We start from the raw sequence: 113,653 nt of genomic DNA, 5'->3' as shown, positions 1-113,653 counted from the left end.
GCGGGCATCCATATGCTGACGCAGGATCGGCATCTCGCCGATGATCTCCTGCATCCACAGCGGCGCAAACCAGGCGTTTTTCTCCGCCATATGCGCCAGCGTCTCGACCATCATCGTCAGCGCCAGCACCGGATCCTGCGGATGATCGACAAAAATGCGGCTGATGTGATTGCGCAGCGGCATAAAGCGCTCCTCAATCAGCTGGGTCACCAGCGCATCCCGGGAACTGAAGTAGTAATGCAGCATCGCCGGCGTCACCCCGGCCTCTTTGGCGATGGCGTTCAACGATACGCGGCCCGCCCCGTCGCGGGCAAACAGCATCAGGGCAATGTCCATCAGCTGTTCGCGATTGGCAGTATCCGGTTTTTTACCGCGCGGCCGACCCGGGCGGCGGGGGGCATCCTGATCCTTTTGTGCTGTCATGGTATGGCGATCTCTTGACCCAACTCATTCTTTCACTAAATATTAATTATGCATTTAATTAATTTCAAGCGAGCGTTGTAATGACTTCTGAAGTCGCTAACCCACCGGTGCAGTCGATACGCCTGCTGTTCAGCGCATTGCTGTTGGTGATGTTGCTCTCGGCGTTGGATCAGACCATTGTCTCCACCGCGCTGCCGACGATTGTCGGCGAACTGGGCGGGCTGGACAAGCTTTCCTGGGTGGTCACGGCCTATATTCTCAGCTCCACCATCGCGGTGCCGCTGTACGGGAAATTCGGCGATCTGTTCGGTCGCAAAATCGTGCTGCAGGTGGCGATTGGGCTGTTTCTCGTCGGCTCCGTGCTCTGCGGGTTGGCGCAGAACATGACCCAGCTGGTGCTGATGCGCGGCCTGCAGGGGCTCGGCGGCGGCGGCCTGATGGTGATCAGCATGGCGGCGGTCGCCGACGTCATCCCACCCGCCAACCGCGGCCGCTATCAGGGGCTGTTCGGCGGTGTTTTTGGCCTGGCGACGGTGATCGGCCCGCTGATCGGCGGTTTTCTGGTGCAGCACGCCTCCTGGCGCTGGATCTTCTATATCAACCTGCCGCTCGGCCTGTTCGCGCTGCTGGTGATCGGCGCGGTATTCCACAGCAGCAATAAACGCAGCCAGCATCAGATTGACTGGCTGGGGGCGATTTACCTCAGCATGGCGCTGTTGTGCATCATTCTGTTTACCTCGGAAGGGGGCAGCGTCCACGCGTGGAATGACCCGCAGCTGTGGTGCATTCTGGCCTTCGGCATCGTGGGGATCATCGGCTTTATTTACGAAGAACGGATGGCCGCCGAGCCGATTATTCCGCTGGCGCTGTTCCGCAACCGCAGCTTCCTGCTGTGCAGCCTGATCGGCTTCGTCATCGGCATGTCGCTGTTCGGGTCAGTCACCTTCCTGCCGCTCTATCTGCAGGTGGTGAAGGAGGCGACGCCCACCGAGGCCGGGCTGCAGCTGATCCCTCTGATGGGCGGCCTGCTGCTGACCTCGATTATCAGCGGGCGGATTATCAGCCGTACCGGTAAATATCGCCTGTTTCCGATCCTCGGCACCCTGCTCGGCGTGACCGGCATGGTACTGCTGACCCGCATCACCATTCACTCGCCGCTATGGCAGCTGTACCTGTTTACCGGTGTGCTGGGAGCGGGTCTGGGGCTGGTGATGCAGGTGCTGGTGCTGGCGGTGCAGAACGCGATGCCAGCGCAGATGTACGGCGTCGCCACCTCCGGCGTGACCCTGTTCCGCTCGATTGGTGGCTCGATCGGCGTGGCGCTGTTTGGCGCGGTGTTCACGCACGTGCTGCAGAGCAACCTGCAAAAGCTGTTGCCGGAAGGCGCGGTGCTGCCGCCGGGAATGAATCCAGTGGCGGTTCAGCACCTGCCCGCGGATATCCGCCTCGACTACCTCGACGCCTTCGGCGCGGCGATCCACGCGGCGTTCCTGATGGCGGCCTGCATTATGGCGGTGGCGTTTGTCCTCTCCTGGCTGTTAAAGGAGGCACCGCTGAAGACCGCGACGCATTAAGCGGCCCCGGCGATGCGCAGCAGTGCCTGACGCAGCGCCGGCGCGGCAAAATCGATAAATTTCCGCAGCTTAAGCGGCGCCAGATCCCGCGCGGTATACAGCAAATGGACCGGCGCCGGATCCGGCTCGACGTTTTCCAGCAGCAGACGGAGCTCCCCGTGGCGCAGGCCATCCAGCGCCTGATAATGCAGTAAGCGGGCCACCCCCACCCCCAGCCGCGCGGCATCGGCGGCGCTCTCTGGCGTGGTGACGGATAGCACCGGCGGCAGGTTAATCAGCTGGTCCTCGCGCTCAGCGGCGCGAAAGCGCCAGCCGCGATAGGGCATCGGCGATTCAATGCGGATGATCGGCAACGCCGCCAGATCGCGCGGCCGCTGCGGCTCGCCGTATTTCGCCAGCAGCGCCGGATGGGCGCAGGCCACAATCCGCATGGTGCCGAGGCGGGTGGCCACCATGCTGCTGTCCGCCAGGTCGCCAATCCGCACCGCCAGATCGACATGGTCGCTCACCAGGTCGGCATTGCGATCGCTGAGCAGCAAACGGACGCGAATTTGCGGGTAGCGGGCGATAAATTCACTGATTACCGGAAGAACGTGCTGGCGTCCAAACATCGTTGGCGCGGAGATCACCAGCTCGCCCTTCGGTTCCTGATATTCGCCCGTCGCCTGGCGTTCGGCGTTTTCCACCTCCTCAAGGATCCGCCGGGCGGCAGCGACATAATCGACCCCGGCGTCGGTGAGCGTCAGTTTGCGGGTGGTTCGCGCCAGCAGGCGCACGCCCAGCGCGCTCTCCAGTTCACCAATATGGCGGCTGACGGTGGTCAACGGCATATTCAGCGCCCGCGCCGCCGCCGACATGCTCCCCAGCTCGGTCACTTTCACCAGTAGCGCCATCGCGCTTAATCGATCCATTATTCTCCCGTTTTTCGGAAAGATGATTGCCACTTTACCCGTATTATCATTCTTCACAGTACAGTCCATGATGGCGCCAGACAACAGGAGGCGCTATGGCAGCAACCTTTCTCGATATCGCCATCACCCCGGACGTGATGGATGTGCAGCATGAAATGGGCAGCGACTCGCTGTGGCAAACGCCGCACAGTCGCCGCCAGGCCGACCGCTTCGGCGACAGCGAAGCGGGGATGATCGCCACCCGCGACAGCTTTTATCTGGCGACGGTGTCGCAGAGCGGCTGGCCCTACATTCAGCATCGCGGCGGCCCGCCGGGGTTTCTGCATCTGCTGGATGACACCACCCTGGCGATGGCCGATTTCGGCGGCAACCGCCAGTACATCACCACCGGCAATCTGCGTGGCAGCGACCGGGCCTGCCTGTTTTTGATGGATTATCCGCGCCGTGCCAGGCTGAAAATCTACGCCACCGTCGAAGTCGTGGCGGCAGAGGACCATCCGCAGCTGCTGGCGCAGGTGGCGCCGGTAAACTATCGCGCCCGCATCGAACGTCTGTTTCTTTTTCATTTGCAGGCGTTTGACTGGAACTGCCCGCAGCACATTACGCCGCGCTACAGCGCGCAGCAGGTGGCGGAGTACAGCCAGAACCTGCAGCAACGTATTCATGACCTGGAGCAGGAGAATCAGCGCCTGCAGCAGCAATTAGCCTCAAAAGGAGACTCCTGATGAATGAGCAACGTCCCCCGTTACCGCCGTTTACCCGCGACAGCGCTATCCAGAAGGTCCGCGCCGCGGAAGATGGCTGGAACAGTCGCGATGCCGAAAAAGTCGCTCTGGCCTACACCGTCGATAGCGAATGGCGCAACCGCAGCGAATTTGTCCACGGCAGGGGGCAAATTGTTGAGTTCCTGCAGCGAAAATGGCGCAAGGAGCAGCAATACCGGCTGATTAAGGAGCTGTGGGCATGGCAGGAGAATCGCATTGCCGTGCGCTTCGCCTATGAGTGGTGCGACGACAGCGGCAACTGGTTTCGCTCGTATGGCAATGAGAACTGGGAGTTTGATAAGCACGGGCTGATGCAGACGCGCTACGCCTGCATCAACGACCTGCCGATCGCCGAAAGCGAGCGCCTGTTCCACTGGCCCCAGGGGCGCCGCCCGGACGATCATCCGGGGCTAAGCGAATTGGGACTGTAAACAGGCGCGCGACGACGGGTTAATCGGCTTTCGGGAAGTCGACCACTGTGTCGTTAACCCGGTTCACCATGTTGGTGAACAGGATGGCGCTGACGGCGCTGATGATCTCAATCACCTGCTGGTCGCTAAAACCGGCGTTGCGCAGCGCGGCGACGTCGGCTTCCGGCAGCGTACCGGTGGTGGTCACCAGGGTCTGCGCGAATTTCACCAGCGCATCAAGCTGCGCCTCTTCCGCATACTCCCCGCGGCGCAGGGCGTGGATTTGTTCGCTGCTGAAGCCGGCTTTTTTCGCCATCAGGGTATGCGCGGCCAGACAGTAGTCACAGCCGGTGGCTTCGCTGACCGACAGGTTAATCGCTTCCAGCTGTTGGGCGCTGAGGCTGCCTTTATGGAGCATCGCATTGTGCGCCAGCGCCTGCTGCAGTGCTGCCGGCGAGTGGCCGCCGATGGTGAGATAGGCGTTCGGCACTTTGCCCATCGCTTTTTTGATCCCGGCGAAAATATCGGCGGCTTTGCCGGTGGCGTCTTGTTCACGGATATCTGCTAAACGGCTCATGGTTAACTCCTGTTGTTATCGAGGGGGTGTTGGCAATGGGGTCATCTTAGGCGCTTGCCGCATGCTAGACTGGCGGTCTTCGTCTCACCTTTTTGTCTTATCGTCTCAGGAGAAGCATGGACAGTCTCAGTCATCTGCTGGCGCTGCTGGCGCCGCGCTGCGAAGTGAACCTGCACTGTCGCTTCGGCGGCCGCTGGCAGGCCGGGCACCAGCAAATGCGCAGCGGCGTGGTGCCCTGGCACGTGGTGCTGCGCGGCGAGGGGCGGCTCAACGTCGGCGGCCAGACTCATCACCTGCGCGCGGGAGATGTGGTCCTCCTGCCGTACGGTTCGCCGCATCTGATGGAGAGCCTGGTGGAGTGGGGCCAGGTGCTGCCGGTAGCGCACCGGTTTAACGGCACGGTGACGGAAATGCGCGTCGGCCCGGCGGAGGGGGCGCTGGAGATGCTGTGCGGCGAATTCTATTTTGGTCCGCACGTCAGCTGGCTGTTCAGTGAAGCATCGACGCTGATCCATCTCCATACCGATGCGCGTGAAGACTGCCCGGAGCTGGACGCGCTGCTTAATATACTGGTGCGCGAGAGCCTGGCGCAGCGTCCCGGCGGCAGCGCTATCGTGCGCAGCCTCGGCGATACGCTGCTGGTGCTCCTGCTGCGCATGCTGCTTGGTGAGCAACAGCCGCCCGGTGGACTGCTGCGTCTGATGAGCGATGAACGCCTGATGCCGGCGGTGCTGGCGGTGATGGCGACCCCGGAGCAGCCGTGGACGCTGGAAACCATGGCCGCCCGTGCCTTTCTTTCGCGGGCCACCTTTGCCCGTCATTTTGCCCGCGTTTATCACCTGACGCCGCAGGCGTGGCTGTCGCAGCTGCGAATGGCGCTGGCCGCCCGGCTGCTGCGCCTGGAGCGTCAGACCAACCTCGAGGTCATTGCCGAACGCTGCGGCTTTCAGTCGCTGGCGTCCTTCTCGAAGCGCTTCAAAATGCGCTATGGCGTGACGCCGGGTGAGTGGCGACGGGGCTAGCGCCTCGCGTTTCGCGAAGATGATTTTATTTCCAGTTGCGTGGTTTGCTGTTTATTACCCGACCCGAAAGTCGCTATAGTTTTGCACGAAAAAAACAATGACAGTCAGGACAGACAGGGTGAAGAGGATGAGATTACGTTTACGGGCCGCCGCCGCAGTGATGCTGGCGGGTCTGGCGCTGGTCGGCTGCGACCAAAAGGGTAATGAAGCGAAGCACATTAAGGTCGGCGTGATTAACGGCGCCGAGCAGGATGTGGCGGAAGTGGCGAAGAAGGTGGCCAAAGAGAAGTACGGTCTGGACGTCGAACTGGTGGGATTCAGCGGCTCGCTGCTGCCTAACGAATCGACCAACGCCGGCGATCTGGACGCCAACGTCTTCCAGCATCGGCCTTTCCTTGAGCAGGACAACAAAGCGCATAACTATCATCTGGTGGCGGTCGGCAATACCTTCGTCTTCCCGATGGCCGGCTATTCGCGCAAGATCAAGTCAGTCGCCGAACTGCAAGACGGCGCGACGATCGCCATCCCCAACGACCCGACCAATCTCGGGCGGGCGCTGCTGCTGCTGCAAAAAGAGAAGCTGATTACCCTCAAAGCCGGGACCGGCCTGCTGCCGACGGCGGTGGATATCACCGATAACCCGCGTAACCTGAAAATTATGGAGCTGGAAGGGGCGCAACTGCCGCGCGTGCTCGACGATCCCAAAGTCGACGTGGCTATCATCAGCACCACCTACCTGCAGCAAACCGGGCTGTCGCCGGTTCGTGACGGCATCTTTATCGAAGATAAAAACTCGCCCTACGTGAACATCATCGTGACCCGGGAAGACAATAAAGACGCGGAAAACGTGAAGGAGTTTATGCAGTCGTACCAGTCGCCGGAGGTGGCGAAGGCGGCAGAGACTATCTTCAACGGCGGCGCGGTGCCGGGCTGGTAAGCCTACACACAGGGAGAGGCGCGTATGGTACGCCAACGGCAGGCTGACCTGCTGCTGATTGCCGCGACGGTGATTGCCGCCTGCGGCTGGATTTTTTCCCGCGAGGCGATCGCCGGCATGCCGGTATTCGCGTTCCTTGGGCTGCGCTTTTTCTTCGCCGCGCTGCTTCTGCTGCCGTTCTGCCGCGGTTTTCGCCCGCAAAAGCAGCACTGGCCAAAACTCATCATCAGCGGACTCTGGTTTGCGCTCAACCTCTGCCTGTGGATCTATTCGGTCTCCACGACGGCGTCGCTCGGCGAAGGGGCGTTTATCATGAGCCTGTCGATGATGTTCGTCCCGCTAACCGCGTGGGTGATGATAAAGGTGCGCCCGCCTCGCGCCTGGTGGGAGTGCCTGCCGATCGCGGTGGTAGGCCTGGGGCTGCTCAGTCTGCATATGCCGATAGCCTTCCACCCCAGCCAGGGCTGGTTTTTGCTGACGGCGCTGGTGCAGTCGATCTGGTTCTGTTACACCAGCCGCTGCGCGCGTGAAGTACCGCTGATCCCCCTGACCACCGTGCAGCTGGCGATCACCGGTATCGTCGGGTTGACCATCTCCGCTGCCGTTGAACGCTGGGACCAGCCGATGACCCTGCCGACTCTCGGCTGGCTGGTGGCCAGCATTGTCATCGCCACCAGCCTGCGCTTCGGTCTGCAGATGAAGGGGCAGAAGTACGCGGCGGTGGCCAGCGCCGCGATCATCATGGTGCTCGAACCGCTGCTGACGGTCATTGCCGCCGCGCTGTGGTACGGCGAACAGCTGCCGCTACAGAAGATTATCGGCGGCGTGCAGCTGTGGTTCCGCTGGCGGATGCTTAAGCCGTAAGCGGGCCGCTTCGCCGCTGCGCCATCAGCTGCAGCAGCGGCACCAGCGACAGCCCGTCCGGCATCTCGCCGCGGGCGATCAGCTGGTTTATCTCGTCGAAGGTAAACCAGCCGGTCTCCATCACCTCATCCTGATCTGCATCCATCCCCACCCAGCGTAAACCGGTGGCCAGCCAGGTGATAAACAGCTGATCGCTGCTGCCGTAGGAGGGGTTGAAGCGAATGATCTCCTCGACGCGTTGCGCCTGCCAGCCGGTCTCTTCCCGCAGCTCGCGCAGCGCGGCGACCGCCGGATCTTCCCCTTCATCGACGCCGCCAGAGGGAATGGCCCACACCACCTGATCGATCAGATAGCGGTAGTGGCGAATCAGCAGTACTTTCTCATCCTGGATAGCCACAATCCCCACCGCCGGGCGCGGGTAATGAATGGAATAAAAGTCGCGGCGCTCGCCGGAGGCGACATCAATCCCCACCTTACGCATGCTGAACCACGGCGTCTCGGCGATGACCTGCGGGTCGTGCATATCGGCGGCGGTCAGTTTCTTTTTCATCGTGCCACTCCTGTCAAAAATTGAGCCTTAAGAACAACATAGCCGGAGGCGGATGGCAACTGCCGCAGGTTGGCCCGATTTCATCGATCATTGTCCAAATGCCCCTGTTGAGCCAGGCTAGTACTCAGTACGATGTTCGTCAGATGACCCCACTGAGGAACACCAACATGAACATCACCCACATCCGTAATGCGACCCAGAGGATTGACTACGCCGGGAAAAGATTTCTCATCGACCCGATGCTGGCTGACAAGGGCGCCTGGCCAGGTTTTCCTGGCACTGCGCGCAGCGAGCTGCGCAATCCGCTGGTTGAGCTGCCGTTTTCCCGCGATAAAATTATCGACGTTGATGCGGTGATCGTCACCCATACCCATGACGATCACTGGGACGCGGCGGCGATCGCCGCGATCCCGAAAACCCTGCCGGTGTTCGTCCAGCATGAGGCCGACGCCGCGCTGCTGCGCAGCCAGGGATTTCAGGATCTGCGCCTGCTGTCGGCAGACAGCGAATTTGCCGGCGTGCGCCTGCAGAAAACCACCTCCGGCCAACACGGCAGCGACCGGACCTACGCGGTGCCGGCGATGGCTGATCGCCTGGGAGAAGCCTGCGGCGTGGTGTTTCGCCATCCGCAGGAGAAGACGCTGTGGCTGATGGGGGATACCATCTGGCGTGATGAAATTGAAGCTGATCTGCTGAAGCTGCGCCCGGACGTGGTGGTGTTGAACGCCGGCTACGCCCACGTCATCGGCTTTGGCCCGATTATCATGGGCAAGGAAGATCTCCTGAATGTGCACTTCACCCTGCCGGAAGCGAAAATCATGGCTATCCACCTCGAGGCGGTCAACCACTGTCTGGTGAGCCGGGAAGAGATGCGCCAGTATGCGCTGGATAATCAGATTGCCGATGTGGTGAGTATCCCGCAGGATGGGGAAACCGTGGTTTATTAACATGCGCAAGGGGAAAGGACGATGAAACTCACCGACGTGGCGATTGTCGCTGTAGAGGGCTTTAGCCCGTTTCACTACGCCGTCCCCTGCATGCTGTTTGGCGATTCGGTTTCGGAAATCAAACGCTTTCATCTGCACATTTGCGCCGAGCGGCCGGGGCTGCTGCGCGCCCGCGATGGTTTTGCGCTGTACGCCACCGGCGATTTCGCCGCGCTGGAACAGGCGGATATCGTGGTGGTGCCTTACTGGGGCGAGGTCGATCGGCGTCCGCCGCAGGCACTGCTTGATAGCCTGGTGCGGGCGCGGGATAACGGCGCGGAGATTGTCGGCCTGTGTCTCGGCGCGTTTGTCCTCGGCTACGCCGGGCTGCTGGACGGCAGGCGAGCGGCGACCCACTGGGAGTTCGAGCAGGATTTCCAGCGCCTGTTTCCGCAGGTGCAACTGGATATCAATGCCCTGTATGTCGATGACCAGCGGGTGATCACCTCGGCGGGCACCGCGGCGGCGCTGGACTGTTGCCTGTACCTCATCCGCCAGCGTTTCGGCAGCCTCGCGGCCAACCAGATCGCCCGGCGGATGATTGTTTCGCCGCACCGCGAAGGCGGCCAGGCGCAGTTTATCGCCCAGCCGGTGCCGAAAAACACCCGCGATGCGCGAATCAACTGCCTGCTGGATTATCTGCAGCAGCATATTGCCGAGCCGCACAGTCTCGATTCGCTGGCCCGGGTGGTGGCGATGAGCCGCCGTACCCTGACCCGCCACTTCGCCAGGGCGACCGGGATGAGCATTACCGACTGGCTGATCGCCGAACGTCTGCGCCGCAGCCAGACTCTGCTTGAGGCGGGCGATCTGCCGGTCGAGCAGGTGGCGGAGGCGGTGGGCTATCTTTCAGCGGTCACCTGGCGCCAGCAGTTTAAAGCGCGCTTTGGCGTCAGCCCGACGGAATGGCGGCGCACCTTTCGTCGCGGCGCTTAGCCGGCGAGGGTCGCACTGTCGATCACGAAGCGGTATTTCACGTCACCCTTGACCATTCTTTCCCAGGCTTCGTTGATCTCATCGCCGCGGATCAGCTCGATATCGGCGACGATGCCGTGTTCGGCGCAGAAGTCGAGCATCTCCTGAGTTTCCGGTATACCGCCGATCATCGAGCCGGCAATCGACCGGCGGCGGAAGATCAGATTGAACACTTCCGGCGACGGATGCGGCGTGGCCGGAGCACCCACGAGGGTCATGGTGCCATCGCGTTTCAGCAGCGTGGTGAAGGCATCGAGATTGTGCGGCGCCGCCACGGTGTTGAGGATAAAATCGAAGCTTTTGACGTGGGCCGCCATTTCGTCTTCATTGCGCGACACCACTACGTCATCGGCGCCCAGCGCTCTGGCCGCATTACGCTTGGATTCCGAGGTGGTAAAGGCCACCACGTGGGCCCCCATGGCGTGGGCCAACTTGATCCCCATATGCCCGAGGCCGCCGATGCCGACGACGCCGACTTTTTTACCCGGCCCGACGTGCCAGTGGCGCAGCGGCGAGTATGTCGTGATCCCGGCGCACAGCAGCGGCGCGACGGCGGCCAGCTGCGCTTCGGGATGGGTTATCCGCAGCACGTAGCGTTCATTGACCACGATCTGCTGTGAATAACCGCCAAGCGTGTGTCCCGGCGCGTCCTGGGTCGGCCCGTTATAGGTCAGCACCATATGGTCGCAGTAGTTTTCCAGCCCCTCAGCGCACTCTTCGCACTGTTGACAGCTATCGACCATACAGCCGACGCCCACCAGATCGCCGACGGCGTAGCGCGAGACGGCGTTGCCGACCGCGGTCACCCGACCCACAATTTCATGCCCCGGCACGCAGGGATAGTGCGTTCCCGCCCATTCCGATCGCGCCTGGTGGAGATCGGAGTGGCAGACGCCGCAGTAAGCGATGGCGATCTGTACATCCTGTGGCCCCGGCTCGCGGCGGGTGATGGCCATTGATTCCAGCGGCTGGCTGGCGGAGTAGGTACCAATAGCATTGATCAGCATAGCGAAACCTCTTCTTGATGAATGGACTCAATAGAACGGGAGGGGAATGCGGGTGGTCAGTGGCATCGATAAGCGTAGCCTGGACTGGCCGAGATGCGAGGGGGAAAGCGGTTGAGAAACCCTCAGGCGCGGCGTTAGCCAGCGCAGTAAATAATAAGGTGGCCTTATCTTTATAGCCGCTAAGCCTTATAGGTATTTACGGCAAATAGTATTATTTATTCCTGTAGAATAGAGATAAATAGTTATTGCAGATAATGATGCTTACACTCTTTTTATCTCCGTAACGTCTTGTCTTTTATTCGTTATTTCACCTGTTGATACTATGATTCTCAACGAATCACTTTTTCAACCTGACCGATGGCATAAAAACCATGTCGATACCTGCAGCCAGCCTCTCTACTGACCAGGCGTTACCGTCTTTTTATTACGGAAGCCGGACAAAACCATTATTGGCGTTGGAGTCCTTATTCACGGCATTTCGTCCCGCCAGTGCGCCCTTTGAACTGGCGCGAGAGAGCAATTATGATTTTCGTCCAGATCAGGCCGAGCCTGGGGTCATTATGCTTGAAGAGGGGATTGCTTCAATTTGTCATGGGGAAAAACAGATGGTGGTAACCCCGCTTTTTTCTCCGTCGATATTAGGATTTATGGATGGTTATGGGCTATTTGATGATATCCCACAAAAACGGCACTACGTGCTGTTTGCCGAGACGGATTTGCGTGGGCGCTGGATATCACACCAGGCTGCTGTTGATATCCTGAATGAGCAAAACCTGTGGCGCCATGTCACGCATATCCTGGCGCAGCGGTTGATGGTGTTGAGCATACGTGAGCAAGAGCTGATGGGGGTGGATTCTTATCTGATGGTGCGAACCCTGCTAACAGAGCTGGCGGACTATCCGGAGGCATATCGTCGCCAAATCAACGTCCTGAGTTTTATTCAGCGCCGTACCAACTTGTCGCGTAGCCGCATTATGTCGATTCTGTCGGAGCTGCGTAAAGGTGACTATATTACGATCCATCGCGGTGTGCTGAGGACCATCGCTCACCCGCTTCCCGCCCACTTTTAAGCCCGTGCGGCGGAGGGGCGTGATTTTCCCACCCCTCGTGAATCGAACCTGCTAAGGCTCAATCGCCGTCAGGTAGTCCAGCCGCAGCGGCTCAGCCAGCAGGGACTCCATCTGCGTCATAAACGCCTGAAAATAGGGCATCGCGACATGCGCATCGAGGGCGTCCTGTCCCTGCCACGCCTCGCGCATGTAGAAGGTGTCCGGCGCGTCGCGCAGCTGAAACAGGGCGTAGTCGAGATTGCCCGGCTCCTGTCTCGTCGGCAGGAGCAGCGCCTGCAGGGCCTGGCGCAGGGCGTCCGTCTGGCCCGGTTTCGCCTTGAGCACGGCGATAAGCGATATCATCTTAAAACCCCTCGAGCACAATCTTGCCGACGGCGCGTCCGGTTTCCAGCTGGCGATGCGCTTTCTGCAGATTGGCGGCGGTGATGGCGCCGTAGTGTTCGCCGAGGGTGGTTTTGATGGTGTGGCTGTCGATCAGCGCCGCCACGCGGGTGAGCAACTGATGCTGGGCGATCATATCATCCGTCTCAAACATTGAACGGGTGAACATAAATTCCCAGTACAGGGACAGGCTTTTCGCTTTCAGCGGCACCACGTCCAGGGTCTCCGGGTCATCAATCAGCGCCAGCTTGCCCTGCGGGGCGAGGGCGTCGATCAGCGCGTTGAAGTGCTGCTCGGTGTTGGTCAGGCTGGCGACATGAGTCACCGAGGTGATGCCAATGCGCGCCAGCTCGTCGGCGAGCGGCTTGCTGTGATCGATTACATGGTGCGCGCCCGCCTCGCGGACCCACTGCTGGCTCTCCGGACGCGAGGCGGTGCCGATCACCGTCATGGCGGTCAGTTTGCTGGCCAGCTGGGTCAGGATTGACCCCACGCCGCCCGCCGCGCCGACGATCAGCAGCGTGTCGCCCGCATTGCCGCCTTCCTTAACGCCGAGACGGTGAAACAGCAGCTCCCAGGCGGTGATCGCCGTCAGCGGCAGCGCGGCGGCAGCGGCGTTATCGAGGGTGCGTGGTTTGTGCGCCACCAGGCGCTCGTCCACCAGCTGATATTCACTGTTGCTGCCGGCCCGGCCCAGCGCGCCGGCGTACCAGACCTCATCACCCGGGGCGAACAACGTCACCTCCGCACCGACGGACTGCACCACGCCAACGGCGTCCCAGCCCAGCACCCGCGGTGTGTCGCCCTGGAAGCCGGCGCGCACTTTGGTGTCCACCGGGTTGACCGAGATGGCTTTCACGGCGACCAGCAGGTCACGCCCGTGGGCGGTGGGGACCGGCAGGTCGATCTCAGTTAAAGAAGGGATGTTGTTGCCGTCAGCGGCGGCTTGAGTAATGGCGATAGCTTTCATAACTGCTCCGGTCTGTGATTCGGGTGAATGAAAAGATGACGCGATAGTAGACCGCTGCCGGGAGGGGAAAAATGGGCTAACGGCAATAACAGTTATATGCAGAAAGTGAAAATCAGCCCACCTGATAGAAATCGAGCATTACTCCATCCTGGGTCCGGCCACCGGCGCAGATAAACAGCGAGGTGGTTAGCCAGCTGAGCGCGGGGGTATCCACCTCGAAGGAGGGAACTGTGCGAAAATAGATGGCTTCTGGCGGAATATCGCTAAAAAAGCGCATATCATCGGCGAACAGCTGGTCATGATACTGGGCCGGCACCCGGCGGATGCCGTTGTTTTCCACATAGACTGTCCCTTCCGCCACCTGCAGGGCATAGCGGGCGGACAGCCTGCAGGTGCCGTCGGGGTCGATTATCTGGCTGTCGACGCCGCCGGGCAGCACGTGGCCGCGAAGTTGACCCGAGACGCTGCCGCCGATAATCGGGATCAGCTGGCGCTTACCGGTCTGCGGGCTGCGGGAGACAATTATCGGTTTATCAACCTGGATGGTAATGGAAAAACAGTGTCTGAGTTCGGGGGTCATTATGGCTCTCCTGTTTCGGTTGGTAACGGCACGCGGCCACCGCGCCAGTGTAACGGGTTTGCGAGAGACAAAATAACGCAGGGTTTGGATGAAAATGATTGGCTGGGATGATGGGTTTGGGGGGGGAGCTCAGGTTGGTATGGCGTGGCTTTGGGGGAGCAGAGGCAAACTGGCGGAAGATCACAGGAGTTGAACCTGCCCGGGACCGCTGGCGGCCCCAACTGGATTTGAAGTCCAGCCACCTCACCGGAGATGACGATCTTCCGCGCCTCGATTGCTACATGGAGGCGGGGCGCATTATAGCTACTTTCAGCCGTTTACCACATACCTAAACGCACTTTTTTACTGTTAAAACTGGACTTTACAGAACAGTCCTGGACAAATCCTCACAAAATCCGTGAGTTACACTTTTTCACTCCCTGATTCCCTACCACGATCACAGAAAACAAGAAACGTAATCTGATAACGAGATATCGCAATTCATCTTACTGCGGCAAAGGTTTACAAAAATCGTAACCGGTACCAATCCGCGGTGCCGCTAAGGGAATAGTGCGCATATGAAAGATCACATTTTGTCCGTCAAAGAGAAAATTGGTTACGGCATGGGTGATGCCGCCAGCCACATTATTTTTGATAACGTCATGTTGTACATGATGTTTTTCTACACCGATATTTTCGGTATCCCCGCCGGCTTTGTCGGCACCATGTTCCTGCTGGCGCGCGCGCTGGACGCGATTTCCGACCCGTGCATGGGCCTGCTTGCCGACCGCACCCGTAGCCGCTGGGGTAAGTTCCGCCCGTGGATCCTCTTCGGCGCTATCCCGTTCGGCCTCGTCTGCGTGCTGGCCTACAGCTCGCCGGATTTAAGCCACAACGGCAAGCTGATCTACGCCGCCGTGACCTACACGCTGCTGACCCTGCTCTACACCGTGGTGAATATCCCCTACTGCGCGCTGGGCGGCGTGATCACCGACAACCCCACACAGCGCATCTCGCTGCAGTCCTGGCGCTTCGTGCTGGCGACGGCGGGGGGCATGCTCTCCACCGTGCTGATGATGCCGCTGGTCAACTTTATCGGCGGCGAAGATAAAGCGCTGGGCTTCCAGGGCGGCATTGCGGTGCTGTCGGTGGTCGCCTTCCTGATGCTGGCCTTCTGTTTTTTCACCACCAAAGAGCGTGTCGAAGCGCCGCCGAGCAGCACTTCGATGCGTGAAGACTTGCGCGATATCTGGCGCAATGACCAGTGGCGGGTGGTTGGCGTGCTCACCATCCTCAATATCCTCGCGGTCTGCGTTCGCGGCGGCGCGATGATGTACTACACCACCTGGATCATGGGCTCGGCGGCGCTGTTCACCGTCTTCCTCACCACCTACTGCGTCGGCAACCTGATTGGCTCGGCGCTGGCGAAACCGCTGACCGACTGGAAATGCAAAGTCAGCGTCTTCTGGTGGACCAACGCCCTCCTGGCGGTGCTCAGCGTGGCGATGTTCTTCGTACCGATGGACGCCGAAATCACTATGTTCACCTTTATCTTCATCATTGGCGTACTGCACCAGCTGGTGACGCCAATCCAGTGGGTGATGATGTCCGATACCGTCGACTACGGCGAATGGTGCAACGGCAAACGTCTGACCGGCATCAGCTTCGCCGGCACCCTGTTTGTGCTCAAGCTGGGGCTGGCGCTGGGCGGCGCGCTGATCGGCTGGATGCTGGCCGGCGGCGGCTATGACGCCGCCGCTAAAACCCAGAACAGCGCCACCCTCACCATCATTATCGCCTTGTTCACCCTCGTTCCGGCGGTGTGCTACCTGCTGAGCGCGGTGATCGCCAAACGCTACTACACGCTGAAAACGCCGTTCCTGAAAAAAATGATGGCCGAGCTGGCCGAGGGCGCGCGTCGAAACGAACAAGATTTCACCGCAGCCCCGATCGATAAAGAATGGCAAAACTAAGAGGACGTTTTAATGAAAATCAGTGATGGAAACTGGCTCATTCAACCAGGGCTCAACCTGATCCAACCCGTACAGGTTTACGAGGTGGAACAGCAGGGGAATGAAATGGTGGTCTATGCCGCGCCGCGCGATGTTCGCGAACGTGCCTGGCAGCTGGATACGCCATTGTTCACCCTGCGCTTTTTCTCGCCTCAGGAAGGGATAATCGGCGTGCGCATGGCGCACTTCCAGGGCGCGCTGGATAACGGCCCGCACTATCCGCTGAACGTGCAGAAAGACATCCATGTCGAAATAGAAAATACGGCCGGGTTCGCCGAGCTGAAAAGCGGCAACCTCAGCGTGCGCGTCACTAAAGGTGAATTCTGGGCGCTGGATTTTCTGCGCGACGGCGTGCGCATCACCGGTAGCCAGTTGAAAAACAACGGCTACGTGCAGGATAGTAAGACCCAGCGCAACTACATGTTTGAGCGCCTCGACCTCGGCGTCGGCGAAACCGTCTACGGCCTCGGCGAGCGCTTTACCGCGCTGGTGCGCAACGGCCAGACGGTAGAAACCTGGAACGAAGACGGCGGCACCAGCACCGAGCAATCCTACAAAAATATCCCCTTCTATCTGACCAACCGCGGCTACGGCGTGCTGGTCAACCATCCGCAGCGCGTCTCCTTCGAGGTGGGCTCGGAGAAGGTCTCTAAAGTCCAGTTCAGCGTTGAAGGCGAATACCTTGAGTACTTCGTGATCGACGGCCCGACGCCGAAAGCGGTGCTTAACCGCTATACGCAGTTCACCGGCCGCCCGGCGCTGCCGCCGGCATGGTCGTTCGGTCTGTGGCTGACGACTTCGTTCACCACCAACTATGACGAAGCGACGGTGAATAGTTTTATTGACGGCATGGCTGAGCGCCATCTGCCGCTGCACGTCTTCCACTTCGACTGCTTCTGGATGAAGGCCTTCCAGTGGTGCGATTTTGAATGGGATCCGCTAACTTTCCCGGACCCGGAAGGGATGATCAAACGCCTGAAGGCGAAAGGGCTGAAGGTCTGCGTGTGGATCAACCCGTACATCGGCCAGCGCTCGCCGGTGTTCAAGGAGCTGAAAGAGAAGGGCTACCTGCTGAAGCGCCCGGACGGTTCGCTGTGGCAGTGGGATAAGTGGCAGCCGGGGCTGGCGATTTATGACTTCACCAACCCGGAAGCCTGCCAGTGGTACGCCGACAAGTTAAAAGGTCTGGTGGCGATAGGGGTCGATTGCTTCAAGACCGACTTCGGCGAGCGTATCCCGACCGACGTCCAGTGGTTTGACGGTTCCGATCCGCAGAAAATGCACAACCACTACGCCTTCATCTATAACGAGCTGGTGTGGAAGATGCTGAAAGAGACCGTCGGCGAGCAGGAGGCGGTGCTGTTCGCCCGTTCCGCCTCGGTGGGCGCGCAGCAGTTCCCGGTGCACTGGGGCGGCGACTGCTACGCCAACTACGAATCGATGGCGGAAAGCCTGCGCGGCGGGCTGTCGATCGGCATGTCCGGCTTCGGTTTCTGGAGTCACGATATCGGCGGTTTCGAAAACACCGCGCCGGCCCACGTCTACAAGCGCTGGTGCGCCTTCGGCCTGCTCTCCAGCCACAGCCGGCTGCACGGCAGCAAATCCTATCGGGTGCCATGGGCCTACGACGAAGAGTCCTGTGATGTGGTGCGCCACTTCACGCAGCTGAAATGCCGCATGATGCCGTATCTCTATCGCCAGGCGGCGCTGGCCAATGAGTTCGGCACGCCGATGTTGCGTGCGATGATGCTCGAGTTTCCGGACGATCCGGCCTGCGACTATCTTGACCGCCAGTATATGCTCGGTGATTCGGTCCTGGTGGCGCCGGTGTTCTCCGAAGCGGGCGAGGTGCAATTTTATCTGCCGGATGGGCGCTGGACGCACCTGTGGCATAACGATGAATTACCGGGTAGCCGCTGGCATAAGCAGCATCACGATGCGCTGAGCCTGCCGGTCTACGTTCGCGACAACACCCTGCTGGCGCTGGGCAACAATGACCAGAAGCCGGACTATGCCTGGCATGAGGGCACCGCCTTCCAGCTGTTCCAGCTCGAAGATGGACGCGAGGCACGTTGTGACGTTCCGGCGGCAGACGGCTCGACGATTTTCACCCTGAAGGCCAGGCGCCAGGGCAACACCATCGCCGTGAGCGGCGAAGGCGAGGCCCGCGGCTGGACGTTGTGCCTGCGCAATATCCCGCAGGCCGCGGGCGTGCAGGGCGGGACTCAGGCCGGCAGCGAATGGGGTATGGTAGTGAGCGCCGAGGGCAATACGCTGACGATTACCCTGTAAAACACCATCTTAACGGCTGCAGCCCTCTTCGCCCGGCGGAGAGGGTTTTTTATTCCATTTTTGTACAAAAAGTAACGTTCATTTCATAGTGGTGACTCAGGCCGCAGACGCTGTCGCCGAACGGTGTTAGCGTATTCTGCCGTTGAGAGGAGCCCGCCATGGACTTAGAAAATATCTTTCGTGACGTGAAGCTAAGCAAAACGGAAATGACCGTGCTGCGCTTTATTCAGAACGACCCGGAGCAGTGTATCCGCCAGGGAGTCCGCGCTGTGGCCGAACAGTGCTACAGCAACCCCTCTTCGCTGGTCCGGCTGGCGAAGAAACTGAAGTTCAGCGGCTGGCTGGAGCTGGTCTATTTCATCAAGTTCAATATCACCATGCCGAAGCTCGATGTCACCAACGATATCGACTACATGAGCGTTCAGCCGGAAGAAGCGCTGACGCTGCTGCTGGCAAGCCTTAAACAGCAGCGCATCCTGATCCACGGCAGCGGCTTTTCGCAGCTAATCGCCCAGTATATTTACAACAAGTTCCTCGTCACCGGCGTGAATGCCAGCCTGGCGCTGTGGCCGGATTATGAAATCCTCGAACAGAAAAACGCCGCCCGCTTCGACTCCATCTGGATCGTTTCTAAATCCGGGCGCAGCAGCTCGGCGCTTAACTGGGTGAAGGCCCTGGAGGGGAAGGAGATTAATCTGGTCTGCTTTACCGGCGACTATCAAAGCCCGCTGGCGCAGGCTGCGGATACGGCGTTTATTATTCACGACCCGCAGAAGTTCGACGATGATATTTACTGGAGCAACCCGTTTTTCGGCTACTGCATCTTAGGCTTTGAGCGACTGTTGAAGATGTGGTTTACCAGCCTACGCAGCAATAGTTAGCCCCCGCTAAGCGTAGCGCGAGTGTGGGAGCTCCCGGATGGCGGCTGGCGCCTTATCCGGGCTACCGGGTGATACGGCAATTTTGCCGGGTGTCGGCTTACGCCTGACCCGGCCTACATCAAATACAAACCGCTCCGTTTGTAGCCCGCTAAGCGCGGCGCGAGCGGGGGAGTTCCCGGATGGCGGCTGGCGCCTTATCCGGGCTACCGGGTGATGCGGCAATTTTGCCGGGAGGCGGCTTACGCCTGACCCGGCCTACATAAAACACAAACCGCTCCGTTCGTAGCCCCGCTAAGCGCGGTGCGGGCGGGGGGTGCTCCCGGATGGCGGCTGGCGCCTTATCCGGGCTACCGGGTGATACGGCAATTTTGCCGGGTGTCGGCTTACGCCTGACCCGGCCTACATCAAATACAAACCGCTCCGTTTGTAGCCCCGCTAAGCGCGGCGCGAGCGGAGGAACTCCCGGATGGCGGCTGGCGCCTTATCCGGGCTACCGGGTGATACGGCTATTTTGCCGGGTGGCGGCTTACGCCTGACCCGACCTACATAAAACACTAACAGCTCCGTTTGTAGCCCCGCTAAGCGCGGCGCGAGCGGAGGAACTCCCGGATGGCGGCTGGCGCCTTATCCGGGCTACCGGGTGATACGGCTATTTTGCCGGGTGGCGGCTTACGCCTGACCCGACCTACATAAAACACTAACAGCTCCGTTTGTAGCCCCGCTAAGCGCGGCGCGAGCGGAGGAACTCCCAGATGGCGGCTGGCGCCTTATCCGGGCTACCGGGTGATACGGCTATTTTGCCGGATGGCGGCTGGCGCCTTATCCGGGCTACCGGGTGATGCGGCTATTTTGCCGGGAGGCGGCTTACGCCTGACCCGGCCTACATAAAACACAAACCGCTCCGTTCGTAGCCCCGCTAAGCGCAGCGCGAGCGGGGGGGAATCCCATCGGCAATGCGGGTTACTGCCAGGCGGCGAATTGCTCATCGTCGAGATAGGCTTCGACCAGGGTTTTCGCCAGCGAATAGGAACCGATCAGCGGGTGCGCCATCAGCGCCCGCACCGCCAGCGATTTATCCTGCTGCAGGATTGCCGCCACCGCCAGCCGCTCATACTCCTTCACGCAGGAAATCATATTCTTCTGCGCCGTCGGTACCTTCACCGGCGTCACCGGCTTGAGGCCATCCCGGCTCAGGTCGCAGCTGATCTCGATCACGTCGTCAGGGCGCAAAAAGTCGAGCGTGTCGTGATTCTGGATCGATACCACGATACGCTTGGTGGTGGTGCTGTTCACCGCTTCCAGGATATCCAGCGCCACCCCGGCATAGCCGCCGGTGTCCGGCTCTTCGATAAACTGGCGCAGCGTCAGCGGTTCGCGGGTGTGGAATTTTTCCTGCTGCGACTCATTCTGCATATAGCTGTTTTCCCGGCGCAGGTAATGCTGCATCCAGATGGTGAAAGCGGCTTCCGGTTGCGTTCTGGCATCCACAGTGCGCAGCGCTTCGCGCATCTCCTGATTGATACGGGCGATCTGCTCTCCGCGCGTCTCGCCGGCATCCTGAATCGCCTTCAGCGCCACCTCTCGATAGTAGTAATAATAGAGATATTCATTGAGGAGCTGATTATCGCAAAGCCGCACCAACTCCGGGGAGAAGTACTGCATCGCCGTCTTCTGGTACAGTTCCGGGCTGGCGATCAGCCGTTCGGTTACCTCTTCCCCGCGTACGGTGAAGTGGGTAAACCATGAGAAATGGTTCAGCCCATAGCATTCCACGCTGAGGTCGCGTTCTTCACAACCAAGGATCGCCGGCAGTTCACGAATCAGCTCGGAGGGAGCATCGCAGATCCCATAGACCCGGCGCTTAAAACCGGACTTGATGATCGCTTCCGTCACCAGGCCTGACGGGTTGGTAAAGTTAAACAGAATAGCGTCTTCGGCGGCATGTTCTTCGATCAGCCGGCAATAGCGAAGGATCGCCGGGATCGAACGCATGGCCATCGCGAAACCGCCGGCGCCGGTGGTCTCCTGGCCGAGGGTGTTATGCTGTAGCGCAATGCGTTCGTCGCGAATGCGGCTTTCGTCACCGCCAACCCGTAGGGTGGTAATGATATAGTTGGCATCCTGCAGCGCCGCGACCGGGTCGGTAGTGGTACTAAACTGAATATCCGGGCGAATAGTATTAAATACATAGCGGGCAATTTCGCCAAATATCGCCAGATTATCAGCAGAGTTATCGAGAAAAACCACTTCTGTTAAACCAATGCGGTGAGCGTTATAGGCCAGAGATTTCGCTAAAAATGCAGAGCGAACGCCGCCCCCGCCTAATACGGTTAATTTCATACAAACTCCTCATTAATTTTCTGCTAACCAGTTATCAACCCGGGAACGTACCTGTCCCACTTTTACGCCATAAATAACCTGAACTTCATTACGATTTCGTACGACGCCGTTGGCGCCAGTATTTTTTAATTGCGCGTCATCAACCAGCGCCATATCGCGCACAGCCACGCGCAGACGAGTAAAACAATTATCGACGGAGAGAATATTCTCCTTGCCCCCGAGGCCGCGGATAATGTCATCGGTGACCGACTGCGGTTGCGCGACTTTCTGGCGGTACTCTGCTTTGCTGTAAAGCTTCACGTTCTCGTCATCTTCCCGGCCCGGCGTTTTCAGATTCAGCTTCACCACCAGGGTGCGGAAAATCACGTAGTAGACGGCGAACTGGCCGATACCAATAAGGACATAGCCCGGCCAGCGCGTTAAGGAGACCGGCAGCGGCAGGTTATAGATCAGAAACTCGATCAGGCCCGATGCTCCCCAGGGACGTACGGTGAAAATGTCGCAAATGGCTTGCGAGGCGGCGGTTAACGTCGCGTGGATCACCCACAGCAGCGGCGAGACAAACAAGAAGGTGAACTCGATCGGTTCGGTGATACCGGTCAGCATCGAGGTGATGATCGCCGGCAGCAGAATCGCCTTCGCCATCACTTTCTTCTCCGGTTTCGCGGTGTGGTAGAACGCCAGCGAGGCGCCCGCCAGGCCGAAGATGGTGGTCATCCCCTGCTGCGAAAAACGTAATGCGTCGTTCATGACCGGCGTCAGGTCGGGATGGCGCATATAAGCGAGGAAAATGGCCTGGGTCCCGGAGACCACCTGACCGTCCACGTTCAGGGTGCCGCCAATCTGGGTGAGCTGGAAGGGGGACCAGACGAAATGGTGCAGGCCGGTGGGGATAAGGAATTTTTCAAAGAAACCATAGACAAAGACCCCGGCGACCCCGGCATTTTTCATAAAACCGGTGAGCGCGGAGATGCCGTGGGTCATAAAGGGCCAAATCCAGGTAAAGGCGATGGCGTAGAAGATAACCACCGGCGTCATCGCCACCAGCGTCAGCTTGGCGCCGCCGTACATCGACAGCGCGCCAGGCAGCTCAATGGCAGAGACTTTATTGTGCACCCACGCAATCGTGCAGCCGAGAATAATGCCCAGGAAAACGCCCATATCCACCACCACAAAGCCCAGCAGCTGGGTTTGCCCGGTGCCATAATATTCACCGTTAATTTTTTCGGCGAGTCCGTGGGTGTGTTCCAGCCAGGAGTGGTTGGCGCCAAGAAACATAATGAAGCACATCACTGCAACCAGCGCGACTTCGGTTTTTTTATCCTTTGCCAGGCCATAGCTAATGCCGACGCAAAATAATAAGCCGAGGTTGCCAAATAAGGGCCAAAAGGTGTCGCCGAGCATTTGCCCAAGCTGATGTAAGAAACTGGTTTCAGCAATTAATGTCGGATTAGTTAATACTGAACTGAGGGCCAGAATTAAGCCAATGACCGGCAAGAACAATACGGCGCCGATCATGGCCCGAGAGAATTTTTGCATATTCTCCAGAATACGCTGACGTATTTCAGGCATGATTGATCCTTTTATATTTTTGTAGGTACAGGGAGCGGTCTTTTATCGACTTCCAGTAATTTGGTTATAGCAATTCTGATATTTGAAAGGAACCAGTTGCGCTAAATAGGTACAGATAGCCGCGTATTGCACACAGGTTTCAGGACTCGCACCCCAACCCCCTCCCTGAAAGGGAGAGGGAGTGGCCAGAGCGGAGTTTGTCGGAAAGCATGCCCTCTCACCGTGGGGAGAGGGCCAGATGAGGGGGATTTTACTGCGGCGCGGCGGGGGCGGGGCTGACCTCGCCGTTGCGCATGATTTGCGCCACCTGCTGTTTCTCCATATTCACGGCGCTGAGCTGCCCGTTGACCGTCGGCTTGAGCGGGGCATCGGCCTGCACGCTGCCGCTGGCGGTCAGTTGGAGATTGCCATCCCCGCTTATCGGTAGCGACGGCCAGCCCCAGGCCTGCAGAATATTCAGCGGCACGCCGCGGCCGGTAAAGCTCAGATTGACCTGGCGCTGCGGCAGCTGGGATACCGCGGCAGTGGCCTGCAGAATGCCGCGCTCGGTGAAGGCGCTAAGCTCAGTGATATTGACCATCGACGCTGTCGCGCTCAGCTTGAGTGACGGGCGGCGCACGTCGATCCGGTTAAAAGTCGCCGCCGCGGCGTTCAGCGTCGCGCTGCCGTTCCATACTCCCCAGTTGCCGTTTTTCACCAGCTGTAGCTCGCCGCCATAGCCATCGAGGGCGGTAATTTGCCACGGGAAGGCAGGATCCACATCGATGATCAGGTTACGGCTGGCGCTGAATTTTTTCAGCGTCAGGCTTTGCAGCCAGGCTGGCATCGGCGCCATCCACAGCTGTTTCCAGTTCGCCGGCAGCGTGTACTCCAGTCCGGCGAAGGCGGTGTCGTCGAGCACCAGCGCGTTACCAGCGCGCAGCCAGTTGCCGGAGGTGCGCACCATGCCGCCCTCCCAGCGCGAGGAGAACTGGCGCAGCGCAATGCCCTGGGGAGAGAATTCAGCATTCAGAATCGGGTCGAAGAAGTGCAGCGAGCCGTAGATAAATTCGCTGGCGTTCATCGACAGCGTGCCGTCCTGGCTCTGCCAGCCGCCGTGGCTGAGCGTCAGGTTGCGCAGGCTCAGGTCGAGGTCGGTTACCGCCCAGTCCGGCCCCTGCAGGCGGGCGTCGGTGATATCCAGGCGGCCAATCTGCAGAGAGGGGACCGTGGTTAACGGCGCGAAAAACTCGGCCAGCGAGGCGGGGCTCTGCAGTCGAATCTCATTGAGCTGGAGGTTATCCACCAGCCAGCTGCCGTCGGCGCTGCGTTTCGCATTGCCGGTTAAGGTGCCGCGGGCGACATCGGCGCCGAGGGTGGAGAGGGTCACTTCACCCTGATCAATCCTGCCCTGAATCAGAACGTTGCTGGCTTCGACGCCATTGAGCGTCATCGAGCCCGCGCTCATCTGGATCTGCGCCGTTTTCCCCAGCACATTGCCCGCTTCCGGCGTCCATGGACTGACGCCGCCGGTGACGCGCTGCGCGCTGAGCGCCCAGCCGGTTTCCGGGCTGTTGAAAGCCATGTTGCGCAACATCAGCCGGTCGGCAGCGAACGGCAGGTCTGCAGAGTGGGGTGACAGATTCAGAGTGCCGTCGTTAAGGACTATCTCATCCGCATGCAGCGGATCGCTAAACTGGCGGGTGCTGAAGCCAATATCGACCGTTTTTGCCACCAGGGTGGCCGGCTTGCCTTCCCGGCCAAAGGTGACGTTTTGCAACTGCACATGAAGAGGGGAGGAGAAATCGTGTTCCATCGCATCGAAGGAGACCTGCCAGCCGGTGCCATTGCTGAGCCAGGCGCTGGCCTGGCGGGCGCCCCAGTGGGTTTGCAGCAGGAACCACGCGCCAACAATGACGAGCAGCAGAGCGACTAGCAGCCAGAGAATCAGCTTTCCAAGAAATTTCATGGTCTTCCATTCTGTGAGATGCACATCACCGTGTTATGCCCGATTTAGGCGCACTTCTCAAGGCGGGCGTGGTTTATTTCCGTGATGAGGCAGGTCGTGGAAAGCGTCCCGGCCAATGGCGCGACCGGGAGCGCGTCAGATCAGGCTTTTTCTGGCGGGAAAATTAAATTCAGAACAATCGCTGTGATACCACCGGCGGCAATTCCCGAAGAGAGCAGGTTTTTCAGCCAGTCTGGGGCGAACTGCAGGATTAACGGCTGCTGCGACACGCCGAGGCCCACTGCCAGCGACAGGGCGATAATCAGGATCGCCCGACGGTTCAGCGGCTCACGGGAGACGATGCGCACGCCGGACGCGGCAATGGTGCCGAACATCACCAGCGTGGCGCCGCCGAGCACCGGCTCAGGGATGTGCTGCACGAAGCCGCTCACCGCCGGGAACAGACCGAGGACGATCAGCATCAGGGCGACCACGAAACCGACGTAGCGGCTGGCAACGCCGGTCAGCTGGATCACGCCGTTGTTCTGGCCGAAGCAGGAGTTCGGGAAAGTGTTGAAGACCGCGGAAACAAAGGAGTTCAGGCCGTTAGCCAGCACGCCGCCTTTCAGGCGCTTCATATACAGCGGACCGGAAACCGGCTGTTCGGAGACGTCCGAGGTGGCGGTGATATCGCCGATGGTTTCCAGAGAGGTGATCATAAACACCAGCATCAGCGGCAGCAGCAGGCTCCAGTCGATGCCGAGACCATAGTAGAGCGGCGTTGGCACGGTGATGAGGCTGCTGTTGGTCGGGGCGGTATTGGCTGGCAGCATATCGAGGAACCATGCCGCCAGATAGCCCGCCGCCATGGCAATCACCAGCGAAGCAATGCGCAAATAGGGATTACGCTGGCGGTTGAGAATAATGATCAGCGCCAGCACGATGCCCGCCAACAGCAGGTTCTTCGGCGCGCCGAAGGTGTGGTCGGCCATCGCCGCGTAGCCGCCGCCGATGGAAGTCAGTCCGACCTGAATCAGCGACAGGCCGATAATCATCACCACCACGCCGGAGACCAGCGGGGTAATGATGCGGCGCGCCAGGTGCAGGACGCGGGAGAGCACCATTTCCGTGCAGCTGGCCAGCATCAGGGTGCCGAACAGGGCGGCCATCATGGTGGGGACGTCGGCGCCGCCGGTTTTCAATGCGGTACCGCCCATGATCAGCGGGGCGACAAAGTTAAAGCTGGTGCCCTGGATGGAGAGCAATCCGGAGCCGACCGGGCCCCAGGCTTTGATCTGAATAATAGAGGCGACACCGGAAGCGAACAGCGACATGCTGATGATATGTTGGGTATCTTGCGCCGGGAGACCGAGAGCCTGGCAGATTAACAGCGCTGGAGTGATCACCGCGACAAACATCGCCAGCAGGTGCTGGAAGGCGGCGAACAGGGTTTGCGGTAGCGGTGGGCGATCTTCGAGGCGGTAGATTAATTCGCTAGCTGATTTATGCGCAACCGGTTGCGCATTTTCTGACTCTGCGGTGTTAACGGACATCACAAGCAATCCCAAGGTGGCAAAGCGGGAATTTTATCGGACTGTAGACCAAAAGCAAACGTTTGCCAGCATTTGGTCATAAAAATTTATGCCGTGAATATGCGCAACGAGGTTATTAACATTTTGTATGCTAAATCGCATCATTAAGGATACAAAATATCTTTTTCTGTCATTTTTTCCGCCGTTCTGCGTAAAATCCCCTTCTGACTCCTCATGATGAGAAGCTAAAGACACCAGGAATTACGTCGCGTGTGAATGGATCATGCGCCCATAAGGAGCTTTTTATGTTTCACCTCGATACCTTATCGACGCTCGTTGCCGCAACGCTTGTGCTATTGCTCGGCAGAAAACTCGTGCAAACCGTTCCCTTCCTCAAGAAATACACCATTCCTGAACCTGTTGCCGGCGGTTTGCTGGTAGCGCTGGCGCTGCTGGTGCTGAAGAAAAGCATGGATATCGAAATTGATTTCGATATGAGTCTGAAAGACCCGCTGATGCTGGCGTTCTTCGCCACCATCGGTCTTAACGCCAACCTCGCCAGCCTGCGGGCCGGCGGCAAGGTGCTGGGCACTTTCCTGATCGTGGTGGTTGGCCTGCTGCTGCTGCAGAATGCCCTCGGTATCGGCATGGCGACGCTGCTGGGGCTGGATCCGCTGATGGGCCTGCTGGCCGGGTCGATTACCTTATCCGGCGGCCACGGCACCGGGGCGGCGTGGAGCAAGCTGTTCGTTGAACGCTACGGTTTTGCCAACGCCACCGAAGTGGCGATGGCCTGCGCGACTTTCGGCCTGGTGCTGGGCGGCCTGATCGGCGGTCCGGTGGCTCGCTACCTGGTGAAGCACTCTTCCTCTCCGGACGGCACACCGGACGATCAGGTGGCGCCAACCGCCTTTGAAAAACCGGACGTGGGGCGGGTGATCACCTCGCTGGTGCTGATCGAAAGTATCGCCCTGATCGCTATCTGTCTGACGGTGGGCAAGGTGGTTGCGCAACTGCTGGCGGGCAGCGTCTTCGAGCTGCCGACCTTCGTCTGCGTGCTGTTTATCGGTGTGATCCTTAGCAACAGCCTGGCGCTGGCGGGGTTGTACCGGGTGTTCGATCGCGCGGTATCGGTGCTGGGCAACGTCAGCCTGTCGCTGTTCCTCGCCATGGCGCTGATGAGCCTCAAGCTGTGGGAGCTGGCCTCGCTGGCGCTGCCGATGATTATTATCCTGGCGGTGCAGGCGCTGGCGATGGCGCTGTATGCGGTGTTCGTTACCTACCGGATGATGGGCAAGAATTACGATGCCGCGGTGCTGGCGGCGGGCCACTGCGGGTTTGGTCTGGGCGCAACGCCGACGGCGATTGCTAATATGCAGGCGATTACCGACCGCTTTGGCCCGTCACATATGGCCTTCCTGGTGGTGCCGATGGTGGGAGCGTTCTTTATCGACATCGTCAACGCACTGGTGATTAAGCTATACCTGCTGCTGCCGATGTTTGGCTGATAAAAAACCCGGAAGCGGTGCTGCGCACCTGTCCGGGCTACAAGATCGTGCTGTTTGGGGTTTTGTAGCCCGGCTAAGGCGTTTACGCCGCAAGCCGGGAATACCTCCACAATCTTACGCTTCGTCGTGCTCTTCCCACGCTAACGCGCGTTTCACCGCTTTCTTCCAGCCGCTGTAACGATAGTTACGCTCAGTGGTTTCAATCCCCGGGCGGAATTCGCGCTCAATCACCGCTTTCTCCTGCAGCTCGTCCAGATTCTGCCAGAAACCGACCGCCAGACCCGCCAGATAGGCTGCGCCCAGCGCCGTCACTTCGCGTACTTCCGGACGCTCGACACGGGTGCCGAGGATATCGGACTGGAACTGCATCAGGAAGTTGTTAGCCACCGCGCCGCCGTCCACGCGCAGGGCGTGCAGACGAATGCCAGAGTCTGCCTGCATCGCCTCCAGCACATCGCGGGTCTGATAGGCGATGGACTCCAGCGTCGCACGGATAATGTGGTTGGAGTTCACGCCGCGGGTGAGGCCGAAAATCGCGCCGCGGGCATACGGGTCCCAGTATGGTGCGCCAAGACCAGTGAACGCGGGTACCACGTATACGCCGTTGGTATCCTTCACTTTGGTGGCGAAGTACTCGGAATCGAAGGCATCGCTGATGAGCTTCATCTCGTCGCGCAGCCACTGAATAGACGCGCCGGCCATAAACACCGCCCCTTCCAGAGCGTAGTTCACCTCGCCGCGCGGGCCGCAGGCGATGGTGGTCAGCAGACCGTGGGTGGAGGTGACCGCTTTTTCGCCGGTATTCATCAGCATAAAGCAGCCGGTGCCGTAGGTGTTTTTCGCCATCCCTTCTTTGACGCACAGCTGGCCGAACAGGGCCGCCTGCTGGTCACCGGCGATCCCGGCGATAGGAATACGGGTCCCGCCTTTACCACCGATGTTGGTCTGGCCGTACACTTCGGAAGACTTGCGCACTTCCGGCAGCATGGCGCGCGGAATGTCCAGCGCGTCGAGCATTTTGTCGTCCCAGTCCAGCTCGTGGATGTTGAATAGCATGGTACGTGAGGCGTTGGTGTAGTCGGTAACGTGCACGCGGCCCTGGGTCATCTTCCAGATAAGCCAGGTGTCAACGGTGCCGAACAGCAGCTCGCCGCGTTTCGCACGTTCACGGGAACCTTCGACATGGTCGAGGATCCATTTTACCTTGGTGCCGGAGAAGTAGGGGTCCACCACCAGGCCTGTGGCCTTGCGGATATACTCTTCCATCCCGTCACGCTTGAGCTGCTCGCAGATCTCCGCGGTACGGCGGCACTGCCAGACGATGGCGTTGTAGATGGGTTTACCGGTCTCACGCTCCCACACCACCACGGTCTCACGTTGGTTGGTGATGCCGATGGCCGCGATCTGATCGGAGTTGATATCCGCTTTGGCCAGCGCTTCGACCAGCGTCGAGCTTTGGGAAGCCCAGATTTCCATCGGGTCATGTTCGACCCAGCCTGGCTTAGGATAAATTTGTTCAAATTCTCGCTGGGAGACGCTGACGATATTGGCATCATGATCCATCACAACGGCCCGGGAGCTGGTAGTGCCCTGGTCAAGCGCAACGATATATTTTTTGTCGGTCATAGTCGGTGTCCCGTAGTCAGATTACAGCGAAGCTTTATGTTGAGTGGTGGAAGAGGAGGGGCTCTGTTGCTCTTCATCCACGCAGGTGTCGCAAGGCAGGTGACGGCCAATCAGCTTACGATAGCTGAATGCGCCCAGCGCCGCGCCGACCACCGGTGCGCACAGCGGCACCAGGAAATAAGGAATATCTTTGCCGCCGGTGAAGGCGACGTCGCCCCAGCCGGCCAGCCAGGCGAAAGCTTTCGGGCCGATATCACGCGCCGGGTTCATGGCGAAGCCGGTCAGCGGTCCCATGGAGGCGCCAATCACCGCAATCAGCAGGCCGATCAGCAGCGGAGCAAGCGGGCCGCGCGGCACGCCGTTGCCATCGTCGGTCAGCGCCAGGATGACGCCCATCAGGATAGCGGTAATCACCATCTCTACCGCGAAGGCCTGCACAAAATTGATATGCGGGTTCGGATAGGTGGAGAAGATGCCGGCCAGATCGAGGCTTTCTACGCTGCCGCGGACCATATGGTGGGTAGTTTCATAATCGAGGAAAAGATTGTAGTAAAGCCCGTAAACTAATGCCGCAGCGCAAAAGGCGCCAGCGAATTGCGAAATGATAAAAGGGACCACTTTGCGGCCATCGAAGCAGGCGAACAGCCACAGTGCGATAGTTACCGCAGGGTTAAGGTGCGCACCGGAGACCCCAGCGGTCAGGTAGATCGCCATGGCGACGCCCAGACCCCAGATGATGCTGATTTCCCATTGCCCGAAGCTGGCTCCCGCGACCTTGAGCGCAGCCACGCACCCAACGCCGAAAAAGATCAACAACCCGGTACCGAGGAACTCTGCGATGCACTGGCCTTTTAAGGTTGATGTTTGGCTCATAATCGAATCCTGAAGCGTGGTGATGATTATTGTATGTAGGGTGGTCACAGACGACCATATTGCCATGTAGGCATAGTGTTAATTTATCGTTAACGAGCAAAAACGAGAAATATCGAACTTCAAATGTGTGTACCGCGTCAAGAAAATGAGCGTTTTCGCGCCATCCGCGCGCATTGAGACCGGTGCCGGAGCGTTTCACCTCGCATTTTGTTAACCATAAAATTAACAATGACCCATGAAGTACGAGCGAACTGCGCTGAAAGCACCAGGTAAAGACTGAAAAGTGTTGCAAACCGCAATCTGCGCGGCTTGCCGCTGGACAGGGGCGGCGGGGATTCATACAATCGACGATAACACCGCTATGTGCGCTAATTTTCGTTAAGGCGGGACCGCGTATACGAAACACGAGTTTCTATCAACGCCTTGCAAGTTCAGGAGAGGTATGACGATGTCATTAGAAGTGTTTGAGAAATTAGAATCTAAAGTTCAGCAGGCGATTGATACCATCACTCTGTTGCAGATGGAAATCGAAGAGCTGAAAGAAAAGAACAACACCCTGGTTCAGGAAGTTCAGAGCGCGCAGCACGGTCGTGAAGAGCTGGAGCGCGAAAACAGCCAGCTGAAAGAGCAACAGCAGGGCTGGCAGGATCGCCTGCAGGCGCTGCTGGGCCGTATGGAAGAAGTCTAATCGCTTCGCGCCCTCTCCCGGCCGGGAGGGGGCAATCCTTATTCACCTCTTTATATCCACAAGTTATAGCCAATCTTTTTTTATTCTTTAATCATTGAATCGCTTTCTGGCACGCTTAGCCCATCACAACACACATAAAGAGAGCGGTGCGATGAATAAGTGGGGCGTAGGGTTAACTCTGTTGCTGGCATCCGCCAGCGTTCTGGCAAAAGACATTCAGCTTTTAAACGTTTCTTATGATCCAACGCGCGAGCTGTACGAACAGTACAACAAAGCGTTTAGCGCGCACTGGAAGCAGGAGACCGGCGACAACGTGGTGATCCGCCAGTCGCACGGTGGTTCTGGCAAACAGGCGACCTCAGTGATTAACGGTATTGAAGCGGATGTGGTCACGCTGGCGCTGGCCTACGACGTAGACGCCATTGCTGAACGCGGCCGTATCGATAAAAACTGGCTGAAACGCCTGCCGGATAACTCCGCACCGTATACCTCAACCATCGTGTTCCTCGTCCGCAAGGGCAACCCGAAACAGATCCATGACTGGAACGACCTGATCAAACCGGGCGTGTCGGTCATTACCCCGAACCCGAAAAGCTCCGGCGGCGCCCGCTGGAACTATCTGGCAGCCTGGGGCTATGCTCTGCATCAGAATCACGGCGACCAGGCCAAAGCCCAGGAATTCGTCAAGGCGCTGTATAAAAACGTGGAAGTGCTGGACTCCGGCGCGCGTGGTTCGACCAATACCTTCGTAGAACGCGGCATCGGCGATGTGCTGATTGCCTGGGAAAACGAAGCGCTGCTGGCGACCAACGAACTGGGCAAAGACAAGTTTGAAATCGTGACCCCGAGTGAGTCGATTCTGGCTGAGCCGACCGTCTCGGTGGTCGACAAAGTGGTGGATAAAAAAGGCACGCGCCAGGTGGCGGAAGCGTACCTGAAGTATCTCTACTCGCCGGAAGGCCAGGAGATTGCGGCGAAGAACTTCTACCGCCCGCGCGATCCGAATGTGGCGAAGAAATATGCTAACGAGTTCCCGAAACTGAAGCTGTTTACTATCGATCAGGAGTTCGGCGGCTGGACGAAAGCGCAGAAAGAGCACTTCTCCAACGGCGGCACCTTCGACCAGATTAGCCAGCGTTAATCCTCTTGTCCCTGCTTGCGCTACGCTTAGCAGGGCTACAGTTCTGCTTCGTCTGGTAGCCCGGGTAAGGTGGAACGCCGCGACCCGGGGAATCCCCGGCTTTCTCTGCGCTTAGCCGGGCTACTATTTGCACCGTCCGTAGCCCGGGTAAGGCGCCAGCCGCTACCCGGGATAACGCCCCGCCCGCCATCTGTTTTCATTTAGTCATCAAATTACGTTACTCTTCCGCTTCAGGCTTAACAGGGAATGAAAATGAGAAGAGTAAGATACTTTTTGCTGGCGCTGCTGGTGGCGATCCTCGCGGCGCTGGCGGGCGGCTACTACTGGCTGCACTCCGGCAACCCGGACGCATTACGCAAGATTGTCCTGCAGCAGTGCGTCCCCCATCAGCAACAGCAGCAAAATCCGTCGCCGTGCGCGGAAGTGAACCTCAAGGGCGGCTATGTGCTGTTTAAAGACCGTAACGGCCCGCTGCAGTATTTGCTGATGCCGACCTACCGCATTAACGGCACCGAAAGCCCGCTGCTGCTGGATCCGCTGACGCCGAACTTCTTCTGGCAGGCCTGGCAGGGACGTGAAATCATGAGTCAGCGTCACGGCGCGCCGGTTCCTGATAACGCGATATCGCTGGCGATTAACTCGCGCAGCGGACGCACGCAAAACCATTTCCATATTCATATCTCCTGCCTGCGCCCCGATGTGCGCGCGCAGTTAGATAAGGATGCGGCGGCGGTCAGCAGCCGCTGGCTGCCGCTGCCGGGCGGGCTTCAGGGCCATGAATACCTGGCGCGCCGGGTGACGGAGGCCGAACTGGCCCAGCGCAGCCCGTTCCTGATGCTGGCGGAAGAGGTGCCGGAGGCGCGTGAACATATGGGACGCTTCGCGCTGGCGATGGCGCAGCAGAGCGACGGCTCGCTGGTGCTGCTGGCGACGGAGCGTAACCTGCTGACCCTGAACCGGGCTTCAGCGGAAGAAATTCAGGATCATCGTTGCGCCATCCTTAACGCAAACCACTAGTTCTGGCGTTTACCTGTCTTACCTGTCGTCGTATTCTTGCTGAAAAAAACGACAGGAGACAGGCATGTCGCTCTGGCTTACCCACCCGCTGTTCCTTCCTTCATTGATTGTCGGCGTCACCATTGTGCTCTGGGCGACGTCGCTGCTGCCGGAATTTATCACCGCGCTGCTGTTCTTCGCGGCGGCGATGATGGCGAAAATCGCTCCGCCGGAGGTGATCTTTGGCGGCTTTGCCTCCTCGGCGTTCTGGCTGGTGTTCAGCGGCTTTGTGCTCGGTATCGCGATCCGTAAAACCGGGCTGGCGGACCGGGCGGCGCAGGCGCTGTCTGCGCGGCTCACTGACTCCTGGCCGCGGATGGTCGGCAGCGTGGTGTTGCTGAGCTACGCGCTGGCGTTTGTGATGCCTTCCAACATGGGGCGTATCGCGCTGCTGATGCCGATCGTGGCGGCGATGGCCCGCCGCGCGGGCATTGTCGATGGCAGCCGCGGCTGGTTCGGCCTGGCGCTGGCGGTGGGGTTCGGCACCTTTCAGCTTTCGGCGACGATTTTGCCCGCTAACGTGCCAAATCTGGTGATGAGCGGGGCGGCGGAAGGCTCGTACGGTATCCATCTGAATTATGTTCCCTATTTACTGCTGCATACGCCGGTGCTTGGCTGGCTGAAAGGGGCGGTGCTGGTGGCGCTGATTTGCTGGCTGTTTCCCGGCAAGCCGCATCCACCGCGTGACCTGGCGCCGCTGCCGCCGATGAGCCGCGACGAGAAGCGTCTGGCGTGGCTGCTGGCGGTCGTCCTCACGCTATGGGTGACCGAGAGCTGGCACGGCGTCGGCCCGGCGTGGACCGGCCTGGCGGCGGCAGTGGTCACGCTGCTGCCGCGGGTGGGCTTTATCAACGGTGAGGAGTTTGCCAGCGGGGTGAATATGCGCACCTGCATTTATGTTGCCGGGATTCTGGGACTGGCGATCGCCGTTACCCAAACCGGAATTGGCGGTGCGGTGGGCAATGCGCTGCTGCAGGTGATGCCGCTGGATAAAGACAATCCGTTCACCAGCTTCCTCGCCCTGACCGGGATAACCAGCGCGCTGAACTTTATTATGACCGCCAACGGCGTGCCGGCGCTGTATACCACTTTTGCGCAGAGCTTTGCCGACGCGACCGGCTTTCCGCTGCTCAGCGTGATCATGATTCAGGTGCTGGGGTATTCCACGCCGCTGCTGCCCTATCAGGCGTCGCCGATCGTGGTGGCGATGGGGTTAGGCAAGGTCCCGGCGAGGGCGGGGATGCAACTGTGTCTGGCGCTGGCGGCGGTGAGTTATCTGATTTTACTGCCGCTGGACTACGCGTGGTATCAGCTGTTGGGGAAACTGTAACGGCAAAAGAAAGCCCGGCTTGCGCTGTGCTAAGCCGGGCTCCCACGTTTTGTCAGTCACCCCGGTCGCGTTTCGCTACCGGGAAAAGCGAATTACGCTTTTTTCGCTGCTTCTGCTGCTTTAACGATCACCGCGAAAGCGTCAGCTTTCAGGGAGGCGCCGCCAACCAGCGCGCCGTCGATGTCCGGCTGGGTGAACAGCTCTGCTGCGTTGCCAGCGTTAACGGAACCACCGTACTGGATGATCACTTGCTCAGCGATTTTCGCGTCAGCTTTAGCAATGTGGTCACGGATGAATTTGTGCACCGCCTGAGCCTGAGCCGGGGTCGCGGATTTGCCGGTACCGATAGCCCATACCGGTTCGTAAGCGATAACCACGCCTTCGAAAGCGGCAGCGCCCTGCGTTTTCAGCACGGCGTCGATCTGACGTGCGCAAACTTCTTCGGTTTTGCCCGCTTCGTTTTCGGCTTCGGTTTCACCGATGCACAGTACCGGGGTCAGACCCTGCTCTTTCAGCACAGCGAATTTCTTCGCGATCAGCTCGTCGGATTCTTTGTGGTAGGTACGACGCTCGGAGTGGCCGATGATGATGTACTGTGCACCGATATCTTTCAGCATTTCGGCGGAGGTTTCACCGGTGAATGCGCCGGACAGGTTCACGTCAACGTTCTGCGCGCCCAGGTGAATGTGGCTGCCTTCTGCCGCACGTTTAGCCAGGTCCAGATACATTTCCGGCGGGGCGATGGCAACTGCACAGCCGCTTACGCCAGCCAGTTCGGTACGCAGGTTCGCAACCAGTTCGTTTACCATGTGGCGGCTGCCGTTCAGTTTCCAGTTACCCATCACTAAAGGATGTCGCATTTTAATTCTCCACGCTACTTAAGCGAATTAAGGAATATAGCCGCCCCAGAGGGCAGCATGGTCTGTGAAACAGTATAGAGACTCGTCACTGGAAAGGCTTTGCTTTTTGTCATTTATTGTTGCCTTCCAGCGTTTCAGATAACGCCAGCTTAATCGGTTCAATGGCGAAGGTCAGACCCTTTTCGCCATGATCTGCCACCACATAGCGTACAGCGCCTTCGGTATCGGCAAAGTAGCGTTTGCCCTTGCCGGCGGTCAGCAGTTTCTGCAGCTTTTGCTGGCTTTGCGCCGGGCTAAGGGTGGGGACAAAGGCGCGGATCATGGCGCTCATATACTCCAGCGCTTTGGCTTTCGCCGCCTTTTGCTCCGGCCCCTGGATCGGCAGCCAGGTGATCTGCATGGATTTGATCTTCAGCGTGCCGCGCTCCAGCGCGGTCGAGGCATAGAGATTTTCATTAATTTTGCTGGCGGCGCGGGTCAGATTAGCCTGATCCCGGCTGGTGGCGATGGAACGGAATTCGTTCAGGGGCAGCTTCGGGTTATCGGCGTTAAATTTTTCCCGGAACTGGCTGATCGACAGGTCAAAACTCGGGGCGCCAGAGAGCAGATAGGGCGCCGCTGTCGCCGATTCGCTTTCTGCGGACAACGCGTGCGGGCCGACGGTCAGGCCCATCAGCCCACTTAAACACAAGATTGTCCACTTCTTCATGCCCGTCGTTCCTTTTTTTGCCTGCTGACGATTAAATCGGGAAGCGCGGCGCTTGTCAAAAAGTCACGACGCCAGGGTAAACTACGCAGACGATGATGATAAGGAAAAACGCATGACCCTACAGCAGTGGTTATTCTCAATTAAAGGGCGCATTGGCCGCCGCGATTTCTGGATCTGGATTGCCATTTGGCTGGTGACCATGAGCGCCCTGTTTACCCTGGCAGGCAGCAATCTTCTCAACCTGCAGACGGCGGCGTTTATTATCGTCTGCCTGCTGTGGCCGACGGCGGCGGTGGTGGTCAAGCGGCTGCACGATCGCGGCAAATCCGGACTGTGGGCGCTGCTGATGATTCTGGCGTGGATGCTGCTGGCGGGGAACTGGGCGATGCTGCCGCAGGTCTGGCAGTGGGGCGTCGGGCGCTTTGTGCCGACGTTGATTATCGTCATGATGTTGATCGACCTGGGGGCGTTTGTCGGCACCCAGGGCGAGAATAAGTTCGGCAAGGAGACCCAGGACGTGCGCTGGAAAGCGGACGCCTGATTACCAGTAGTGCTCCGCTGTCATATGGCCCGGCCGGCGACGCAGATGTTTGGTCATCTGCCGGGTCTCTTTTAACAGCTGTTGGGTATCGCGCACCATTTGCGGGTTGCCGCACAGCATTACGTGGCTGGTGTCGGTGTTCATCGCCAGCCCGACCGCCTCTTCCAGCGCGCCGGTTTCAATCAGGAACGGCACCCGGCCGGTCAGCGAGCCTTCCACAGTTTCGCGGCTGACCACGGTCTGGATGCGTAATTTACCGGCGTAGCGCTGCTCAAGCTCGCGCATCAGCGGCAGATAGCTCAGGTCCGCGGCGTAGCGGACGGCGTGAACCAGCACCAGGTTGTTAAAGCGTTCAAGATCTTTGCCTTCCTGCAAAATTGACAGGTACGGCCCGAGGGCAGTGCCGGTCGCCAGCATCCACAGGGTATCGCAATCCGGTACCTCCTCGAGGACGAAGAAACCTGCCGCTTCACTCACCACCAGGACTTCATCGCCCGGCTTCAGCGCCGCCAGACGCGGGCTCAGCTTGCCTTCCGGGACGGTGACCAGATAGAACTCGAGATCGGGATTGCCGGGGGCATTGACGTAGGAGTAGGCGCGCTGCACGCGTTCTCCGTCGATTTCCAGTCCGAGCTTGGTAAACTGCCCGGCGGTAAACGGATGAACAGGCGCCCGCACGTATAAACTGAACAAGGCATCCGTCCAGTACTCCACTTTTGTCACTTTGCCGCTAACCCAGTCCGCCATCGTCTTCTCCTGTTGCCAAGCGATGCCTTATCTTCGGTCCAGACGAGTAAGATTTCCACCCCGAAGGCACAAGAAAGCTCTATTGATCAAATATAAACGAAGAACAGGGCAACCGCCTGCGGACGGTTGCCTGGGAGAGAAAAAGCGGTATTACAGGATGTGCTGCTGGATGTCCGGATCTTTACGGTCGAGGTAATGAATCGACTGAATACGACGGATAGTGCGCGACTTGCCGCGGATCAGCAGCGTCTCGGTGGTGGCCATGTTGCCCTTGCGGGTGATGCCGTCCAGCAGATCGCCTTTGGTGATCCCGGTGGCGGAGAAGACGACGTTATCGCTGCGCGCCATTTCATCCAGACGCAGCACTTTGCCTGCTTCAATGCCCATGGTTTTGCAGCGCGCCAGCTCGTTTTCACCGATGCGGCGGTTCTCTTCGTTATCGCCCTTCACGTGGTGGCGAGCCAGCAGACGCCCCTGCATATCACCGTCGAGGGCGCGGATCACTGCGGCGGAAACCACCCCTTCCGGCGCGCCGCCGATGCCGTACAGTACGTCGACTTCGCTATCCGGCATGCAGGTGAGAATAGAGGCCGCGACGTCGCCATCGGGAATCGCGAATACACGCACGCCCAGCTGCTGCAGCTGGGCAATGACCGCGTCGTGGCGCGGTTTCGCCAGCACGGTGACGGTCAGCTCGCCCAGCGGCTTGTTCAGGGCGCGGGCGATATTGTGCAGGTTCTCTTCCAGCGGCAGATTGAGATCGATAGCGCCTTTAGCACCCGGGCCGACGATCAGCTTTTCCATATACATATCCGGCGCGTTGAGGAAGCAGCCCTTATCGCCGACCGCCATCACCGCCAGGGCGTTGGCCTGGCCCATCGCCGTCATGCGGGTGCCTTCGATGGGATCGACAGCGATATCTACCGCATCGCCCTTGCCGGTACCCACTTTTTCGCCGATATAGAGCATCGGCGCTTCATCGATTTCGCCCTCGCCGATGACGATGGTGCCGTCGATATTGACGAGGTTAAGCATAATGCGCATGGCGTTAACCGCTGCGCCGTCGGCGGTATTCTTATCGCCGCGGCCCAGCCATTTATAGCCCGCCAGCGCGGCGGCTTCGGTGACACGCGAAAATTCGATGGCCAGTTCTCGTTTCATAATCCACTCGTTGTGTAGAAAAATTGCCCGCAGCGCGGCAAAAGCGCGCGCTACGCGTTGGAATAGCGTTCGGTTTCCGGCATCCAGCGCTCGATAAGCGCCTGGGCCTGCAGCGGATAGCGTTCATGAATATGGCGAGCAATGCGTTGAACGTCGGGGATCATCGCCTGATCGCGCAGCAAGTCCGCTACTTTAAATTCGGCGTTGCCGGTCTGGCGGGTGCCGAGCAGCTCGCCGGGACCGCGGATTTCGAGGTCTTTCTGGGCGATGACGAAACCGTCGTTGCTGTCGCGCAGGACCTGCAGGCGTTTCTGAGCCGTTTTGGAGAGCGGCGATTTATAGAGTAGCACGCAGTGGGAAGCGACCGCACCGCGCCCGACGCGCCCTCTGAGCTGGTGCAGCTGCGCCAGACCCAGACGTTCCGGGTTTTCGATAATCATCAGGCTTGAGTTAGGCACGTCAACACCGACTTCAATCACCGTGGTGGCCACCAGCAGATGCATCTCGCCCTGCTTGAAGGCCTGCATCACCGCCTGCTTCTCGGCCGGTTTCATCCGCCCGTGGACGAGGCCGATATTAAGTTCCGGCAGCGCCAGTTTGAGCTCTTCCCAGGTCGCTTCCGCCGCCTGGGCTTCCAGCAGATCGGACTCTTCAATTAGCGTACAAACCCAATAGGCCTGGCGCCCTTCGTGGGTGCAGGCGTTGCGTACGCGGTCGATAATATCGCTGCGCCGGGTGTCCGGGATGGCGACGGTGGTCACCGGGGTTCGGCCCGGCGGCAGCTCGTCGATAATCGAGGTGTCCAGATCGGCGTAGGCGGTCATTGCCAGGGTGCGGGGGATAGGCGTGGCGGTCATGATCAGCTGATGCGGGTGGAACCCCTGCTGCTGACCTTTTTCCCACAGCGCCAGCCGCTGATGCACGCCGAAGCGGTGTTGTTCGTCGATAATCACCAGCGCCAGGCCGTTAAACTGCACCTGCTCCTGGAAGATGGCGTGAGTGCCGACAATCATCTGCACTTCGCCGCTGGCGATAGCCTCCTGCTGCGCCTGACGGGCTTTGCCTTTCTGTTTGCCCGCCAGCCAGCCGACTTCTATGCCCAGCGGTTCAAACCAGCTGCGGAAGTTATTGGCGTGCTGTTCGGCAAGCAGTTCGGTGGGCGCCATCAGCGCCACCTGTTTGCCGTGGGCGATAGCGCGCACGGCGGCCAGCGCGGCGACCAGCGTTTTACCGGAGCCAACATCGCCCTGCACCAGGCGCATCATCGGCACGTCCAGCGCCATATCGTGTTCGATCTCGGCGGTAACCCGCGCCTGCGCGCCGGTGGGCTTAAAGGGCAGGGAGGCCAGCAGCTGGTTTTTCAGGGTATCGTTGGCGCCGAGCGGCAGGGCGTGATAGCGCTGGGCGCCTGCCCGCAGCGCCAGCATGCTGAGGTTATGCGCCAGCAGCTCTTCCAGAATCAGACGCTGCTGCGCCGGGTGCTTGCCGCTTTCCAGCTCGCTAAGTTGCAAGGAGGGAGGCGGACGGTGCAGCGTACGCAGCGCTTCCGGCAGGCTCATCATCCCCTGCGCCAGCTCCGGTGGCAGGAGTTCGCTAATCGCGCAGGTTTCCAGGAGCTCAAGCGCCTGATCGGTGAGCTTGCGCAGGGTCGCCTGCTTGATGCCTTCGGTGGTCGGATAGACCGGAGTTAACGTTTCCTGAAGCTCCGGGGTGCTCATATCGCCCTGGACGCGGTATTCCGGGTGGATCATCTCGGCGCCGTACTTCCCGCGTTTGGCTTCACCGTAGGCCAGCACCCGACGACCAGTCGCGAGGCTGTTTTTCATCGCCGCGTTAAAGTTGAAAAAGCGCATGGTGAGGATGCCGGTGCCGTCGCTGATCTGGCAGGTCAACATCCGCCGGCCGCCGAAGGTGATATTGCTGTTGAGCACTTCGCCTTCCACGGTGGCATAAACCCCGGGAAGCAGCTCGGCTATCGGGTAAAGATGGGTGCGATCTTCGTAACGCAGCGGCAGGTGCAGCAGCAGGTCCTGAACCGTATGCAGGCCGATCTTCGCCAGTTTACTGCTTTGCGCAGCGCCCACACCGGTGAGTGAGCTAAGCGGAACGGCATCGAGCAGGCGGCCTGACATCAGGTTTACCTCGTTGCCTGCATGGTAGCCCACCATGCGTCATCGGCTTCCACTTCGCCCTGCTCGTTGACGTGGGGGTAAGGCAGACCTTTTTGTCTGGCGACGCGGGCCAGCACCGGATATCCGCCTTCGAACAGCAGGCGCTGCTGCTCTTCCGGCGGCAGCATGCTGTTGGCGCGTTGGTACATCCCGGCGTTTTGCCGCTGGCGCTGGGCTTCATACAGGATCAGCGCCGAGGCGACGGAGACGTTCAGCGACTGCACCATGCCGATCATCGGGATAATGATGTCCCGGTCGGCCAGCGCCAGCGCTTCCTGGGTGATGCCGGTTTTCTCCTGACCCATCAGGATGCAGGTAGGGCGCGTATAGTCGATTTCACGAAAATCGATGGCTTTGTCGGAAAGGTGAGTGGCGAGAATTTGCATGCCCTGGCCTTTCAGGTGGCCGACGGCATCTGCGATGGTGCGGTGGGTTTTCACCTGCACCCAGCTGTTGCTGCCCGCGGCGGCGGAGGCCATGGTACGCATCCGGCTGCTTGGCCAGACGGCATGCACTTCATGTACGCCAACGGCATCTGCGGTCCGAATGACCGCAGAGACGTTATGAGGCTTATGGACCTGCTCCATGCAGACCGTCAGGTCAGGCTGACGCCTGGCGAGCATCTCGCAGATACGCTCGTAGCGCTTTGAGTTCATAAAGCTAGTTTCGGTTACGGGTGACTTTAATCACGTCCGGCATGACGCGGATTTTGCGCATGATATTCGCCAGATGCACGCGGTCACGCGCGGTCAGGCGGATAAAGGCGCTGTATACGCGGCCATCTTTCTCTTCCGTATTCAGGCTCTGGATATTGGAAGACGCGGTGTTGATCGCCGCCGTCAGGTTAGCCAGCGCACCCTGGTGGTTAAACATGTCCACCTTAATTTCGGTGATGAACTCCTGAGCGGTCTCTTTATCCCACTCAACCGCCATAAATTTCTCCGGCTCTTTCTGGTAGCCGCGAATGTTACGACAGGATTCATGGTGGATAACCAGCCCTTTACCCGGACTGACGTGGGCGATAATCGGGTCACCTGGGATCGGGCGACAGCACTTGGCGAAGGTGATCAACACGCCATCGGCGCCTTTGATCGGCAGATGGCCGTGGTTCGACGCGTTAGCCGGTACCGGCGCCGCAGCGGCTTCGCCCTGCTGCAGGTTTTTCGCCACCACGACGCTCATGGCGTTGCCCAGACCGATTTCCGCCAGCAGATCGTCAAGCGTGGCCAGCTTCATGCGATCGAGTTCGCGCTGGATATTCTCCGGCGGGATCTCGGCGAGTTTGCGGCTTCCGCCCAGCGCGTGATTGAGCAGACGACGGCCAAGGCTGACCGAATCGTCGCGCTTAAGGTTTTTCAGCAGCTGACGGATCTTGGCGCGCGCTTTCGAGCTGACGACAAAGTTCAGCCAGGCGGCATTCGGGCGTGCGCCCGGCGCGGTGATAATTTCGACAGTCTGGCCGCTGGAGAGCGGCTGCGACAGCGGATAAGGCTGGCGATCGACGCGCGCGCCAACGCAGGCATGGCCGATATCGGTATGCACCGCGTAGGCGAAGTCCACCGGCGTGGCGCCGGCGGGCAGTTCGACAATGCGACCTTCCGGGGTGAAAACGTAAATCTCATCGGGGAACAGATCGGATTTTACGCTCTCGATAAATTCAAACGAGCTGCCGGCGCTCTGCTGCAGCTCCAGCAGGCTTTGCATCCAGCGCTGAGCGCGGATTTGCGCGGTGGTGCTGCTTTCGCCGCCGTGCTCTTTATAAGCCCAGTGCGCCGCAACCCCCATCTCCGCCATCTGGTCCATGTCTTCGGTACGAATTTGTACCTCGACCGGGACGCCGTGGGGGCCGATCATCGAGGTATGCAAAGACTGATAGCCGTTCGCTTTCGGAATGGCGATGTAATCTTTGAAACGACCTGGACGCGGTTTGTAGAGGCTGTGCATCTGGCCGAGCACGCGATAGCAGATATCGGCATCATGGACGATAACGCGGAAGGCGTAGATATCCATGATCGAGTGAAAACGCTGCTCTTTAAGCACCATTTTGCAGTAGATGGAGTACAGATGCTTTTCGCGACCGCTGACGCGGCAGGGGATCCCCGCTTCCTGCAACCGTCCTTCGATTTCGGAGAGGATTTTTTGGATCATCTCTTTACGGTTGCCGCGCGCCGCTTTGACCACCTCTTTAATGACGCGGTAGCGGTTAGGGTACAGCGCTTCAAAGCCCAGCTCTTCGAGCTCGGTCTTGATGTGATGGATACCTAAACGGTGCGCCAGCGGGCTGTAAATTTCCAGCGTTTCGCGGGCGATGCGGCGGCGTTTATCCGGGCGTAACGAGCCCAGAGTACGCATGTTGTGGGTGCGGTCGGCAAGCTTGATGAGGATGACGCGGATGTCCTGCACCATCGCCATGATCATTTTGCGAAAGTTTTCGGCCTGCGCCTCTTTCTTATCGCGAAACTTGAGCTTATCAAGTTTCGACACCCCCTCTACCAGTTCGGCAACGCTTTTACCAAAAAGCTGTTCCATGTCCTGGTAGGTGGCGGGGGTATCTTCAATCACATCATGCAGCAGCGCGGCCATCAGCGTTTCATAGTCGAGCTTCATCTCGGCCAGAATGCAGGCTACCGCGACCGGGTGCGTGATATAGGGTTCACCGCTTGAACGTGTCTGACCCTCGTGAGCGTCACGTGCAACGAGATACGCCTGCCGAAGGCGCTTGATTTGCTCTTCCGGCAGGTAGTTTTGAATCAGCTGATTCAGGCTTTCAAACAGATACAAGGGCGACCCGCTGTGTGATTAACGACGACCTTCAGCAATCGCGGTAACGGCTTGTAATTCAGCGGCTTCCTGCTCTTGCTGTTCCTGGCGCTCACGTACGTCGAGGATCTGGTTGTTGATCAGACCTTCTTCGATTTCGCGCAGTGCGATAACGGTGGTTTTATCGTTTTCTTCCGGTACCAGCGGATCCTTTCCGCCTACCTGCATCTGACGAGCGCGACGCGCGGCGACCAGTACCAGGTCAAAACGGTTACCAATTTTCTCTACAGCGTCCTGAACAGTTACGCGTGCCATACTTAAAATGCTCCACAGGTGAAGAAATGACTGGGCATGATACTGAATGTGGGTTCAGTCTGCCAATAGTTTGGTGATTAAAGCGCCATGTCGCTGCTTTTGGCGGCTCATGCGCAGACGTTCAGCGCGGATGATATTTTTCAGGTCGCTCAGGGCGGTGTCAAAATCATCGTTCACAATCAGGTAATCATATTCCGCGTAATGGCTCATTTCCGCAACGGCCTGGGCCATCCGTTTCGCGATCACCTCTTCGCTGTCCTGGCCGCGGCCGCGCAGGCGACGGTCCAGTTCATCTTTTGACGGCGGCAGAATAAAAATGCTGCGTGCGCCGGGCATGCTTTTACGGATCTGCTGCGCACCTTGCCAGTCGATATCGAGGAAGACATCGACGCCAGTCGCCAGCACCTGCTCGATCGCTTTACGCGACGTGCCGTAATAGTTGCCAAAGACCTCTGCATGTTCCAGAAACGCGTTTTCGCCAATCATCGAGCGGAATTCGTCGTGATTCACGAAGAAATAGTGTTCGCCGTGCACTTCACCCGGACGCGGCGCCCGCGTGGTATGGGAGACCGATACCTGGGTGTCATACAACGGTTGGGTTTTTAATAAAGCCTGAATCAGGCTGGATTTACCCGCGCCGCTAGGGGCGGAAACAATATAAAGCGTGCCTTGAGCCATGAGTGTCTTTTGTATGTGGTTATCGAAAGAGGTCCTACATACGAGCCTATTATACACGTCGCCGCGGCGTGACGCAGTCATTGTCACACTTTTTGCCGCTGTTTCTTTCATTTTGCCTGCCGTTTTCCTGAATTCGCTAGCCGTTGCTGCAATGAAGCGTAAATCCTGGAAGACGCTTCGCAAGGCGAAAAAGTACCCGTCGCGGCTCGCGGTGTTCTACAGCAGACTCTCCGCCAGGTGATGAAGGAGGGACTGCAATGCGTAAAGGAGGGTGGTGGCTGGCGCTAGGGATGTTCTCTGCCAGCGCGCTGGCGACGTGTCCGGAGTGGCCGCCGGCCAGAGGAAGGCAGGAGATTTCACGCCTTCATCAGCAAATTGTCGCCTGGAAAGAGGACTACTGGCGACAAGGCGCCAGCGAAGTGAGCGATGAGGTTTACGACCAGCTCACCCTGCGCCTGGCGCAGTGGCGACAATGCTTTCCGGGCGCGACGCCTGAAGATGACGATCTGCCTCCGCCGACCGGCGATACGCGTCATCCGGTGGCCCATACCGGCGTGCGCAAGCTGGCGGATGAGGCCAGCGTGGCCCACTGGATGAAAAATAAAGCCGACCTGTGGGTACAGCCTAAAGTGGACGGCGTGGCGGTCACCCTGGTCTATCGCCAGGGGCATCTGGTTCAGGCTATCAGCCGCGGGGATGGCCTGCGCGGTGAGTTGTGGACCGCCCGAGCGCGGCAGATCCCGGCGCTGGCGAAGCTGACGACCGGCGAACTGGCCAACAGCGTGCTGCAGGGGGAGCTATTTCTGCGTCGGGAGGGGCATATTCAGCAGCAGGCTGGCGGAATGAACGCGCGGGCGAAAGTCGCCGGGTTGATGATGCGAGCCGACGCGGCGGCGGCGCCGCTCAGCCAGCTGGACGTTTTTATCTGGGCCTGGCCAGACGGTCCCTCGGATATGCGCCGTCGACAGCAGCTGCTGGCGCAGGCGGGGTTTGGCTACAGCGGACAATACACCCATTCGGTAACGCGCGTTGAGCAGGTGGCGGAGTGGCGCCAGCGCTGGTATCGCTCGCCGCTCCCCTTCGTCAGCGATGGCGTGATTGTGCGCGAAGGGCGCGAACCGCCGGGACGTGTCTGGTCTCCCGGAAAGGGAGAGTGGCTGGCGGCCTGGAAGTATCCTCCGGCCTCGCAAGTGATAGAGGTACGGGCGATCCATTTCAGCACTGGCCGCAGCGGCAGGCTCAACGTCGTGGCCCAGCTTGAGCCCCAGCGGCTGGATGATAAACGCGTGCAGCGGGTTAATGTTGGCTCTGTGGCCCGCTGGCAGGCGCTGGATATTGGGGTTGGCGATCAGCTGCAGATCAGTCTGGCAGGGCAGGGTATTCCTCGGATCGACGCCGTTGTCTGGCGGACGGCCGAGCGCCATAAACCGACGCCGCCGGCGGCAAAATTCAATGCGCTAACCTGCTATTTCGCCACCCCTGAGTGCAGCGAACAGTTTCTTTCCCGGCTGATCTGGCTGTCATCAAAGTCCGCGCTGGATGTCGATGGCGTGGGGGAACATTTATGGCGCGCCATTCAGCAGCAAAACCCGATGACGCATATTTTTTCCTGGCTGGCGCTTACGGTGGAGCAGCTGCAGACGGTGCCAGGGATCTCCGCCGCCCGCGGGCAGCACCTCTGGCATCAATTTGATCTCGTTCGCAAACGGCCTTTTATCCGCTGGGTGCTGGCGATGGGGCTCCCGGTGCCTCAGGGGGCGCTGGCGCAGCTCGAAAGCGAGAACTGGCATCTGCTGGCGGCAAAAAGTGAAGCGCAATGGCGCGCGCTGCCGGGCGTGGGGGAGATCAGAGCCCGCCAGCTGGTGGCCTTCCTGCACCATCCGGATGTGGTGGCGCTGGCGCAATGGCTCAGTGGTCAGCGCATCCCCGGATTTTGAGGCGGTTAGTGGCTATCATGGGTGTAGTGGAAGACCGGTAGCCCCAGTTTCCAGCGCAGTGCCAGCATGCGGGCGGTAAAGCCGAACAGCAGCGTAGCCAGCACCACCACATCGTGGCTGCTGACGTAATGTTGCAGGGCAATATAGAGTACGGCTGCGGCAAACGAGATCCCGGCATAGAGCTCTTTCTGGAAGACCAGCGGAATGCGTTTGCAGAACATATCGCGCAGTACGCCGCCAAAAACGCCGGTGATGACCGCGGCGATAGAGGCGATGATCGGACCTTCGCCCATATCCAGGGCGATCTGCGCGCCGATGATGGAAAACACGATCAGCCCCAGCGCGTCCAGCACCAGAAACAGCCGGCGAAGGTGAGGCATCACTGGAGCGGCAATGGTGGTGAGGACGGCGGCGACAGCGACAATAATGACATATTCCGGATGTTTCACCCAGCCGAGAGGATAATGTCCCAGCAGGATATCGCGAACGGAACCCCCGCCCAGCGCGGTCGCGGTGGCGATAATGATGACGCCAAACGTGTCCATCCGCCGGCGCCCGGCAGCCAGCGCGCCGGTCATGGCTTCCGCGGTGATACCGATTAAATACAGAACATGAAGCAGCATAGATCCCCCCAGATAATGGCGGGCAGGTTAACGATTTGTGCGCAGGATCACGATTGAGATTTTCTAAAGCGAATCATTTACGCCAGGAAAAATTAATGGAAGTAGTATCTGTGATGGCTTGATTTAAAGGTTTATTGATTTTTTAGGTATTTTTATTGATTAGAAAAAGTAATGCTAAGTGAAGCGACGGGTATCACTATCGAAGACACTATGATTACGCAATGTTTAAGTCTCGTCCTTTATTCTTTTATTTTTCCTTTTCAAGGCCTGAGAAAATGAGCGTCGCCGCCGGGAATAAAAACAATCTGACCCGCCTGATAGCCGTGGTATTAACCGGGATTCTGGCTGGCCTGGCCGGCATGGTGCTGGCGCTGATTTTACATGCGATACAGCACCTGGCTTTTGGCTACAGTGCCGGGCAGATCGTCGGTTCGGTGTCATTTTTACAGGGCGTCACGGAGTCGTCCTGGCCACGCCGCATCGCGGCAATCGTGGCCGGCGGTGGCGTCGCCGGATTTGGCTGGTGGCTGCTTGGTCGCTATGGGCAGAAGCGGGTTTCCATTGCGGCGGCGGTGGCCAACCCTTCCGTACCCATGCCAGCAGGCACCACGACGATCCACGCGCTGCTGCAGATCGTCACCGTAGCGCTGGGTTCCCCGCTTGGCCGCGAAGTGGCGCCCCGGGAAATGGGCGCGCTGGGGGCGGGGATGGTGGCGCGTAAGCTGGGCCTGCTGGAAGATGAAACCCGCACCCTGATCGCCTGTGGGGCGGGCGCCGGTCTGGCGGCGGTCTATAACGTCCCGCTGGCAGGGGCGTTGTTCAGCCTTGAGGTCATGCTGCTGTCGTTTAGCTGGGAAAAAACGCTGGCGGCGATAATGACCTCGGCGATTGCCGCGTGGACGGCTACCCTGGGGTTAGGGGATGAATCGCAATACCATTTTGTTTCCAGCACGCTTCCGCATTCCTTTCTCTGGTGGGCGATTCTGGCGGGCCCGATTCTTGGCACCGGCGCCTGGCTCTTTCGTAAAGCGACCAGCGCAGCGCGTTCACGCGTCCGAAGTAACTGGCAGATGCCGGTGTTCTGTCTGCTGGGGTTTTCCCTTCTTGCCATCCTGAGCCTTTATTTCCCGGAACTTCCGGGCAACGGCAAGGGACCAATGCAGCTGGCGCTCAGCGACGGGCTGCCTCTCTCTATGGTCGCTATCCTGTTAGTGTTGAAGATGGTGGTGATCCTGGCGGTGCTGCGCGGCGGCGCGGAGGGTGGATTGTTAACCCCGGGGCTGGCGGTAGGCGGACTGGTCAGTCTGCTGCTCTGCGCGCTCTGGCAGCTCGGCTTCCCTGGTGGAGATAAAAGCAGCTTCGCTCTGGTGGGGGCGGCCGCGTTTCTCGCCGCCTCCATGCAGATGCCGCTGACTGCGGTGGTGCTGGTGATGGAGTTCACCCACATGGATCACAGCTATCTGGCTCCGGCGCTGCTGTGCGCGGCAGGGGCGTTTTTAACCTGCCGGGCGCTGGACAAAAAATAGGTTTACCGAGCCGCAGTGAAAGTGAACAGGGAGGGGCCCTTCATCCGGGAAGTAAAATCAGCCGCATTTTTCCCTGATGGTTGCCTCATGGTTAATAAGCCATTTTTTACGTGCAACGCCGCCGCCGTAACCGGTCATCGAACCATCTTTGCCGATAATTCGATGGCAGGGGATGATAATCGCGACGCGGTTAGCGCCGTTTGCTGCAGCCACCGCGCGCGTGGCCGTTGGTTTACCTATATCCATCGCAATCGATTGATAATGCGTCGTCTCACCGAAGCTAACGTACTGTAAATGGCGCCAGACCGCTCGCTGGAATTCGCTGCCTGGGGTATCAAGCGCCACCTCGAACGATTGACGCCGCCCGGCAAAATACTCCGTTATTTCCTGTTGCGCCTGCCGGGTGTGGGCGTTTTCACCGGCGATGATGCTGGCGTCGAACCGTCGCTGCAGGTCGCTGAATTCTGTCTCCAGCGCTCGTCTGTCGACAAACTCCAGCAGACAAATCCCCCGCTGCGTTGCACAAACAAACATTGGCCCTAACGGGGTGGTAAAACGATGAATTAAAACAACCTGGCGTTGCGCGCTGGGTGCGGAACCGGTCAATTTTTTGCAGGTATAGCCGAAACCGCTTAAGGACTCATAGCCGCTATCGAAAGCGACATCGGTGGTTGATCGGCCTGCTTTCAGCTCCTGAAGCGCCATATTAACGCGCTGCATCCGTTGAAAAGCCTGAAAGGTGATCCCGTGGTTTTGCAGGAACCAGCGGCGAACGCGTTCCGGGCTAATATCGTGCTGACGTAGTTCGCTATCACTGAGACGAACCTTCGGGTCTTCTCGCAGCAGGCGGAGCGCTTGCTCAACAAAGGCGGGGGCTGTCCGGGCATTCTCCGTCGGGCGACAGACTTTGCATGGCCGGAACCCGGCATCCAGCGCGGATTTAACGTCATTATAGAATTCGACGTTTTCCCGCCTGGGTTTTCGCGCCCGACAGACCGAGATACAAAAAACGCCGGTGGTTTTCACGCCAACGAAAAAGACGCCGGTAAACTCCACAGCGCGTTCAAGCAGCGCCTGATACCAGATATCGCACTGGATGCTGTCGGTAATTTTCATGGTCAAAAAACACCCGAGAAAGAGTAGTTAGCTTGCACCTGACATAATAAGTCTTTCAGTCTGGCCTGTGTGGCAGCATGAATAAAATTGCCCATCGAAATTCGTTTTACGCCCAGTGCCGATAAGGTACTGAAGTCTGCCAGCTCAGGCATACACATTACGTTTAAGGGTAAAGGCACGTGGCGGACAATGGCGGTAATATCTTCCGCGCGGGTGACGCAAGGCACAAAAAAACCGCATCCACCATGGTTAGCGTATAACTGACCGCGATAGAGCGTCTCATCCAGTGCATTTGGTATGTTGAGAAGAAAGGTATCGGTGCGGACATTAACAAACATATCGGGACAAGCGTGGGTGATTTCCTGGATTTTGGCGGCAAAGACCACGGCATCGTCAAGACGACGCGTATTATTCACCACATGACTATCCTCGAGGTTTATTCCGCTCACGCCGAGATGCGCCAGACGCTGGATATTGTCAATGATGTGGCTGGTTGTGGCGCTGTAGCCCGCCTCTAAATCGACGCTTAACGGCAGTTCGCTAACAGCTTTGATGCGTGAGACGATATATAACAGCTCGTCAAAACTCATCTCTTCGCCATCTTCATACCCTAACATTGCGGCGATAGCAGCGCTGGAGGAGCCCAGCGCCTGATAACCGGCCTGCTGAGCGGCCTGAGCGCTGCTGGCATCCCAGACGTTGGCAAGCAACAACGGTTGGTTTTGCTGGTGAAGCGCGTTGAAGTTCATTCTTTTCTCCCGCGGTGGTGTGTCCCCAGACTGTGCCGCGTTGGGCTCATTTGCCACAACCGAAAACTGGACGACTATTTTTATACGTAGATTCTTATCGTCAGCCGGCGGGAGAGATAAATAAAAAGGCCATGATTGATCATGACCTTTTATACGGTAGTGCCTGGATGGGTGAGAAAGCGTTACTCGATATTCTGGATCTGTTCGCGCATTTGCTCGATCAGTACCTTCAGCTCAATCGCGGAGTTGGTGACCTCGGCGTTAATCGATTTTGACGCCAGGGTGTTCGACTCACGGTTGAACTCCTGCATCATAAAGTCGAGACGGCGACCCACAGCCTCTTTCTTTTTCAGAATGTTGTAGGTCTCTTTAACGTGCGCTTCGAGGCGGTCCAGCTCTTCGGCAACGTCGATACGCTGCGCCATCAGCACCAGCTCTTGCTCAAGACGGTTATTTTCCAGCTGCACTTCCGCGTCTTCCAGTTTGGCAACCAGACGCTCGCGCTGCCACTGGAGAATTTCCGGCATATGAGCTCGAACTTTCGCCACTTCGCCGCTCACCCCTTCAAGCCGCTGCTCGATAAGCGCTTTCAGGGCCTGGCCTTCCGTTTCGCGGGCGACGATGAAGTCGTCCAGCGCGCCATCAAGAGCGGCCAGAATGTCGGCGGCGATGGCGTCGAGATCCTGCTCTTTGGCGGCCATCACGCCCGGCCAGCGCAGGATATCAACCGGGTTGATTTCCCCTTCATCGCTCTGCATTTTCACCCAGTTGGCAGCGTTGACCAGCTGTTTAGCCAGCTTTTCGTTGAGGATAAGTTCACCCTGAGCGCTGGGATCTTGTTCAAAACGCAGGGTGCATTCGACTTTACCGCGAGTCAGGCGGGCGCGAATGCGCTCGCGTACCACGGGCTCCAGACTACGGAACTGCTCCGGCAGGCGGAAGTACGTTTCCAGATAGCGCTGGTTTACCGAGCGCAGCTCCCATGCGGCGCTACCCCAGTCACCCTTGATTTCACGGCGGGCATAGGCGGTCATACTGCGGATCATAGACGTTCCTGTTTTCGTAATAATGAATGCAAGGATTATAGCTATGCGGGCGGTGACTTAACAGGAATAGTGATGAAATACCTGGATGGCGATTGTTTTGAGGGGCATAGCCACAATCTATTTCATGCAATTACTAAGTTAAGCGAGCGGTATGCTTCTGTTGTGGGTAAAATAAGACGTTTTGTATTAGCGACTTTACGTCAATGACGCTGTTAAGTTATATGTGGTTAATTATTTGGGCTTACTGAAGAAATGGTTTTTCTGCGCTTTGTTGACCGCGGGGAGATATTACTTTTTGCTGTAGTTAATGGTTTTATGTTATTTGGCGTGAACATCAAATACAGATAGTGCTATACGAGCTGGTTTCTTGATAGAAAATATGATTAGAGTGATGATTTTGTGCCAAATATAACCACAGGAAATACTACGGTGTATTATCTTTAAGTATTATGTATGCTTTTTTTGAATTTGTTGCGGCGAATATATTAAACCTGCTATTGTTTATATTGTCTTCATGAATATTATCACTTCAACTATATTCATTAATTTTGTATTAGTGGGTTTTCATTTTGGGCGGTATTGTCCGACAGAAGGATCACGAGTATAGTCGTTTTAGATTAGTTCTATAAAAAGGATTTTAATATGAACGCTATCTTTGACAGAGTCATTAGAGAGTTTTTCCCGGATACCAATATTCCACACTGGAAAAAATGGGTTTTCAGAGCCGCATTTGGCAATAAGATATTCTCTCGTTTAATAAACGACGAACGGTTAATTGATAAAAATGGTGTGCATTGGGTTAGTTCGGTCATTGATTTTTTTAACGTCCGATGTGAAACGGAATGCTCTGACTTTAATAATATACCCCGACAGGGTGCTACAGTTGTTATTTCAAATCATCCGACGGTAATGGATGGTATTGCTTTAATACATACTATCGCTCAGGTCAGGAAAGATATAAAAATAGTGGCTAACCATATTTTGCCAATGATATTCCCACAGGTGGCAGAACTTACCATTGGTATTGAGAATATGGCTGGTAAGATGAGCCATAAGAAATTCAGGGAAATGAACGATCACCTGAAGAACGGTGGTGTGTTGATTATTTGTCCTGCAGGTAAGTTGGCTAGCTGGTCTCTTTCAGGTTTACAGGAACATCAATGGAATCCCGGTTTTTTACAACTGGCGATGAGAAACAACGCGGCGCTGGTACCTGTTCATATTACGGGATCAAACAGCAAAACTTATTATTTAGCTGCGACGGTCTGGCGGCAACTGTCAAATATAATGATTATTCGTGAAGCGCTACGCCATCGTGGTAAGACCATGAAAATCAAAGTAGGGCAGCAAATAGCCTTATCTTCGTTTAATCGATTTAATAAAGATCTGTCTGCCGCGTCAAGTGTATGCTTGATGCATCTCCAGAGCATCGGAGAGAATGGCCCGGCGCTGGTAGATACGGTTTCTCCGCAACAATTAACAGGTAGTCGAGAGAGTTTAATAAACGCAATAGAAGAGTGCGAAGTATTAAGACAATTTGATGATGGTAGAAAATTATTGATATTTCGCTGTAATACCCTCGGAGACTCACCCATTATTGATGAGCTAGGGCGCTTACGCGAGCGCTGTTATCGCGATATTGGCGCTGGATCCGGTAAAGACAGAGATAATGATGTTTTTGATGAAACCTATTACCATGTCATTTTATGGGATCCTTCTGATGAAGAAATACTGGGTGCCTATCGTCTAATACCCGTTGGTGAGCAGTTAGCGCAACATGGAATAACAGGCCTCTACAGCAACAGCCTGTTCAAATACCATAATAATGCCTATTCCTGTTTAAGCCAGTGTGTGGAAATCGGCCGTGGATTTATCCAGAAGCCTTATCAAAAAAGTAATGTTCTTGATTATTTATGGCGGGGGATATTTGATTTTATAAAAAGATATCCAGACTATAAATATTTGTTAGGTGTGTTGACGATTCCCGGCTCTTTTCCTGAAGAGGTGCAGAAACTCATTGTAAGCTTTTATAATATGTACTTTCCCAGTTCGGTTAACTTTTGTACGCCAATTCAATTATTCACTGCAGAAGGTGCACAAAGTGATAGCCCATTTTCCGGAAATGATTTTAGAGACGACTGGCGTGTGCTTAACGATTTACTGAGAGAAAAAGGTTATGAACTACCATGGCCTTTTAAACAGAGCGCTAAATGGTTTTCTCCAGGCGGATCGTCGATTCTTGCATTCACAAAAGATGATGCTTTTCACTCGATCGCTGGTTTAAACCTGAGTGCTCTCGATAAATTGAATGAAATATACTTTAAGCATTATTTAAAGGATTAAACTGACGATAACGTTAGGGTTTGGAATGAGAATAATTCAATCCAGACATCAGTAATGAAAAACTCTATGCGTACGGATGCGTTTTAATGCAAAAGCCAGTAAATATATTTATTGTTGTGATAGCGATGCTGATGATAACGGGGTGTGATAACAAACCGGAGAACAGGTTATCTGGTTATTCACATGGCGAATTTGTCTATCTTTCTTATTCTTCCACTGCAAAAATTGAACAGCTATTCATTAAGAAAGGAGATAATGTCACGCCTGGACAAGAGTTAGTGAAGATTGAGTCCTTTGATGCGCAAAATATTTTCCTGCGAGCTGAGGAAAAACTTTCTGCAGAGAGCGCATTATTGCGAAATCTGGAGTCGGGAGAGCGGCCTGAAGAGCTGGATATTATTCGTGCCCAGATTAAAAAAGCACGATCGGCGGAATCCCAGGTAAAGCGTCAGCTTGAGCGGTATCGTAATCTTTACGCCAGTCGCGCCATCTCGCTCGCAGAATGGGAGGATATCCGGGATGAGTTAACGCAAAAAGGCGCGCAGGTTGAAGAGTTAATTAATCAACTCAAAGCGCGGCAACTGCCTGCCCGTCAGGATGAGATTAGCAAACAGCTCTCGATGGTGGCCGCGGCAAAACTCGAACGTGATAAGGCGCTTTGGGATGTCCAGCAAACGACGATTGTTTCTCCGGTCAATGCTAAAGTCTTCGATATTATTTATCGTGCCGGGGAACGGCCCACTGCCGGCAGACCAATAATTAGTCTGTTACCTCCTGAGAATATAAAAGTACGCTTTTTTATACCCGAGGCGATGCTTGGTAAATTTAAAATCGGAACTAAGGTAAAACTGATATGCGATGGTTGCGCTGAGCCCATTGCTGGCGTGATTAACTACATCAGTCCTGAAGCGGAATTTACGCCTCCGGTTATTTATAGTACGAAACGCCGGGAGAAACTCATTTTTATGGCTGAGGCTGTTCCTGCCCGGAAGCAGGCTGAGCGGATGAAAATCGGCCAGCCGTTTGATGTGGAGGTTATTGGTAATGAATAATCTTTGTATTGATGTAAAAAATCTCAATAAGTATTTTGGTGAGCATCACGTCGTAAAGGATTTCTCTTTGCAGGTGGCCAAAGGCGAAATTTATGGTTTTCTTGGGCCGAACGGTAGCGGGAAAACAACATCGATTCGGATGATGTGTGGTTTGATTACCCCGGATTCAGGTGAAGGCTCTTGTCTGGGCATGGACATCTTTACGCAGCGGGAAAAAATAAAAAAAAAGATAGGTTATATGACCCAGTATTTCTCAATGTGGGGAAATTTAACCATCCGGGAAAACTTACTTTTTATCGCGCGGTTGTATAGCCTCGACCAACGTAAAGCCCGGGTTGAACGCGCGCTTTCAGAGTTAGGCCTCACTACCCGACAGCATCAGCAGGCCAGGGAGCTTTCTGGAGGCTGGAAGCAAAGAATGGCCCTCGCCGCTTGCATGTTGCATGAACCCGTTTTGTTGTTTCTCGATGAACCAACCGCTGGCGTGGATCCGAAAGCGCGGCGAGAGTTCTGGCAAATGCTGCATCAGTTATCGGACAGAGGGATCTCAATCCTGGTGAGCACGCATTATATGGATGAGGCCGAGCGCTGCCATAAGGTTGCCTATCTGTATTATGGCCGTCTGTTGGCGAATGGCACTATTTCGTCGATTATCGCGTCCCAGAATCTGATCACCATGCGAACCAGTGGCACCGGTCTGACGCTGCTTGAAAACCAGCTACAACGCTTGCCGGATATTGAGCAAACGGTCATTTTTGGCAATCAGCTTTATATTACTTCCAGAGATGAAGCCAAATTAAAGTCCACGCTTTTTGCATTTACACAACAGGGCTATGAGTTCTGTCAGGTGGCTACCAATCTGGAAGATGCATTTACCTACTTGATGAAAAACGATTGTGAAAAAAATTAATTTAAGCTTCTCCTTTACCCGTTGGATCGGCGTGGTTATTAAGGAAATCCACGAATTACGTCGTGATAAAGTCAGCATTAGTATGGTGCTCCTGACACCTATTTTTCAGCTGATCATTCTTGGCTATGCGATCAATATGGATCCCCATAATCTTCCTACCGCGTTATTAAATTACGATACCGAACGCATGAGTCATATTTTTGTGACGGAAGCGCAAAATACAGGGTATTTTTCAATGATTCCTGTCGATTCAGAAGAGGCGGCGCAGAAAGCGTTCGTTCGGGGAGATGTCACTTTTATCGTGACGATTCCTGAGGGGTTTACGCGCAAGATGCTGCGTGGAGAAAAGCCTCAGCTGTTAATTCAGGGGGATGCCATCGATCCGATAACCACGGGGAATGCGCTAAGTGCCCTTGTACAGGTGGCGAAATCGATGTTTCAACACGATTTGCCGGGCGACATGCGTGTCTCGCAAAAAGAGGATGATTTCGAGCTTATTATCCATCGGATGTTTAACCCTGAGGGGATTACCCAGTTTAATACTATTCCAGGTATTATGGGATCGATACTCAGTACCACCTTGATCCTGATGACCGCCCTGTCTATTACCCGTGAGCGAGAAAACGGGGCGTTAGAAAATTTACTGGTCTCTCCTTTGACCGGGTTTGAGGTCATTGTCGGGAAGATAACGCCTTTTGTTGTCATCGGTTTGTTCCAGGCGACGTTAATTCTGATTGCCGCTGTGCTATTGTTCGATATTCCCCTTCATGGTAGCGTTTTTCTGCTTTTTTTTGTGCTGTTAATATATGTTTTCCTCTGCCTGTCAATTGGCATTGGTATTTCTGGCCTGGCACAAAACCAACTGCAGGCGCTGCAAATGTCGTCATTTTACTTTATTCCTTCCATTATGCTTTCCGGCTTTATCAGCCCCTTTATTAGTATGCCTGACTGGGCGAAAGCCATTGGCTCCTGTTTACCGCTGACCTATTTCATCCGACTGGTTAAGGGCATCATGCTGAAAGGCTATTCTGCGATGGCATTATTACCCGACCTTTTGCCACTGATCGGCCTGGCGGTGATAGTGATTGGCGTGGGGTTGAAATCTTATCGTAAAACACTGGACTGACATTATGTGCGTGCCCGGCACGTGTTGGCATAGGCTTTTCGCCATGAAATTCGTATAATGCGCCCCACATTCGTTTCAAGCCGGAGATTTCTATCATGCGTCCAGCAGGCCGTAGCGCTAATCAGGTGCGTCCCGTCACCCTGACCCGTAATTACACAAAACACGCTGAAGGCTCCGTGCTGGTCGAATTCGGTGATACCAAAGTGTTGTGCACCGCTTCCATTGACGAAGGCGTTCCGCGTTTCCTGAAAGGACAGGGGCAGGGCTGGATCACCGCTGAATATGGCATGCTGCCGCGCTCAACGCACACGCGTAACGCGCGTGAAGCAGCAAAAGGCAAGCAGGGCGGCCGGACGATGGAAATTCAGCGTCTGATCGCTCGCGCGCTGCGCGCGGCGGTTGACCTGAAAGCGCTGGGTGAATTCACCATCACACTCGACTGCGATGTGCTGCAGGCCGATGGCGGCACCCGTACGGCGTCGATTACCGGGGCCTGCGTGGCGCTGGCCGATGCGCTGAACAAACTGGTGGCAGCCGGCAAGCTGAAAACCAACCCAATGAAGGGGATGGTTGCCGCGGTGTCCGTTGGTATCGTTAACGGCGAAGCCATTTGCGATCTGGAGTACATCGAAGATTCCGCAGCGGAAACCGACATGAACGTGGTGATGACCGAAGATGGCCGCATTATTGAGGTGCAGGGGACGGCAGAAGGCGAGCCGTTCACCCATGAAGAGCTCCTCACTCTCCTGGCGTTAGCCCGAGGGGGGATCGAATCCATTATCACGACGCAGAAGGCGGCGTTAGAAAATTAATGATTAAGGCGACTGAGAAGTCGCCTTTTTTTTGCGCTTCATCCTTCATTACACCTGCGAAGGATGAGCGCGTAGTCTGACAATGATGAAAGTACCAAAAGGAGCGAATCCATGAAGCCGTATCAGCGCCAGTTTATTGAGTTTGCGCTTAGCAAGCAGGTTCTTAAGTTTGGCGAGTTCACGCTGAAATCCGGGCGCAAGAGCCCCTATTTCTTCAACGCCGGCCTGTTTAACACCGGGCGCGATCTGGCACTGCTGGGCCGTTTTTATGCCGAGGCGCTGGTGGATTCCGGGATTGAGTTCGACCTGCTGTTTGGCCCGGCCTATAAAGGTATTCCGATCGCCACCACCACCGCGGTGGCGTTAGCCGAACATCATGACCGCGATCTGCCTTACTGCTTTAACCGCAAAGAGGCAAAAACCCACGGCGAAGGCGGCAACCTGGTCGGTAGCCCGCTGCAGGGGCGTGTGATGCTGGTGGATGACGTGATCACCGCCGGTACGGCGATCCGCGAATCCATGGAGATTATCCAGGCCCAGGGCGCCCAGCTGGCGGGCGTACTGATCTCCCTGGATCGTCAGGAGCGCGGCCGCGGCGAGATTTCAGCTATTCAGGAAGTGGAGCGGGATTACGGCTGCCAGGTTATCTCAATCATCACTCTGAAAGAGCTGATTGCTTATCTGGAAGAGAAACCCGAGATGGCGGAATATCTGGCGTCAGTTCGCGCCTATCGTGAAGCCTACGGCATCTAAGACATACGCCCGGTAAGCGTCACGCTACCGGGCATCTCAGAAGCAGATTACTGCAGCTGTGCGGCGACCAGCGGCCAGCGGGCCTCGAAATCATCCGTCGGACGATATTTGAACTCGCTGCGCACAAAGCGCGACAGCATGCCCTCGCAGAAGGCCAGCAGCTGGCTGGCCAGCAGGGTTTCGTCGAGGGTGTAGCCTTCGCCTTCACGCATTTTTTTCTCGCGCATCACCTGACGCAGCTGCACTTCGATGCGCTCAAAAAGCTGGTTGATGCGGCCCTGTAGCCGGTCCTGTTCGAACATCAGCGCGTGCCCGGTGAGGATACGCGTCAGCCCAGGATTACGCTCGCCAAACCCAAGAATCAACAGAACGATCAGGCGCAGGCGCGCGGTGGTGTCCTTTTCATCTTTCAAAATCAAATTGATGCGCGTAATCAGACTGTCTTCAATGAACTCGATCAGGCTGTCAAACATGCGGGTTTTGCTGGGAAAATGGCGATACAGCGCGGCTTCGGAGACGCCGACGGAAGCCGCCAGTTTCGCGGTGGTAATACGTTGACTACCATCGCTGGATTCCAGCATGAGCGCCAGAGATTGAAGTATTTCTTCGCGACGATTCCGTTTCGCAGTTTGCTTTTCTGCCATGTTTTAAAATACCCCTGAAAATAAGCACTTGTCAGGCAGACATCCACAACGCGACCGCAAACCGGAGTTTGCGGTGATGTTATTGCGTTATGCGCGTTGGGATGCAGGTTCCGTGTTGCTGGGCTTATTTACGCCCTGAGTGACCGAAGCCGCCTTCGCCGCGGTCGGTGGCGTCAAACTCTTCCACCAGGTTAAATTCCGCCTGCACGACCGGCACAAAGACCATCTGCGCGATACGTTCGCCCGGCTCGATAATAAAGCTCTGCTGACCGCGGTTCCAGACGGACACCATCAGTTGCCCCTGGTAATCGGAGTCGATGAGGCCCACCAGATTGCCCAGTACTACGCCATGCTTATGGCCCAGGCCGGAGCGTGGCAGAATTACCGCCGCCAGAGAGGGATCGGCGATATGAATCGCAAGGCCCGTCGGCAACAGCGTGGTTGCACCCGGCGCCAGCTCTACGGCGTCGTCGAGACAGGCTCGCAGGTCAAGTCCGGCGGAGCCGGAGGTGGCATAGGTCGGCAGCGGAAATTGCTGGCCGACACGCGGGTCCAGAATCTTAACGTCGATTTTTTTCATCATAACGGGTCACGATCTCGTCGAGTAATAATTGGCCCAGGAGTTCCTTGCGCTCAAGTGGTAAGCGCTTTTCCCCATCCTGCCAGAAAAGGTGTAATGCGTTGTTATCGCTATTAAAGCCCTGATCAGGCTGAGAAACATCGTTAGCGCAAATCAGGTCGAGGTTTTTGCGGGCACGTTTTTGCCGCGCATATTCTTCCACATTATTCGTTTCGGCGGCAAACCCAACGACGTAAGGGCGATGGGCTTTTAGCGCCGCAACCCCGGCCACGATATCCGGGTTTTTAATCATTTTTATTGTTAATTCATCACCTTGTTTTTTAATTTTATCTTCGGCGATGACGGCGGCGCGGTAATCCGCCACCGCGGCGCAGCCAATAAAAATATGCTGCTGCTGAGCGCCGGCCTGGACGGCGGCTTCCATTTCCAGTGCGGTAGTGACATCAATGCGCTGCACAAACGGCGGTGTCGGTAGTGATACCGGGCCGCTGACCAGGGTCACGTTCGCGCCCCGCTGCGCGGCGGCGGCGGCAATCGCGAAGCCCATTTTGCCTGAGCTGTGGTTGCTGATGTAACGCACCGGATCCAACGGCTCACGGGTCGGGCCCGCGGTAATCATGAGGTTGAGATGTTGCAAATCTTTGACAGGGGAGGCGAAATGCTGCGCGGCCATCTCCACGATGGTTAACGGATCGAGCATTCTCCCCGGGCCGACGTCGCCGCAGGCCTGGCTGCCGCTGTCCGGTCCCCACAGCAGCAGGCCGCGGGAAGCCAGCGTCTGCAGATTCTGCTGGGTGGCCTGCGCGCGATACATCTGCTGGTTCATGGCGGGCACCACGGCAACCGGGGAAGGGGTGGCAAGACAGATCGTCGACACCAGGTCGTTGGCCATGCCGGCCGCCACGCGGGCGATTAAATCAGCGGTTGCCGGGGCGAGGATCACCAGGTCGGCCCATTTCCCGAGCTCAATATGGCCCATGGCCGCTTCCGCCGCCGGATCGAGCAGGCTGTCGGAAACCGGATAGCCGGATACCGCCTGCAGGCTGAGTGGGGTGATGAACGCTTTTGCCGCCTCCGTCATCGCGACACGCACCTCCGCGCCGCGTTCGCGCAGTCGGCGCACCAGTTCCGGGGTTTTATACGCCGCGATACCGCCGCTGACGCCCAGGACGATTTTTTTACCCGCCAGAGTCATCATGATGTCTTCCTGTTGCCGTAGACCAGAATCCGCGCATCTTATCACAATCCTGTCGTCGTCGTGCCTCTGGTGGGCATTCACTTTGCGAGCGGCTACGCAGGGTGAAAAGCAGTGGGTCGGCAGCGCCGTCAGGCTGTGCCAGGATAGGCAAATTCACCCAGGAGGGCGCATGGACGAAACGGAAAATCTGATGCCACGAGAAAAGATGTTGCAGTACGGCATCGAAGCGCTAACGGATGTTGAGCTGCTGGCGCTGTTTCTGCGCGTCGGCACGCGTCGTCAGGATGTGCTCGGCTATGCGCAGGCGTTACTGCAGCGTTTTGGCTCGCTCTACGCTCTGCTTTCCGCGGATAAAGCGCAGCTGATTGCCGTGGATGGACTGGGGCTGGCGAAATATGCGCAACTGAAGGGTATTGCCGAGCTGGCGCGACGCTATTTTAGCTCACAGCTGGTCGAGGAGGCTGCGCTGGTCAGTCCCTCGACGACGCGGGAATTTTTACAAAGCCAGCTTACGGAAGAAGAGCGCGAGATCTTTATGGTGATCTTTTTAGATAATCAGAACCGGGTGTTGAAACATAGTCGCCTTTTTTCTGGTACTCTTAGCCACGTTGAGGTGCATCCGCGAGAAATTGTACGCGAAGCCATCAAAGTGAACGCTGCCGCCGTGATCCTTGCGCATAATCATCCCTCCGGTAGTCCGGAGCCGAGCCAGGCAGACAGGCTGATTACCGAAAGGGTGGTAAAATGTTGTCGATTCATGGAGATACGCGTGCTTGACCATCTGGTTATCGGCCGCGGTGCGTATGTATCTTTTGCCGAGCGTGGCTGGATTTAGCCCCGAACTGGCGATCCTTCGGGATCTTTGTCTGTTCGGGACTTGAGCACATCGCCGAGTCAGCGTATACTACGCCACCTTTGAGAATCTCGGGTTTGGCATTTGGGCCTGGCAGTCGAGAGTTCACATTGAACTGCGATGACCAGGCTGTAAAGCCTGACGAGGCGCCAATACCCCATACGAAGCTCGAGCTAATTTGATTTTTGGAGAATAGACATGTCCCGAGTCTGCCAAGTTACTGGCAAGCGTCCGGTGACCGGTAACAACCGTTCCCACGCACTGAACGCGACTAAACGCCGTTTCCTGCCGAACCTGCACTCTCACCGTTTCTGGGTTGAGAGCGAGAAGCGTTTTGTCACCCTGCGCGTATCTGCTAAAGGTATGCGTGTAATCGATAAGAAAGGCATCGATACAGTTCTGTCTGAACTGCGTGCCCGTGGCGAAAAGTACTAAGTACTTAGAGGAAATAAATCATGGCTAAAGGTATTCGTGAGAAAATCAAGCTGGTTTCTTCCGCTGGTACTGGTCACTTCTATACCACCACGAAGAACAAGCGTACCAAACCGGAAAAAATGGAACTGAAAAAGTACGATCCGGTTGTACGTCAGCACGTTATCTACAAAGAAGCTAAAATCAAATAATTTTAGCCTCCTTGTATAAAAACCCCGCTTCGGCGGGGTTTTTTGTTTTTAAAACTCCCCCATATTGCTTTCACATACTCCCTTTTCAGTCACCTGTCCGTGAAGCACAATACGTCGGGTAAATGGAGGAAAATCATGCCTGAATTACCAGAGGTTGAAACCAGCCGCCGCGGCATCGAGCCGCACCTGGTTGGCGCAACTATTCTGCACGCCATTGTGCGCAATGGACGGCTGCGCTGGCCGGTTTCCGAAGAGATTTATCGCCTGAGCGACGTTCCGGTACTCAGCGTGCGGCGTCGTGCCAAATACCTGCTTCTGGAACTGCCGGACGGCTGGATCATCGTTCATCTCGGGATGTCGGGAAGCCTGCGTATCCTGAGCGAAGAGCTACCGGCCGAAAAACACGATCACGTTGACCTGGTCATGAGTAATGGCAAGGTGCTGCGCTATACCGATCCGCGCCGCTTTGGCGCCTGGCTGTGGACCAAAACGCTGGAAGACCATCCGGTACTGGCCCACCTTGGCCCGGAGCCGCTCAGCGATGAATTTAACGCCGACTATCTTCAGCAGAAATGCGCGAAGAAAAAAACTGCGATCAAACCCTGGCTGATGGATAACAAGCTGGTGGTAGGGGTCGGCAATATCTACGCCAGCGAGTCGCTGTTCTCGGCCGGGATCCATCCCGACAGGTTGGCTTCTTCACTGTCGCGGGAAGAGTGTGAGCAGCTGGTGAAAGTGATTAAGCTGGTCCTGCTGCGTTCGATAGAGCAGGGCGGCACCACGCTGAAGGATTTCCTGCAAAGCGATGGCAAGCCGGGCTACTTTGCCCAGGAGCTGCAGGTCTATGGCCGCAAGGGCGAACCGTGCCGGATCTGCGGCACGCCGGTTGTCGGGACCAAACATGCCCAGCGGGCGACCTTTTATTGCCGTCAGTGCCAGAAGTAGTTCTCAGGAACAGGAAGGTTTGTAGGCCAGGTCAGCGTAGCGCCACCTGGCACAAAGACCGGGACAGAGCCGGTGTGGATGGGCGGCGCAGTGCAGCGCCAGCCTGCGTGGCTCATGCCCCAGCAGATAGATGCGTTACTTCAGCTTATTCAACAGCGCCTGGTGGACGTTAGCTGGCAGGAAATGAGAAACGTCGCCCTGGTGACGCGCCACTTCCTTCACCAGTGAGGAAGAGATAAACGACCACTCTTTGCACGGCATCAGGAACACGCTCTCCAGCGTTGGCATCAGGTGGCGGTTCATGTGGGCCAGCTGCATCTCATACTCGAAATCCGCCACCGCCCGCAGGCCGCGAATTAAAATATTGGCCTGCTGCGCGCGGGCGAAACTGGCCATCAGGTCGCTAAAGCCGATAACCTCCACGTTAACCAGATGCGCTGTTGCCTGAGTGGCCAGCGCGATACGCTCGTCGAGGGTAAACATCGGCTTTTTGCTCGGGCTCGCGGCGATAGCCAGCACCACTTTATCGAACATGCTCGCCGCGCGGGTGACAATGTCGATATGACCGTTGGTGATGGGATCAAAGGTACCCGGATAGATCGCTTTTGTGCTCATGATTACCCTTTCTCCGAGTAGCCGTGGCTCAGCGCCCACAGCTCGGTATATTTCGTAAACGTATACTGCGCGTTGACCATCGCCAGTAACCAGCCCTGCTTACCGTCCAGCACCCCACCGCGCAGCAGCAGCGTTTTCAGGAACGCGCCCAGGGTATGGCTGAAAATGCCCGCCATCGAGGTCTTCTTGCCCTTGCGGTGGCGCTCAAGCGCCCACGCTGCAGCATACGCCAGCTGTTTTTGCTGGAAGCCAGCGAAGTCGCGGCAGGTCAGATGCAGGAGATCGCCGGTTAGCGGAATGACCTCAGCGCCCAGGCTATCCAGCGATTCATGGACCAGATTATCGTTATAGCGGTAACGGGCGCGTTCGTACAGGCGCAGCACGCGATCGGGATACCAACCGCTGTGGCGCATAAAGCGTCCGAGAAAGTAGTTGCGACGAGCGATGCTGTAGATAGCGCCGCGCTGCGGCGCTGCCAGCACCTTAAGAATAGCCTGCCTGAGTTCTGGCGTGACGCGCTCATCGGTATCGATCATCAACACCCAGTCGCCGGTGGCATAGTCCTGCGCGCGCTGGCGCTGAATACCATAGCCTCGCCAGTCGGTATGGGTATAGACCTGGGCGCCGAGGCGGCGGGCCAGCTCGACGGTGTTGTCGGTACTGCCAGAGTCGAGGACGATGATTTCATCTGCCCAGCTAACGGAGTCCAGACAATCCGGCAGCAGGTCCGCTGCATCTTTGGCGATCATCACCACGGAAAGCCGGTTCGACATTAATGACTCCGTTGCGGCATGTAAGGTTGCAGTAACTTGAGCAGACGCGACAGCGCGCCCTGGTTCTGGTGCAGCACTTCCACCGCGTGACGGCCATACCACAGGCGGTAGTCTTCATCGGTCAGGAGCGTGGACACTTCCCTGACCAGCGAGTCGGCGTCGGTGACCGTGATCAGGCCATCATCCTGCTGCAGCTTGGCGCAGATATCTTTGAAGTTGAAGGTATGCGGCCCCATCAGCACCGGAATGGCATGCGCCGCCGGCTCGAGCGGGTTATGGCCGCCGCGCTCCACCAGGCTGCCGCCAACGAAGGCGAGGTCGGCAATGCCGTAGAGCAGCATCAGTTCACCCATGGTATCGCCAATCACCACCTGGGTACTGGAGGAGGGGATCTCGCCGGTGCTGCGCAGAGTAAAGCTCATTCCGGCCTTTTGCACCATCTCACGCGCGTCGGGGAAGCGCTCCGGATGCCGGGGAACGAGGATCAGCAGCAGGTTCGGGAAGGTCTCCAGCAGTTTTTTATGCGCCTGCAGGATGATTTGTTCTTCGCCGTCGTGAGTGCTGGTGGCAATCCAGACCTTGCGGTGTGGCGCCCATTGGCGGCGCAACGTAATCGCGCGGGCCGCCAGCTCCGGGGTGACGGAGATATCGAATTTCAGACTTCCGGTGACCGCCAGCTGGTTGCGCTTCAGTCCGAGAGCAAGGAAGCGGTTGCCATCCTCTTCATTCTGCGCGGCGATAAGCGTAATACGGCTTAACAGGCGGCGCATAAAACCGCCCAGTTTGGCATAGCCTTTGGCGGAACGTTCAGAAAGGCGGGCGTTGGCGATCACCAGCGGGATCTTACGCTTATGCAGCGCGGCCACCATATTCGGCCATAGCTCGGTTTCCATCACGATAACCAGCTTCGGCTGAACGGTATTCAGGAAGCGGTTCATGGCGCCGGGCAGATCGTAGGGCAGATAGACGTGATGGACATCTTTGCCGAACGCCGACATGGCGCGCTCGGAGCCGGTCGGCGTCATGGTGGTGACGGTGATCGGCATCGAAGGGTAGCGGTGGCGCAGAGCGCGAACCAGCGGAATGGCGGCCAGGGTTTCTCCGACGGAAACGGAGTGCAGCAGAATGCCATCCGGCTCTACCTTGTTCTGACAGAAGCCATAGCGTTCCGCCCAGCGTTTACGATAGGCAGGAGCCTTACGACTGCGCAGCAGCAGCCGCAGCCACACCAGCGGCTGAATAAGGTAAAGTAGGGTGGTATAAAGCAATTCCAAACTATTTATCCGTTCTCTGTTTTGGCGGGCAAATTCTAAGCATTTAGCCCGCGTAAAGCTATCTCTTTGGCGGAAACAGCGGGTTTTTGGTCTATACCGCGTGGCGATAACGCTTAATACGCAGATAACGGCGTCCCAGGCGCCAGCGTAAACGGAAAGTACAGGCGTTTTTCCAGATTAACCGCCAGATACCGCGGTCGAAGAATTCGTTAATAATAACATGCTTTTTCGACTCATCTTTCATGCTGTCGAAGGTGTGGATGATCCCCAGGCCTTCTTTGGCGATCTGCCAGCGACAGGCGGCGATATGGCGCACTTTATCCGGGTAGCGCTGGTTGATCGCCTCCAGCATCTCCAGAATCTTCATATAGTGGCGCGCCGAACGCATCAGCGTGTCGTCGTTGTCCGGCTTATGCGACACCGACTCAGAGTGGATGTAGTAATCATAGAACTGCTGGCTGGTGTACTGCACGCGCTCCGCGGCCAGCAGCGCCTCTGTTGTCCACGGGATATCCTGATGGCGCAGGCCGGGCTCGAAATGGAAGTGGTGCTGGCGGATAAAGTCGTGGTGATAGATGTTGAGCCAGGTGACGTGCAGAAACTTCCGCGAGTCCAGGGCCTGCTTGAGCCAGACATGGCCCGGCAGCACGCCGGTCGAGGGCAGGCGATCCAGCGGGAAGATCGGGTGGCTCTCGCGGCGCTTTTCATACACGTAGGTGCCGTTGCAGGTCGCGATATCGAGATGTTCTTTCTCGGCCATCTCCAGCAGCGTGCGATACATGCCCGGATAGAGTTTGTCGTCGATATCCGGAAACGCCAGATATTTGCCGCTGGCGGCGGCGAGGCCGGTATTGCGCGCGACCGAGACGCCCTGGTTTTCCTGCTCCAGTACCTGGACGTTCTGCAGCCGATCCCGCCATTCGGCGATCACCGCCAGGCTGTTGTCCGTCGAACCATCGTTCACCAGGATCAGTTCATAGCTTTCCAGCTGCTGCTGTTCAAGGCACTCAAAGAACTGCGCAAGAAATTTCTCACCGTTGTAGACGGCAGCCACGATGCTCAATAAAGGCGTTTGACTCATAAATCTTCGATCCTGGTTAACTAACGGCGTCAGGTGCGCTGCAGCTGACGGTACTGCTGACAAATGGACACGACGCTGAATTTTTCCAGCGCGGCGTCGTCGATAGTCGGCGGGTTATGGTAAATGCTTTGCATCGTCTGAGCCAGCGCCGGACTGGTCAGATCCGCCAGACCGCGGGCAAGTTCGCCGGTGAGGATCTCGGTGACGCCGCCGGGGCAGCGGGTGCTGGCAACCGGCGTATGCAACAGCAGCGCTTCCACCACCACATTGCCGAATCCTTCGCTATCGGAGCTTAAAACCAGCATCCGTGCGCCTTTGATCCACGGTAAGGGGTTTTTCTGAAAACCCTTGAACCACACCCGATCGTCAACCTGCAGCGTTTTGGCCAGCTGGCGCAGGCGCTGCTCTTGCTCCGGTTTTCCCTGGCCTAACAGCACCAGCGGCGCGTCAATGCCGCTTTGCGCATAGGCTTCGAGCAGGCGGTCGTGGCGTTTGCCCGGATGGAAGCGGCCGACGTGAATCAGATAGTCACCGGCCGGTCGCTCACTGTCGGCTTCCGCCTCGGCGCGCAGAGTGGCGATATCGAAGGGGTTGTAGATAGTTTTCAGCTGTGCCGGACGCAGGGCGAAGGCTTCCACCAGATCGCGTCCCACGGCGTCGGAAACCGCCACCACGTTGCGACCCTGGTAAATTCGCTTAATTTTCTGCTGCTTCATCCAGCGGTCAAAGCCGGTGCGGTGCCCGAGATAGGAGGCAGAGAATACGCCGTGCAGGCAGAACCAGACGTTACGCTCGCGCAGCGCCCGGCTGCGGGCGACGATGCGGTCGGTTTTGTGCAGGTTGGAAAGCACGAGGTCAAATTGCCCCTGCTGTTCGGCCCGGATGACCGCGGCGTCCAGCTGGCGGGCGCGGCGGGACAGCTCGGTCAGCTTGCGCCACGGTTTACGGCAGCGATCGGCCACCACCTGATAGTCGAGACCCTCGGGCAACGGATACTCGCAGACATCGCGCAGCGAAATGAGCGACACCCGATCGCCGTCGCGCAGGAACTGTGCTGCCAGGGTCAGGACCACTTTTTCCGCGCCGCCGCCGGGTAAACCGTCAATCACAAATAAGATGCGCATCGTTATTTCACCAGATCCTGATAAAGAGAAAGCAGCTGGGTTGAGAGTCGCTCGCTGGTGCAGGCCATGATGCGCTCGCGGGCGCGACCGCCTTGCGCGGAGCCCAGCGCGCGGGCAGGCAGGGCCATCACCGCTTGCTGCAGCGCCGGGATATCCAGGGCGTCGCAGACGTAACCGTTGTGGCCGTCGACGATAAACTCCGCCCCGCCGCAGCCGGTGGTGGTGATCACCGGCAGACCGCAGGCCATCGCTTCGAGAATGACGTTGGGGAACGGATCGTAGAGGGTGGGCAGCAGCAGACCATCGGCCATCTGATAGAAGGGCAGCGTCTCCGACTGCATGCCGAAGAAGCGCACCCGCGCTTCGCAGCCGAGACTCTTCGCCAGCGCCTGATAGCGCGGCTGATCCTTATCTTTGCCAACCACCAGCAGATAGCGATCGGTGGGGGCGATGGCGCGGATTGCCGCCGCCAGTCCCTTGCGCTCAAAGCCGGAGCCGACGTAAATCAGGCAGGTTGCCTGCAGCGGTAGCTGCCATTTGGCGCGTAAGGCGGCAAAGGTGTCTTCGCCCGGCGGTAGAAAACGCTGGTTATCAATGGCGTTATAAATAACGTGGATCTTCTCCGCCGGCAGGCCAAAGTCTTCGATAATTTCGCGCTTGATCATCTCGGCGTTGCAGATCACCCCGCGCAGGTGTGAGTCTTCATACATCTCGCGCTCCGCCTGCATGACGTAGCGATGATAACGGTCGGCGAACAGCAGGCGGCTTTTCCAGGCCGGTAAAATGCGCGAGCGCTGCTGCAGCCAGCGGCGATGAACGCCATCGCCAGCGCGGTAGAGATCGCAGCCGGGAATACGTTCATGGCTCTGCACCAGGTCGAAAGACTCGCGCTGCCAGAGCGCGCGCGCGGCGTTGGCAAAGCCGCGCTCGCGGCTGATGCGCCCCCATTTGCGCGGATTACAGATATGGATCTGCCAGTCCGGTTTCACCGGCCCCTGCCATTCGCGGGTGATGACGTTCAGCTGCAGATGACTGCTGTCGAGGGCTTCCAGCGCGCGGGAGACAAACCGTTCTGCGCCGCCGTCCGGGCGGTACTTCTGCCGCACCAGAGCCAGCCTGAATTTACTCATGCCAGTACCTTTTTCGCCGCCGCGATCACGGCGTCGGTAGGAATTAAATCGAGATAACGTTCTTCGGTGTTGGTGTTGATGTCATCCGGGTCGGGTAGCGGACCGAAGTCGCCGGCCCAGATCACCTCGCCTTTCGCCTGCCACGGACGCCAGAAGGTCAGCTTCGAGGGGCCGAACAGGGCGACCAGCGGAGTGCCGAGCGCCGCAGCCATATGCATCGGCACCGAGTCGACGCCGATAAACAGGCGGGCGTGATCGATCACCGCCGCCAGCTGGCGCAGCGTTAACTGGCCGGCTAAAGAGTGCAGACGCGCCTGCGGGCAACCGGCGATGATGGTGTCCACCATCTTCTTCTCTCGATCGTCGGGGCCGGAGGTGAGCACCACCGCGTACCCCTCGGCAGACAGCGCGTTGATCAGCGCACTCATACGATCTTCGCGCCAGCATTTAAAGAACCAGCGCGACGTTGGCTGGATGACGATGTAGTTTTCCCGGAACTCCTCCGGCAGCAGGGCGCGGCTGGTGGCCCAGTCTGCTTCGCTGTAGCCCATCCGCGCCGGCGCGTCGTTCAACGGGAGACCGAGCGGAGCGAGAATAGAGAGATTCTGCTGTACCGTATGCAGCTGGTTGTGCTGTTGGGTGGAGGCCAGCGCGGTGTGGCAATAGCGCCAGACCGGGTGGCGGCGCTTCGGAAAATCAAAACCAATCCGCGTCGCGGCGCCGGTCAGTTTGCTGATAATCGCGCTCGGCCACTGGTCAGCAAGGTTAAGCACCATATCGTATCGCTGCTGACGCAGCGTCTGAATGAGCTGCCATTGCATCTTCAACTGATGCCTTTTTCCCTGCTTTTTCCAGCGGCGATCGAGACCATAAATATGATGGATATCGGGGTTGGCGGCGAGCATATCCCGGGTCTCTTCATACAGCAGCACATCCACGCTGGCGGCGGGATACTGCTGTTTCAGCGCGTGAATAAGCGGCGTGATCAGCAGCATGTCGCCATGATGGCGCAGCTTAATGACCAGGATCCGCGCCGGGTTCAACGGGCCGCGGGAGAGGGTTTCAGGCGTCATACTCTGTTCTTCATCCAGGATAAGGGTTCCGATTCTAGGGGATCAGACAGATTGAGAGAAGCGTTGTATTGCTCTACCATGACCCGATACGTATGGCCTGAGGACGTTTTCGTGCACAATCCCGCATTTCTCATCACGATTGATACAGAGGGCGATAACCTCTGGCAAAAACATGACAGCATCACCACCGAGAATGCGCGTTATCTCCCGCGTTTTCAGCAGCTTTGCGAAAAGTATGGCTTTAAACCGGTCTATTTGACCAACTATGAAATGGCCATCGACCCCTTTTATATCGAATTCGCCAGAGACGTGATTGCCCGCGGCACCGCGGAAGTCGGCATGCATCTGCATGCGTGGAACAGCCCGCCGACCGAGCCGCTGACCGCCGATGACTGGCGGCATAAGCCTTATCTCATTGAATACAGCGATGCCATGATGCGTGAGAAGGTCGACTATATGACGCATCTGCTGGAGGATACTTTCCAGACTAAAATGGTCAGCCATCGCGCCGGGCGCTGGGCCTTTGACGAGCGCTATGCGCGTCTGCTGGTGGAGCACGGTTATCAGGTGGATTGCTCGGTGACCCCGCGGGTGAACTGGAAGACCGCCAAGGGAGCGCCGCAGGGCGATGGCGGGACCGATTATCGCCGCTTCCCGCAGCATGCCTATTTTCTCGATGAAAATGATATCAGCCGCGAAGGCCACTCTCCGCTGCTGGAAGTGCCGATGAGCATTCAGTACAAGCACTCAGCGTGGATGAACAGCGTGAAGCAGGGCTACGATCGCCTGCGGGGTAAAGTGCGTTCCCCCTCCGTACACTGGCTGCGTCCGATGGGCGGCAACGTGGAGACGATGAAAAAAGTCGTCGAACAAACGTTGACGCAGGGCAATGACTACGTGGAATATATGCTCCACTCTTCAGAGTATATGCCCGGCGGCAGCCCCACGTTCCAGAATGAACGGGATATTGAGCGTTTATACGCTGACCTTGAAGCCTTTTTTAGCTGGCTGGCGCCGCAGGTGAAGGGCATGACGTTGGCAGAATATTACCAGCGGAAAATCACACAGCGCTAACACAGCTCAAGGTACCGTATGCGTATCCTTAAACAATTAACGCGGAAAAAGAATGCTTTTTTCCGCGGCATTAAATTTAATTTAATTAACTATCGATACAGAAATAAGCCGGCGCGTAAAGCCTTCGACCCAGCGGCTGTCCGCCGCGTACTGCTATTGCGCCTGGACGATAAAGTCGGGGATATGGTGGTCACGACCGGCTGCGCCAGAATACTGGCCGAACGGGGATATCAGGTTTCGGTGTTAACCGGACCAATATGCTGCGAAATATTAGCAGGCTCAGAATTCATTCAGCAAGTATATTTATATCGGCCGCGCATGTCCTTAAATACGTTGCGGGCGGTAGGTTTTGATGCAGTTATCGATTTTGATGACGTCACCAGCTATGAACGCTTTAAATTACTCGCCGATTTACGGGCGGCCAGCGTGATTGGTTTTAATAAAGATCAATATAAACTTTACGATCATTCGATCGCTTTTTTTGACAGCAACAGCCATATTTCCCAGCGCTATAAACAGGTGGTGAAACTGTTTGGCATCGTTGACGACCACCCGTATCACTATCATCTCCCCGGCTGCCGCCATGAGCGGGAGAAAGTGGCTCGCTTGCTTTCCCAGGCCGGAGAGGTCGAACTGCGTATCGCCATTAACCCTTTTACCGCGTCTGAGGATAAAGACTTCTGTCGTCACCAGGTGGCGACCCTGGTCGAGCGGTTACGCGCCCTACCTTACCGGGTCTGTATCGTGATGGTGGGGCGTAGTGAGAAAATCCGCCAGCTGGGGCTGGATATGGCGCTGTATATCGCCGACAGTACCATCAACTCCGCCGTCGAAGTGATCCGCAGCTGTGATTTAGTCATTACGCCAGACACCTCGATCGTGCATATCGCCCGGGCCTTCGATAAACCGATGGTGGCGGTCTATAACAAGCGCAAACTCAAGGATACCGGGCTGCCCGGCTATCACATCTGGGCGCCGGGCTATGACAAGGCGAAACAGATCGTCTGTGAAGAAGCGAATGTCGCCGATGTGGCGATTGAGTCGGTGTGGCCCGTGATTAAAGAGCAGGCCGACCGGCTGGTCGCCGCCCGCAGTTGATTTAAAAGTGAATATAAAAAAGGGCCGCTGACGGCCCTTTTTGTTAGCGTTTTTCCGCCAGCCCTTTGCTGAGCGCGATGCCCAGCGGCAGCCAGAACAGCACCCAGGTTTCCCGGGGGTTGCTGATGATAAACATCCCCTGCGAGGCCATAAACACCAGCGCGTAAAACAGGATCGCCAGACTGTAGCGGCTGTCGGTGTGGCGCTTGCGCCACGCCTGCCATAGCCCGCAGGCAATGACCGCCAGCAGCAGCAGTAACCCCAGGATGCCGCCTTTCAGCAGGGCGCCCATATACACGCTGTGGGTGGTGGTGATGTGCTCGCCGCTGTAGTTGATGAAATCCAGTTCATAGCTGAAACCGCGCCCCAGCCACGGCTGGCTGGCCATCTCCGACAGCGTATGGTGCCAGATGCTCAGGCGCAGCCCGCTTTGGGTGCCAAGCTCCTCGAAACGGGCGAGCAGCATGTCGCCCACCGGCGTCATGACCAAAAGCAGCGCTACCAGCACAGCCAGCGCCGCGGCGATCAGCAGATTGCGGCGGGTGAAGACGTGCAGGTGCAACGTGCAGCCGACCGCCAGCACCAGGGCGATGATCGGCCCACGGCTTTGGGTGAGCAGCAGCATCACCAGCATGATGACCACCGGCAGATAGAGCCAGTGGCTGGCTTTTTCTTTCAGTAGCATGCCGCAGATTAAAATGCCGATGCCGCAGTAACCGGCAAGGTCGATAACGTTCGTTGGTCCGGGGTTCTCGGGGGAGACCGCTCGTTCGGTGAGGACCAGCGTGTGGTCGATAATCAGCGTCCACAGGGAGAGCACGGTGATCCCGCCAACCACCGCCAGCATGGCCAGGCGGCGGGTTCGTTCGTCGCTAAGCAGCATCGTCATCAGCAACAGATACCCCGTCAGATACACGCCGTGGGTGATCGGCGAGTCAATATGCTGCGGCGTATGTCCCCACAGGTTACTGAGGGCGTAATAGATAAAGAAAGCCGCCAGCAGCGTCCAGGTCTGCCACTGCTCGCGTAACACCCCGGCCAGCGCCTGGCGGTTTTCCTGGCGTACCAGCGACAGCAATAGCAGCAGGATCGATAAATGCAGCAGATTATTGGTCCGGGTGGACATGCAAAAAATCGCGCTGAAAAATAAAAACAAAGGAAAGACAATCGAGTAACCCTGTCTGGCGAAGTTACTCACTTTTAAAGTACTCATTAAACGCAACCTTTTCGAAGATAGTATCCGGCACAGCGCTTTCTGGGGAAAAATTAATCACCCGAATCTGACGTTGCTGCAGTACCTGCGCGGCATGCGCAAAGGAGGGCATGACGAGGGTATCCACTTTTGTTGCCAGGTAAGAAGGCAATTTTTCTTGTTGTGTTTCGTAGAATCGCGGCTGGTTAAAGTTGGTCATATCCAGGCCGCTCACCAGGATAGTATTGAAGCCCAGCCAGGCGAGAATTTGCAGCGCCCAGTAGACCACCGTGCCGGCATCAAAGATGCCCTGGCGAATATCGGTGCTAAAACAGATATCCGGGCGCTGAGGATGAAAGCACATCGCCGCATTCTGCTGGTAAGTGCGCTTTATCGCTTCGCTGGCGACTTTCGGCTGGTAAATCTTATAGCAACCGTCCTCAATCAACGCCAAACGGCAGCGTAGTGCGTCCCCATAGCGATCGAGGATTTTGGCGATCCCGTGCATGGTGGTGAACAGCAGAATCTCCGGCTGGCTGACAATGGCGCGGATAATATCAGGCTTCTTATCGAAAAATTCCATGTCGACGATGGTATAGAGCGAAAAGTGTAGCCGGTCGGCAAGATGCCAGGCGCCATTGACGCCCATCACCGGGATCGTTTTCGACAACAGGGAAAAATCGATATTGCGGGTTGAGGGGCCGGTGGCGGTCAGCAGGACTTCGCCCTGCATGCTGTTTTTCAGCGCGCTCAGGCTGACCAGCGGCACCGTTTTCCCTTTATAGCGTAACGCGCTGATTTCGCCGCTTGGCGCGCGCGTAATACGGGTAAAAGGCCACAGATTTTCATTGTGGCGATAAGCGCGAGGGCGCGTATAGCGGTAGATCTGTTTAAACAGGGATCCCATCAGAGCAGCCCCTGATTTTGCAGGAGAAGATGAACCCGGCTGGCCGGAATATCGCTGGTGCTGGTGCTGTTTTCCGGCCTGACGATATGCTGGTTTTTACCGTATCCGCCAATCAGCCCCGGATCGGTCGGGCCGTAGAGCGTGAAGTTCGGTTTATCCAGCGCGGCGGTCAAATGACTCAGTCCGGTATCGACCGAGACGACAGCCCGGGCGCTGGCCAGAACCTGCGCCACCTGCTCAAGGCTCATGCGCGGCAGCACTTCAACATACTCCCGGCCTTCCGCCAGTCGTTTTGCCCGCGCCTCTTCGTGCGGGGCGCCCCACGGCAGCTTAATGCGGACGCCGCTGTCGGCCAGCAGATCGAGAAGCTCCTGCCAGCGGGTTTCCGGCCAGTGCTTATCATCGCGGGTGGTGGCGTGCAGAAACACCAGATAGGGCGCGGCAGCGCTAGCCTCGTGCTGCAGGAAATGGCGCGCAATGGCGTAATCCCCCTGAGTCTGGGGTTTCGCGTAGCCAAGGCTTTTGGCGAACAGCTCACGGGTACGCTCCACTGCGTGCTGCTGTTTCGCGATATGGTGGCGGCGGTTGTAAAACAGGCTCGCCAGCGGCTCGCGGGCCGTTTGCCAGTCCATACCGTGCTTGACGCCGTGCGCCAGGCGAGTAACCAGCGCGGCGCTTTTCACCAGCCCCTGGGCGTCGATGATGGCGTCATACTTTACCGCCTGAACGGCCTCGCGGAAGGCTTGACGCTCCGCTTTAATCGGCGCGGAAAACCAGGCTTTACGCCAGCGGCGAATCGCCACCGGGATCACCCGCTCGACGCTTTCATGCCAGGAGGGGATCTGCGCGAAACCCTCTTCAACCACCCAGTCGAAGCGAATGCCGGGGATGGCCTGCGCAGCGTCGGTTAGCGCGGGCAGCGTGTGTAGCACGTCGCCCATGGACGAGGTTTTTACGATCAATACCCGCATCCGTTACGCTTCCTCGTGCTCGGTTTTTTCCGCTAACAGTTCGTTCAGCTCTTGCAGGACGCGTTCTGGGGTGATGTCGATCAGGCTCTGATGATAGCCTTCCGCGGCATCGCCTTTGCGCACCTTGTGGTAGCCGCTAATCAGGCGGATAACCCGCGCTTTATGCGACAGCGGCGGGGTGAAGTCCGGGCTGCTCGGGCCATACAGCGCCACCAGCGGGCGGTCCAGCGCGGCGGCGACGTGCATCAGCCCCGAATCGTTAGTCACTACAGCTTTACAGGCGGCGATCAGAATGACCGCCTGCTCCAGCTGGGTTTCACCCGCCAGATTACGGCACCAGGCCTGCTGCTCGCTGCTGAGGGCGGCGATGATCTCTTTGCCGGCCTCGTTATCTTTCGCCGAGCCGAATAACGCAATCTGATAGCCATCGTCGATAAGCTTTTTAGCCAGCGCGGCGTAGTGATAGTGCGGCCAGCGTTTGGCCGGACCGAATTCCGCGCCGGGGCAGAAGCCGATGATCGGCCGCTCGTTTGAGAGATTAAAGGCGTTGCAGGCCTGTGATTTTTCGCCATCGTTGACCTGCAGCTGCGGCCACAGCAGCGGCTGCGGCAGATCGTTGGCGCAGCGCATCACGCCGTTGTCGTAGGCCAGCGCCACGTAGCGTTCCACCATCAGCGGCCAGGCGTCTTTGTCCAGTACCCGGGCGTCGTTGAGCAGACCGTAGCGCATCTCGCCGCGCCAGCCGGTGCGCAGCGGGATGTTGGCAAAGAAGGGGACTAATGCCGATTTAAACGAGTTCGGCAGCACGTAAGCGCGATCGTAGCGACGCTCGCGCAGGCTATGGCCGAGCTTGCGGCGTTCGCCGATAGCCAGCGCGCCGTGGCCCAACGGCATCGGGATCGCTTCATTCACTTCCGGCATGCGCGATAGCAACGGACGGCACCAGGCTGGCGCCATCACGTCGATAATCGCCTGGGGATAGCGCGCCCTGAGCGTACGATAAAGACTTTGCGACATCATCATGTCGCCCACCCAAGACGGGCCTACCACCAGAATTTTCATGTTATCTCTTACGCATCCCGATTCAGCCAGGCCATATATTCCGTTACGCCTTCGGCAACGGTTTTGAACGGTTTGTCATAGCCCGCTTTGCGCAGGTTAGTCAGATCGGCCTGGGTGAATGCCTGGTAGCGGCCTTTCAGTTTGTCCGGGAACGGGATGTACTCAATGCTGCCTTTTTTATGGAAAGCCAGGGTCGCATCGGCAACCGCCTGGAAGGATTCCGCGCGGCCGGTGCCAAGGTTGAAGATCCCGGACACGCCGTTTTCCCAGAACCACAGGTTGACGTCTGCCACGTCGCCCACGTAGACGAAGTCGCGCTTGAAGCCGTCGCTGCCTTCGAACAGTTTCGGACTTTCGCCATTATTCAGCTGGGTGTTGAGGTGGAAAGCGACGCTCGCCATGCTGCCTTTGTGGCCTTCGCGCGGCCCGTAGACGTTGAAGTAGCGGAAGCCGACGATCTGCGAATTGGCTTCCGGCAGGATCTGGCGGACGTATTCGTCGAACAGGAATTTGGAGTAGCCGTAGACGTTCAGCGGCTGTTCGTACTCACGGGACTCGATGAAGTCGCTGGTGCGCCCGCCGTAGGTGGCGGCGGAAGAGGCGTACAGGAACGGGATTTCGCGCTCCAGGCAGTAGTGCAGCAGCTCTTTAGAGTACTGATAGTTGTTATCCATCATGTACTTGCCATCCCACTCTGTGGTGGAAGAGCACGCGCCTTCGTGGAAGATCGCTTCGATTTCACCGAACTCTTCACCCGCCATTATCTGGATCAGAAAGTCTTCTTTATCCATGTAGTCAGCGATGTTCAGGTCAACCAGATTCACAAACTTGGTGCCGTCTTTCAGATTGTCGACAACCAGAATGTCGGTGATGCCTTTGTCATTCAGCGCTTTAACGATGTTGCTGCCGATAAAGCCTGCGCCGCCGGTAACGATGATCATAACTGTACCTTTGAAGTTGGGAGCCCGAAGACAATCCGGGCATGAATGCTCATATCATATCACCACATGAGCAAGCCTACAGCCATTCGCAGAATAAGGTGCTGGGCTGACGTGATTTATGCTGCAAATAATTCATTCAGGCCTGCATCATCTCGTATCAGCGTATAGCTTTGGGTAATATGTGCCAAATTTTGCCGAATCTGGAGAGTTGCAATGCGTGGTGATTTCTACAAACAGTTAACGAGTAATCTGGAAACCGCTCGGGCCGAAGGCTTGTTCAAAGAAGAGCGGATCATCACCTCGGCGCAGCAGGCGGACATTACCGTCGGCGACAGCCATGTGATTAACTTCTGCGCCAATAATTATCTGGGTCTGGCGAACCACCCGGAACTGATTGCCGCAGCGAAATCCGGTATGGACAGCCACGGCTTCGGGATGGCCTCGGTGCGCTTCATCTGCGGTACCCAGGACACGCATAAGCAGCTGGAGAAGAAGCTGGCCGATTTCCTCGGTATGGAAGACGCGATCCTCTACTCCTCCTGCTTTGACGCCAACGGCGGCCTGTTTGAAACGCTGCTCGGGCCGGAAGACGCCATTATCTCCGACGCCCTGAACCATGCCTCGATCATCGACGGCGTGCGCCTGTGTAAAGCGAAGCGCTTCCGCTATGCCAACAACGACATGCAGGAGCTGGAAGCGTGTCTGAAAGAAGCGCGCGAGGCCGGCGCGCGTCACGTGCTGATCGCCACCGATGGCGTCTTCTCGATGGATGGCGTGATCGCCAACCTGAAAGGCGTTTGCGACCTGGCGGATAAATACGATGCGTTGGTGATGGTCGATGACTCCCACGCCGTCGGCTTCGTCGGCGAAAACGGCCGCGGCTCTCATGAATATTGCGACGTGATGGGTCGCGTCGACATCATCACCGGCACGCTGGGTAAAGCGCTGGGCGGCGCCTCCGGGGGCTACACCGCCGCACGCAAAGAGGTGGTTGAGTGGCTGCGCCAGCGTTCCCGTCCGTATCTGTTCTCCAACTCTCTGGCGCCGGCCATTGTGGCCGCCTCCATCAAAGTGCTGGAGATGGTTGAAGAGGGGGCAGACCTGCGCGATCGGCTGTGGGCTAACGCGCGTCTGTTCCGCGAAAAAATGACCGCGGCAGGTTTCACGCTAGCGGGCGCCGACCACGCCATCATTCCGGTGATGCTGGGTGAAGCGGTGGTGGCGCAGAACTTTGCCCGCGAGCTGCAGAAAGAAGGGATCTATGTCACCGGCTTCTTCTATCCGGTGGTACCGAAAGGCCAGGCGCGTATTCGCACCCAGATGTCGGCGGCGCATACCCCTGAACAAATTGAGCGTGCGGTGGAAGCCTTTACCCGCATCGGCAAACAACTGGGCGTCATCGCCTAATAAGGGTGTGAGATGAAAGCGTTATCCAAACTGAAAGCGGAAGAAGGCATCTGGATGACCGACGTACCGGAACCGGAAGTCGGCCATAACGATCTGCTGATTAAAATCCGCAAAACCGCCATTTGCGGAACCGACGTGCACATCTACAACTGGGATGAGTGGTCGCAGAAGACCATTCCGGTGCCGATGGTGGTCGGTCACGAATACGTCGGCGAAGTGGTGGGGATTGGTCAGGAAGTGCGCGGCTTTAAGATTGGCGACCGCGTCTCCGGCGAAGGGCATATCACCTGCGGCCACTGCCGCAACTGCCGCGCGGGCCGCACCCATTTGTGCCGCAACACCATCGGCGTGGGCGTCAACCGCCCGGGCTGCTTTGCCGAGTATCTGGTGATCCCGGCTTTTAACGCCTTTAAAATCCCCGACAATATCTCTGATGACCTGGCGTCTATCTTCGACCCGTTCGGCAACGCGGTGCACACCGCGCTCTCCTTCGATCTGGTCGGGGAAGATGTACTGGTTTCCGGCGCCGGTCCGATCGGCGTGATGGCGGCGGCGGTGGCGAAACACGTCGGCGCGCGTAACGTGGTGATCACCGACGTCAACGAGTACCGTCTGGAGCTGGCGCGCAAAATGGGCGTTACCCGCGCGGTGAACGTGGCGAAAGAGAACCTCAACGACGTGATGGCCGAGCTGGGCATGACCGAAGGTTTCGACGTGGGCCTGGAGATGTCCGGCGCGCCGCCGGCGTTTCGCAGCATGCTCGATACCATGAACCACGGCGGCCGTATCGCGATGCTGGGTATCCCGCCGTCGGATATGTCCATCGACTGGACCAAGGTCATCTTCAAAGGGCTGTTTATTAAAGGGATCTATGGTCGCGAAATGTTCGAAACCTGGTACAAAATGGCGGCGCTGATCCAGTCTGGTCTGGATCTTTCACCGATCATCACCCACCGCTTCGGCATTGATGACTTCCAGAAAGGTTTTGACGCGATGCGCTCCGGCCAGTCCGGTAAAGTGGTTCTGAGCTGGGAATAACGCCTCCGGGCTGTTGTAAAAATCAGCAAAAAAGGCGCCTGCGGGCGCCTTAATTTAGATTTGGATAACATTTTTAGCCTGCTTAATATTAAGCGCACAATTTCTACATCGATTTTACGGTTATTCGCTTATACAGTGTGTTTAGTCGCGGTTTAACTTTGTAACTATCATGCTTAAACTCTCCGTATGCTTACTGACCTGTAACTCTGCGCGCCTGCTGATGGAGGTGCTGCCGCCGCTGCTGAAGGTGGCCGATGAATGTATCATCGTCGACTCCGGCAGCACCGACGAAACGGTCTCTATTTGTCAGCAGTTTGGTCTCACCGTCCATCATCATGCCTATAAAGCCCACGGCGCCCAGATGAACTATGCCATCGGGCTGGCCAGCCATGACTGGGTGCTGTGTATGGATAGCGATGAGATTCTTGATAACGACGTGGTGGCGGCAATTCAGGCGTTAAAAGCGGGCGAGGAGCCAGACCCAACCTGCGCCTGGCGTTTGCCGCGCTACTGGTTTGTGCTCGGCACGCAGGTGCGAACGATCTACCCTATTTCTTCGCCGGATTACCCGGTGCGTCTCTTTAACCGCCAGCAGGCGCGGTTTAACGACCGGCCGGTGGATGACCAGGTGGTCGGACACGCACGCTCCGTCAGGCTGCCGGGCTTTGTACGCCATGACACCTTTTATTCGCTGCATGAAGTGTTTAATAAGCTGAACAGCTATACCACCCGGCTGGTGAAGTACCAGCAGATCAAACCTTCGCTGATGCGGGGGATCGTCAGCGCCATTGGCGCTTTCTTTAAGTGGTATCTCTTTAGCGGAGCGTGGCGCTATGGCAAAGTCGGCGTGGTCACCGGCCTGTACGCCACGTTTTACAGCTTTCTCAAATATTTTAAGGCGTGGTACGCCCACGAAGATAACCAGGCGCCCGTCGCGCAAAAGCGAACGGACCCCTGAGTGGTCTAGTTGCCGGGATTGTCCCAGCCTTGCCATTTGAGGCGATAGTACTGGACCAGCGCGCTCTGGCTGATGCTGTCGCTGAGGATAGTGAAGAAGCGGCTGGCGTTCACGGGCTCCAGCGGGCGCTTCGGCTTGCAATACTTCACGCCGTGGAACGGATTACGCGGCTTCTGCTGCTGCGGCGGCGTTTGTTGCGCGGGCGGCTGAGCGTAGTTTGGCGTCGAGTTGTCGACCTGCGGCTCGTTGAGCAGGCTGCTCGGGCGCACCAGCGTGATATCCGGCGGCAGGTTATAGACCATCTGCTGCAGCACCCGCACCGTCGTCGGATGCGGATGGCCAATGGCTATTGCCGAACCGTTGCGCCGCGCCAGGGCGATGGCGCGATTGAACTGGGTGCGGATATCGGCTTCATTCTGCGTATCGTCAAGAAACACCTTGCGCTTAATCACCTTCACCCCGGTGCCCTGCGCGGCGCGCATGGCCTGGGTGTTGCCGATGGTGACGCTATCGAGAAAATAGAGATTGTAGCGCTCCAGGGCCTGCATCACCTTCTGCATACCAAACAGGTTGGAGGTCATCGCGCTGCCCATATGGTTATTCAGCCCGACGGCGTAGGGAACTTTGCCGTAAGCCTCGCGAATGATGCGCTCGATCTCCTCGCTGCTCATTTCGGGACGCAGGGTGTCTTTTTCCAGCGGCTGTTTGCTGAGCGGCGCCATCGGCAGGTGGATGAGCACTTCATGGCCCAGATTATGCGCTTTCGTGGCCATTTCCCGGGCGTGCGGCGCGTTCGGCAGCACGGCGACGGAGATAGTTGACGGCAGCGCCAGCACCTGATTCTCGGTCTGCGGGCGGTAGCCAAAATCGTCAATAACGATGGAGAGTTTGCCAGCGAACGCTGGCGCCGCCAGAGCCAGCGAACCGGCTACGGCAAGAGCAATTGCGCGAAATTGAAGCAAAACTTATCTTCCCAACCACGGCTGTGGATTGACCGCCTGACCCTGGCGGCGAATTTCGAAATAGAGCGACGGACGGCCCTGACCGCCGCTGCTGCCTACGAGCGCGATAGGCTGACCGGCACGAACCTGCGTACCGACGCTGACCAGCGCGCTTTGGTTATAGCCATACAGGCTCATGTCGCCTTTGCCATGTTCGACCACCACCACCAGACCATAGCCCTGCAGCCAGTCGGCCAGAATGACCCGACCATCGGCAATGGCTCTGACTTCGGTGCCTTCAGACGCGGCGATAACCATCCCTTTCCAACGTAGTTCACCTTGCAGCTGTTCGCCATATCGATGAAGGAGCGGACCGCGAACCGGCCAGAACGCCTGGCCGCGCGGCGAGCCCAGCCCGCCGGTGCGTGACATCAGCGAACGCTCGCTTTCCGTTGGTTTATAGGTGGTGCCTTTGCGCGATGCTTCCTGCTGGCGGTCGCGCACCGCCTGCGCATCGCGAGCTTCCCGATCGGCTCGGGCTTTGGCGGCAGCCTCCGCCTGGGCGATACGACCGCGTAGGCGCGATTCGTTAGCCCGCAATTCACTCAACTGTTGCTGACCCTGCTGAATGGCGGACTCCAGACCGGAAAGGGTCTTTTTCCGTTCGTTACGCGCCTGCTCCAGCTTCGCCTGCTGGGCTTTTTGCTCGTAGACCAGCGTCTGCTGCTGGCTCTGCTTCTCTTCGAGCATCGACTTTTGCACCGCCATCTCTTCGCGCGTTTTCTTCAGCTCCGCAATAGTCTCCTGACGGGCCTGGTTGAAATAGCTGAAGTAGACCTGCATCCGCTGATTGCGCTGGCCCTCTTCACCGCTCAGCACCATCTGGATGCCGGTATGCGGTCCCTGGCGGAACGCGGCGTCAAGCTGCGCAGCGAGGTTACGCTCCTGAGACGCGCGCTGACGCTCCAGCTTCGCGAGAGAAGCGTTCATCTCGTCAATCTGCTTATTGAGCTGGTTCAGGCTGTCCTGGGTTTCACGCAGTTTGCGGGCCGCGGCGGCGATCGCCTCTTCCTGCGCTTTGAGCTGGGCGAGCAGGCTTGCGCGCTGCTGCTGCTGTTGCTTAATCGCCCGCTGCCTGGCGGCGATGTCGGCCTGGATGGACTTTAGCTGATCGCGATCGTCGGCGTGCGCAGATGACGCGCACAGCAATACGCCAGCGCTGAGCGCGCTGGCGTAAAGGACGGATCGAACTGCCGTTGCGATCCATGTAGTTGAATACGTCGCCTTTCCCCTCATGGGGAAGGATTATTCCACGATGAACAGCGGCTTGCCAGTCATCTCTTGCGGGATTTCCATTCCCATCAGCGACAGCATGGTCGGGGCGATGTCGGAAAGTTTACCGCCATTGACCGCTTTGACCGCTTTGTTACCGACGTAGATCAGCGGAACCGGCAGGTTGGTATGGGCGGTGTGCGCCTGACCGGTGGCCGGGTCGCGCATCTGCTCGGCGTTGCCGTGGTCGGCGGTGATCAGCAACTGGCCGCCAACGGATTCCACTGCCTGAGTCACCTGGTCGATGCAGTGATCCAGCGCTTCAACCGCTTTCACTGCCGCTTCCATCACCCCGGTATGGCCAACCATATCGCCGTTCGGGTAGTTACAGATGATGGTGTCGTATTTGCCACCTTTGATGGCGGCGACCAGTTTCTCGGTCAGCTCGGCGGAGCTCATTTCTGGCTGCAGATCGTAGGTTGCCACTTTTGGTGAGTTAATCAGAATACGCTCTTCGCCTTTAAACGGCTCTTCTACGCCGCCGTTGAAGAAGAAAGTCACGTGAGCGTATTTCTCGGTTTCGGAGATGCGCAGCTGGGTTTTATCGTGCTTCGCCATCCACTCGCCGAAGGTGTTAGCCAGTGAGGCGGGTGGATAAGCGCAGGCGACTTTGATGTCGGCGGCGTATTCGGTCAGCATCACGAAATCGAGGTTAACCACTTTTTTACGCGCGAAGCCGTCGAAGTCGGCGTTGACGAAGGCGCGGGTGATTTCACGCGCGCGGTCAGCACGGAAGTTCATGAAGATCAGCGCGTCGCCGTCTTCCATCGCGGCATCGGCCTGGCCGGCGGCGCGGATAACGGTGGCTTTGACGAATTCGTCGTTTTCGTCACGGGCGTAGGCGGCCTGCAGACCCGCGACGGCGGTATCGGCCTGGAATTCGCCTTTCGCCAGGGTCATCAGATCATAAGCTTGTTCCACGCGATCCCAGCGGTTATCGCGATCCATGGCATAGTAGCGGCCAATAATAGACGCGATGCGGCCTTTGCCCAGCGCGGCAAATTTGGCTTCGAATGTCGCCAGCGTTTTTTCCGCGCTGCGCGGCGGCGTATCACGGCCATCAAGGAAGGCGTGCAGATAGATTTTCTCAGCGCCGCGCTCTGCTGCCAGCTCCACCATCGCCATGATGTGATCTTCGTGGCTGTGGACGCCACCCGGAGACATCAGGCCCATGATGTGGACCGCTTTACCGGCGGCAACCGCTTTGTCGACCGCGGCGGTGAGTACCGGGTTGGCGAAGAAGGTGCGTTCTTTAATTTCAACATCGAGACGGGTCAGGTCCTGGTAGACGATACGACCGGCGCCCAGGTTGACGTGGCCTACTTCGGAGTTCCCCATCTGACGGTCCGGCAGGCCGACTTCCAGGCCAGATGCATCGATCAGGGTATGCGGACGTTTGGCCCACAGGGCGTCCATTACCGGCGTTTTAGCGCTGTAAATGGCGTTATCCTGTTGGTCTTCGCGATAGCCGTAGCCATCCAGAATCACCAGTACCATAGGTTTTTTAGAAACCGACATTGCGACAACCTCATGCTCAAAGACAGAAATTTTGCGTAATTTTACTACAGCTGAATCGTTTAAATCCCCGTGAAAGATCAAAGAAAGGGAAGGGGCGGCGTCAGAGGCGATGATGAAGGCGGCTTTTTTTTCGTGACCGCCCGCAGAAAATACATTACATCGCGCTCACTGGCTGTATTTGCCGCAATGCACAGGTATACTCCTTCCCTGGTTTTTTATCACTTAGTCGGGAGTTGTAACCCCCCATGCAAGAAATTATGCAATTCATCGGCCGTCACCCGGTCCTGAGCATCGCGTGGATCGCGCTGCTGGGTGCGGTACTCTTCACCACCTTTAAAGGGTTGATGTCGAAAGTTAAAGTCATCACCCGTGGTGAAGCGACGCGTCTTATCAATAAAGAAGATGCGGTGGTGGTCGACCTGCGTCAGCGTGACGATTTCCGTAAAGGCCATATTGCCGGCGCCATCAACCTGCTGCCTGCCGATATCAAAGCCAATAACGTCGGCGAGTTGGAAAAACACAAATCGCAACCCATTATTGTGGTAGACGGTTCCGGCATGCAGGCGCAAGAGCCAGCCAGCGCGCTGAACAAAGCCGGGTTTGAAAAAGTCTTTGTACTGAAAGAGGGCATCGCAGGCTGGAGCGGCGAAAACCTTCCTCTGGTACGCGGCAAATAACTTACCTCGCGTGGTAATGCCGCCGCGCTTTCCCCTTCATGCCTGACGTGAGGGGAAGCTCAGGCTGCGGCGTAAAACCCCAGGGTAAAAACAGGAGTAAAGTCATGGCCAATATTGAGATCTACACCAAAGCGACCTGCCCGTTCTGCGTACGCGCGAAAGCGCTGTTGAACAGCAAAGGCGTAACGTTCCATGAGTTGCCGATCGATGGCGATGCCGCGAAGCGTGAGGAGATGATCCAGCGCAGCGGACGGACGACGGTTCCGCAGATTTTTATTGATGCGCAGCACATTGGCGGCTGTGACGACTTGTATGCGCTTGATTCACGTGGTGGACTTGATCCCCTCTTGCGCTAATTTTTGCGCGCTTTCCCTGGTGGAAGCGCGTATTTAAGGACAACACGAAAGGGTTTTACTATGTCAGAACAAAACAGCACCGAAATGACCTTCCAGATCCAGCGTATCTATACCAAAGATATCTCTTTTGAAGCGCCGAACGCGCCGCAAGTTTTCCAGAAAGACTGGCAGCCGGAAGTTAAACTTGATCTGGATACCGCCTCCACCCAGCTGGCTGAAGGCGTTTATGAAGTGGTGCTGCGTGTGACCGTGACCGCCGCGCTGGGCGAAGAAACCGCGTTCCTCTGTGAAGTACAGCAGGGCGGTATTTTCTCCATCGACGGCATCGAAGGCACCCAGATGGCGCACTGCCTCGGCGCATACTGCCCGAACATTCTGTTCCCGTACGCGCGTGAGTGCATCACCAGCCTGGTTTCCCGCGGCACCTTCCCGCAACTTAACCTTGCGCCAGTGAACTTCGACGCGCTGTTTATGAACTATCTGCAGCAGCAGGCTGGCGAAGGTGCTGAACAACATCAGGATGCCTGATGAACGCACTTAATGCTGCAATGACTGTGATCGGTGCCGGCTCTTACGGCACCGCTCTTGCCATCACCCTGGCAAGAAATGGCCACCACGTTGTGCTCTGGGGCCATGACCCGAAACATATCGCGACGCTGCAACACGATCGCTGCAACGCCGCGTTCCTTCCCGATGTGCCTTTCCCGGATACGCTGCATCTTGAGAGCGACCTGGCCACCGCGCTGGCCGCCAGCCGCGACATCCTTGTCGTGGTGCCAAGCCATGTGTTCGGCCAGGTATTACGTCAGATTAAACCGCTGATGCGTCCTGACGCACGTCTGGTGTGGGCGACCAAAGGCCTCGAGGCTGAAACCGGCCGCCTGCTGCAGGACGTAGCGCGTGAAGCGCTGGGCGATGATATCCCGCTGGCGGTGATCTCGGGGCCAACCTTCGCCAAAGAGCTGGCCGCCGGTCTGCCGACGGCGATTTCGCTGGCAGCGACGGATCCGCAGTTTGCCGAGGCTCTGCAGCACCTGCTGCACTGCGGCAAAAGTTTCCGCGTCTACATCAATCCGGACTTTATCGGCGTGCAGCTCGGCGGCGCGGTGAAAAACGTCATTGCCATCGGGGCCGGTATGTCGGATGGCATCGGCTTCGGCGCCAATGCGCGTACGGCGCTGATTACCCGTGGGCTGGTGGAAATGTCCCGTCTCGGCGCGGCGCTGGGCGCCGATCCGGAAACCTTTATGGGCATGGCCGGTCTCGGTGACCTGGTGCTCACCTGCACCGACAACCAGTCCCGTAACCGTCGCTTCGGCATGATGCTCGGCCAGGGTATGGACGTGCAGAGCGCCCAGGACAAGATTGGCCAGGTGGTCGAAGGCTACCGCAATACCAAGGAAGTTCGCGTTCTGGCACAGCGTTTAGGTGTCGAAATGCCAATAACCGAGGAAATTTATCAGGTATTGTATTGCGGAAAAATTGCGCGCGAGGCAGCATTGACCTTATTGGGTCGCGCCCGCAAGGACGAGCGCAGCAGCAATTAGCTTTCCTTTGTCACCTGAATGACCCTGCCAGCGCAGAACTGGCAGGTCATTATCATATCGTCTGGAGTATGCAATGCCGTGTGAAGAACTGGATATCGTCTGGAATAATATTAAAGCCGAAGCCCGGGCTCTGGCTGACTGTGAGCCGATGCTCGCCAGTTTTTACCACGCTACGCTACTCAAGCATGAAAATCTGGGCAGTGCGCTGAGCTATATGCTGGCCAACAAGCTGGCCTCGCCGATTATGCCAGCGATCGCCATTCGCGAAGTGGTGGAAGAGGCCTATGCCGCCGATCCGGAAATGATCGCCTCCGCCGCCTGCGATATTCAGGCGGTGCGCACGCGCGACCCGGCGGTGGATAAATACTCCACGCCGCTGCTCTACCTGAAGGGTTTCCATGCGCTGCAGGCCTACCGTATCGGCCACTGGCTGTGGACTCAGGGCCGACGTGCGCTGGCGATTTTCCTGCAAAATCAGGTCTCCGTCTCCTTCCAGGTGGATATCCACCCGGCGGCGAAAATCGGCCGCGGGATCATGCTCGACCACGCCACCGGCATTGTGGTCGGCGAAACGGCGGTGATTGAAGATGACGTCTCTATCCTGCAGTCGGTCACCCTCGGCGGTACCGGTAAAACCAGCGGCGACCGTCACCCGAAAATTCGCGAAGGCGTGATGATTGGCGCCGGGGCGAAGATCCTCGGTAATATCGAAGTGGGACGTGGGGCGAAGATTGGCGCCGGTTCGGTGGTATTGCAGCCGGTTCCGCCGCACACCACCGCGGCGGGCGTACCGGCGCGCATCGTTGGCAAGCCGGAGAGCGACAAGCCGGCGATGGACATGGATCAGCATTTCAACGGCATCCACCACACCTTCGAGTACGGCGACGGGATTTGATGTATTGCCATTTGCCGCTGTTAAGCTTAGATATGTAGCCCGGATAAGGCGCGGTGCGCCGCCATCCGGGAATGGCTCAGGTTAGCTGCGCAACACGGCGCCCGGATACCCCAGCTGGCGCCAGGCCTCATACACCACCACCGACACCGCGTTGGACAGGTTCATGCTGCGGCTGTCCGGCATCATCGGAATACGGATTTTCTGCTCTGGCGGCAGGGCATCGAGGATGCTGGCCGGCAGACCGCGGGTTTCCGGGCCAAACATCAAGAAATCGCCATCCTGATAGCTCACTGCGCTGTGCGCCGGCGTGCCTTTGGTGGTCAGGGCGAACAACCGCTGTGGCTGCGCGCTGGCGAGAAACGCCGCGTAATCCGCATGGCGCTGCACGGCAGTGAACTCGTGATAGTCCAGTCCGGCGCGTCTCAGGCGTTTATCGTCCCAGGTAAAGCCCATCGGCTCAATGATATGCAGACTGAAGCCCGTGTTGGCGCACAGGCGGATAATATTCCCGGTGTTCGGCGGGATCTCTGGTTCGAATAACACGATGTTCAGCATACTGCCCCCTTAATTGCGGGGGGCAGAATAGCAGATATTTGGCGAACCCTCACCCCGACCCTCTCCCTGAGGGAGAGGGGGAAAACCGGCGCCGGTCGGTGGACCGGAGGGCGCGGGTAAAGGTCCGACCCTCTCCCTTTGGGAGAGGGTTAGGGTGAGGGGAGAGAATGACGCCGCCGCCTACGCGGCGTTATTCTGCTTCAGCGCATCGAAGGTCTGCAGCGCTTCGGCATTCTGCACCAGCGAATCACGGCTGATTTCACGGATGGTTTTCGCCCCGGTCAGGGTCATCGCCACTTTCATTTCTTTTTCGATCAGGTTCAGCAGATTCGCCACGCCCTGCTTACCGTGGGTCGCCAGGGCGTACAGATACGCGCGGCCCAGCAGTACGCTGTCGGCGCCCAGGGCAATCATCCGCACCACGTCGAGACCGTTGCGGATGCCGCTGTCGGCGAGAATAGTGATGTCGCCTTTCACCGCGTCGGCAATGGCCGGCAGGGCGCGGGCCGAGGAGAGCACGCCATCGAGCTGGCGGCCGCCGTGGTTAGAGACCACAATGCCGTCAGCGCCGAAGCGCACCGCGTCGCGGGCGTCCTCCGGATCGAGGATCCCTTTGATCACCATCGGACCGTCCCAGAAATCGCGGATCCACTCGAGGTCTTTCCATGAAATCGACGGATCGAAGTTATTCGCCAGCCAGCCGATGTAATCCTCCAGACCGGTCGGTTGGCCGAGATAGGCGGAGATATTGCCCAGATCGTGCGGGCGACCGTTAAGGCCGACGTCCCACGCCCACTGCGGATGAGTCACCGCCTGCCAGTAGCGGCGCAGGGCGGCGTTCGGGCCGCTCATGCCGGAATGGGCGTCGCGGTAGCGGGCGCCAGGGGTCGGCATATCGACGGTAAAGACCAGCGTCGAGCAGCCGGCGGCCTTGGCGCGCTCCAGCGCATTGCGCATAAAGCCGCGGTCGCGCAGGACGTATAACTGGAACCACATCGGGCGTTTGATGGTCGGGGCGACCTCTTCAATCGGGCAAACGGAAACGGTAGAGAGGGTGAACGGAATGCCTTTGTCGTCCGCCGCGCCGGCGGCCTGCACTTCGCCGCGGCGAGCGTACATTCCGCACAGCCCGACCGGCGCCAGCGCCGTCGGCATCGCCAGCTTCTCATTGAACAGAGTGGTCTCGAGACTCAGATCCGACATATTGCGCAAAATACGCTGGCGCAAGGCCACATCGGACAGGTCCTCGACGTTACGGCGCAGGGTATGTTCGGCGTAGGCGCCGCCGTCGATATAGTGGAACAGAAACGGCGGCAGGATACGCTGTGCGGCGGCGCGATAGTCGCTGGCGGCGGAAATAATCATCACGAGTTCTCCCTGGAATTTTCATTGTGGTCACCGGGCAGGCGGGTAATTCGCGCCTGGCGGGCCTGGTCTTCATCAAAACGTTTAATCGTGGCGTGGACAAAACCTAAGTGGCCCATCATCGCCTGGCGCGCCGCCTCGGCGTCACCGGCAACAATAGCCTCCATAACGGCCTGGTGCTGTTCAGTCAGGCGGGCAAACACCGGCGGCACCAGATACATGCGCTGGCGGCTCTGCTTAACGGAGGAGTGCAGCAGGTCGAAAAAACCGCGCATGGTTTGCAGGAGCACCACGTTATGCGAGGCTTCGGCGATGGCCAGATGGAAGCGGACATCCGCCTGCGAGGCGATATCCGGGTCTTCACTCTGGGTCGCTTCAAAGCACAGACGAATTTTTTCTTTATCGGCGTCGGTGGCCCGCATCGCTGCGTGCCACGCGGTGCTGGCCTCGATGGCGTGGCGGGCTTCGAGGATGTCGAAGCTGTAGTCCGGGTCATCGGCCAGCAGCGTCTTCAGCGGCTGGACGATGTTTTGCTCCGACCACGGTTCATGCTGCCAGCGGACGAAGGTGCCGCCGCCGCGACGGCTCAGCAGCACGCCTTCATTGACCAGCATCGCCAGCGCTTCGCGCAGGGAATTGCGCGAGACGCCGAGCTGGGCGGCGAGCTGGCGTTCAGCGGGCAGTCGCATGCCCGCCTCCAGCTGTTGTTCTTCAATCAGCGCCCGGACGCGACGCGCCACGTCGTCGGCCAGGCGTTTAGGCATCACTATCACGGGATCATCCAGGTTAAAACGTAGGCCTGCAGCGTGGTGATCAGGCCCACCATGCAGGTGAAGATCAGGCTGTGTTTGACGGTAAAGCGGAACAGATCCGACTCTTTACCCACCAGGCCTACCGCGGCGCAGGCGATGGCGATCGACTGCGGGGAAATCATCTTGCCGGTGACGCCGCCGGTGGTGTTGGCCGCGACCAGCAGAATATCGGAGACGCCAATCTGCTGCGCGGCCGTTGCCTGTAGTGCGGCGAACAGGGCGTTAGACGAGGTGTCCGAACCGGTCAGGAATACCCCCAGCCAGCCAAGGAACGGCGAGAAGAAGGTAAACGCGTGGCCGGTATGCGCCAGCGCCAGGGCCAGGGTCGACGACAGCCCGGAGTAGTTGGAGATAAAGGCGAACGCCAGCACCATGCCGATAGAGTAGATCGGCAGCGCCAGATCCTTCAGCGTCCCGGCGAAGGTGGTCAGCGCGTCTTTTGGCTTCATGCGCAGCCAGACGATGGACAGCAGGGCGGCGAACAGAATGGCGGTGCCGGTTGCCGACAGCCAGTCGAATTTATACACCGCGGCGTATGGCGTCGCGGCGCTAACTACCGGCGGCATACGGGCAACCATTTTGTCGAGGAACGGCACCGAAATATTGATGACGAAGTCATACATTGCGCCGCCCGGTGCGAACAGCGCTTTAAACGGCGGCACGCTCCACAGGGTCACGGTGGCGGTCAGGAACAGGAACGGCGACCAGGCGCGGATCACTTGTCCCGCCGTGTAGCGGGTGCGGGCCAGCGTCATATCCACCTGCGAGGCGCCGATATCGCCGAAGCGGAAGATGCGTACCGGCTGCCAGCGTTTGAGGAACAGGGTCAGACAGACCAGGGAGACCAGCGACGAGATGATGTCCGGCAGCTCCGGGCCAAGGAAGTTAGAGCTGAGGTACTGGGCAATAGCGAACGAACCGCCTGCCACCATCACCGCCGGCCAGGTCTCTTTGATGCCGCGCCAGCCATCCATGATGGCCATGATCCAGAACAGGACGATAATGGTCAGGAACGGCAGCTGACGGCCCACCATCTGGCCGATAGCAAAGCTGTCGATACCGGTCACCTGGCCGGCGACCAGGATCGGGATGCCCATCGCGCCGAAGGCCACCGGCGCGGTGTTGACGATCAGGCACAGGCCAGCCGCATACAGCGGGTTAAACCCAAGGCCGACCAGCAGCGCGGCGGTAATCGCCACCGGCGCGCCGAAACCCGCCGCCCCTTCGAGAAAGGCGCCGAACGAGAAGCCGACGATCAGCATCTGCAGGCGCTGGTCCGGCGTAATCGACAGAATCGATGAGCGGATGATGTCGAACTGCCCGGTCTTCACCGAGATTTTATAGACGAAGACCGCGGCGATAATAATCCACGCGATAGGCCACAGGCCGTAGAAGAAGCCGTAGACCACCGAGGCTAAGGCGCGGTCCACCGGCATTTTATAGAACAGCAAGGCGACGGCCAGCGCAATAGCGACGGTCCAGGTGGCTGCGAGGTAGCCTTTCAGTTTGAGCTTAATCAGCGCAAAAAAGAAAAACAGAATCGGTAGCGATGCGATAAGACTGGATAACCAGATATTACCGGCGGGATCGTAGTTTTGTTGCCAGAGATTCATGCAGGGTCTCCATCGGGCCGCCAGGAGAGGAGGGCTGAGTCTGCGCTCATTGCCGATCCCATCGTAGGTAAAATTGGCCCGGCCAATTAAGGGTATCAGGGTTGATGACAACGAATGGTTAATCAGATGTTGCTCTTAAGCAACGTGTTTGTGATGTATTTTGATGGATTTGTGAACTGCTGGGGGGTAGATGAAATTATTGGTTGGACCAATCGACCTGGCTGAGGGTAAAAATGTGGGAAGTGAAGACAGAATGACCCTCTCCGGGCGGAGAGGGCAGGGGATCAGAATTCGCTGCGGGCGAAACCGGTCATCTCTTTCAGACCCATTTCCCGGCCCAGAGCGGTCATCGGATGGACGACCACCAGACCGCGAACGCTTTTCTTCAGCTTGCCCATATCGGCCTGCTCTTTTTTGGTGATCGCGCGGCGGAACGGCAGGCTCATTAGTTTTTGCGCCTCTTTGCTCAGCTTCTGGCTCTGGACGGAACGCAGACGTTCAATCTCCGCTTCCAGGGTGGCTTTTTCTTTTTCCAGCTCGGCGTATTTGTCGGCGGCTTCCACCAGCGACAGTTCGGCCTGCTGATGGCGGATGGCGTCGAGACGGTCGCTCAGGCGCTTGATTTCATTCTTTTCGACTTCTTTCATGGTGACTTAATCTGTTAATAAAGGGGCTTCATTCGCCTATAGTATGTGCCGTGACCGCCATTGTTGATAGTTATTTATCAAAAATTCGCCGTTTATCGCCCGCAGAATGCTATACCAGCGCTCGCTAATAATTTGAATTTTATTAATATTCCGCCTAATACCCGTTCTAATTTCATTTCTGTGAAGCCCGTCGGAAGATAAGCACGTTTTCCTTAACCCGCGCCGGTGATTTGGCTAATGCTTAATCAGATTATTCCCAAAAGGAGGACGTGATGGCAAAGATCGGCGACGGCGTACCACGTTTAATCGATAAAGCGGTTGATTTTATGGCTTCCAGTCAGGCGTTTATGGAGTATTTGAAAAAATCTCCGCGTCTGCAGCATATACCGCGAGATATTCCCCAGGATAAGGAAGCGTTGTTTCTGCAGCGTCTGGAATATTATCGTCAGCTTTACCGGCCGACCTGCGACCAGACGGAGCCGGAGTCAGAGCGTTGATTTCTGGAAGGCTTTTTTTAAGCTGATTCGCGAAATCAGCTCAGTCAGGGACAACACCATTGTTGAGCGCACCATCTGCTGGTAACGCAGCTTCTGCATTGCCAGCAGTTCGGCATCGCTATCATCAAACTGCGGCGTTGGCGGCAGGGCGGCGACGCAGTGCAGCTCGCCGAACGGCCCGATAATTTCGTCGTCGGTAAAGCTGTACTCATTGCCGTCGTGGTTAAGCTCTTCGCGCAGGGCCATCAGCAGTTCGGCGTCTTCATATTCGGCACGACTTATCACCCCAAGGCCATAAATCAGCTTCAGGCGTACAGAGAGATCGCCGAGCGGCCCGCTGCCCTCCAGCAAGGGCTCGACGGCGTATTTCACCGCGTAGTCGTCTTTACGGAACACCTGAAGCACCAGAATATTGACCGCTTCCGTTAACAGTTCGACGGTGGCGATCAGGAAGCTTCGTACGGTTTTGCCAGCATTCAGACGCTCAAGCACACGGTTTTCAAATGCTTGTGTTTCTTCCATCATTGCCTGCATATCTGACAGGAGTCGTAATGGGCGCGACGTTGGTCGCGCCAGGTTGTGCATCATTTTTCCGCGTTGTAGTCGTTAACGGCCTCCGCGACGACATCACTTGCGGCATCCAGGCCGGAAATCTGCGCCAGCGCGGCCTGCGGCCCCTTGTCGGCGATCAGTGCCGCCAGCTCCTGCGCCTGCGGATCGTCTTCGCTACGGAAATGCATCGCCGCTGCAATCCCTTTCACCAGGTTGCGGTGCGGCAGACCGTATTCCAGGGTACCCAGCAGCGGCTTAATTAAACGGTCGCCAGCGCTCAGTTTGCGCAGCGGCTGACGGCCAACGCGCTCAACATCGTCTTTCAGGTACGGGTTCTCGAAACGTCCAAGAATTTTCTGGATATAAGCCGCGTGTTTCTGCGGGTCAAAGGCGTAACGTTTGATCAGCACCGCGCCGCTCTCTTCCATCGCGCCCTGCACGACGGCACGAATTTTCTCGTCGAGGATCGCGTCGCGAATCGTCTGGTGGCCCGCCAGTTTTCCGAGGTAGGCGGTTATAGCATGCCCGGTGTTCAAGGTGAAGAGCTTGCGTTCGACAAATGCCATCAGGTTATCAGTTAATTCCATTCCCGGGATAGTCGGCAGCGCTCCTTTGAACTGCGTCTTATCGACAATCCACTCGCTGAAGGTTTCCACGGTGACTTCCAGCGGGTCATGGGTGGCGGAAGCCGATGGCGGCACAATACGGTCAACGGCAGAGTCGACAAAGCCGATATGGGCTTCAACCCACGCTTTATCTTCTTCCGCCAGCGCGTTAAACACGTGGCCTTTTAACTGCGTGGTGCCGCGCACCATATTTTCGCAGGCGATAATGTTCAGCGGACGTTCGCTGCCCTGCGCTTTGCGCTTCGCCAGTCCTTTGGCGATGGCCGGGGCGATGCGCTCAAGTACGACGGGACCGACGGCGGTGGTGACCAGATCCACCTCAGCGATCAGGTCCACAACCTCATCGCCGATGCTGCTGACGGCATTGACGCCGGAGACAGTATCCACCTGCTCATTCTCACCGACGACGTGAACCTGATAGCTATGACGGGCATTCAGGGCATCAAGTACGGTCTGATTGACATCGGCGAACGTCAGTTCAATGCCCGCGTCGGCCAGCAATTTACCGATAAAGCCACGTCCGATATTACCTGCGCCAAAATGTAATGCTTTCATAGTATTAACCTTCAATTAATGTTTTTACCTGAGAGGGCTGGGGTGAGGCTTTGCCCCTCACCCAAACCCTCTCCCAAAGGGAGAGGGAATGGACCGCTTTGGTTATTTATTCAACAGTGCCAGAACTTCGTCGACGCTGGTGGTTTTCGCCAGGCGCTCAATCACGGTTTCGTCATCCAGGGCGTTAGTCAGGCTGGTGATAACCTGAATATGCTCGTTGTTGCGGGCCGCGATGCCGATGACCAGACGGGCGACATCGTCTTCATCTTCCCCAAAGCGCACGCCTTCCGGGTACTGGCAGAAGACGACGCCGGTTTTCAGCACACGGTCTTTCGCTTCGATGGTGCCGTGCGGTACCGCGATGGACTCGCCGAGATAGGTCGAGGTCAGTTTTTCGCGGTCCAGCATCGCCTGCACATATTCCGGCTCGACGTAGCCGCCTTTCACCAGCTGCTCGCCGGCGAAGCGAATGGCTTCTTCTTTGGTGGCTGCTTTGCGCCCGAGGAAGATGTTATCCGCACCCAACTGGAACAGGTTTTTGTCGCCATCATCAAAGCTGTCTTTCAGGCTATCGGTAACTTTCACTTCATTCTCGATGTGGCGCTGGGCCGCGACCAGACGCTCAGTCAGGCTGGTGTACAGACCGCTGTCGAGGAAGTTGGTCAGCGAAATATGCTGCGCCTGTGGTACCTGGCGCATCGCCCGCTCGGTCAGGTCACGGTGAGTGATAACCAGGTCAACATCCGGCGGCAGGTTATTGATCGCGCTGTTGGTAACCGAGATGTTACTCAGTCCGGCATCCTGCACTTTCTTGCGCAGTACCCCGGCGCCCATGGCGCTGGAACCCATCCCGGCGTCGCAGGCGACGATGATTTTACGCACATGGCTCAGGTCGTTGGTGACATTACCGGCCGCCAGCGGGCTGGCGCCTTTGGATTCCGCTTTCATGTCATGCATACGACGCGTTGCGGCTTCGATATCGTCTTCTTCTTTTACCTTGCTGGTCTTCAGCAGAACCGCAGAGACCACGAAGGAGACCGCCATCGCTGCGATAATCGCGGCGATGTTAGCGAAGTAGGCGCCTTTCGGCGTCATCGCCAGCACCGCCAGGATAGAGCCTGGGGAAGCCGGAGAGACCAGACCGCCATTGAGGATGGTCAGGGTGAAGACACCGGTCATCCCGCCGAGGATAACGGCCAGGATCAGACGTGGGTTCATCAGCACGTACGGGAAGTAGATTTCATGGATACCCCCCAGGAAGTGGATGATAGCCGCCCCGCCTGCTGACTGTTTTGCGCTGCCGCGACCAAAGAACATGTACGCCAGCAGAACGCCCATCCCCGGACCCGGGTTAGCTTCAATCAGGAAGAAGATAGATTTACCCAGCTCGTGGGACTGCTGAATACCCAGCGGCGAGAAGATACCGTGGTTAATGGCGTTATTGAGGAACAGGATTTTTGCCGGTTCCACGAAGATAGACGCCAGCGGCAGCATGTCGTGCGCCACCATAAAGTTAACGCCAGCCGCCAGAATTTTCGACAGAACTTCAACCGCCGGGCCAATGCCGAGGAAGGCCAGAATGGCGAGGATCATCCCGATGATGCCAGCGGAGAAGTTATTCACCAGCATTTCAAAACCGGATTTGATCTTACCGTCTACCCAGTTATCGAACTTCTTGATGCAGTAGCCGCCCAGCGGGCCGGCAATCATTGAGCCGAGGAACATCGGCATATCCGCGCCGACGATAACGCCCATGGTGGTGATCGCCCCGACCACGCCACCACGTTCGCCGCCGACTAATTTACCGCCGGTGTAACCGATCAGCAGCGGCAGCAGGTAGGTGATCATCGGACCGACCAGCTTCGCCAGCGTTTCGTTTGGCAACCACCCTGTCGGAATGAAAAGCGCGGTGATGATACCCCACGCGATAAACGCGCCGATATTCGGCATCACCATATTGCTGAGGAAACGACCAAAGCTTTGCACCTTGATCTTGATATCGGATGACATAAAACACCCCTTCTTCTGTTTTGCGTATCGCGCAGGCTTAAAGCCCGAGGTTTGTTGTTAATGTGGCGGCAGAGGTAGCCGGGCCCTGATTGATAGTGCGAAATCTGGCACTGAATCGTTTAGCTGTCCAGCTAGCGCCCTTTTGTGTGATACGGATCACATGAATATAGGGGGCAAAGCGCTTTTTGTAGTGATGTTGATCACATAATTACTGTGTAAAAAAACAACACAGCGCCTTTTTAGCCGCTGATCTGCCTTTTTGTGTGATATTTGTCACAATTTTGTTTCGTGGTTTTGTTGTTTGTTTGTGATTTTGATCACAAAGAATTTCACGGTGGATTTTTGCCGCTGTGATCTCGGCCCGGTTTTGCGGCCAGGGCGAGATGGCTCTGTAACTAAGCAACCTTAACTGCCGAATAACTTTTTTACGCCGGATGGCAAAAATGAAAGGCGTGAATTATGCTCAAAATAGCGGCCCGAATGTCAGTGGGTCGTGAATAAAATTCATATAAATTATTAGCGTAAAGCCGAGGGAATTATGTTTCTCAATTATTTTGCGCTGGGCGTTCTGATCTTCGTTTTTCTGGTCATTTTTTATGGGATTATCATTATTCACGATATTCCTTATTTGATCGCCAAAAAACGCAACCACCCTCATTCCGATGCTATTCATGTCGCCGGATGGGTCAGTCTTTTTACTCTCCACGTCATCTGGCCGTTTTTATGGATTTGGGCCACGTTGTACCAGCCTGAGCGCGGCTGGGGCATGCAGCATAAGGCGAATACGGCCCCTGATGAACCTGAAAAAGAGACCGATATACAACAGCTTCGCCAACGACTGAGCGACCTTGAACACCAGGTGGCGGCCATCCAGCGGCCGCAGTCCATCTCTGCGGCGGAGAAATAATCTATGGATCTGTTGATAATTTTGACCTACGTGGCCATCGCCTGGTCGATATTTAAAATCTTCAAAATACCGGTAAATAAATGGACGGTACCTACCGCGGCGCTGGGGGGCGTATTTATTGTTAGCGCGCTTATTTTATTAATGAACTATAACCACCCTTACACCTTTCTGGCGCAAAAGGCGGTGATATCTATTCCTATTACGCCGCAGGTTACCGGAGTGGTTAACAGCGTCACCGACAAAGCGAATCAGCGCGTCAAAAAGGGTGAGGTGCTTTTTACCATTGACCCGGCACGCTATCAGGCGCGGGTCGACCGTCTGCAGGCCGACCTGGTGACGGCGCTGCACAGTATTAACACCCTCAAGGCGCAGCTCTCTGAAGCCCAGGCCAACACCACCCGCGTGTCGGCGGAGCGCGATCGCTTATACAAGGACTATCAGCGCTACCTGAAAGGGAGCCAGGCGCGGGTGAACCCGTTCTCGGAAAGTGACATCGATAACGCCAGGCAGAATTACCTTGCCCAGGACGCGCTGGTCAAGGCGTCGGTGGCGGAGCAGGCGCAGATCCAGAGCCAGCTGGACAGCATGATCAACGGCGAGCAGTCGCAAGTGGCCAGCCTGCGCGCCCAGCTGGCGGAGGCGAAATATAATCTCGACCAGACCACCGTGCGGGCGCCCAGCGATGGGTATATCACCCAGGTGCTGATCCGTCCGGGGACCTATGCCGCTTCGCTGCCGCTGCGTCCGGTGATGGTGTTTATCCCCGAGCAAAAACGGCTGATCGTCGCCCAGTTTCGGCAAAATTCCCTGTTAAGGCTGGAGAAAGGCGACGACGCGGAAGCGGTGTTTAACGCCCTGCCCGGGCAGGTGTTCCACGGCAAACTGGTGAGTATTTTACCGGTGGTGCCGGGAGGAAGTTATCAGGCGCAAGGGGCGTTACAGTCGCTGACCGTGACGCCGGGCAGCGATGGCGTGCTGGCGACCATCGAGCTCGACCCCAATGCCGAAATTGATGCGCTGCCCGATGGCATCTACGCGCAGGTGGCGGTCTACTCCGACCATTTCGCCCACGTCTCGGTGATGCGTAAAGTGCTGCTGCGGATGACCAGCTGGATGCACTACCTCTATCTCGATCATTAATGCGATCGGCGGCAGGTTGAGCGGGACGCTCACCTGCCTTTTGTCCTGCCCTGAGCCATACTCATATCTTTGTTGGCGATAATTTGTTGGCGATAAGGAGCAGGCTATGAAACTGATCGGCAGCTACACCAGTCCCTTTGTGCGCAAAATCTCCGTGATCCTGCTGGAAAAGCGCATCCCTTTTGAGTTTGTCAACGAATCCCCCTACAGCGAAAGCAACGGTGTGGCGCGCTATAACCCGCTGGGCAAAGTGCCGGCGCTGGTGACGGACGACGGTGAGTGCTGGTTTGACTCCCCGGTCATCGCCCAGTATCTGGAGCTGCTGGGCGTGGCGCCGCCGATGATCCCCGCCGACCCCAGAGCCGCTCTCAGGATGCGTCAGCTTGAAGCACTGGCGGATGGGGTGATGGAGGCCGCCCAGGCGCTGGTGCGTGAAAAGGCTCGCCCGGGCGCGCAACAGTCAGAGCAAGAGCTGCTCCGCCAGCGGGAGAAAGTGGCTCGCGGCCTCGACCGGCTGGAAGCCTGCGCGGCAGACGGAACGCTGCGCGGCGACGAGGTTAATCTGGCGACCATTTCAACGGCCTGCGCCATTGCTTATCTGAACTTTCGCCGGGTCGCGCCCGGCTGGTGCGCCACCCGGCCGCAACTGGTGAAGCTGGTGGATGCGTTGTTCCAGCGCGCCAGCTTTGCGCGTACCGAACCGCCGCGGACTTGACCCAGGCAGGTAACAGTTTGCGCAAGGAGGCGTTACAATCGCCGCTGATTGTTGACTCCCTCTCCCGTCGGGAGGGGGGAAAATAACTTACCGCCAGGCCCATTCATGACTACCGATATTCGTGCGCTTTATACCCGGCTTCCGGCCATTGACCGCTTACTACGCGACCCCGCTTTTTCTCCCCTGCTGGCGCAGCACGGCCATTCGCAGGTGGTGGCGCAGCTGCGCCAGATGCTGGATGAGGCGCGGGAACAGATTAGCCAACGGCAGACGCTCCCTGACTGGAGCCATGACTGGCTGCACGCCTGTGAGCAGCGGCTCACCGCCGGCCAGCGGAGCGCCCTGCGTCCGGTGTTTAATCTCACCGGTACGGTATTGCATACCAATCTGGGGCGCGCCATCCAGGCGGAGTCGGCTGTGGAGGCGGTTGCCAGCGCGATGCGCGCGCCGGTGACGCTCGAATATGATCTCAACGACGCCGGGCGCGGCCATCGCGATCGCGCCATTGCCGATCTGCTGTGCCAGATCACCGGCGCGGAAGATGCCTGTATCGTGAACAACAACGCGGCGGCCGTTCTGCTGATGCTGGCGGCCACCGCCAGCGGCCGCGAAGTGGTGGTTTCCCGCGGCGAACTGGTGGAGATCGGCGGCGCATTTCGCATTCCTGATGTGATGCGTCAGGCGGGTTGTCAGCTGCACGAAGTGGGTACCACCAACCGCACCCATGCCAAAGACTATCGTCAGGCGGTGAATGACAATACCGCGCTGCTGATGAAGGTTCACACCAGCAACTACAGCATTGAAGGCTTTACTAAAGCCGTCGACGAAGCGGAGCTGGCGGCCATTGGCCGCGAACTGGACATCCCGGTGGTGGCCGACCTGGGCAGCGGGTCGCTGGTGGATCTCAGCCAGTATGGCCTGCCGAAGGAGCCGATGCCGCAGGAGATGATCGCCGCCGGGGTGAGCCTGGTCAGTTTCTCTGGCGACAAGCTGCTCGGCGGCCCGCAGGCCGGAATTATCGTCGGCAAACGCGCGCTGATTGCCCGGCTGCAAAGCCATCCGCTGAAGCGGGCCCTGCGCGCGGATAAAATGACCCTCGCGGCGCTGGAAGCCACGCTGCGCCTCTATCAGCACCCGGAGGTGCTGACGGAGAGATTACCGACGCTGCGCTTGCTCACCCGTCCGGCGGAAGAGATCCGCCGGCTGGCTGAACGCCTGCTGCCTGACCTGGCGGCACACTATGCTGACTTTGCCGTCAGCGTGGCAGCCTGCCAGTCGCAGATTGGCAGCGGTTCGTTACCCGTTGACCGCCTGCCCAGCGCGGCGTTGACCTTTACCCCGCATGACGGCCGCGGCAGCCGGCTGGAGGCGCTGGCTGCCCGCTGGCGCGCGCTGCCGTGTCCGGTGATTGGCCGCATTGATGATGGTCGGCTCTGGCTGGACCTGCGCTGTCTGGAAGATGAAACCCGGTTTATGGAGATGTTGTTACGATGATTATTGCCACCGCTGGACATGTTGACCACGGCAAAACGACGCTGCTGCAGGCGATAACCGGCGTAAATGCCGATCGTCTGCCGGAAGAGAAAGCGCGGGGAATGACGATCGATCTCGGCTATGCCTACTGGCCGCAGCCGGACGGGCGGGTGCTGGGATTTATTGACGTTCCCGGGCACGAAAAGTTTTTGTCCAACATGCTGGCGGGGGTGGGGGGTATTGACCATGCGCTGCTGGTGGTGGCCTGCGATGACGGGGTGATGGCGCAAACCCGCGAACACCTGGCGATCCTGCAGTTGACCGGAAAGCCGACGCTGACCGTGGCGCTCACCAAAACGGACCGCGTGGCGGCCGCCAGGGTGGAGGAGGTCCGGGCGGAGGTCGAGCAGACTCTGCGCGAGCTGGGCTTTGACGCCGTCGCTTTCTTTCCCACCGCGGCGGCAGAAAACATCGGTATTGCCGAATTGCGCAGCCATCTGTTGCAGCTTGCGGAGCGCCCCCACCCGCAGCAGCAGCGGTTTCGCCTGGCGCTGGACCGCGCTTTTACCGTCAAAGGCGCGGGGCTGGTGGTCACCGGGACGGCGCTCTCCGGCGAAGTACGGGTCGGGGATACTCTGTGGCTCACCGGCGTCAACACGCCGATGCGCGTCCGCGGCCTGCATGCCCAGAATCAAGCGGTTGAGCAGGCGCACGCCGGGCAGCGCATTGCGCTGAATATTGTCGGCGATGCACAGAAAGAGGCAGTGCACCGCGGCGACTGGCTGTTGTCCTCACCGCCGCCGGAGCCTGCGGAACGGGTGATTGTCGAGCTGCAGTGCCATACGCCGCTCAGCCAGTGGCAACCGCTGCATATTCACCATGCTGCCAGCCACATTACCGGTCGGGTGTCGCTCCTCGAGGGCAACCTGGCGGAGCTGGTGCTGGATACCCCGCTGTGGCTGGCGGATAACGACCGGCTGGTGCTCCGCGATATCTCTGCTCGCTTGACGCTGGCCGGCGCACGGGTGGTGACGCTGGATCCCCCGCGCCGCGGCAAACGTAAACCGGAGTATCTGCAGTGGCTGCACGCCCTGGCGGCAGTTGGCGCTGACGATGCGCCGGCGCTTGAGCTGCATCTGCAGCGGGATGCCGTCCGGCTTGAGCGCTTCGCCTGGGCGCGGCAGCTCAGCGAAGCCGGAATGGCGGCCCTGATCCAACGACCGGACTATCTGCAGGCCGGACAGCGCCTGCTCAGTGCGCCGCTTGCCGCCCGCTGGCAGCGAAAATTGCTGGATGCCCTGGCGCGCTACCATGAGCAGCATCGCGACGAGCCGGGCCCTGGCCGGGAGCGCCTGCGCCGCATCGCGCTGCCGATGGAAGATGAAGCGCTGGTGCTGCTGCTGATTGAGCAGATGCGCGAGAGTGGCTTAGTCCACAGCCATCACGGCTGGCTGCATTTGCCGGAGCATAAAGCCGGGTTTACCGACGAGCAGCAGGCGGTCTGGCAGAAGGTGGAGGCCCTGTTCGGCGATGACCCCTGGTGGGTGCGCGATCTCGCGCGCGAAGTCCATGTCGAAGAGTCGCTGATGCGCGCGGTGCTGCGCCAGGCGGCGCAGCAGGGGATGATTACTGCGATCGTCAAGGATCGTTACTACCGCAACGATCGCATTGTGCAGTTCGCCCAGCGGGTGCGCGAGCTGGATCAGCTGCGCGGATCAACCTGCGCCGCGGATTTCCGCGATACCTTAAACGTCGGGCGCAAGCTGGCGATCCAGATCCTGGAGTATTTCGATCGGATTGGCTTCACCCGCCGTCGCGGTAACGATCATATCCTGCGCGATAAGGCGTTGTTTCTGTAATCATTCACGCCAGCTCCCCGGCGGACTTCGTGCAGGGGAGCTGGCGAAAAGAACTTGTTAAAACCGCTGCGTGAGACCGCCGAAGCAATTTCGCGTGAGCTGGGTTTCACGGTGCGTGAAGCGTCAGGCAAATGACCACATCCTGCAGGCCATCTGACAAAAAACAGCGCTGATTCCATTCAGGATCAAAGCGCGGGCAGGGACTATTCTGGCACCCTGCGGTTTTATCCCCAGGGAGCAGAGGATGAACCAGTTTCTTATTGCCAATGCCCAGCGGTGTATTGGCTGTCGTACCTGTGAAGTGGCTTGTGCGGTGGCGCACCAGCAGGCGCAGGATGTCGCCGCCCTGTCGACGAACCATTTCGCGCCGCGTATCCGGGTGGTGAAAAGCGGTGACATATCGACGGCGACGGCGTGCCGGCAATGCGAGGATGCGCCCTGCGCCAGCGTTTGCCCGCAAGGGGCGATTCAGCGCGACAATGACGTCTGGTGGGTCGATCAGCGGCGCTGCATCGGCTGCAAAAGTTGCATGGTGGCCTGCCCGTACGGCGCGATGACCGTTACGGTAGTGAACGAGCAGGCGCAGGCGCTGAAATGCGATTTATGCCATCACCGCGCTGAAGGACCGGCCTGCGTGGCCGCCTGCCCGACGCAGGCGCTGCGGGTGATGGTTCCCGCGGAGCTGGAGGCGCTATGTGCGCAAAAACGCCAGCGGCTGGCGCTGGCGTGAGTGGGGGCGCTGACGGGCGTTACCCGCCCGTGGCGTCAGCGGCTATGCTTCCTGTTCGCGCCAGGCGAATTCAATCTCTTCGGCGAGAATTTTCACCCCGGCCTCAATTTTTTGCGGGTCTGGCACATAGTTCATGCGCATACACTGGTGAGTGTGCGGCCACGGCTTATCCAGACCCGGGAAGAAGTAATCCCCCGGCACCATCAGCACGCCGCGCTTTTTCAGCCGCTGATACAGCAGCTCGGTGGAGACCGGCAGGTCCTTAAACCATAGCCAGAGGAAAATGGCTCCCTCCGGTTTGTGGATCAGGCAGCGCTCCTCCGGTAAATAACGGCGAATAATGGCGATGGTTTCCTGCACCCGCTGGTAATAGAAGGGCTTGATCACCGTCTCTGACAGGCGCAGCAGATCCTGTCGTTTAATCATTTCGCACATCATTGCCGGCCCGATGCCGCCAGGGGCGAGGCTGATAATGCCGTTCATGTTGCTGATGGCGGTGATGATTTTCTCGTTGGCGATGATAATCCCGCAGCGGCTGCCCGGCAGGCCCAGTTTGGACAGGCTCATACACAGCACGATGTTTGGATTCCACAGCGGTCGGGCGTCGCTAAAGATAATGCCCGGGAACGGCACGCCGTAGGCATTATCAATCACCAGCGGGACCCCGTGCTGATTCGCCAGCGCATCCAGTTTGATCAGCTCTTCATCAGTGATGACGTTGCCGGTCGGGTTGGTGGGGCGCGAGACGCAGATCATCCCGGTCTCTTCCGTCACCTGCAGATGTTCAAAATCAACGTGGTATTTGAACTGGCCTTCCGGCAGCAGTTCGATGTTCGGCCGGGTGGCAACGAACAGATCCTCTTCCAGACCGGCATCGGCGTAACCAATATATTCCGGCGTCAGTGGGAACAGTACCTTACGCGTGGTGCCATCTGCCCGACGGCCTGCAAACAGATTAAATAAGTAGAAAAATGCGCTCTGACTGCCGTTTGTTAGCGCAATATTCTGTGGTTCGATCTCCCAGCCCAGCTCGTCGCGCAGCATGTTCGCCAGCAGGCTCAGCAGCTCGCTTTTGCCCTGCGGACCATCATAATTACAAAGCGCATCAAGGGCTTTGCCATTATCCAGCATGTCGGACAGCAGCTGCTGGAAGTAGTCATTCATTTCCGGGATCTGAGCGGGGTTGCCGCCGCCCAGCATAATAGCGCCCGGCGTGCGCAGACCGTCATTAAGGTCTTCCATCAAGCGGGTGATGCCTGAATGACGGGTGAATTTGTCGCCGAAAAGGGAAAATGTCATCGCGAATAGTCTATCGGTGGTTCTGGAAAGTGGCTAACCATAACGCCAGCGCTAGCGTGGTGCAAATCGGCGGGAGGAGACGGCTTTTTATCTTTATCCTGTAAATTACTATTTTGTTAGCGTTTTGTTCTGAATGGCTCCCCGCCAGGGCGGAGAGCCACCTGTGGATTACTGCTGTTGTCCGGCCCAGATGACCATCACTTTGTCTTCACCGCTCTCACGCACGAACCCGTAACCACGCGGCATCGACAGCGTTGTCTGTTTGCCCATGCCGATTGCCGGATGGCGAGCGCGGAACTGACCGATCTTCTGCCAGTGAGTGACGCTGCGGGCCGCCTTGCCGTTAACATCCTGCCAGTTCATCTGCGAACGGGTGCCCTGTAGCGGGTCCGAGCCGGTGGGGCCGAACGGACGTGATGATTCGTCACCATAGAAAATCTGCACGGCGCCAGGGGCCAGCAGCAACAGCTCCGCCGCGGTGGTGCCGCCTTCGCGGAACAGGCGCGTATCGTGCGAGGAGAGGTAACTCAGGACGTTAAAGCTCTGCAGCTTGTCCGCCATTTGCTGCCAGGTGAGGTCAATATTAGCCATACAGGTCGCCGCTTTCGCCGCCTGATCCTGATAGTCGAAATTGATCATCGCATCAAAACCGTGGCGATAATAATCGCTCTGCATCACTCCATGTCCCCAGGCTTCGCCGGTCATCCAGAACGGCGCCGCATCCAGCGCTTTATCCGGATTGGCTTTCTTCCACTCCGCCAGCGCGGCGGTGGCCTGGGTTTTTAACTGCTGCCAGGCGTCCATCTCCACATGTTTGGCGGTATCGACGCGGAAGCCATCGATGCCGTAGTCGCGTACCCACTGGCTCAGCCAGTGTGTCAGGTAGTCGCGCGGCGTATAGCCCGGGATCGCTTTCGCTGCGGTGTCTGGTTTATGGCTATAGAAGTTCGGCAGGCCTGAGGCTTCCTTCGATTCGGTTTTCAGATCCGGCAGGAAGGCCAGCGACATGGTGAGATCGTCATAGCCTGGGTTGTCATAATCGCCGATATCGGTGCGGATCCACTTCTTGCCCCACCATTTCTCCCAGCCGGCTTTGTCGCTGAAGTTGATGTAGTCGTTAAAGCTATGCCAGGTCTGGCCCGCGCCCGGTTTCCAGTCCGTCCAGCGCTCGCCAAGGGTTTTTTTCAGCTCATCGCCTTGCAGATACAGGGCGCCGAACTGGAACTCCTGCATGTCGGCCAGGGTAGCGTAACCGGTATGGTTCATCACCACGTCAAACAGGATGCGTATGCCGCGCTTATGCGCTTCATCCACCAGTCGGCGGAGATCCGCTTCGGTCCCCATGTTGGCGTCCAGTTTCGACCAGTCCTGGGTGTAATAGCCGTGGTAGGCGTAGTGCGGGAAATCGCCCTTCGTGCCGCCGCCGACCCAGCCGTGGATCTGCTCGAGCGGGGAGCTGATCCACAGGGCGTTAACCCCCATCTGCTGCAGATAATCCAGCTTGCTGGTTAATCCCTGCAGGTCGCCGCCGTGGAAGGTGCCGATCTCCTGCATGCCGTCTTTATGACGGCCATAGCTGTTGTCGTTGGCCGGGTTGCCATTTACAAAGCGATCGGTCAGGACGAAGTAGACAGTGGCGTTGTGCCAGTCAAACGGCGCCGGGGCGGCGGTCTCGGCGCGCTCGAGCAGCAGCAGGCCATTGCTGCCGAAGGCGGGCTGCAGGGTGATTTTGCCGCCGCTGACGGTCGCGACATTGCCGCTGTAGAAATCGCGGACCTTGCTGCCCTCGGCGAAGGTTTTGCTGACGTCGATGGTCAGCGGTTTTCCATCCCACTTCGGACACTGACGGATTTGCGGCGCCGCGGCGCTGGCCTCTTTTTCCTCCAGCGAAATCATCATTGTCGGTGTGCCGGAGCGGGTATCCACCTCCAGGGTATACAACCCCTGGCGGAAGATACGCCATTGCGGCGGGGTGCCACGGCAGGGCTCCATGGACAGCATCTGGTTGAGCTTAATGCCGCCGGAAGGCTGCCAGCACTGCTGGTCAAAATTTAGCTGCAGAGGACGTGTACCCTTCTCAACCACTTTCTGGCTGATGAATCGGCCCGTCCCTTCTTCGGTAAAGGCAGGGAAGTCGGTAGTAGTCCAGGCGGCAAAGGCCATCCCAGGCACGAATAACGTGGCAAGCGCAGCGAGTTTCATTGCGGGATCCTTGAGCGGTTTTTATCTAGTGTGCCTTGTTGCCGCACGGGTGAACTCCTCCTGGCGGGCGTTTTACCAGGAGGATGAAAAGGGGTGAGTGACACCGCTCAAAAAATAGGCTAAAAATGAGACGAAGCTAGCATTTTCGCACTGGCGATGCGTCGCAGAAACCGATTTCAGATGACACCAATTCGGAATTGGACTATTTCTGTTGATGCTCTCATTGCGTATTTTTGATACTATTAGCGATTCAGCTATCGTTTTTTTGTGAAAAACAAGGTGTTGGAATGCATATATCCGACCAGGAGACCTGATGATATCGAATCCCATACGACGATATGGGGCCGCCATACTTATGTTACTAACCTGTGTATTTTCAGGTAGTGTGTTGGCAACAACGCACACAGCAACAAAGAGTCATAAAGCCCCAACGGTTAAGAAGATCAGTAGTACTAAGGTAAGCAGTAAACAAGAGTATTCTCGCAATAGTGTAAAGAGCAGTTCACTTCCTGACTTGCGAAAATACCCTTCCGGAACACCAAGGAAAAAAGCGTTTCTCCGGACGGTCATGCCTTATATTACCAAGCAGAATCAGGCGATTACTGCGGATCGTAACTGGCTTGTCTCCAAGCAGTACGATGCTCGCTGGTCGCCGACTGAGAAGGCGCGCCTGAAAGATATCGCTGCCCGTTATAAGGTGAAGTGGTCAGGCAATACGCGTCATGTGCCCTGGAACGCGCTGCTTGAGCGTGTCGACATTATTCCGAACAGTATGGTAGCAACCATGGCGGCGGCGGAAAGTGGCTGGGGTACCTCCAAGCTGGCGCGTGAGAACAACAACCTGTTTGGCATGAAGTGCGGCGCCGGTCGCTGCCGCGGGGCGATGAAAGGCTACTCGCAGTTCGAATCAGTGGAGCAGTCGGTGCAGGCTTATGTCACCAACCTGAACACCCACCCGGCTTATTCTTCATTCCGCAAATCGCGCCTGCAGCTGCGCAAGGCGGATCAGGAAGTGACGGCCAGTACGATGATTCATAAGCTGAAGGGTTATTCGACCAAAGGGTCGAGCTACAACAACTATCTCTTCGCGATGTATCAGGACAATCAGCGGCTCATCGCCGCCCATCTGTAATCCGGATGCCCGGCCTTGTCGCCGGGCATTTTTTTGCCCTACAGCATCACCTCGCTGTGCCGGTCACGGTACTCTTTCGGCGTCACGTCGTACTCCTTCTTAAACACCGAATAAAAATATTGCAGCGACGGGTAGCCGCACATCTGTGAAATCTCATTGATCGACAGACTGGTGGACACCAGCAGGCTGCGCGCCTTTTCCAGTTTTTCGCTGTGGATCACCGTGTGGATGGTCTCCCCGACCTCCTCTTTGAAGCGTTTTTCCAGATTAGAGCGAGAGATGCCCACGGCGTCGAGCACCTGTTCCACCTTGATGCCTTTGCAGGCATTGTTGCGAATGTAATGCATCGCCTGTATCACGGAGGGATCGTTTAACGACCGGTAGTCGGTGGAGCGTCGCTCAACGACGCGCATCGGCGGGATCAGCTGGCGCTGCAGCGGGAGCACCTCGTTATTCAGCAGCCGGTGGAGTAATTTTGCCGCCTGATAACCCATCTGGCGGGTGCCCTGGGCGACGGAGGAGAGGGCGACGCGAGAGAGATAGCGGGTCAGCTCCTCGTTATCGATGCCAATAACGCAGAGTTTCTCTGGCACCGGGATATGCAGCAGCTCGCAGGCCTGCAGGACGTGGCGGGCGCGGGCGTCGGTGACGGCGATGATGCCGGTTTGCGGCGGCAGGGTTTGCAGCCAGTCGGCGAGCCGGTTTTGCGCGTGCTGCCAGTTTTCCGGCGCCGTCTCCAGCCCCTGGTAGACCACGCCGCGATACTTCTCCTTCGCGACCAGCTGGCAGAAGGCATACTCGCGCTCTACCGCCCAGCGTTTACCGCTGGAGGTGGGGAGTCCGTAAAACGCGAAGCGGTGCACCCCTTTTTCCTTCAAATGAAGAAAGGCGCTTTCCACCAGCGCGGCGTTGTCCGTGGCAATATAGTGGACCGGCGGGTACTGCTCTGGCTGATGATAAGAGCCGCCGACGCCGACGATGGGCACGTGGACATCGGCCAGCAGCTTTTCAATTTCGGGATCGTCATAGTCGGCGATAACGCCATCGCCCAACCACTCTTTGATGTTTTCGATTCGTGCCCGAAAATCCTCTTCAATAAAGATATCCCACTCCAGCTGGGAGGCTTGCAGATACTCGCCGACGCCCTCAACCACCTGGCGGTCATAAGCTTTGTTGGCATTGAATAACAGCGTAATACGGTGACGCTTTTCAAACATAGATAATGTTCCTGCTCTAACCCCGGTCATACCCCTTCATTCATGATGTTGCCGATGGCCTGGCTTCCTCACTCACCCGGGCCACGTACGCCGGTACGCAGCCCGTGGGCGCCGTCTGCAACCCGAATGCTGTTGGGTATACACTACCGGCTAATGCCCGAGATATTTCAAGCGCCTTGTGGCGAAGTTTGGCGGTAGCGCAAAGAATTCAGACATTCTCCAGAGAGTCTCTCCTCACGCGCGCCGCTTGGTGGCGGAGTCCATCCACACCGCCAGCAGCAAAATGGCGCCTTTAACGATATATTGCCAGAAGGTGGCGACGTCCATCATGCTCATGCCGTTATCCAGGGCTGACATAATAAACGCCCCCATTACCGCTCCGGCGACGCTGCCGATGCCGCCCGCCAGGCTGGTGCCGCCGATGACGCAGGCGGCGATGGCGTCCAGTTCGGCGATATTGCCCGCCGAGGGCGACCCGGCGCCGAGGCGCGAGCTGAGGATCAGCCCGGCAATGGCGACCATCAGGCCGTTAATGGCAAACACCGCCAGCTTGGTACGCTCGACGTTGATCCCTGAGAGGCGGGCCGCCTCCAGGTTGCCGCCGATGGCATAGATGCGACGACCAAAGGCGGTGCGGGTGGCCATAAACAGACCTGCCAGCAGCAGGGCAGCGAGGATCAGCACCGGGGTCGGCACGCCACGATAGTCATTGAGCAGCCAGATTGCGCCCAGCACAATCACCGCGGTAATGGCCTGACGGCCAACGGCGGCGGTGGAGGACGAGGTCGCCAGACCTAACGCCTGACGGCGCATCCGCCCGCGCCACTGCCAGACGATAAACGCCGCCATGCCGACAACGCCGATGCCAAACCCAATACCGTCTGGCAGATAGCTTTGGCCGATCTGCGCCATCGCCGGGCTGGTGGGCGAGACGGTGGTCCCGTTGGTGATGCCGATCAGAATGCCGCGAAACGCCAGCATCCCGGCGAGGGTGACGATAAACGAGGGAACCTTGCGATAGGCCACCCACCATCCGTTCCACGCCCCGAGCAGCAGGCCCATCACCAGCGTCACCAGGATGGTGAGCGGCAGCGGCCAGCCGAGCCAGACGTCAAAGATTGCCGCGGCGCCGCCCAGCAGCCCCATCATCGAGCCGACGGACAGGTCGATTTCTGCCGAAATAATCACAAACACCATGCCAACGGCGAGGATGCCGGTGATGGCCGTCTGGCGCAGCAGGTTGGAGATATTGCGTGCGCTCAGGTAGGCGCCATCGGTAACCCAGGTGAAAAACAGCATAATGACGACGATGGCGGCGATCATCACAAAGACCTGGAGATTCAGCCCCTTCAGCGCCGGCAAGGCGGCGGGGGCGGTTGGGGTGAGTTTGATTTCAGACGACGTGTTCTTCGACATGGCGTTCGCTCCTCAGCGCGGCTTCCATCACCTGTTCCTGGGTCAGATGTTGATTAACCAAATTGGCTTTTAGTCTACCTTCGTGCATGACCAGCACCCGATCGCTGAGACCGAGCACCTCGGGCAGTTCTGATGAAATGACAATGACCGCGATGCCCTGCTGCACCAGCTGGTTAATCAGTTTATAAATTTCATACTTCGCCCCGATATCGATGCCACGGGTGGGTTCGTCGAGGATCAGAATGCGCGGATTGAGCAGCAGACAGCGCGCGAGTATCGCCTTTTGCTGGTTGCCGCCGCTCAGACGGCCAATCGCCAGTTCCGGCGAGGAGGTTTTAATTTTCAAACGCTGAATGGACTGCTGAATGCAGTGCTGCTCGGCGGCGTCGTCCAGGCTGCTCATCGCGCCGGTGAACTGGTTGAGCGCCGCCAGGGTAATGTTTTTGCCCACCGCCATCACCGGCACGATGCCGTCTTTTTTGCGGTCTTCCGGCACCATGGCGATGCCGTGGGCAATGGCCTGCTGGCAGTTAGAAATGCTCACCGGCTGGCCATCAATAAAGATCTCCCCTTGCCAGCGCCCCGGCCAGACGCCGAACAGGCACTGTACCGCCTCGGTACGTCCGGCGCCGACCAACCCGGCGATGCCGAGGATTTCCCCGCGACGCAGGGAAAACGAGACGTCATTGACGCGTTTAATATGGCGGTTTACCGGGTGCCAGGCGGTTAAATGTTCGACCCGCAGGATCTCCTCGCCGTGGGCGTGCGGCTCGCTGGGATAGAGCGCGGTGAGCTCGCGGCCGACCATCATGGTGATGATATCGTCTTCGCTCATGCCGCTGGCGTCGCGGGTGCCGATGTGCTGGCCATCGCGGATCACGCAGATCGTGTCGGAGATCGCTTTGACCTCATTGAGCTTGTGAGAAATATAAATGCAGGCGATACCGTGGTTTTGCAGATCGCGAATGATCGTCAGCAGCGTCGCGGTCTCTTGTTCGGTTAAGGAAGCGGTCGGTTCGTCGAGGATCAGCAGACGAACCTGTTTATTCAGCGCCTTGGCTATCTCCACCAGCTGCTGCTGGCCAAGGCCGAGGTCGCCGACGCGGGTGTCGGGCGATATGGGCAGATTGACCTGCGCCAACAGCTTCTGACAGCGCAGCGTCATGGTTTCATAATCCAGCAGACCGTGGCGGGAGATCTCGGCGCCGAGGAAAATATTCTCCAGCACGGTGAGATGTTTCACCAGCGCCAGCTCCTGGTGAATAATGGCGATGCCTTTGCGTTCGGTATCGCGAATATGGTTTGCCTGCAGCGTTTCGCCGGCAAAAATAATCTCGCCCTCATAGCTTCCGTGCGGATAGATACCGCACAACACCTTCATCAGCGTCGATTTCCCCGACCCATTTTCACCGCATAACGAGACCACTTCGCCAGCGTTCAGACGCAGGCTGACGTTATCCACGGCTTTAACGGCGCCGAAGGTTTTGGTGATGTTCTTCATTTCGAGTAGCCAGGCCATAAAGACTCCGCAAAAGTGATATCCGGCGGGATGAAAATGACGCCCCGGAGCGGGGCGTCAGCCATTACAATTCACTCTTTTTATGGAAACCGTCTTTAATCACCGTGGCGTCAATATTCTCTTTATTCACCTCAATGGGCGTTAACAGGCGCGAAGGGACATCTTTTAAGCCGTTATTCAGCGTGGTATCGGCCTTCGGCTGCTTATCGTTACCCAGCTCAACGGCGATTTCAGCGGCGTTGGTGGCCAGGGTGGTAATCGGTTTATAGACGGTCATCGTCTGAGTACCGGA

Annotated in this window: 107 protein-coding genes, 1 tRNA gene and 1 pseudogene (2 of these 109 only partly in view); 49 read left to right on the top strand and 60 right to left on the bottom strand. The window is 57.8% G+C overall.

The window, feature by feature from the left end:
* Positions 1-423, bottom strand: the 5' portion of a protein-coding gene (locus N438_RS18735; RefSeq protein WP_023298366.1) for a TetR/AcrR family transcriptional regulator. The gene continues 225 nt to the left of window position 1, outside the view; only the first 423 of its 648 coding nucleotides appear in the window; its start codon is at positions 421-423; its stop codon lies off the left edge, out of view.
* An 80-nt stretch (positions 424-503) separates the two neighbouring features.
* Here N438_RS18735 and N438_RS18730 point away from each other — a divergent pair, with 80 nt between their 5' ends.
* On the top strand, positions 504-1,997 hold the full coding sequence (locus N438_RS18730; RefSeq protein WP_116696412.1) for an MDR family MFS transporter: 1,494 nt from the start codon (positions 504-506) through the stop codon (positions 1,995-1,997).
* Here the strand turns inward: N438_RS18730 and N438_RS18725 are convergent.
* A complete protein-coding gene (locus N438_RS18725) occupies positions 1,994-2,965 on the bottom strand; it encodes a LysR family transcriptional regulator (RefSeq protein WP_162493226.1) in 972 nt (323 codons plus the stop codon). The two genes, N438_RS18730 and N438_RS18725, sit on opposite strands and share 4 nt — an antisense overlap.
* A 38-nt stretch (positions 2,966-3,003) precedes the next feature.
* Between N438_RS18725 and N438_RS18720 the strand changes: the two genes are divergently transcribed.
* Complete coding sequence (locus N438_RS18720) at positions 3,004-3,633, top strand: pyridoxamine 5'-phosphate oxidase family protein (RefSeq protein ID WP_039102658.1); 630 nt, start codon at positions 3,004-3,006, stop codon at positions 3,631-3,633.
* Entirely contained in the window at positions 3,633-4,103 is a 471-nt protein-coding gene (locus N438_RS18715) for a nuclear transport factor 2 family protein (protein WP_016161992.1), read from the top strand. Before N438_RS18720 ends, N438_RS18715 begins: the two co-directional genes overlap by 1 nt.
* 19 nt (positions 4,104-4,122) lie before the next feature.
* On the opposite strand, the gene N438_RS18710 is transcribed toward N438_RS18715, so the two are convergent.
* Entirely contained in the window at positions 4,123-4,659 is a 537-nt protein-coding gene (locus tag N438_RS18710; protein ID WP_008806790.1) for a peroxidase-related enzyme, read from the bottom strand.
* Positions 4,660-4,775: 116 nt separating this feature from the next.
* Between N438_RS18710 and N438_RS18705 the strand changes: the two genes are divergently transcribed.
* From N438_RS18705 to N438_RS18695, 3 genes are all read left to right on the top strand, one after another.
* Positions 4,776-5,681: an AraC family transcriptional regulator gene (locus N438_RS18705; RefSeq protein ID WP_032731507.1), complete on the top strand. Its 906-nt coding sequence runs from the start codon at positions 4,776-4,778 to the stop codon at positions 5,679-5,681.
* A 127-nt stretch (positions 5,682-5,808) separates the two neighbouring features.
* Positions 5,809-6,618 carry a lipoprotein NlpA gene (gene nlpA / locus N438_RS18700; protein WP_023298362.1) on the top strand — a complete coding sequence of 270 codons (810 nt, stop codon included), beginning with the start codon at positions 5,809-5,811 and terminating at the stop codon, positions 6,616-6,618.
* Positions 6,619-6,642: 24 nt separating this feature from the next.
* Complete coding sequence (locus tag N438_RS18695) at positions 6,643-7,482, top strand: DMT family transporter (protein WP_116696411.1); 840 nt, start codon at positions 6,643-6,645, stop codon at positions 7,480-7,482.
* Here the strand turns inward: N438_RS18695 and N438_RS18690 are convergent.
* On the bottom strand, positions 7,472-8,032 hold the full coding sequence (locus tag N438_RS18690) for an NUDIX hydrolase (RefSeq protein WP_016161989.1): 561 nt from the start codon (positions 8,030-8,032) through the stop codon (positions 7,472-7,474). The two genes, N438_RS18695 and N438_RS18690, sit on opposite strands and share 11 nt — an antisense overlap.
* A 167-nt stretch (positions 8,033-8,199) precedes the next feature.
* On the opposite strand from N438_RS18690, the gene N438_RS18685 reads away from it, so the two are divergent.
* The gene (locus N438_RS18685) at positions 8,200-8,979 is read left to right on the top strand and encodes an MBL fold metallo-hydrolase (RefSeq protein WP_116696410.1); all 780 of its coding nucleotides are present in this window, start codon (positions 8,200-8,202) and stop codon (positions 8,977-8,979) included.
* A 21-nt stretch (positions 8,980-9,000) separates the two neighbouring features.
* Complete coding sequence (locus N438_RS18680) at positions 9,001-9,954, top strand: helix-turn-helix domain-containing protein (RefSeq protein ID WP_060619548.1); 954 nt, start codon at positions 9,001-9,003, stop codon at positions 9,952-9,954.
* Here N438_RS18680 and N438_RS18675 read toward each other — a convergent pair.
* Positions 9,951-11,000, bottom strand: a complete 1,050-nt coding sequence (locus N438_RS18675) for an NAD(P)-dependent alcohol dehydrogenase (RefSeq protein ID WP_023323395.1) — start codon at positions 10,998-11,000, stop codon at positions 9,951-9,953. The two genes, N438_RS18680 and N438_RS18675, sit on opposite strands and share 4 nt — an antisense overlap.
* A gap of 371 nt (positions 11,001-11,371) precedes the next feature.
* Here N438_RS18675 and N438_RS18670 point away from each other — a divergent pair, with 371 nt between their 5' ends.
* The gene (locus tag N438_RS18670; RefSeq protein ID WP_038421910.1) at positions 11,372-12,070 is read left to right on the top strand and encodes a winged helix-turn-helix transcriptional regulator; all 699 of its coding nucleotides are present in this window, start codon (positions 11,372-11,374) and stop codon (positions 12,068-12,070) included.
* A 51-nt stretch (positions 12,071-12,121) separates the two neighbouring features.
* Here N438_RS18670 and N438_RS18665 read toward each other — a convergent pair whose 3' ends face one another.
* From N438_RS18665 to N438_RS18650, 4 genes are all read right to left on the bottom strand, one after another.
* On the bottom strand, positions 12,122-12,412 hold the full coding sequence (locus N438_RS18665; protein ID WP_008806799.1) for a putative quinol monooxygenase: 291 nt from the start codon (positions 12,410-12,412) through the stop codon (positions 12,122-12,124).
* Between the two features lies 1 nt (position 12,413).
* A complete protein-coding gene (locus N438_RS18660) occupies positions 12,414-13,421 on the bottom strand; it encodes a zinc-binding alcohol dehydrogenase family protein (protein ID WP_116696409.1) in 1,008 nt (335 codons plus the stop codon).
* A 112-nt stretch (positions 13,422-13,533) separates the two neighbouring features.
* Positions 13,534-14,001 (bottom strand): DUF3237 domain-containing protein, encoded by a 468-nt coding sequence (locus tag N438_RS18655; RefSeq protein WP_023323392.1) that lies wholly within the window; start codon positions 13,999-14,001, stop codon positions 13,534-13,536.
* Between the two features lie 170 nt (positions 14,002-14,171).
* Positions 14,172-14,266, bottom strand: a tRNA-Sec gene (locus N438_RS18650).
* 292 nt (positions 14,267-14,558) lie between these two features.
* Between N438_RS18650 and N438_RS18645 the strand changes: the two genes are divergently transcribed.
* The 3 genes from N438_RS18645 (at position 14,559) to N438_RS18635 (ending at position 19,165) form a co-directional block, all read left to right on the top strand.
* Positions 14,559-15,953: a glycoside-pentoside-hexuronide family transporter gene (locus N438_RS18645; RefSeq protein WP_012967040.1), complete on the top strand. Its 1,395-nt coding sequence runs from the start codon at positions 14,559-14,561 to the stop codon at positions 15,951-15,953.
* Positions 15,954-15,965: 12 nt separating this feature from the next.
* Positions 15,966-18,284, top strand: a complete 2,319-nt coding sequence (yicI, locus tag N438_RS18640) for an alpha-xylosidase (RefSeq protein WP_116696408.1) — start codon at positions 15,966-15,968, stop codon at positions 18,282-18,284.
* Between the two features lie 158 nt (positions 18,285-18,442).
* On the top strand, positions 18,443-19,165 hold the full coding sequence (locus N438_RS18635) for an SIS domain-containing protein (RefSeq protein ID WP_016161976.1): 723 nt from the start codon (positions 18,443-18,445) through the stop codon (positions 19,163-19,165).
* 960 nt (positions 19,166-20,125) lie between these two features.
* Here N438_RS18635 and N438_RS18630 read toward each other — a convergent pair.
* The 4 genes from N438_RS18630 to N438_RS18615 all read right to left on the bottom strand — a co-directional run bounded on the left by N438_RS18630 (position 20,126) and on the right by N438_RS18615 (position 26,557).
* A complete protein-coding gene (locus N438_RS18630) occupies positions 20,126-21,505 on the bottom strand; it encodes a glycoside hydrolase (RefSeq protein WP_049152664.1) in 1,380 nt (459 codons plus the stop codon).
* Between the two features lie 12 nt (positions 21,506-21,517).
* Complete coding sequence (locus tag N438_RS18625) at positions 21,518-23,077, bottom strand: PTS transporter subunit EIIC (protein WP_008806806.1); 1,560 nt, start codon at positions 23,075-23,077, stop codon at positions 21,518-21,520.
* Positions 23,078-23,327: 250 nt separating this feature from the next.
* On the bottom strand, positions 23,328-25,025 hold the full coding sequence (locus tag N438_RS18620; protein WP_008806807.1) for an AsmA family protein: 1,698 nt from the start codon (positions 25,023-25,025) through the stop codon (positions 23,328-23,330).
* A gap of 140 nt (positions 25,026-25,165) precedes the next feature.
* On the bottom strand, positions 25,166-26,557 hold the full coding sequence (locus tag N438_RS18615) for a uracil-xanthine permease family protein (protein WP_008806808.1): 1,392 nt from the start codon (positions 26,555-26,557) through the stop codon (positions 25,166-25,168).
* 284 nt (positions 26,558-26,841) lie between these two features.
* On the opposite strand from N438_RS18615, the gene gltS reads away from it, so the two are divergent.
* The gene (gltS, locus tag N438_RS18610; protein WP_008806809.1) at positions 26,842-28,044 is read left to right on the top strand and encodes a sodium/glutamate symporter; all 1,203 of its coding nucleotides are present in this window, start codon (positions 26,842-26,844) and stop codon (positions 28,042-28,044) included.
* Between the two features lie 114 nt (positions 28,045-28,158).
* Here the strand turns inward: gltS and glpK are convergent, their stop codons facing one another.
* Positions 28,159-29,670, bottom strand: a complete 1,512-nt coding sequence (gene glpK / locus N438_RS18605) for a glycerol kinase GlpK (RefSeq protein ID WP_008806810.1) — start codon at positions 29,668-29,670, stop codon at positions 28,159-28,161.
* A 21-nt stretch (positions 29,671-29,691) separates the two neighbouring features.
* Entirely contained in the window at positions 29,692-30,543 is an 852-nt protein-coding gene (locus tag N438_RS18600; protein WP_012967047.1) for an MIP/aquaporin family protein, read from the bottom strand.
* A gap of 442 nt (positions 30,544-30,985) precedes the next feature.
* Here N438_RS18600 and zapB point away from each other — a divergent pair, with 442 nt between their 5' ends.
* From zapB to N438_RS18580, 4 genes are all read left to right on the top strand, one after another.
* Positions 30,986-31,231 (top strand): septal ring assembly protein ZapB, encoded by a 246-nt coding sequence (gene zapB / locus N438_RS18595; RefSeq protein WP_008806812.1) that lies wholly within the window; start codon positions 30,986-30,988, stop codon positions 31,229-31,231.
* Positions 31,232-31,382: 151 nt separating this feature from the next.
* Positions 31,383-32,372, top strand: coding sequence for a sulfate ABC transporter substrate-binding protein (locus N438_RS18590; RefSeq protein WP_002922936.1), 990 nt, complete (start codon positions 31,383-31,385; stop codon positions 32,370-32,372).
* A gap of 246 nt (positions 32,373-32,618) precedes the next feature.
* On the top strand, positions 32,619-33,389 hold the full coding sequence (locus N438_RS18585) for a CDP-diacylglycerol diphosphatase (RefSeq protein WP_162493227.1): 771 nt from the start codon (positions 32,619-32,621) through the stop codon (positions 33,387-33,389).
* A gap of 64 nt (positions 33,390-33,453) precedes the next feature.
* Entirely contained in the window at positions 33,454-34,758 is a 1,305-nt protein-coding gene (locus N438_RS18580) for an SLC13 family permease (protein WP_012540294.1), read from the top strand.
* A gap of 92 nt (positions 34,759-34,850) precedes the next feature.
* On the opposite strand, the gene tpiA is transcribed toward N438_RS18580, so the two are convergent.
* Both tpiA and N438_RS18570 read right to left on the bottom strand, forming a co-directional pair.
* Entirely contained in the window at positions 34,851-35,618 is a 768-nt protein-coding gene (gene tpiA / locus N438_RS18575; protein ID WP_002922909.1) for a triose-phosphate isomerase, read from the bottom strand.
* A gap of 109 nt (positions 35,619-35,727) precedes the next feature.
* A complete protein-coding gene (locus tag N438_RS18570) occupies positions 35,728-36,327 on the bottom strand; it encodes a YiiQ family protein (RefSeq protein WP_008806815.1) in 600 nt (199 codons plus the stop codon).
* Between the two features lie 112 nt (positions 36,328-36,439).
* Between N438_RS18570 and N438_RS18565 the strand changes: the two genes are divergently transcribed.
* Entirely contained in the window at positions 36,440-36,868 is a 429-nt protein-coding gene (locus N438_RS18565; RefSeq protein ID WP_004173894.1) for a DUF805 domain-containing protein, read from the top strand.
* Here N438_RS18565 and fpr read toward each other — a convergent pair whose 3' ends face one another.
* From fpr to gmk, 7 genes are all read right to left on the bottom strand, one after another.
* On the bottom strand, positions 36,869-37,615 hold the full coding sequence (gene fpr / locus N438_RS18560) for a ferredoxin--NADP(+) reductase (RefSeq protein ID WP_012540295.1): 747 nt from the start codon (positions 37,613-37,615) through the stop codon (positions 36,869-36,871).
* A 150-nt stretch (positions 37,616-37,765) separates the two neighbouring features.
* A complete protein-coding gene (gene glpX, locus N438_RS18555; RefSeq protein ID WP_002922903.1) occupies positions 37,766-38,776 on the bottom strand; it encodes a class II fructose-bisphosphatase in 1,011 nt (336 codons plus the stop codon).
* Between the two features lie 50 nt (positions 38,777-38,826).
* A complete protein-coding gene (gene recG, locus N438_RS18550; protein ID WP_008806816.1) occupies positions 38,827-40,908 on the bottom strand; it encodes an ATP-dependent DNA helicase RecG in 2,082 nt (693 codons plus the stop codon).
* A 5-nt stretch (positions 40,909-40,913) separates the two neighbouring features.
* Positions 40,914-41,603, bottom strand: coding sequence for a tRNA (guanosine(18)-2'-O)-methyltransferase TrmH (gene trmH, locus N438_RS18545; RefSeq protein ID WP_012540297.1), 690 nt, complete (start codon positions 41,601-41,603; stop codon positions 40,914-40,916).
* 4 nt (positions 41,604-41,607) lie between these two features.
* Complete coding sequence (gene spoT, locus N438_RS18540; protein ID WP_008806818.1) at positions 41,608-43,728, bottom strand: bifunctional GTP diphosphokinase/guanosine-3',5'-bis pyrophosphate 3'-pyrophosphohydrolase; 2,121 nt, start codon at positions 43,726-43,728, stop codon at positions 41,608-41,610.
* Between the two features lie 18 nt (positions 43,729-43,746).
* Entirely contained in the window at positions 43,747-44,022 is a 276-nt protein-coding gene (gene rpoZ / locus N438_RS18535; RefSeq protein WP_000135058.1) for a DNA-directed RNA polymerase subunit omega, read from the bottom strand.
* 54 nt (positions 44,023-44,076) lie between these two features.
* Positions 44,077-44,700, bottom strand: a complete 624-nt coding sequence (gene gmk / locus N438_RS18530) for a guanylate kinase (protein WP_002922664.1) — start codon at positions 44,698-44,700, stop codon at positions 44,077-44,079.
* Between the two features lie 257 nt (positions 44,701-44,957).
* Here gmk and ligB point away from each other — a divergent pair, with 257 nt between their 5' ends.
* A complete protein-coding gene (gene ligB / locus N438_RS18520; protein WP_046620718.1) occupies positions 44,958-46,637 on the top strand; it encodes an NAD-dependent DNA ligase LigB in 1,680 nt (559 codons plus the stop codon).
* A 5-nt stretch (positions 46,638-46,642) separates the two neighbouring features.
* Here the strand turns inward: ligB and N438_RS18515 are convergent, their stop codons facing one another.
* A complete protein-coding gene (locus tag N438_RS18515; protein WP_012540300.1) occupies positions 46,643-47,260 on the bottom strand; it encodes a trimeric intracellular cation channel family protein in 618 nt (205 codons plus the stop codon).
* A 275-nt stretch (positions 47,261-47,535) separates the two neighbouring features.
* On the opposite strand from N438_RS18515, the gene N438_RS18510 reads away from it, so the two are divergent.
* A complete protein-coding gene (locus N438_RS18510) occupies positions 47,536-48,786 on the top strand; it encodes a chloride channel protein (RefSeq protein WP_046620715.1) in 1,251 nt (416 codons plus the stop codon).
* Positions 48,787-48,843: 57 nt separating this feature from the next.
* Here N438_RS18510 and N438_RS18505 read toward each other — a convergent pair whose 3' ends face one another.
* From N438_RS18505 to N438_RS18495, 3 genes are all read right to left on the bottom strand, one after another.
* Positions 48,844-49,902, bottom strand: a complete 1,059-nt coding sequence (locus N438_RS18505; protein ID WP_012967052.1) for a methylated-DNA--[protein]-cysteine S-methyltransferase — start codon at positions 49,900-49,902, stop codon at positions 48,844-48,846.
* A 2-nt stretch (positions 49,903-49,904) separates the two neighbouring features.
* Positions 49,905-50,651, bottom strand: coding sequence for an isocitrate lyase/phosphoenolpyruvate mutase family protein (locus N438_RS18500; protein WP_046620713.1), 747 nt, complete (start codon positions 50,649-50,651; stop codon positions 49,905-49,907).
* A 182-nt stretch (positions 50,652-50,833) separates the two neighbouring features.
* Entirely contained in the window at positions 50,834-51,697 is an 864-nt protein-coding gene (locus N438_RS18495) for a YicC/YloC family endoribonuclease (RefSeq protein ID WP_002922636.1), read from the bottom strand.
* Between the two features lie 642 nt (positions 51,698-52,339).
* Here N438_RS18495 and N438_RS18490 point away from each other — a divergent pair.
* The 6 genes from N438_RS18490 (at position 52,340) to pyrE (ending at position 58,693) form a co-directional block, all read left to right on the top strand.
* Complete coding sequence (locus N438_RS18490) at positions 52,340-54,040, top strand: lysophospholipid acyltransferase family protein (protein WP_046620711.1); 1,701 nt, start codon at positions 52,340-52,342, stop codon at positions 54,038-54,040.
* 86 nt (positions 54,041-54,126) lie between these two features.
* Entirely contained in the window at positions 54,127-55,092 is a 966-nt protein-coding gene (locus tag N438_RS18485; RefSeq protein ID WP_012967055.1) for an HlyD family efflux transporter periplasmic adaptor subunit, read from the top strand.
* Entirely contained in the window at positions 55,085-56,002 is a 918-nt protein-coding gene (locus N438_RS18480) for an ABC transporter ATP-binding protein (protein ID WP_116696407.1), read from the top strand. The genes N438_RS18485 and N438_RS18480 overlap by 8 nt, the downstream gene beginning before the upstream one ends.
* Positions 55,989-57,128, top strand: coding sequence for an ABC transporter permease (locus N438_RS18475; protein WP_012540305.1), 1,140 nt, complete (start codon positions 55,989-55,991; stop codon positions 57,126-57,128). The genes N438_RS18480 and N438_RS18475 overlap by 14 nt, the downstream gene beginning before the upstream one ends.
* Before the next feature lie 95 nt (positions 57,129-57,223).
* Entirely contained in the window at positions 57,224-57,940 is a 717-nt protein-coding gene (rph, locus tag N438_RS18470) for a ribonuclease PH (protein ID WP_002922602.1), read from the top strand.
* 111 nt (positions 57,941-58,051) lie between these two features.
* Positions 58,052-58,693: an orotate phosphoribosyltransferase gene (gene pyrE / locus N438_RS18465; protein WP_008806829.1), complete on the top strand. Its 642-nt coding sequence runs from the start codon at positions 58,052-58,054 to the stop codon at positions 58,691-58,693.
* Positions 58,694-58,740: 47 nt separating this feature from the next.
* Here the strand turns inward: pyrE and slmA are convergent, their stop codons facing one another.
* From slmA to coaBC, 3 genes are all read right to left on the bottom strand, one after another.
* Positions 58,741-59,337 carry a nucleoid occlusion factor SlmA gene (gene slmA / locus N438_RS18460; RefSeq protein ID WP_008806831.1) on the bottom strand — a complete coding sequence of 199 codons (597 nt, stop codon included), beginning with the start codon at positions 59,335-59,337 and terminating at the stop codon, positions 58,741-58,743.
* Positions 59,338-59,461: 124 nt separating this feature from the next.
* The gene (gene dut / locus N438_RS18455) at positions 59,462-59,920 is read right to left on the bottom strand and encodes a dUTP diphosphatase (RefSeq protein WP_012540306.1); all 459 of its coding nucleotides are present in this window, start codon (positions 59,918-59,920) and stop codon (positions 59,462-59,464) included.
* Positions 59,898-61,112 (bottom strand): bifunctional phosphopantothenoylcysteine decarboxylase/phosphopantothenate--cysteine ligase CoaBC, encoded by a 1,215-nt coding sequence (gene coaBC / locus N438_RS18450; RefSeq protein ID WP_032691473.1) that lies wholly within the window; start codon positions 61,110-61,112, stop codon positions 59,898-59,900. Before coaBC ends, dut begins: the two co-directional genes overlap by 23 nt.
* A gap of 172 nt (positions 61,113-61,284) precedes the next feature.
* On the opposite strand from coaBC, the gene radC reads away from it, so the two are divergent.
* The 4 genes from radC to mutM all read left to right on the top strand — a co-directional run bounded on the left by radC (position 61,285) and on the right by mutM (position 63,536).
* Entirely contained in the window at positions 61,285-61,950 is a 666-nt protein-coding gene (gene radC, locus N438_RS18445; RefSeq protein WP_008806834.1) for a DNA repair protein RadC, read from the top strand.
* A gap of 216 nt (positions 61,951-62,166) precedes the next feature.
* A complete protein-coding gene (gene rpmB / locus N438_RS18440; RefSeq protein WP_002436699.1) occupies positions 62,167-62,403 on the top strand; it encodes a 50S ribosomal protein L28 in 237 nt (78 codons plus the stop codon).
* 20 nt (positions 62,404-62,423) lie between these two features.
* On the top strand, positions 62,424-62,591 hold the full coding sequence (gene rpmG / locus N438_RS18435) for a 50S ribosomal protein L33 (protein ID WP_002922510.1): 168 nt from the start codon (positions 62,424-62,426) through the stop codon (positions 62,589-62,591).
* 135 nt (positions 62,592-62,726) lie between these two features.
* Positions 62,727-63,536, top strand: a complete 810-nt coding sequence (gene mutM, locus N438_RS18430; protein ID WP_008806835.1) for a bifunctional DNA-formamidopyrimidine glycosylase/DNA-(apurinic or apyrimidinic site) lyase — start codon at positions 62,727-62,729, stop codon at positions 63,534-63,536.
* Between the two features lie 135 nt (positions 63,537-63,671).
* Here mutM and coaD read toward each other — a convergent pair whose 3' ends face one another.
* From coaD to rfaQ, 7 genes are all read right to left on the bottom strand, one after another.
* Positions 63,672-64,151, bottom strand: coding sequence for a pantetheine-phosphate adenylyltransferase (gene coaD / locus N438_RS18425; protein ID WP_008806836.1), 480 nt, complete (start codon positions 64,149-64,151; stop codon positions 63,672-63,674).
* Positions 64,152-64,153: 2 nt separating this feature from the next.
* Positions 64,154-64,924 (bottom strand): glycosyltransferase family 2 protein, encoded by a 771-nt coding sequence (locus N438_RS18420; protein ID WP_008806837.1) that lies wholly within the window; start codon positions 64,922-64,924, stop codon positions 64,154-64,156.
* Positions 64,924-66,198, bottom strand: a complete 1,275-nt coding sequence (gene waaA / locus N438_RS18415; RefSeq protein WP_008806838.1) for a lipid IV(A) 3-deoxy-D-manno-octulosonic acid transferase — start codon at positions 66,196-66,198, stop codon at positions 64,924-64,926. Before waaA ends, N438_RS18420 begins: the two co-directional genes overlap by 1 nt.
* Before the next feature lie 91 nt (positions 66,199-66,289).
* Positions 66,290-67,279, bottom strand: a complete 990-nt coding sequence (locus N438_RS18410) for a glycosyltransferase (RefSeq protein WP_116696406.1) — start codon at positions 67,277-67,279, stop codon at positions 66,290-66,292.
* A gap of 29 nt (positions 67,280-67,308) precedes the next feature.
* Positions 67,309-68,403 (bottom strand): glycosyltransferase, encoded by a 1,095-nt coding sequence (locus tag N438_RS18405; protein ID WP_012967059.1) that lies wholly within the window; start codon positions 68,401-68,403, stop codon positions 67,309-67,311.
* A gap of 2 nt (positions 68,404-68,405) precedes the next feature.
* Complete coding sequence (locus tag N438_RS18400) at positions 68,406-69,533, bottom strand: glycosyltransferase family 4 protein (RefSeq protein ID WP_008806841.1); 1,128 nt, start codon at positions 69,531-69,533, stop codon at positions 68,406-68,408.
* The gene (rfaQ, locus tag N438_RS18395) at positions 69,530-70,606 is read right to left on the bottom strand and encodes a putative lipopolysaccharide heptosyltransferase III (protein ID WP_012540310.1); all 1,077 of its coding nucleotides are present in this window, start codon (positions 70,604-70,606) and stop codon (positions 69,530-69,532) included. Before rfaQ ends, N438_RS18400 begins: the two co-directional genes overlap by 4 nt.
* Positions 70,607-70,717: 111 nt before the next feature.
* Here rfaQ and N438_RS18390 point away from each other — a divergent pair, with 111 nt between their 5' ends.
* Both N438_RS18390 and N438_RS18385 read left to right on the top strand, forming a co-directional pair.
* Entirely contained in the window at positions 70,718-71,680 is a 963-nt protein-coding gene (locus tag N438_RS18390; protein ID WP_012540311.1) for a polysaccharide deacetylase family protein, read from the top strand.
* Between the two features lie 18 nt (positions 71,681-71,698).
* Positions 71,699-72,778, top strand: a complete 1,080-nt coding sequence (locus N438_RS18385) for a glycosyltransferase family 9 protein (RefSeq protein WP_008806844.1) — start codon at positions 71,699-71,701, stop codon at positions 72,776-72,778.
* A gap of 43 nt (positions 72,779-72,821) precedes the next feature.
* On the opposite strand, the gene N438_RS18380 is transcribed toward N438_RS18385, so the two are convergent.
* Genes N438_RS18380 through rfaD form a run of 5 tightly spaced genes read right to left on the bottom strand, consistent with a single transcriptional unit; the run spans position 72,822 to position 77,851 of the window.
* On the bottom strand, positions 72,822-73,991 hold the full coding sequence (locus N438_RS18380; protein WP_022064893.1) for an O-antigen ligase family protein: 1,170 nt from the start codon (positions 73,989-73,991) through the stop codon (positions 72,822-72,824).
* The gene (locus N438_RS18375) at positions 73,969-74,877 is read right to left on the bottom strand and encodes a sugar glycosyltransferase (RefSeq protein ID WP_012540313.1); all 909 of its coding nucleotides are present in this window, start codon (positions 74,875-74,877) and stop codon (positions 73,969-73,971) included. The genes N438_RS18380 and N438_RS18375 overlap by 23 nt, the downstream gene beginning before the upstream one ends.
* Positions 74,877-75,848: a lipopolysaccharide heptosyltransferase RfaC gene (gene rfaC, locus N438_RS18370; protein ID WP_008806847.1), complete on the bottom strand. Its 972-nt coding sequence runs from the start codon at positions 75,846-75,848 to the stop codon at positions 74,877-74,879. Before rfaC ends, N438_RS18375 begins: the two co-directional genes overlap by 1 nt.
* A gap of 3 nt (positions 75,849-75,851) precedes the next feature.
* Positions 75,852-76,910 (bottom strand): ADP-heptose--LPS heptosyltransferase RfaF, encoded by a 1,059-nt coding sequence (gene rfaF, locus N438_RS18365; RefSeq protein WP_032736543.1) that lies wholly within the window; start codon positions 76,908-76,910, stop codon positions 75,852-75,854.
* A gap of 8 nt (positions 76,911-76,918) precedes the next feature.
* A complete protein-coding gene (gene rfaD / locus N438_RS18360; protein ID WP_008806849.1) occupies positions 76,919-77,851 on the bottom strand; it encodes an ADP-glyceromanno-heptose 6-epimerase in 933 nt (310 codons plus the stop codon).
* A gap of 213 nt (positions 77,852-78,064) precedes the next feature.
* Between rfaD and kbl the strand changes: the two genes are divergently transcribed.
* The 3 genes from kbl (at position 78,065) to N438_RS18345 (ending at position 81,254) form a co-directional block, all read left to right on the top strand.
* Entirely contained in the window at positions 78,065-79,258 is a 1,194-nt protein-coding gene (kbl, locus tag N438_RS18355) for a glycine C-acetyltransferase (RefSeq protein ID WP_008806850.1), read from the top strand.
* Positions 79,259-79,270: 12 nt separating this feature from the next.
* The gene (gene tdh / locus N438_RS18350) at positions 79,271-80,296 is read left to right on the top strand and encodes an L-threonine 3-dehydrogenase (protein ID WP_004205051.1); all 1,026 of its coding nucleotides are present in this window, start codon (positions 79,271-79,273) and stop codon (positions 80,294-80,296) included.
* A 169-nt stretch (positions 80,297-80,465) separates the two neighbouring features.
* Entirely contained in the window at positions 80,466-81,254 is a 789-nt protein-coding gene (locus tag N438_RS18345) for a glycosyltransferase family 2 protein (protein WP_116696405.1), read from the top strand.
* 5 nt (positions 81,255-81,259) lie between these two features.
* Here N438_RS18345 and N438_RS18340 read toward each other — a convergent pair whose 3' ends face one another.
* The 3 genes from N438_RS18340 to gpmM are packed head-to-tail and all read right to left on the bottom strand — an operon-like array spanning position 81,260 to position 85,045.
* Positions 81,260-82,216, bottom strand: coding sequence for a divergent polysaccharide deacetylase family protein (locus N438_RS18340; protein ID WP_008806852.1), 957 nt, complete (start codon positions 82,214-82,216; stop codon positions 81,260-81,262).
* A gap of 3 nt (positions 82,217-82,219) precedes the next feature.
* The gene (gene envC, locus N438_RS18335; RefSeq protein WP_008806853.1) at positions 82,220-83,491 is read right to left on the bottom strand and encodes a murein hydrolase activator EnvC; all 1,272 of its coding nucleotides are present in this window, start codon (positions 83,489-83,491) and stop codon (positions 82,220-82,222) included.
* Between the two features lie 9 nt (positions 83,492-83,500).
* Positions 83,501-85,045 (bottom strand): 2,3-bisphosphoglycerate-independent phosphoglycerate mutase, encoded by a 1,545-nt coding sequence (gpmM, locus tag N438_RS18330; RefSeq protein WP_008806854.1) that lies wholly within the window; start codon positions 85,043-85,045, stop codon positions 83,501-83,503.
* 245 nt (positions 85,046-85,290) lie between these two features.
* Between gpmM and N438_RS18325 the strand changes: the two genes are divergently transcribed.
* The 5 genes from N438_RS18325 to cysE all read left to right on the top strand — a co-directional run bounded on the left by N438_RS18325 (position 85,291) and on the right by cysE (position 88,520).
* Positions 85,291-85,722 carry a rhodanese-like domain-containing protein gene (locus tag N438_RS18325; protein WP_008806855.1) on the top strand — a complete coding sequence of 144 codons (432 nt, stop codon included), beginning with the start codon at positions 85,291-85,293 and terminating at the stop codon, positions 85,720-85,722.
* A 104-nt stretch (positions 85,723-85,826) separates the two neighbouring features.
* Positions 85,827-86,078 (top strand): glutaredoxin 3, encoded by a 252-nt coding sequence (grxC, locus tag N438_RS18320; RefSeq protein ID WP_008806856.1) that lies wholly within the window; start codon positions 85,827-85,829, stop codon positions 86,076-86,078.
* Between the two features lie 60 nt (positions 86,079-86,138).
* A complete protein-coding gene (gene secB, locus N438_RS18315) occupies positions 86,139-86,606 on the top strand; it encodes a protein-export chaperone SecB (RefSeq protein WP_002922428.1) in 468 nt (155 codons plus the stop codon).
* Positions 86,606-87,625 carry an NAD(P)H-dependent glycerol-3-phosphate dehydrogenase gene (gpsA, locus tag N438_RS18310; RefSeq protein ID WP_116696404.1) on the top strand — a complete coding sequence of 340 codons (1,020 nt, stop codon included), beginning with the start codon at positions 86,606-86,608 and terminating at the stop codon, positions 87,623-87,625. Before secB ends, gpsA begins: the two co-directional genes overlap by 1 nt.
* Before the next feature lie 73 nt (positions 87,626-87,698).
* Positions 87,699-88,520, top strand: coding sequence for a serine O-acetyltransferase (gene cysE / locus N438_RS18305; protein WP_002922426.1), 822 nt, complete (start codon positions 87,699-87,701; stop codon positions 88,518-88,520).
* Between the two features lie 81 nt (positions 88,521-88,601).
* Here cysE and trmL read toward each other — a convergent pair whose 3' ends face one another.
* The 5 genes from trmL to N438_RS18280 all read right to left on the bottom strand — a co-directional run bounded on the left by trmL (position 88,602) and on the right by N438_RS18280 (position 93,512).
* A complete protein-coding gene (gene trmL, locus N438_RS18300) occupies positions 88,602-89,075 on the bottom strand; it encodes a tRNA (uridine(34)/cytosine(34)/5-carboxymethylaminomethyluridine(34)-2'-O)-methyltransferase TrmL (RefSeq protein WP_004205043.1) in 474 nt (157 codons plus the stop codon).
* A gap of 180 nt (positions 89,076-89,255) precedes the next feature.
* Complete coding sequence (gene lldD / locus N438_RS18295; protein ID WP_008806858.1) at positions 89,256-90,440, bottom strand: FMN-dependent L-lactate dehydrogenase LldD; 1,185 nt, start codon at positions 90,438-90,440, stop codon at positions 89,256-89,258.
* Positions 90,440-91,213 carry a transcriptional regulator LldR gene (gene lldR / locus N438_RS18290; RefSeq protein WP_008806859.1) on the bottom strand — a complete coding sequence of 258 codons (774 nt, stop codon included), beginning with the start codon at positions 91,211-91,213 and terminating at the stop codon, positions 90,440-90,442. Before lldR ends, lldD begins: the two co-directional genes overlap by 1 nt.
* A complete protein-coding gene (lldP, locus tag N438_RS18285; protein WP_008806860.1) occupies positions 91,210-92,865 on the bottom strand; it encodes an L-lactate permease in 1,656 nt (551 codons plus the stop codon). Before lldP ends, lldR begins: the two co-directional genes overlap by 4 nt.
* A gap of 284 nt (positions 92,866-93,149) precedes the next feature.
* Entirely contained in the window at positions 93,150-93,512 is a 363-nt protein-coding gene (locus N438_RS18280) for a YibL family ribosome-associated protein (protein WP_008806861.1), read from the bottom strand.
* Positions 93,513-93,784: 272 nt separating this feature from the next.
* On the opposite strand from N438_RS18280, the gene N438_RS18275 reads away from it, so the two are divergent.
* A complete protein-coding gene (locus N438_RS18275) occupies positions 93,785-94,009 on the top strand; it encodes a hypothetical protein (RefSeq protein ID WP_012540317.1) in 225 nt (74 codons plus the stop codon).
* On the opposite strand, the gene mtlR is transcribed toward N438_RS18275, so the two are convergent.
* The 3 genes from mtlR to mtlA all read right to left on the bottom strand — a co-directional run bounded on the left by mtlR (position 93,998) and on the right by mtlA (position 97,752).
* On the bottom strand, positions 93,998-94,594 hold the full coding sequence (gene mtlR, locus N438_RS18270) for a mannitol operon repressor MtlR (RefSeq protein WP_002922401.1): 597 nt from the start codon (positions 94,592-94,594) through the stop codon (positions 93,998-94,000). The genes N438_RS18275 and mtlR overlap by 12 nt on opposite strands.
* Positions 94,594-95,742, bottom strand: a complete 1,149-nt coding sequence (mtlD, locus tag N438_RS18265; protein ID WP_008806863.1) for a mannitol-1-phosphate 5-dehydrogenase — start codon at positions 95,740-95,742, stop codon at positions 94,594-94,596. Before mtlD ends, mtlR begins: the two co-directional genes overlap by 1 nt.
* Before the next feature lie 102 nt (positions 95,743-95,844).
* Positions 95,845-97,752, bottom strand: coding sequence for a PTS mannitol transporter subunit IICBA (gene mtlA / locus N438_RS18260; protein ID WP_004173919.1), 1,908 nt, complete (start codon positions 97,750-97,752; stop codon positions 95,845-95,847).
* 538 nt (positions 97,753-98,290) lie between these two features.
* Here mtlA and N438_RS18255 point away from each other — a divergent pair.
* The 7 genes and pseudogenes from N438_RS18255 to N438_RS18225 all read left to right on the top strand — a co-directional run bounded on the left by N438_RS18255 (position 98,291) and on the right by N438_RS18225 (position 104,576).
* On the top strand, positions 98,291-98,659 hold the full coding sequence (locus tag N438_RS18255; protein WP_008806865.1) for a DUF3302 domain-containing protein: 369 nt from the start codon (positions 98,291-98,293) through the stop codon (positions 98,657-98,659).
* Between the two features lie 3 nt (positions 98,660-98,662).
* A complete protein-coding gene (locus N438_RS18250) occupies positions 98,663-99,799 on the top strand; it encodes an HlyD family secretion protein (protein ID WP_009484617.1) in 1,137 nt (378 codons plus the stop codon).
* Positions 99,800-99,905: 106 nt separating this feature from the next.
* Positions 99,906-100,514 (top strand): glutathione S-transferase, encoded by a 609-nt coding sequence (locus N438_RS18245; RefSeq protein ID WP_004145238.1) that lies wholly within the window; start codon positions 99,906-99,908, stop codon positions 100,512-100,514.
* Positions 100,515-100,619: 105 nt separating this feature from the next.
* Complete coding sequence (gene selA / locus N438_RS18240) at positions 100,620-102,008, top strand: L-seryl-tRNA(Sec) selenium transferase (protein ID WP_046882244.1); 1,389 nt, start codon at positions 100,620-100,622, stop codon at positions 102,006-102,008.
* Positions 102,005-103,846 (top strand): selenocysteine-specific translation elongation factor, encoded by a 1,842-nt coding sequence (gene selB, locus N438_RS18235; RefSeq protein ID WP_044643356.1) that lies wholly within the window; start codon positions 102,005-102,007, stop codon positions 103,844-103,846. The genes selA and selB overlap by 4 nt, the downstream gene beginning before the upstream one ends.
* A gap of 42 nt (positions 103,847-103,888) precedes the next feature.
* Positions 103,889-103,981 (top strand): annotated as a pseudogene (locus tag N438_RS18230) (IclR family transcriptional regulator); the annotation flags it as partial.
* A gap of 109 nt (positions 103,982-104,090) precedes the next feature.
* The gene (locus tag N438_RS18225; protein WP_008806868.1) at positions 104,091-104,576 is read left to right on the top strand and encodes a 4Fe-4S dicluster domain-containing protein; all 486 of its coding nucleotides are present in this window, start codon (positions 104,091-104,093) and stop codon (positions 104,574-104,576) included.
* 42 nt (positions 104,577-104,618) lie between these two features.
* Here N438_RS18225 and avtA read toward each other — a convergent pair whose 3' ends face one another.
* Both avtA and N438_RS18215 read right to left on the bottom strand, forming a co-directional pair.
* Entirely contained in the window at positions 104,619-105,875 is a 1,257-nt protein-coding gene (gene avtA, locus N438_RS18220; protein WP_008806869.1) for a valine--pyruvate transaminase, read from the bottom strand.
* Between the two features lie 168 nt (positions 105,876-106,043).
* The gene (locus N438_RS18215; RefSeq protein WP_008806870.1) at positions 106,044-108,077 is read right to left on the bottom strand and encodes an alpha-amylase; all 2,034 of its coding nucleotides are present in this window, start codon (positions 108,075-108,077) and stop codon (positions 106,044-106,046) included.
* A 313-nt stretch (positions 108,078-108,390) separates the two neighbouring features.
* Between N438_RS18215 and N438_RS18205 the strand changes: the two genes are divergently transcribed.
* Positions 108,391-109,209: a protein bax gene (locus tag N438_RS18205; RefSeq protein WP_008806871.1), complete on the top strand. Its 819-nt coding sequence runs from the start codon at positions 108,391-108,393 to the stop codon at positions 109,207-109,209.
* A gap of 38 nt (positions 109,210-109,247) precedes the next feature.
* On the opposite strand, the gene xylR is transcribed toward N438_RS18205, so the two are convergent.
* The 4 genes from xylR to xylF form a co-directional block, all read right to left on the bottom strand.
* Positions 109,248-110,426, bottom strand: coding sequence for a D-xylose utilization transcriptional activator XylR (gene xylR, locus N438_RS18200; RefSeq protein WP_008806872.1), 1,179 nt, complete (start codon positions 110,424-110,426; stop codon positions 109,248-109,250).
* Between the two features lie 234 nt (positions 110,427-110,660).
* Entirely contained in the window at positions 110,661-111,842 is a 1,182-nt protein-coding gene (gene xylH, locus N438_RS18195) for a xylose ABC transporter permease XylH (RefSeq protein WP_008806873.1), read from the bottom strand.
* Complete coding sequence (locus N438_RS18190; protein ID WP_012540329.1) at positions 111,820-113,361, bottom strand: xylose ABC transporter ATP-binding protein; 1,542 nt, start codon at positions 113,359-113,361, stop codon at positions 111,820-111,822. Before N438_RS18190 ends, xylH begins: the two co-directional genes overlap by 23 nt.
* 64 nt (positions 113,362-113,425) lie before the next feature.
* Positions 113,426-113,653, bottom strand: partial view of a D-xylose ABC transporter substrate-binding protein gene (xylF, locus tag N438_RS18185; protein ID WP_004210164.1) — the end only. It continues 768 nt past the right edge of the window; the window shows 228 of its 996 coding nt (coding positions 769-996); its start codon lies off the right edge, out of view; it ends in the stop codon at positions 113,426-113,428.

The organism is Klebsiella sp. GL120222-02, assembly GCF_003097195.1.
Lineage (GTDB): Bacteria > Pseudomonadota > Gammaproteobacteria > Enterobacterales > Enterobacteriaceae > Klebsiella > Klebsiella variicola.
The sequence above is the reverse complement of the archived record's forward strand: the minus strand, read 5'-3'. Positions and strand labels throughout refer to the sequence as shown.

Bases quoted from the DNA above. Each gene is read 5' to 3' on its own strand.
- N438_RS18705 (WP_032731507.1), top strand. From the start codon at position 4,776: ATGGACAGTCTCAGTCATCTGCTGGCGCTGCTGGCGCCGCGCTGCGAA.
- N438_RS18385 (WP_008806844.1), top strand. From the start codon at position 71,699: ATGCGTATCCTTAAACAATTAACGCGGAAAAAGAATGCTTTTTTCCGC.
- N438_RS18565 (WP_004173894.1), top strand. From the start codon at position 36,440: ATGACCCTACAGCAGTGGTTATTCTCAATTAAAGGGCGCATTGGCCGC.
- nlpA (WP_023298362.1), top strand. From the start codon at position 5,809: ATGAGATTACGTTTACGGGCCGCCGCCGCAGTGATGCTGGCGGGTCTG.
- tdh (WP_004205051.1), top strand. From the start codon at position 79,271: ATGAAAGCGTTATCCAAACTGAAAGCGGAAGAAGGCATCTGGATGACC.
- N438_RS18255 (WP_008806865.1), top strand. From the start codon at position 98,291: ATGTTTCTCAATTATTTTGCGCTGGGCGTTCTGATCTTCGTTTTTCTG.
- N438_RS18625 (WP_008806806.1), bottom strand. From the start codon at position 23,077: ATGCCTGAAATACGTCAGCGTATTCTGGAGAATATGCAAAAATTCTCT.
- slmA (WP_008806831.1), bottom strand. From the start codon at position 59,337: ATGGCAGAAAAGCAAACTGCGAAACGGAATCGTCGCGAAGAAATACTT.
- N438_RS18680 (WP_060619548.1), top strand. From the start codon at position 9,001: ATGAAACTCACCGACGTGGCGATTGTCGCTGTAGAGGGCTTTAGCCCG.
- xylH (WP_008806873.1), bottom strand. From the start codon at position 111,842: ATGTCGAAGAACACGTCGTCTGAAATCAAACTCACCCCAACCGCCCCC.
- yicI (WP_116696408.1), top strand. From the start codon at position 15,966: ATGAAAATCAGTGATGGAAACTGGCTCATTCAACCAGGGCTCAACCTG.
- selA (WP_046882244.1), top strand. From the start codon at position 100,620: ATGACTACCGATATTCGTGCGCTTTATACCCGGCTTCCGGCCATTGAC.
- N438_RS18280 (WP_008806861.1), bottom strand. From the start codon at position 93,512: ATGAAAGAAGTCGAAAAGAATGAAATCAAGCGCCTGAGCGACCGTCTC.
- ligB (WP_046620718.1), top strand. From the start codon at position 44,958: ATGCGTAAAGGAGGGTGGTGGCTGGCGCTAGGGATGTTCTCTGCCAGC.
- coaD (WP_008806836.1), bottom strand. From the start codon at position 64,151: ATGAGCACAAAAGCGATCTATCCGGGTACCTTTGATCCCATCACCAAC.
- N438_RS18495 (WP_002922636.1), bottom strand. From the start codon at position 51,697: ATGATCCGCAGTATGACCGCCTATGCCCGCCGTGAAATCAAGGGTGAC.
- coaBC (WP_032691473.1), bottom strand. From the start codon at position 61,112: ATGACTCTGGCGGGTAAAAAAATCGTCCTGGGCGTCAGCGGCGGTATC.
- grxC (WP_008806856.1), top strand. From the start codon at position 85,827: ATGGCCAATATTGAGATCTACACCAAAGCGACCTGCCCGTTCTGCGTA.
- gmk (WP_002922664.1), bottom strand. From the start codon at position 44,700: ATGGCTCAAGGCACGCTTTATATTGTTTCCGCCCCTAGCGGCGCGGGT.
- N438_RS18405 (WP_012967059.1), bottom strand. From the start codon at position 68,403: ATGCGCATCTTATTTGTGATTGACGGTTTACCCGGCGGCGGCGCGGAA.
- N438_RS18250 (WP_009484617.1), top strand. From the start codon at position 98,663: ATGGATCTGTTGATAATTTTGACCTACGTGGCCATCGCCTGGTCGATA.
- N438_RS18600 (WP_012967047.1), bottom strand. From the start codon at position 30,543: ATGAGCCAAACATCAACCTTAAAAGGCCAGTGCATCGCAGAGTTCCTC.
- N438_RS18675 (WP_023323395.1), bottom strand. From the start codon at position 11,000: ATGCTGATCAATGCTATTGGTACCTACTCCGCCAGCCAGCCGCTGGAA.
- pyrE (WP_008806829.1), top strand. From the start codon at position 58,052: ATGAAGCCGTATCAGCGCCAGTTTATTGAGTTTGCGCTTAGCAAGCAG.
- N438_RS18630 (WP_049152664.1), bottom strand. From the start codon at position 21,505: ATGAAATTAACCGTATTAGGCGGGGGCGGCGTTCGCTCTGCATTTTTA.
- mtlD (WP_008806863.1), bottom strand. From the start codon at position 95,742: ATGAAAGCATTACATTTTGGCGCAGGTAATATCGGACGTGGCTTTATC.
- lldP (WP_008806860.1), bottom strand. From the start codon at position 92,865: ATGAATCTCTGGCAACAAAACTACGATCCCGCCGGTAATATCTGGTTA.
- N438_RS18670 (WP_038421910.1), top strand. From the start codon at position 11,372: ATGTCGATACCTGCAGCCAGCCTCTCTACTGACCAGGCGTTACCGTCT.
- N438_RS18400 (WP_008806841.1), bottom strand. From the start codon at position 69,533: ATGAGTAAATTCAGGCTGGCTCTGGTGCGGCAGAAGTACCGCCCGGAC.
- recG (WP_008806816.1), bottom strand. From the start codon at position 40,908: ATGTCAGGCCGCCTGCTCGATGCCGTTCCGCTTAGCTCACTCACCGGT.
- N438_RS18635 (WP_016161976.1), top strand. From the start codon at position 18,443: ATGGACTTAGAAAATATCTTTCGTGACGTGAAGCTAAGCAAAACGGAA.
- trmH (WP_012540297.1), bottom strand. From the start codon at position 41,603: ATGAACTCAAAGCGCTACGAGCGTATCTGCGAGATGCTCGCCAGGCGT.
- N438_RS18510 (WP_046620715.1), top strand. From the start codon at position 47,536: ATGAGCGTCGCCGCCGGGAATAAAAACAATCTGACCCGCCTGATAGCC.
- radC (WP_008806834.1), top strand. From the start codon at position 61,285: ATGGACGAAACGGAAAATCTGATGCCACGAGAAAAGATGTTGCAGTAC.
- N438_RS18685 (WP_116696410.1), top strand. From the start codon at position 8,200: ATGAACATCACCCACATCCGTAATGCGACCCAGAGGATTGACTACGCC.
- secB (WP_002922428.1), top strand. From the start codon at position 86,139: ATGTCAGAACAAAACAGCACCGAAATGACCTTCCAGATCCAGCGTATC.
- xylR (WP_008806872.1), bottom strand. From the start codon at position 110,426: ATGTTTGAAAAGCGTCACCGTATTACGCTGTTATTCAATGCCAACAAA.
- N438_RS18695 (WP_116696411.1), top strand. From the start codon at position 6,643: ATGGTACGCCAACGGCAGGCTGACCTGCTGCTGATTGCCGCGACGGTG.
- rpmG (WP_002922510.1), top strand. From the start codon at position 62,424: ATGGCTAAAGGTATTCGTGAGAAAATCAAGCTGGTTTCTTCCGCTGGT.
- rph (WP_002922602.1), top strand. From the start codon at position 57,224: ATGCGTCCAGCAGGCCGTAGCGCTAATCAGGTGCGTCCCGTCACCCTG.
- gltS (WP_008806809.1), top strand. From the start codon at position 26,842: ATGTTTCACCTCGATACCTTATCGACGCTCGTTGCCGCAACGCTTGTG.
- N438_RS18420 (WP_008806837.1), bottom strand. From the start codon at position 64,924: ATGTCGAACCGGCTTTCCGTGGTGATGATCGCCAAAGATGCAGCGGAC.
- N438_RS18665 (WP_008806799.1), bottom strand. From the start codon at position 12,412: ATGATATCGCTTATCGCCGTGCTCAAGGCGAAACCGGGCCAGACGGAC.
- N438_RS18730 (WP_116696412.1), top strand. From the start codon at position 504: ATGACTTCTGAAGTCGCTAACCCACCGGTGCAGTCGATACGCCTGCTG.
- mutM (WP_008806835.1), top strand. From the start codon at position 62,727: ATGCCTGAATTACCAGAGGTTGAAACCAGCCGCCGCGGCATCGAGCCG.
- N438_RS18655 (WP_023323392.1), bottom strand. From the start codon at position 14,001: ATGACCCCCGAACTCAGACACTGTTTTTCCATTACCATCCAGGTTGAT.
- N438_RS18485 (WP_012967055.1), top strand. From the start codon at position 54,127: ATGCAAAAGCCAGTAAATATATTTATTGTTGTGATAGCGATGCTGATG.
- glpX (WP_002922903.1), bottom strand. From the start codon at position 38,776: ATGAAACGAGAACTGGCCATCGAATTTTCGCGTGTCACCGAAGCCGCC.
- avtA (WP_008806869.1), bottom strand. From the start codon at position 105,875: ATGACATTTTCCCTTTTCGGCGACAAATTCACCCGTCATTCAGGCATC.
- N438_RS18480 (WP_116696407.1), top strand. From the start codon at position 55,085: ATGAATAATCTTTGTATTGATGTAAAAAATCTCAATAAGTATTTTGGT.
- N438_RS18660 (WP_116696409.1), bottom strand. From the start codon at position 13,421: ATGAAAGCTATCGCCATTACTCAAGCCGCCGCTGACGGCAACAACATC.
- N438_RS18580 (WP_012540294.1), top strand. From the start codon at position 33,454: ATGTCGCTCTGGCTTACCCACCCGCTGTTCCTTCCTTCATTGATTGTC.
- cysE (WP_002922426.1), top strand. From the start codon at position 87,699: ATGCCGTGTGAAGAACTGGATATCGTCTGGAATAATATTAAAGCCGAA.
- N438_RS18710 (WP_008806790.1), bottom strand. From the start codon at position 4,659: ATGAGCCGTTTAGCAGATATCCGTGAACAAGACGCCACCGGCAAAGCC.
- N438_RS18590 (WP_002922936.1), top strand. From the start codon at position 31,383: ATGAATAAGTGGGGCGTAGGGTTAACTCTGTTGCTGGCATCCGCCAGC.
- N438_RS18690 (WP_016161989.1), bottom strand. From the start codon at position 8,032: ATGAAAAAGAAACTGACCGCCGCCGATATGCACGACCCGCAGGTCATC.
- N438_RS18215 (WP_008806870.1), bottom strand. From the start codon at position 108,077: ATGAAACTCGCTGCGCTTGCCACGTTATTCGTGCCTGGGATGGCCTTT.
- N438_RS18585 (WP_162493227.1), top strand. From the start codon at position 32,619: ATGAAAATGAGAAGAGTAAGATACTTTTTGCTGGCGCTGCTGGTGGCG.
- N438_RS18720 (WP_039102658.1), top strand. From the start codon at position 3,004: ATGGCAGCAACCTTTCTCGATATCGCCATCACCCCGGACGTGATGGAT.
- N438_RS18620 (WP_008806807.1), bottom strand. From the start codon at position 25,025: ATGAAATTTCTTGGAAAGCTGATTCTCTGGCTGCTAGTCGCTCTGCTG.
- mtlA (WP_004173919.1), bottom strand. From the start codon at position 97,752: ATGTCATCCGATATCAAGATCAAGGTGCAAAGCTTTGGTCGTTTCCTC.
- N438_RS18375 (WP_012540313.1), bottom strand. From the start codon at position 74,877: ATGGGATCCCTGTTTAAACAGATCTACCGCTATACGCGCCCTCGCGCT.
- N438_RS18345 (WP_116696405.1), top strand. From the start codon at position 80,466: ATGCTTAAACTCTCCGTATGCTTACTGACCTGTAACTCTGCGCGCCTG.
- mtlR (WP_002922401.1), bottom strand. From the start codon at position 94,594: ATGCACAACCTGGCGCGACCAACGTCGCGCCCATTACGACTCCTGTCA.
- N438_RS18380 (WP_022064893.1), bottom strand. From the start codon at position 73,991: ATGAGTACTTTAAAAGTGAGTAACTTCGCCAGACAGGGTTACTCGATT.
- gpmM (WP_008806854.1), bottom strand. From the start codon at position 85,045: ATGTCGGTTTCTAAAAAACCTATGGTACTGGTGATTCTGGATGGCTAC.
- zapB (WP_008806812.1), top strand. From the start codon at position 30,986: ATGACGATGTCATTAGAAGTGTTTGAGAAATTAGAATCTAAAGTTCAG.
- lldD (WP_008806858.1), bottom strand. From the start codon at position 90,440: ATGATTATTTCCGCCGCCAGCGACTATCGCGCCGCCGCACAGCGTATC.
- N438_RS18245 (WP_004145238.1), top strand. From the start codon at position 99,906: ATGAAACTGATCGGCAGCTACACCAGTCCCTTTGTGCGCAAAATCTCC.
- N438_RS18275 (WP_012540317.1), top strand. From the start codon at position 93,785: ATGGCAAAGATCGGCGACGGCGTACCACGTTTAATCGATAAAGCGGTT.
- fpr (WP_012540295.1), bottom strand. From the start codon at position 37,615: ATGGCGGACTGGGTTAGCGGCAAAGTGACAAAAGTGGAGTACTGGACG.
- glpK (WP_008806810.1), bottom strand. From the start codon at position 29,670: ATGACCGACAAAAAATATATCGTTGCGCTTGACCAGGGCACTACCAGC.
- N438_RS18615 (WP_008806808.1), bottom strand. From the start codon at position 26,557: ATGTCCGTTAACACCGCAGAGTCAGAAAATGCGCAACCGGTTGCGCAT.
- N438_RS18205 (WP_008806871.1), top strand. From the start codon at position 108,391: ATGATATCGAATCCCATACGACGATATGGGGCCGCCATACTTATGTTA.
- N438_RS18505 (WP_012967052.1), bottom strand. From the start codon at position 49,902: ATGAAAATTACCGACAGCATCCAGTGCGATATCTGGTATCAGGCGCTG.
- rfaC (WP_008806847.1), bottom strand. From the start codon at position 75,848: ATGCGGGTATTGATCGTAAAAACCTCGTCCATGGGCGACGTGCTACAC.
- N438_RS18645 (WP_012967040.1), top strand. From the start codon at position 14,559: ATGAAAGATCACATTTTGTCCGTCAAAGAGAAAATTGGTTACGGCATG.
- N438_RS18500 (WP_046620713.1), bottom strand. From the start codon at position 50,651: ATGAACTTCAACGCGCTTCACCAGCAAAACCAACCGTTGTTGCTTGCC.
- N438_RS18225 (WP_008806868.1), top strand. From the start codon at position 104,091: ATGAACCAGTTTCTTATTGCCAATGCCCAGCGGTGTATTGGCTGTCGT.
- trmL (WP_004205043.1), bottom strand. From the start codon at position 89,075: ATGCTGAACATCGTGTTATTCGAACCAGAGATCCCGCCGAACACCGGG.
- envC (WP_008806853.1), bottom strand. From the start codon at position 83,491: ATGAGGGGAAAGGCGACGTATTCAACTACATGGATCGCAACGGCAGTT.
- rpoZ (WP_000135058.1), bottom strand. From the start codon at position 44,022: ATGGCACGCGTAACTGTTCAGGACGCTGTAGAGAAAATTGGTAACCGT.
- dut (WP_012540306.1), bottom strand. From the start codon at position 59,920: ATGATGAAAAAAATCGACGTTAAGATTCTGGACCCGCGTGTCGGCCAG.
- N438_RS18515 (WP_012540300.1), bottom strand. From the start codon at position 47,260: ATGCTGCTTCATGTTCTGTATTTAATCGGTATCACCGCGGAAGCCATG.
- N438_RS18490 (WP_046620711.1), top strand. From the start codon at position 52,340: ATGAACGCTATCTTTGACAGAGTCATTAGAGAGTTTTTCCCGGATACC.
- N438_RS18570 (WP_008806815.1), bottom strand. From the start codon at position 36,327: ATGAAGAAGTGGACAATCTTGTGTTTAAGTGGGCTGATGGGCCTGACC.
- rfaD (WP_008806849.1), bottom strand. From the start codon at position 77,851: ATGATCATCGTTACCGGCGGCGCAGGCTTTATCGGCAGCAACATCGTT.
- N438_RS18325 (WP_008806855.1), top strand. From the start codon at position 85,291: ATGCAAGAAATTATGCAATTCATCGGCCGTCACCCGGTCCTGAGCATC.
- N438_RS18715 (WP_016161992.1), top strand. From the start codon at position 3,633: ATGAATGAGCAACGTCCCCCGTTACCGCCGTTTACCCGCGACAGCGCT.
- rfaF (WP_032736543.1), bottom strand. From the start codon at position 76,910: ATGAAAATTCTGGTGGTAGGCCCGTCTTGGGTGGGCGACATGATGATG.
- selB (WP_044643356.1), top strand. From the start codon at position 102,005: ATGATTATTGCCACCGCTGGACATGTTGACCACGGCAAAACGACGCTG.
- rpmB (WP_002436699.1), top strand. From the start codon at position 62,167: ATGTCCCGAGTCTGCCAAGTTACTGGCAAGCGTCCGGTGACCGGTAAC.
- rfaQ (WP_012540310.1), bottom strand. From the start codon at position 70,606: ATGACGCCTGAAACCCTCTCCCGCGGCCCGTTGAACCCGGCGCGGATC.
- kbl (WP_008806850.1), top strand. From the start codon at position 78,065: ATGCGTGGTGATTTCTACAAACAGTTAACGAGTAATCTGGAAACCGCT.
- tpiA (WP_002922909.1), bottom strand. From the start codon at position 35,618: ATGCGACATCCTTTAGTGATGGGTAACTGGAAACTGAACGGCAGCCGC.
- N438_RS18410 (WP_116696406.1), bottom strand. From the start codon at position 67,279: ATGAGTCAAACGCCTTTATTGAGCATCGTGGCTGCCGTCTACAACGGT.
- gpsA (WP_116696404.1), top strand. From the start codon at position 86,606: ATGAACGCACTTAATGCTGCAATGACTGTGATCGGTGCCGGCTCTTAC.
- N438_RS18190 (WP_012540329.1), bottom strand. From the start codon at position 113,361: ATGGCCTGGCTACTCGAAATGAAGAACATCACCAAAACCTTCGGCGCC.